The organism is Chitinophaga pinensis (genome assembly GCF_007896845.1).
GTDB classification, from domain to species: domain Bacteria; phylum Bacteroidota; class Bacteroidia; order Chitinophagales; family Chitinophagaceae; genus Chitinophaga; species Chitinophaga pinensis_C.
The window spans coordinates 57,672-173,014 of record NZ_VOHS01000008.1 but is presented as its reverse complement, the minus strand read 5'-3'; the positions used below and the strand labels follow the sequence as shown (position 1 = coordinate 173,014).

The following is a 115,343-nucleotide window of genomic DNA, read 5'->3' as shown; positions in this document are numbered from 1 at the left end:
GAAGGATTGGCTGCGATCATAAAAGAGTTGAAGTCTGACCCGTATGCACTGGAAACTGCATGGGTATCTATCATCGTGTTTGCCGGTCAGGCAAAGACAATAGTACCATTGCAGGAAGTGATCAGCTTCTATCCGCCTAAGTTTCCAATCGGTGCGGGCACCTCCCTCAGTAATGGTCTCGGACACCTGATGTATGAAATGCGTAAGAATACGATACAAACCACCGCTACACAGAAAGGCGACTGGAAACCGATCGTATTCCTTTTCACTGATGGTACACCTACTGATGATACCAGTGCTGCTGTCCGTGAATGGAAGCAGAACTGGCAAAATAAATCTAACCTGATAGCTATCTCCTTTGGAGATGAAAATAACCTGAGTGCCCTGAAAGAACTCACGGAGACAGTATTGTTGTTTAAAAATGCGACACCACAGTCTTACAAGGAATTCTTCAGATGGGTCACTGCCTCTATTAAATCCAGCAGTGTCAGTGTCAGCAATAACGGTTCTGGTATAGAGCTCGCTAAACTGAGTGATGGTGTGATAGAAAAGGTGGACGTTGATAAACTGCCGCCGGTGAAACCCGGATTCGTAGATACCAACTATGCCATCTTCGCCGCTAAATGTCAGAATACAGGCAAGCCTTATCTCATCAAGTATAAGAAAGGATTACGTCCTGTGAATATCAGCGGCCTCGATATGCAATCCATGGGCTACCGGCTCAACGGTGCATTTCCTGTAGATAATGTGTATTTTGAATTGTCTGCTGAAGGTGGTGTGCCTGATAACAAAGTAAGCACTGATGAACTGGAAGGATTTCCTACCTGTCCATGCTGCGGTAACCAGTACGGCTTCAGTGTGTGCTCCTGTGGAAAGGTACACTGCGTGGGACAGGAAGAAGTAAGTACCTGCTCCTGGTGTGGCAAACAAGGTAAATACGGCTTTGGTGACGGCCACCTTGATATTAACAGAACTCAGGGATAATGACGAAACACGATCAGTCTTTTATAGAATCATTGCTGAGGCATAAAGGCAATACTGTAAGGGAAAACCAACAGGCATTGTTCGAGAAGTTTATAAAGGAAGAACATATCCTTCAGGCCGTGCAGATGATTATAAAATCTCAAAACGATATAGTGGAATCCTGGAAAGAAAGATCAATGATCGACGATATCCTGCAGAAGCATATTACATTGCCCAATGGCAGGGTCAATAAAGCATACAATTTTACATTCGATCCTGCGGCATTGGGCTTACAGGAGATGGGTGACTTTGATTGGAGCATACCACCGGAATTAGGTATTGCTTTCGATGAAGCCGCCAACACCATCTCCGGTATACCAAAACAACAGGGCGAGTTTATTTTGTCACTGCTGTTCCGCCTGAAGCATCACCCGGCTGACAGAGCGTTTTCCGAAAAGAAAATACATCTTGTTGTTAATCCCGATCCGAAATCATTATGGCAATATCTGCCTTCCGATAAGGAAGACAAATACTGGCAGCCAGATCAGGATGCGATAACGCTGCCTTTTGGCGACCGCAAACTGGTAATCGCTTCCAAACGGGGACGTAGTCATGCGCATGAAGGTAAATTCAGGGATGATAGCTTTGGTTGCGATTTCAACACAGAGAAAGGATGGGGTATCATTGCCGTAGCTGATGGTGCAGGTTCTGCGAAATACAGCCGTAAAGGAGCTAATATAGCTTGTAAAGCGGCCGTGACCAGTTTTCAGGAACTGCTCGCCGGCGATAGGATTAATGTACTCGAGGAAGCTATAGCTGCTTACCTCGGCGATCCCAGTGAAGATAACCAGAAAAAAGTGAGTGTGCAGTTTATTGAGCAACTCGGTAAGCTGGCTTTCATTGCACAGGGAAAGATCAAACAGGAAGCACAGGACAACGGAGCGGAAGTGAAAGATTATGCCACGACCCTTATTTTTGCCCTCGTGAAGAAATATGCTGCCGGGTATGTGATCAGTTCTTTCTGGGTTGGTGATGGTGGCATCGGCATCTATCAGGACGCTACAGGCGAGGCTTTTGTCATGGGTACGCCTGATAGTGGAGAATTTGCAGGACAGACACGTTTCCTCACTATGTCTGATATTTTCGCGAACGGCGCTTATGTGAACCGTATCCGCTTCAAAGTGGTGCCTGACTTCACGGCATTGATGCTGATGACAGACGGTATTACAGATCCTAAATTCCAGACAGACGCCAATCTGCAGAAAAATGAAGTCTGGCGTGAACTATGGCAGGATCTGAACGGCACCAATGAAGACGGTGCGAAGGTAAACTTTGCCGGTTCGCCTGCAGAAGTACAGGAATGCCTGCTTAGCTGGCTGGATTTCTGGTCTCCGGGCAATCATGACGATCGTACCATTGCTATTTTATACTGATAAGGGATTACATGAGCAACATTATCACAGTAACAGCGCAGGACGGGAAAACCTATCAATATGTTGATAACGGTGATCCTATGCAGGGAGGGATGAAGGACGTGTACTTTTCTCCGGATAAGTCATATGTCGTAGCATTCTTCCGGGATAAACAGGACTTCAATTCCAAAGAACGGCTCAACAATATTGTCAATGTTTTCAGAGACAGGATCTTCAATCAGCCGGGAGGCGAATATTGGAAAGACCTGTTCTGCTGGCCAAATAATATTGTAGAACGTGACGGGAAGACCGGTATTATCGTACCGGTATATCAGCAGAAATTCTTCTTTACCACAGGATATAATGCCGGCGCCGCCCAGATGGTTTCCATCGCGGGTAAGGAAAAAGAGGGCCGCTGGTTTGCCTCTCCACAGTTCAGGAGCCGTCAGTTCAAACTGCATCTGGATCCGGCTGAACTGGGAGACTGGTTCAAATTTTTCCTCATCAATATCAAAATAGCACGTGCGGTAAGACGTATGCATGCCGCTGGACTGGCACATTCCGATCTTTCCTATAAAAACGTGCTGATTGATCCGCGTACAGGTAGTGCAACGATCATCGATATTGATGGATTGGTCGTACCGGGTAAATTTCCACCCGATGTGATCGGTACGCCGGATTTTATTGCTCCGGAGGTAATGGCCACCAAGCATCTTCCCAAAGAAGATCCGGCCCGTAAACTGCCTAGTATTGCGACTGACCGGCATGCCCTGGCAGTCATGATCTATATGTACCTGCTGTATCGTCATCCGCTGCGTGGTGGAAAGATCCACGACACAGACGCACAGAAGGACGAAGAACTGTCTATGGGGGCCAAAGCGCTGTTCATAGAACACCCTACGGATACTTCCAACCGGCCGCGTCTGGATCAGGTAAAACCGACACATCTGCCCTGGGCAGACGTCAGTAAGGTACCTTATACCATCTGTGGTCCTTACCTGAAGGAATTGTTCGATAAGGCGTTTATTGATGGCCTGCATAACCCTTCTCTCCGCCCTACGGCAGACGAATGGGAGCAGGCGCTGATCAAAACGGTAGACCTGCTGCAACCTTGTCAGAATAAGAACTGCGACCAGAAATGGTTCGTGTTTGACAATACCACCAGCCCCTGCTGTCCGCATTGTAATACACCCTACCGCGGACAATTACCTGTACTCAATTTGTATTGGTCGAGAAAACCGGGTAGCTTTACGCCCGAAAATCACCGGTTAATGGTTTATCATAACCAGTATTTGTATCCCTGGCATGTGAATAGAAACATTTATCCGAACGAAAGACTAACAGATCAGCAGAAAAAACCGGTGGGATATTTTGTATTTCATAATAATAAGTGGCAACTTGTCAATCAAACGCTTACATCACTGAAAGACGTCACCGAAGGAAAGGATATTCCGGTGAACTCAATGGTGGAGCTGACTGACAATAAACAGCTGCTGCTGTCTCAGGAAGAAGGGGGACGGCTTGTTGTGGTACAACTCGTAAACAATTAGTCTATCAACTAAAAACAAGAAAATAACAAACAACTATGCAAATCGCTGAAATGTTCCAGCAGATCCTTGATAACCCGATACCGGCGTTACTGATCGTTGGAAACCTGATTATTATTGAAAGCCTCTTGTCGGTGGATAATGCGGCTGTACTGGCTACAATGGTAATGGACCTACCTAAGGATCAACGTAACAGAGCCCTGAAATATGGTATTATCGGAGCTTACGTGTTCCGTGGTATCTGTCTGCTGTTTGCGTCTCTCCTCATTAAGGTATGGTGGCTGAAACCGATCGGTGGTCTTTATCTCCTGTACCTGACCTTTGATTATTTTAAAAAGAAAGCAGCGAAATCCAAAGCTGAAAAGGCTGGCGTTGTAGAAGAAGAAGCAGAGGAAATTGACAAAAGCCAGAATTGGTTGTATAAATCTACTATCGGCTGGATGGGTCAGTTCTGGGCTACAGTGGCACTGGTAGAAATTATGGACCTCGCGTTCTCTATCGATAACGTATTTGCAGCAGTTGCATTCAGCGATAATATCGTACTGATCTGGACCGGCGTATTTATCGGTATCCTCGCAATGCGTTTTGTTGCACAGGGTTTCGTACGCCTGATGGAAAAATATCCTTTCCTTGAAACAGCCGCATTCCTTGTGATCGGTGTGCTGGGTATCAAACTGATGCTGGCTATCTACGAACATTTCTTTCCGGAAACAGCTGCTTCCAAATTTCTGGAAAGCCATGAAGCTGACTGGGCGACTTCTATCATCACAGTGTCTATCTTCCTGATTCCAATCATCACAAGTGCACTGTTCAACTACCCTAAAAAACATAAGGTAGAACCAAAAGCTGAATAGTATTTAACAGATACATCCAACAGCAACATATTAAAAAGGACCAGCAATAGGCTGGTCCTTTTGCTTTGATAACAAGTGCTCACCCGTTACTTAAGCAGAAATGTAGATGGTATGTGTCAGATCATACCCCCCTGTGGTTGTGTTGGTGGTCAGCGTTGCCAGTTCATTGTCCAGTGAATCCATAATAATATTGTCCTGTGCATTGGTCATGGAATTCTGTCCATGCGCACTGTATAATGATGTCTTGTAGACGGCTGTATTGATCGCATCTGGGAAGGCGATCTGTGTAGTTAATTTGAGTGAACTATCTACATAGATCTGCGCATGTATATGCGTGACGCGGCCGGTATACCAACCGGGATAAACAGAGGTGAATTTCACCTGTCCGTTACTATCGCTATATTGTAAACCTCTGCAGAACACCAGCGCACTGTTGTCCTGTGTACCAAGATATCCCGTATTACTATAACCGGAATAATAGCCGTCCTTGTCACAATGCCAGATGTCCACACGCGCATTGCTCACTATATTACAACTGTCTTTTACATTGCGTACCGTAATGGTAATGCTCAGCGGCAGACCAGTCTTACCATCTGTGATGTCTACCCGTTGAATGGAAGAACCCCTGCTTTTATACAGTGGATATGGTCCGTCAGTTTCTGTATCTGTTACGGTACAGGAACCGCCTGCTTCATCTGTGCCTGTAGTCGTTTCTGTATCCGTACTGGTTGTATCATTATCCTTTCCGCACGCATGCAGCATTGGTACGATGGAAGCGAGGCCCAGTATGCCCATCCCGTTTCTGAGAAAATCTTTTCTTTCCATTGTGAGTTGGTTTAGTCAGTGATATAACTGCGTTACCCTCACAAATATTTCCCTATTACGGCACATGGCCATAAGATTGAGGTAAAGGCAGTATTTGTTGCGGTGAATACGTCACTGTTGACCAAACTGGCTGAAGAAAGCCGTTTCATAGCTACTGCTGACAGGAATCTCGTGACCTGCGATATAAATGGTTTTGTTGCGTACCTGCTCTACACGGCTGAGTGCTACTATATAAGATCTGTGCACACGCATAAATGATTGTGGCGGCAGTTTTTCAATCACAGCCTTCATAGTCATTCTGACGATGAGAGGAGGCTGCTGATGCAAATGTATTTTCAGATAATCATCCAGTCCTTCGATGAAAAGTATCTCACTGACTTGTACCCTCGTCAGTCCGTAGTCCACTCTGAATATCAGTGGTGGCGTGGCGGTGGGATGTGTTTGCCGTGACAGTATCAGCTGTTGCGCCTTTTGTACTGCCTGTTGGAAACGTTCGAATGTAAAAGGCTTCAGCAGATAATCAACTGCATTCAGATTAAATCCTTCTACGGCATATTCTGCATGTGCGGTAGTGAATATCACCATGGCCTCCTGCTGTAAGGAACGATAGAAATCTGTACCTGTAACGGAGGGCATATTAATATCAAGAAACAGCAGATCGACAGGATATTTCCCGATGTGTTTGAATGCCTCCGCCGGTACATTGAATGTTTTCTGTAACTGTATGCCTTCTACTTTTGAGCAGAAGTTTTCAATGAGTTTCAGCGCAGGTAATTCGTCATCTATAGCGATCGCTTGTATGGTCATGATAGTTGTAATGAAAGAGATACTTCAAAATATCGTGCGTCATCTTTGATCACCAGTGTATGACTGGCAGGATACAATAGCTGCAAGCGTTTGCGCGTGTTTTCCAGACCAATGCCACTCTCTGTTTCCGGTAGTTCTTTGATGGTCACCTTGTTATTAAACGCAGAAAAATGCAGTTGATTTTCCAGTATGTTGACCGCTATTTTAATGTCTGTATTTTCGGCTGCATTAACACCATGTTTGAATGCATTCTCCACAAACGAGATGAGTATCAGAGGTGCAATCAGTTGGCCCGTAGCCTGCCCTGTTACTGTAAATGACAGTGGGAGTTGATGACCGAAACGCATTTTCTGTAACTCAATATAATTACACAGATAGTCAATTTCTTTGGATAAAGGCACTAGCTGATGGCCGGCATCGCTGATTACATAACGCATCATTTGTGACAGCTTGACGACAGCCGTGCTTGTCTGATCTGATTTTTCGACAGCCAGCGAGTAGATGGTATTCAGAATATTGAACAGGAAATGTGGATTGATCTGTGCTTTCAGATAAGATAACTCTGCATTGAGTTTTTCCTTTTCTGTTTGTCGCCATCTGTCAGTGATACGAAGTATAAGAGAAAAGAAAAATACGGCCAGAAAGAGGAATACCTGATGGCCGATATCCAGCAGAATGGAGCGGGATACCGTCTGATGGTAATGTTGCGGCATGGCTCCGGGACCCTGACGACTCATTTCGTCTGCCTGTTCCATCGGGGAGTGCTGCATTTCGTGTGGATGCCTGTCTGAAGGCATCGGCATGGGATTATTGGCCGGCCACTCGTAACCTTCCCGGGGAGGACCACCTCTGAAGTCTACCAGCATATTGGGTAAAAGCACAATTACGGTGAAGCAGACCAGAGAAATCAGAAAGAACGCCAGATATTTCTTACGGAAGTAATACTGTGGGATCAGTACGAAATAATTGAAATAGAAGAATAGCAGTATGACAAGATATACCAGAAAATCCTTCAGGGCAGGCGGGTATCTCCACAGGTCTGACAGATTGCTGGCATCCGGTGAAAACACGATCGGCAGCGCCAGAAAGATCACACAACCGGTAATATGTATAAGCACCTGACTAACTCTACCTTTCATAATGAAGAGATTCTGGTTATTACAAATGTAGGCAATCATTTAAATCACCTTATTTTTGCGTCATGATAAAACGAATATTCGGGTTATGCATCCTGGTGCCTCAGCTGTTACACGCTCAATTACCGGAAAAGAACTATCCTCAGGGGTATTTCCGCAATCCGCTGAACGTGCCTATCCAACTGGCGGGTAATTACGGAGAGCTTCGTCCCAACCATTTTCACGCGGGTATTGATATTAAGACCCAGCAACAGGAGAACCTGCCCGTACATGCAGCGGCAGATGGCTATGTCAGCAGGATTGGCGTTTCTCATACAGGGTATGGTAACATCGTCTACATTACGCACCCGAACGGGTATACCACCACATATGGTCACCTGAACCGTTTTTTTCCGGCATTGGAGCAGTATGTGAAACAACAGCAATATGCGGCGGAGAGCTGGGCGACAGACCTGAAGATCCCCGCTGATAAGTTCCCTGTTAAAAAAGGAGAATTCATTGCGTGGAGCGGTAATACCGGCGGTTCCGCTGGTCCGCACGTACACTTTGAGATCAGGGATACACATACCGAGAAGCCACTGAACCCATTACTGTTCGGCTTCGATATTCCTGATACAAAAGCGCCTGAGGTAACCAGAATCGCGATATATGACATGGACAGAAGTGTCTATGACCAGACACCACTGATACTGCCGGTTAAGAAAGTAGAGGGAGAGTATGTAACCACCACGCCTGTGGTAAAGGTGAGAGCTGCTGTTGCGGGTATCGGACTGAATGCGGTCGATCGCATGAGTAATGCACCTAATAGCTATGGTATCTATGAAGTCGTGATGTTTGACAAGGATGTGCCTAACAGCGGCTTCCAGATCGATAATATCGGTTTTGATGAATCCAGATATATCAACGCACATACAGATTATAAGCTGAAAAAAGGTGGTGGTCCGTGGATGCAGCTATTGTTCTCCGTACCGGGCAACAAGCTGGATATCTATAAGGATGTACAGGGAGACGGTACTATTGACCTGTCTGACGGCACAGCCCATCCGGTAAGATTGCTGGTAAAGGATGCCTATGGCAATTCAACAACGGTTAAGTTTTCCCTGCAACAGAGTGGAGATGCGATAGAGCCTACCAAATGTGCCAATACCATGTTTGCGGAGTCCAGAAACATCTTTGAAAACAATCAGATAGAGTTCTCGCTGGATGAAGAAGCATTATATGACCGGATCTGCTTTAACTATGCAGAAATTCCGGCAGGAGAGAAATCCAGATCGGTTTCTTCCATCTTCCGTCTTCATACAGCCGTGATACCGGTGCATGATTATTTTACCCTGCGTATAAAGCCTGACAGGGCTATTCCGGCAGCCTTGCAGAATAAGGTCGTAATGATCCGCGAAGGGCTGGGAGAGACGATTGTGGGTACCAAACCGGATAATGGCTGGTATACCGGAGAGTTCAGAGAGCTGGGTAACTTCCACCTTGAAGTAGATACGGTAATGCCTAAAATCGCCTTGCTGGGTGGTGTAAAGAGTGGCGCAAATCTGTCCAAAGCAGCCAGACTCTCTTTCACGATCAGCGATAATTCCGGTATTAAAGCCTACAAGGCAGAACTGGATGGTAAATGGTTGATGTTCTCCCGTAAGGGCAATACGATTACTTATACGTTTGACGAGCATTGTAAGGCTGGTAAACACAGTCTGCGTTTACTGGTGACTGACCTTGCCGGTAATACAAAAGAACAGACGATTACTTTTACAAGATAGAAAAGCACAGAGTAAAGAATGACACATTTGAAAGAAGGGGACAAGGCGCCTGTATTTAAGGGCATTGACCAGGAAGGAAAGCAGGTATCTCTGACAGATCTGAAAGGAAAGAAGGTGATCCTCTATTTTTATCCGAAAGACATGACGCCGGGTTGTACCGCACAGGCATGTAACCTGAGAGACAATTATCAGGCTTTGCTGAAGAAGGGGTTTGCAGTGGTAGGTGTTAGCACAGACAGTGAGAAAAGGCATCAGAAGTTCACCGAGAAATATGACCTGCCTTTCCCATTACTGGCAGACGAAGACAGAACGATACATACACAATACGGGGTATGGGGTGAAAAGAAGTTCATGGGACGTATTTTTGACGGCACACATCGTACGACTTTCCTGATCAATGAAAAGGGAGTAATAGATAAGATCATTGTCAAGCCTGATACAAAGAATCATACAGAAGAGATCCTTGAGATCTGGCAATAAGCGAAAGCTTATGAGCTATTGATAAAATAAAAAAGCCCTCCTGATTCAGGAGGGCTTTTTTGTATGCGCTGTGTGCAGCACTATCTTTTCTGGCGTTGTTTTTTGAACAGCTGACCAGTTTTGAACTTGTTACCTTCAGGGCTACCCACACGGTCCATTGCACAACGGAAACCTACTGTGTTAGTTGCCATATCTTCCTGCATGTAGCGACGTGCACCTGGAGACAGCCAGTAAGCGCGGTCGTTCCAGCTACCACCTTTTACAACGTGAGATTTATCGTTGATCAGGGAAGTGATACCGTAACCATATTCTACGTTAGAGAGGGAGTCACCATCGAGGTAGTTGATAACATCACCTTTCTGGTAGTTCAGACGGTTAGCACTTTCTTCGTCAGTTACATCACGCATTTTCAGGTGACCCAGGCTATCTTTTTCAGGCTCGTTTTCGCCGTTCATATAGGTAGTCTGGAATTTGTTACCACGGAAGTAGTTGAAGTCATCACCATCGATTGGGTTCAGCGGACGATAAACGTCCAGTACCCACTCGCTCACGTTACCTGACATATTATAGATACCGAAAGTGTTCGGGAAGAATGCGATTACCGGACCTGGGATAGATGCACGGTCATTCAGACCACCAGCCATACCCATGTTATCACCGGAACCACGTTTGAAGTTCGCAAGGAACTGACCTTGCCATGCACCACGGCGGATATCTCTCAGACCGCTGTTGTTGGTACCCCAGGAATAAACCTGTTTGTTCATGATCAACTCCTCACCACGTTTACCTTCTTTCTTGGAAGGGCCAGGGTTCTGACCGATGTAACCGAGTGCTGCGTATTCCCACTCAGCTTCTGTCGGGAGGCGGTAGTTTGGCAACATTACACCATCTTCAAATTGAGCGGTACGAGGAGAACCATCTGCGTTTCTGAACTGCTCCTTGGTAGATTTTGACATTTTACCAGGGATACCTTCATACAGACCTGCAGTATATGCTTTGGTATCGAAGGTGTTATCATCAGCCTGATTTTTAGTATCATTCTGAGACAGCAGACCTTTATCGATCAGCATTTTTTCGTTCACACGGTTAGAACGCCATTTACAATAGTCAACGGCTTGTTTCCAGTTCACACCTACTACCGGATAATCATTATAGGCAGGGTGACGGAAGTAGTATTCTACCAGTGGCTCGTTATAAGCCAATTCGCTACGCCATACCAGCGTATCTGGTAAAGCTTTGCGGTATACTTCAGGGAAAGACTCATCGTACATACGGCGTAACCAGAAGAGGTACTCGCGGTAGTGAACGTTCGCCACTTCCGTTTCATCGATGTAGAAGGAAGAAACAGTAATACGTCTTGGGATGTTATTCCAGTCAGCCATTACGTCCTGTTCAGTCGCTCCCATGGCGAAAGTACCGCCCTGCACGAAAACAAGACCCGGACCAGTCTGCTGGTCCTTATTTTTGGCCACACTGAAACCACCCATCTTAGGATCATTGTAATTCCAGCCAGTAGCAGTGGATTTCTCCTTTTTCTTGCCAAATGAACATGCGGACATTGACAGGATTATACTGGCGCCTAAGAGCATTGAGACAGAGGTTAATCTATGCATGCGATTCAGCTTTTTTATTTGATGTTAATGGTAAACGCAAATGTAGGATATTTTATTTTATAGTAAAAATAATTAATCTGTAAGCGTTCACCGGTTCATAGAGTTTATATGATTGATATTCAGTTGCTTGTATTTCTCACGGCGGACCGAACTACGTATTAAGTTAATCTTAACTGTAATCCCTGCCAATGGCTTTTTGGTGGCTGTCTGGTAGTAGCTGGCGTTGGTTTTATGATTCATAGATATATGGTTACTACATACATATCACTCCATTACTTCCTTTTTTGCGATCCCCCGGGTACGTAAATATACGAATTTCCTGTTCCGGTTATCAGTCCCGATAATTCATCTTTTATTTCACTGGCTACAGGCAACAACGACCGATAATAGAACGCCGCAGTACCACTACTTATTATACTCACAGGAAATACTATGTCATAAAATGTCCCGCCTGTGTATCTTCACATGTTATAAAAAGCTGAAATACAATCAGACCGTCCCATGCAGACATTTTGTGACAACCGGTCTATTGGCTGATTTCGCCCTATAAATATATTTTATAATTATTATGTTTGCGCAAATAACCACAATGAAGATAACCGCCTTCTTCTGTTTATTACTTGCCTGTTACCTGCCGGTAGCAGGAGCGAAAGGGAGAGGTGGTCCATACGCTGCACATTCAGTGCTTTCCCAAGGGAGCTGGTATAAGCTCGGTGTAACCCGGGAAGGCATCTACAAAATAGATAAGTCTCTGCTGAACGGAATTGGTCTCAGTGGTAGTCTCAGTGAAGTAAGATTATATGGTACCGGAGGACAAATGTTGCCTGAAAGCAATGCTGTCAGCAGGCACGACGATTTGCCGGAGGTAGCCCTTTTGGAGCAGGGTGATGCGCTGTTTTTTTATGCGCCGGGCCCCCACAGCTGGCAATATCAGGGAGGAAATTTTACAAGGACTACTAACCTGTATACTGATACCGCGTGGTATTTTGTGAGGATCGGAAATGGTCCGGGAAAAAGAATTGACCGGGATCCGGCTGTACCGGCAGCCACTGTTACTGTAAATAGCTACGATTATCGCGTATGGTATGAGAATGATAGTATTAATTTCCTCAGTAGTGGAAAGCAATGGTGGGGTACTAATTTCAGTAGCTTAAAACCATCTTTTGGGGTATCATTTCCAATGGAACAGGATCCCACGTCTCTGAAAGTAGGAGTAAGAGTAGCTGCAAGAGGCACCAGTACCAGCAGATTTTCATTAAGGATCGGGAATAGTGTCTCTGGCACGCTTAATCTGTCTCCGGTCAGTGGTAATATATTTGAATCCTTTGCAGCAGTGGCCTCAGGCTATTATACGGCTGCCTATTCAGGCAATATGCTGCCGGTCGAATGTTCATTCACACCTGGTGGCGGCGGAGCTCAGGGATGGCTGGACTATATCAGTGTACAGGCCCGTTATCAGTTGAAAATGGGAGGCGCTGATCAGCTTTCTTTCCGGGATGCAACATCGGTTGCGCCGGGACAGATCGCCCAATATCGCATCGGAGAAGCAAATAGTGCGACAATCGTTCTGGATGTGACATCACCGTTGTCGCCGGTAAGGATTACTACGCAACTCATTGGTACGACGCTTACTTTTTCAAGAGATTGCAGCACATTACATGAATATGTGGCATTCGACGGAAAACAGAATATGCCCCTTATCAATGGCGGAGTAGTACCTAATCAGGACTTACACGACATCAGTGGCGCAGACATGTTGATAGTGACTACAACATCATTACAGTCAGCAGCTGCTAAACTCGCGGCATGGCATGGTACACATGATGGTCTGAATGTAAGGGTAGTAACGGTGAAGGAGATCTATAACGAATTTGCTTCCGGTTCACCAGATCCGACAGCCATCAGAGACTTTGTGAAGATGTGTCATGACCGTGGAGGCCTGCAATATCTGTTGTTGTTCGGAGATGCATCCTATGACTATAAAAACAGGATAGCAGGCAATACGAACATGGTTCCGACCTGGCAAAGCTCCGTCTCTACAGATCCTGTATATGCCTATCCTTCGGATGACTTTTTCGGTTTTCTGGATGATGCGGATGATATCAACGATAATGGCAGAGTCAATCTGCTGGATGTAGCAATAGGCCGCTTGCCTGTGCAACAGCCTTCGCAGGCAGAAACCGTAGTGAATAAGATCATAGGATATAATGTGCCGGCTAATTACGGCCGCTGGCAACAACATATCACTGTCGTAGCAGATGATGGCGATGATAATCTACATTTGCAGGATGCTGAGCGTATGAGTGAGATCGTGCGTGCACAGTGGCCGGCAGGTAATATCAAAAAAATATACCTCGATGCCTATCCGAAAATAGCTGATGCAGGTGGCAGCCGTTATCCTGCGGTCAATACAGCTATCGCAGAAGATATTTTTGACGGTACGCTGATATGGAACTATACGGGCCATGGTAGCTATTCCCGGCTGGCAGAAGAAGTCATTCTTGAAGAAAGTTCTTTGGATAACTGGAAAAATGATGGCAGACTGCCGTTGTTTATCACTGCAACTTGCGATTTTGCACCCTTTGATAACCCGGCCTATGTTTCCCTGGGAGAAAAGTTATTGCTGAAGGAGCAGGGTGGTGGTATTGCATTGATGACTACCACACGGACGGTATTCTCTGCATCCAACAAAGTGATGAATGCTAACTATCTGGAAAAGCTGCTGAAACCTCGTGAAGATGGTCGTATGCCCACGCTTGGAGAAGCGGCCATGCAGGCAAAAAATCAGACATATGCAACACTCATTGATATTCCGAATAACCGGAAGTTCCAGTTGCTGGGAGATCCTGCACTGACACTGGCATTTCCGCAATATCATGTGGTAACAGATTCTATCAACGGGAAAGCCGTCAGCGATATTCCTGATACCCTGAAAGCCATGGGTAAGTATACCGTGAAAGGCCATCTGGAAGATGAACAGGGGGTACGGCAGGATAATTACAAGGGTATCCTGTACACCACTGTGTATGATAAACCTGCTTTGCAATATACACTTGGCAATGATGCCGGGAGTACAAAAGCAGCTTATTATCAGCAACAGAACATCCTTTACCGTGGCCGGCAGCATGTTGAGAATGGTCAGTTCTCCTGCACATTTGTGGTGCCTGCAGATATTGACTACCAGTCGGGTGCCGGTACTCTGAGCTTCTATGCGGCCAACAGTATAATGGCAGCAGGCGGCGCTTACGCTGGTATACAGATAGGTGGTACGGCCGATGACATTGAACAAGATGAGTCGGGACCTGTTATTAAAGCATATCTGGACAATGAGTATTTCCGTAACGGAGGGCTTACCGGTGAGAATCCGGTACTGTTGTTGCATCTGAAAGATGATCAGGGCATCAATACTTCCGGCTATGGGATCGGGCATGATCTGATCGCGACGCTTGACAATGATGAAGGACAGTATTACATACTGAACAACTTCTTCGAAGCCACAACTGACAGCTATCAGGAAGGTCAGGTGCGGTTTCCTCTGTACAATCTTACAGAAGGTCCGCATACAATGGCTATCAGGGCCTGGGATACTCATAACAACTCAGGTAAGGCCACATTGCAGTTCCGGGTGATAAAGTCATCCGGGATGACGGTGGGAAAGGCCAGTTGTTATCCAAATCCGTTTCACGACCAGACACAGTTCACGTTTGAGCATAATCAACAGAATCAGGTACTGGATGTAATCGTGCGGATTTACACGATAACAGGGCAACAAATAAAAACTATGCGTCATACAATAAATGACGGTGGTAGCCGTTATGTAGGGGCATCCTGGGACGGAACCAATGATTCCAAAGCAAGGGTGCCGCCTGGAATGTATATATATAGTATTTTGGTAACAGCGAATGGTAAAACATCGATTTTAGGCGGAAAAGTATCTGTATTTTAACCTATGCATCAAAATGCAAAAACTAAATTCGCACGTCCCTTACCAGGCCCCTGTTATTGAACATATCGAATTTCGTACTATTTTTACAACTCGTTCTAAACACTATTGCATGTATAATTGCATGATCAGAAAGGTGACTATAAACCTTGTCTTAATTTGTTGCATCCTATTTTCTCTGTCAGCCAGTGCTCAGTTTGGCACAGGTCAACTCGATGGTCGAACAAACACTATTAACACAGCTGTACCTTTCCTGCGTATTTCCCCAGATGCGAGGGCAGGCGCAATGGGTGATGCGGGTGTTGCCACATCTCCTGATGCGAATTCCATGTTCTGGAACCTGTCTAAGGTGGCATTTGCGAAATCCCGCTCTAATATTTCTGTTACCTACACTCCGTGGTTAAAAGAACTGGTGAACGACGTATTTCTGGCTAACCTGTCTGGTTATTATCAGCTGGATGAAATGCAGACCGTCTCCGCTTCATTGCGTTATTTCTCATTAGGTACTATCAACTTTACTGATATTACCGGTATGCCAACATATGATTATCGTCCGCGTGAATTTGCATTTGATGCAGGTTATGCCCGTAAGTTATCTGATAACTTTTCGATAGCGCTGGCCGGACGTTATATCTACTCCAATCTTGCCAGCGGCGATATCAATGGCCGTGTGATCAAGCCCGGAACTGCCTTTGCTACTGACGTCTCTTTCTTCTATACAAAAGACTACGAAAAGTCTGACAACAGCGTAAATACCTGGAACGTAGGTCTGGCACTGACCAACATCGGTACCAAGATCTCATACACAGAATCAGCTACCAACAAAGACTTCCTGCCTACCAACTTTGGTCTGGGTACTTCCTATACTTTCGGACTGGATGAGACCAACAAACTAATGCTGGCTCTCGATCTGAATAAGCTGATGGTGCCTACTCCGGATAGTACAGGTGCTTATCGTCAGAAATCTACCATCTCCGGTATGTTCTCCTCTTTTGGAGATGCGCCGGGTGGTTTTGGTGAAGAATTGAAAGAGTTTACTGTATCCATGGGTGGTGAATATGCCTTCCGTGATCAGTTCTTTGTACGCGCCGGTTATTTCTACGAAAATAAAGACAAGGGTAACCGTAAATACGTTACCGCCGGTCTGGGTGTGAAATATAACATGTTCGGTCTCAACTTCTCCTATCTTGTACCTTCCGGTAACGGTATTCAGCGTAACCCGCTGTCCAACACCCTGCGTTTCTCCCTGATCTTCGACCTGGATCACCATGAAGAAGATAACAGCAACACCTGGTAATCACTGGAACTGAAATAGTTAATGTTTTTTTAAAATATAAGAATCCTCCGGAAATCGCCGGAGGATTTTTAATTTGCGATAACTTTAGCTTTTTAAAGCTTATATTTCAAAGTTTATACATCTGTCATGACTAAATTGCGCATCGGGCTAGGGGTAGATTTTCACCAGTTAACAGAAGGACGAGATTTCTGGCTGGGTGGAGTATTGGTACCACACCACAAGGGCGCTCTGGGACATAGTGATGCGGATGTGCTGTTACACGCCATTTGCGATGCTATGCTGGGAGCTGCCAGTCTCGGGGATATCGGTCTTCATTTCCCTGATACAGACAACACGTACAAGAACATTGATAGCAAAATACTGCTGAAACGCACACTGGAACTGATCAATGAGAAAGGTTACCAGGTGGTAAATATTGATAGTACATTATGCCTGCAGGCGCCTAAAATCAAACCCTACGTTGTACAGATGCAGGAAACCATTGCCGGTATCCTGAATATCTCAACAGAGGAAGTGTCTATCAAAGCCACCACTACGGAGAAACTCGGCTTTGTAGGGCGTGAGGAAGGAGTGGTAGCATATGCCACCGTACTTCTGGAAAAAGCCTGATAACTTATCGTAAATCAACCAATTGTCTGTAGTCCTCTGACTATGGACTATTTAAAATACCTTTGCATCAATGGCAGCTATTACAGTTAAAATCATCAATAAATCCGCAAATCCGCTACCGGCCTATGCCACAGCAGAAGCGGCAGGAATGGACCTCAGGGCTAACCTGGAAACAGCTATTTCTTTACAACCTCTGGAAAGGATGCTTATTCCTACCGGCCTGTTCATGGAACTACCTACCGGCTACGAAGCCCAGATCAGGCCACGTAGCGGTCTGGCGATCAAACAGGGTTTAACACTCCTGAATACACCCGGCACAATTGATGCGGATTACAGAGGAGAGATCAAGGTCATCATGATCAACCTGTCCAACGAGCCACAGACAATCGCCCACGGTGAAAGGATCGCACAGATGGTGATCGCACCATTTGTACAGGCCCGGCTGGAAGCAGTTGAACTGCTCACAGAAACAGAACGTGGTGCCGGCGGTTTTGGCCACACCGGTAAATCTTAATAAATGTTCAGAACCCACAATAACGATAAAACCTTGCCCGTAATAAACAGTCTGCCGGCTTTCTGCAGACGCGTAAGCCGGTTGTCTTTGTTACTGGCAGGTTTTTGTTGTGTGTTGGGTTCCGCCTGCCGCACCGGCAAATCCGTTGCCTCCCGTCAGTCTTCCTCCCGGACAGTACACGTCATCCGGGACTCATCACTCCTGCAGCAAAGAGCCGACAGCCTTTTTTTCTCTGCAGAACGCTCCAAACTCCTCGGCGACTACCGCACTGCTATTACCCAGTTTTCTGACTACCTGCGCCTGAAAAGGAACAATCCTACTGCCTATTACGAGCTGGCCCGCCTCTTCATCGAGGTGCGCAATCCGCAATACGCACTGGGCTTTGCCCGCAGAGCAGCCAGTATGGATACTGCCAATAAGTGGTTCCAGATCACACTGGCAGATGCATTCGGTGTCAATGCACAGTTTGATAGTTCTGCTGCAGTATACGACCGTCTGGCTAAAAGATATCCCGAAAATGAAGAGTATATCTACAATAAAGGGATGTTCCTTTCCAAAGCAGATAAAACAGAAGCCGCACTGGCCGTCTTTGATACGCTTGAGGCAAGAACAGGTCTGGTAGAAGAACTGGCCTTTCAGAAGCAGCGGTTATATCTTAAACTGAACCGTATAGATGATGCTGCTGCAGAAGTACAGAAGCTCATCAATCAGAACCCGGAAGAAGTTAGATACTATCTCATCCTTGGTGATATTTACAATTCCAACGATCGTGTGGAAGAAGCAACAGCTATTTACAATGAAGTGCTGGAGCGTGATTCCACCAATCCGCGGGCATTGATAGCATTGTCCGGCTATGCGAAGAAGAATGGTGATATGGCACAATACTGGAAATACCTGACCCGTGCCTTTGCCAATCCTGATTACAGCATTGACGAGAAAGTTGCTTATGTGTATCCTTATCTGCAAATGCAGAAGCTGGATACCAGTAAATTAAAAGAAGGACTGCAACTGTCACAGCTGGTGATCAATGCACATCCGGAAGAAGCAAAAGCCTATGCATTGCAGGCTGATATGTTTTCTCAGGCCGGTATGCTGGATAGTGCCCTGATGGATTATAACAAAGCCGTCACACTGGATTCTACACGTTTTACCGTGTGGTATCAGCTGATGTGGATTTATTCCCGTCAGGAAGATCCGGCTAACCTTCTGAAAGTGAGCTCAATAGTTTCAGAGCGCTTTCCAAAGGAATTTATGGGCCATTATTTCAAAGGGGTGGCTAACTTTTTGCTGCAAAACTATCCTGCATCTATAGATGCGCTAAATATGGCTGTACAGACCGGAAACAATGGTGATAAAGGCACCCGGGCAGATGTTTATTCTCTGTTGGGGGATGCATATCATGCCACCGGTCAGCATCAGTTGTCAGATAGCTGTTATGACAAGTCATTGGCGATCAGACCTAATGACGCACTCGTATTGAACAATTTCAGCTATTATCTCTCCCTGAGAGGAGAACAGCTGAATAAGGCAGAAAGTATGTCAAAACGCTCGCTGGAGCTGGAACCTGAAAGCGCCAATTTTATGGATACCTACGCCTGGATCCTTTTCCGTATGGCCCGTTATGAACAGGCGAAAGAGTGGATGGAAAAGGCGTTACAGCATGATGACGCCCGGGACAATCCTGGAATGCTGGAACACTATGGAGATATCCTGTTTAATCTCCATGAAGTAGATAAAGCCCTTGAATATTGGCAGCTGGCCAAACAAAAGGGGGCGAATTCGGTAGGTTTAGCCCGCAAAATTGCAGAAAAACGGTATATACTTGCAACCGAAAGGGAATAGCGAACTTCCCGGTGAAAAAGGGAATGTATTGAATTAAAGATCATGATGAAGCAAACATTAGCACTGATAGTATTAGGTATTGTAAGCACGGGACTCTTTTCATGCAGGCATAGCCGCCAGATAGCAGGGACCTCTTTTCCGGTAACGGATACCACTCATCATCAGGCATCAGCAGCAGATAGCGCATCCATTGCTGCAGCAAATACTTTCAATAAAGAAATGCTCGCAAAACTGCGGGGCAATTATATCAGTTTTAACACCTTCTCCGCCAAACTAAAGGTTGATTTCGAAACGGAAGCCAAACAGATGTCAGGCATTAACGCCAACATGCGTATGCATAAAGACAGCATTATCTGGATCTCCGTATCTGCACCGATTATCGGAGAAGTTGCCAGAGCAATTATCACTCCGGATAGTCTGAAAGCAATCGATAAATTTCATAAAATCGCATACCTGCGCGACATGAAAAACGCAAAGGATCTGCTGAATATTCCTTTTGATTTTAAGACGCTGCAGGACCTGATTATTGGTAATCCTATCTATCTCACTGACTCAGTATATCAGGTAGTAAAAACACCATCTGTAATATCTTTTACCTGTGATAGTACCATGTTCACCAGCCTGTTCAATGTGTTTGCTGATGACTATGTACTGCAACAAAGCAAGGTGATGGATAAAGACAGTACACGCAAACGTTCGATAGAACTCACCTATGGTGAATACAAATCATTGGATAAAGTTAAATTTGCTACCCTCAGGCGGGTTTTTGTGGAAGAGAAGAACTACACAAAGATCAATATGGAATTTAACAAAATAGATTTCGAACAGCCGTTAAGCTTTCCATTCACGATTCCCTCCGGTTATTCGAGAGAGTAGGAATGTATTGGAATGTACCTGAAATTTGTAAATTGCTATTTTGCAGCTATCTTTAAAACCATCATGCTGAATCTGAAGAAGTTTTTCCCGTTTGTATTGATCTTAGGTTTACTACCGGCCTTGCTGAAAGCACAGGCTCCCCAATTGTCGCGGGAGGAACTCGAGCATAGAAAAAAAGAACTACAGCGTGAAATCGATGAAGCGAATGAAGCGCTGAAAAATACAAAGAAGTCTACCCGTGAAAGCGTAAGCCAGCTGAGAGCCTTACGTGATAAAATCACTTTACGTACCCGTCTTATCAATAACATCAACGAAGAGATCAACTTCATCAATGGCGATATCAACTCCGCCTACAGGGATATTAAAACCCTCGAGAAAGATCTGGATACTCTGAAGTCCCAGTATGCACAGCTGGTCGTATATGCGTATAAGAACCGCAGCACCTATGACATGCTAAACTTTATTTTCTCCGCCGAGACCTTCAACGACGCTATCAAGCGATACCAATACCTGAAACAATACCGGGATTATCGCCGCCGGCAGGCTGACAATATTCTGGAAACCAGAGTATTGCTGAGTAAGAAGATTGAAAGTCTGCAGGAACAGAAAGAAAAACGTTCTGGTACCCTGAAAGTAGAACAGGAGCAACGTACCATCCTTGAAACGGATAAGAAGGAGAAAGACAAGGTACTGACGAATCTGAAGGGACGTGAGAAAGAGTTGATGGCGGATATCACCAAGAACAAAAAAGATGCGCAGAAAGTACAGGCTGCTATTCAGGCGGTTATCCGTCGTGAGATAGAGATCGCCCGCAGACAGGCAGAAGAGGAAGCGGCTGCTAAACGTAAAGCTGCTGCTGACGAAAAGCGCAGAAAAGAAGAAGCTGCTAAAAAAGCTGCTGCCCTTGCTGCTGCAAATGCCGCCGCCGCAAAAGCTGCCGCTCAGGCTGCCCAGAATGCAAATAACAATAATGCTGTCGCGGCTAACGATAATAAACCGGATAAACCGGATCCAAAACCAGCTGAACCTGCGCCAAAGCCACCGGTAGCTACGCCTGCTCCGGAACCGGAAAAACCTGTACGTACAGAGAACGTACTGGAAGCAACACCAGAGGCACTGGCATTGTCAGAAAGTTTTGAAAGCAATCGTGGTAAACTGCCATGGCCGGTAAGCTCCGGGCATATCATCGGACATTTCGGTCGTCAGCAACATGCTGTAATTGAAAGAATTACGGTAGAGAATGACGGTGTGATCATCGGAACCGGCAAAGGAGCACCAGTAAAGGCAATCTTCCAGGGTGAGGTAAGAACTGTAGCTGTGATTCCGGGGGGTGGCTCACTGGTAATTATCAGACATGGTCAGTATTTTACCAACTATGCCCGTCTGCAGAGCGTAAATGTAAGAACAGGGGATAGGGTTAGTACTGGTCAGGTGATTGGTACAGCGGGTACCAATGAACTGGAAAACCTCGGAGAGGTAGAACTGCAGATCTACAGAGGTATACAGAAACAGAACCCTGAGTTCTGGATCAGAAAAAAATAACCAAAGTGCTTAACATATTAAAAAAGCCTCCGGAATCTGATTCCGGAGGCTTTTTTAATGCCCATTCTTCGTTTTTATTAAGCGAAAATGAAGGTCTGCCATCTGTATGACGCACAGCATTACCAATGTATCTAAAGCATTGGTTTCCCGGATAATAAAAAGCGGCGGTCAGTACATACTGACCGCCGCTTTTATATAAAAATCTTAAAGACTTATTTATCAACAGATTCCAACGCTCTGTTCATCACTTCTTCATACAAGGCCTCATATTGCGGGATGATATTGTCAATATGGAAACGTTGTGCCTGTTCAAGTGCACCTTTACGCATTGCGGCCAGTAATTTCTCGTCTTCCAGCAACTTAATGGCATTATCTGCCATGCTATCAACATCGCCTACCGGACTCAGGAAACCCGTTTTGCCATGAATATTTACTTCCGGTAAACCGCCTGCATTTGAGGAAATAACCGGTACTTCTGCTGCCATGGCTTCCAGTGCCGCCAGACCAAAGCTTTCATAGTCAGAAGGCAGTACAAAAAGGTCAGCAATTGACATTACATCTTCCAGCTGTTCCTGTTTACCAACAAAACGGATGTCTCCGCAGAGATTCATCTCGCGGCACATTGCCTCAATCGCTGGTCTGTCCGGACCATCGCCTACCAGCAGTAGTTTGGAAGGGACTCTTTCTCTTACCTTCTGGAATACTTTTACCACATCCGGCACACGCTTTACCTTACGGAAGTTGGATACGTGCAGTAGTATTTTTTCGCCGTTAGGCGCAATCGCATTCCTGAAATGCATCAGTTCTGAAGCCCGGCGTTTGAAGCGCTCGGTATCCACAAAGTTGTAAATGACCTCGATATCTTTCTCGATCTGGAATGATTTATAGGTCTCTTCGCGGAGATTATTAGATACAGCCGTAATAGCATCTGACTCATTAATAGAGAAAGTAACTACCGGTGCATAGGTCTTGTCTTTACCCACCAGGGTGATATCCGTACCATGGAGCGTTGTGATAAACGGTACAGTACGGCCCTGCTTGCTCACGATCTGTTTGGCCAGATAAGCCGTAGATGCATGCGGAATGGCATAGTGTACATGCAGCAGATCCAGCTGCTGATTCAGTATGACGTCTACCATTGTGCTGCTCAGTGCAGACTCGTAGGGAGGGAAATCAAATAGCGGGTAAGTAGGAACCTGCACCTCGTGATAATATATATTGGCATGAAAGGCATTGAGTCGCACAGGTTGCTGGTAAGTGATAAAATGGACCATATGTCCCTTATCCGCCAGTGCCTTCCCCAGTTCTGTTGCCAGTACGCCACTACCCCCATAAGTAGGGTAACATACTATTCCAATTCGCATGTGTTGTTATTTAAAACTTTAAAACGCTAAACGTCAGTGCCAGACGTTTAGCATCGAAATGCAGAACGCTTCACGCAGAACACAGTTTTTACGTTAATTACAGACTACAAAATTATAACATTTTAATTAGCTACCCCCTGTAATTGGGATTAGCGGCATGTTAAGGTTGTCTTGTCCGATTAATGTATGAGTGACCCATTTGAATAACAGGCTTATTTAATTAGTTTTAGTCCTTTAAAATTGACTGTGTTTATGAGAAATTACCTGCTGCCGGCACTGTTGGCCATCACCGTTCCGGTATGTGCACAACAGAAAGAGAATGATTCCCTGGCCTTAAGAAGCCTTGCTAACGAAGTGTTGACACACAGTAAGGCATATGCCAATCTGAAAGAGCTTACCCAGCAGGTAGGCGGCCGTCTTGCTGGATCGCCACAGATGGTGAAAGCAGAGAAATGGGGTGAAAAGGTATTGAAGGATGCAGGCGCTGATACCGTGTATCTGCAGGCCTGTCAGGTACCGCACTGGGTAAGGGGTGCGAAGGAGGAAGTCCGTATTATTTCCCGTCGTCGCGACTTTATACCCCCTTTAAACGTACTGGCCCTCGGTAACTCTGTAGGCAGTGCGCCAGCTGGTATTACTGCAACGGTAATTGAAATCGCTTCTTTTGAAGACCTGGAGGCAAAAAAAGATGAGATCAAAGGCAAGATCGTTTTCTATAACTATCACTTCAAACCGGAGCTGATCCGTACATTCGAATCTTATGGCGATGCGGTAAAATACCGTGGTCAGGGTGCCAGCCGGGCTGCCAGATATGGTGCGGTGGCGGTAGTTGTCCGTTCCATGACGCATGGTGCCAACAACCTTCCTCACACAGGCGCTATGAAGTATGATGAAGCTTTTCCAAAGATCCCTGCTGTGGCAATTGGTCTGGAAGACGCTGATCTGCTGAGCAACCGTCTGAAAGGTGAGTCCGACCTGAAATTATATCTCCGTACCAGCTGTAAAATGCTGCCTGATACGACTGGCCATAACGTGATCGGAGAGATCCGTGGTACTGAACAGCCTGACCAGATCATTACCGTAGGTGGTCACCTCGATTCATGGGATGTAAATGAAGGGGCACATGATGATGGTACCGGTTGTGTACAGTCCGTAGAACTGTTACGCGCATTCAAGGCTCTGGGTATTAAACCAAAGCATACTATCCGTGTTGTACTCTTTGCAAATGAAGAAAATGGTACCCGTGGTGGTAAGAAATATGCAGAAGTAGCAAAAGCAAAGGGAGAGCATCATATATTCGCACTGGAAAGTGATGCCGGTGGTTTTACCCCACGTGGTTTCTCCCTGATGATGCCTGATGAAAAGCGTGCAAAGATCGCTTCGTGGGCGCCGCTGTTCCTGCCATATGATGTATATGATTTTACAGCTGTTGGCGGTGGCGTAGACGTGGGAGAACTGTACGAAGCAATTGGTACCCCAATGGGAGAACTGATGCCTGATTCCCAGCGTTATTTCGACCTGCATCATGCTGCGAACGATACCTTTGAAGCCGTGAATAAGAGAGAACTGGAGCTGGGTGCATTCAGCATGACAGGATTGATCTACCTGATCGATAAATATGGATTGTAATCCTTACCTGATCAAATAAACAATATGCGCAGATTTCTTTTTATGGTAATCGGAGGTGTGCTCCTCGCATTGGTAGCGTTCTTTCTGTACAAGTACTACTTTGTATTTGGCCGCGGCGTGAAAGCCGGAGAACTAAACTATTTCGTGGAGAAAGGCTATGTCTTCAAAACCTATGAAGGCCGCCTCATTCAGAGTGGTTATCGCTCTAAACAACCCGGTGCCCTGCAATCCAATGAGTTCCAGTTTTCAGTAGCAGACGAACGTATCGCACAAAAGTTAATGACAGCCAGCGGTAAGTTTGTAGAATTGCATTACAAGGAATACCTCGGCGCAGTACCATGGAGAGGGTTTAGCAATTTTATTGTAGATAGTGTGATTACGGTGAGAGACGTCAATTATTAGCAATTAAACATTCAGCTGCTTATGGCAGCCTGCTATAAAACAATAGCCTGATCTGTCATTAGATCAGGCTATTGTTTTATTGTAAGCAGTATATTCATCAGGTGAAAGGTAATACAGCAGTACTTAATTATCTTACTGCGCCAACATCAGAAAGATCGCCGGTTTCTTATGCAGCTCCGGTAAAGCCTGTTTCCATGCTTTTACCGTCTTCGTTCGGATAAACTCTTCCGGGCCTGTAATATCAGCAGCCACGCATATCTGCGTACTGTCTTTACAGTTATCCAGTATATCCTTCAGCAACTGATTATTGCGGTAAGGCGTTTCTATGAAGAGCTGTGTTTGTTGTTTTTTCTGTGACTGCATTTCAAGGTCACGGATTGCTTTGATTCTTTCAGGCGGCTTTACCGGCAGATAGCCGACAAACTGAAAGTTCTGCCCATTCATACCCGAAGCCATCAATGCAAGCAGCATAGAGTTTGGCCCCACCATCGGAATGACAGGTGCCTCGATCGCATGTGCCACCTGCACAACAAGATGTCCCGGATCAGCAATCGCCGGACAACCCGCTTCACTGATCACACCAATATCCTTACCGGATAAAAGTAGCTGTTTGGCCAGCGCAGTATCAGGAGGCTGATGTTCTGACATCAGCAATAATTGCAAAGCATCGATATTAATGCTTTTATCAAGCGCCTTCAGATATCTTCTGGCTGTACGTTCATTCTCCACAAAGAATACGCTGATCTGCTGTACCACCGGTGTTACATACGCAGGGATGGTATGTAATGTGTCTGCACTTAATACAGTAGGGATCAGGTATACCTTACCAGGTTGCGCCATGCAATAATCTTTTGTCGGATAAGTGAATAGTGGCGGCAATGACTGCATAGGAAGGAGCCATTACCCATCCCAGTATTGGAATGAACATGAGGATGTAAAATACCATCCCGTTGCCCAACGCAATACCTCTGTGTCCTTTGATGAAACGGATGCTTTGTTTCGGACTCATTTGATGTCTTTCACAACTGTAATCGACCATGGAGAAACCATAGAAATAACACTCTATAAAGAACGCAAAGAGTGGTGTGATCCAACCGACGATCGGTATGAAAGACAATATGATCAGGAATATTACACAGATGGTCTGATACAACATGTTACGCAGTGATATTACAATACCTCTGCCCATGTCTTTCAGGAACTGCTGCATGCTGAATGGGAAATCGCGTCTCTCCAATATCGCCTCCGTCTTTTCCGATAGATAGGCAAACAGGGGAGAACCCAATATCAGAAAGAGATATTTGTAATAGGAAAAATATAATAGCAATATCATAATCCTGATAGAGAAGGCCAGTAGAATAAAAAAGAAACTGACCCAGCTACTTTCAAGATCCTGTATCCATATTTTAAGTGGAAGGAGGTTAAAAAGGTATTCAACAAACTCTCCGGAATATCCCCAGACAAAATAGCTGCCTGTCATAAATAGTATGCAGTAAAGGATACCGGGCACAAGTATCCACTTCCATAACCTGTGCTGCATAATAAACTGATGTGCCTTCCCATATGCCTGAATGGCCGCCAGTACTTCTCTGAATGAAAACAAAATCCTGGATTTTAGTGGTTAGTTATTCGCTATAAGCATTGATCCGGTTGTAAGTAACTAAAAATCAGTGGAACAATGTTAAAAAATATATACGGACAATAAAAAACCTGCCAGCTTATGCAACTGGCAGGTTCTTTTGAAATATCTTTTTATCAGATCAGAACCTCGGACAGAGAGTTCTGTATTTGCTTCCTTCATTGCGTCTATGCACATAGATAATGGACAACTCCATACCACCGCGATAGTTAGAGGCAGGTTTCAGCGTAGATACGTTGGTGTCATAAGAAGCACCGATGGTGAAACCGTTGATCTCAAGACCTATATAAGGGTTGATCGCATCTTTTATACGATACCAGCTACCAAGGTAGAAGGTAGTCGGGTTTTCATCATCTCCATTCAGGTTGAAGCCGTAAGCACCACCGAAGGAGAACTCAGATGCAGTACTCTGTTTCATGTACAATGCACTGAAGTGAATGCGGTTCGCACCATTCACAGGTACAGAACCACCACCATGCACAGTATACCTTGAAGTCAGGCGGTTGTTGTTCTGCGCCATGAAAGTTTCGGTAGGCTGTGTAATGTGATAATAGGAAGCACCTACATAGATATTGGAAGATTCGCCTACAAGACCATTATACAGGATACCAATATTTGGATCGAAGTAAGAGATGGTCGGATTGACAAAAGTTTCGCCGCTTGGAATAGCCGGATTGTATCCGTTATTGTCGATCTGGTTTTCGAATACCAGTTTCGTCTGGTCCAGGCGCTTTTGTACCAACGTTCCCTGCAGACCTACTGCCAGGGTGTGGTTACCTTCGGGATCCAATCCTTTATGATAGGCTGTACTAAAGCTCAGGTATGTAGAGGTCAATGCACCACCGCCTGTTCTGTCGTACATCGCCATTATACCAACACCCCAGATGTCAGTATAAGACAGTACATTTTTCAGAATGCCGAAGTCCACTGCTGCGGTTCCGGTGGTAAATGGAGTCGAAATACTTCTCCACTGTGAACGATAGTTCCCTGAGACACGAAAATCGCCTGAAAACAGGCCGGTCATTGCCGGATTAAGTGTGAGCGGGGAAGCGAAGAACTGCGAAAAATGCGGGTCCTGCGCCCTGGCCGGGTTCATCAGATAAAGGGCAATCGTGAAAAACAGCAACACTTTTTTCATAAAAAAATACTTATAAGTATAGGGTTTTCTCATGGTTCCATGTGAAGGTACACAATGATACTCATATTCCAAATTAAAAATATATAACATTGTGTTAGAGAAATCCCTAAAGTGTTATAAATGAATGCTTAAACAGTCTTGTTTTTATTTGGCTGACTACTCAATTTTTTTGAAATTGATCCATTCTCACGAATAACTGGTTTTTACTGCTGTAGCTTGTTTCCAAATGCGAGGTCTCCGGCATCTCCAAGTCCTGGAACAATGTATCCTTTGGCCGTTAGTTCATCATCAATATCACCGGCCCAGATGCTCAGATTACTGTCGGCGTGTCTTTGTACATACTCAATTCCTACGGTACAGGCGATGGCTACTACGAGGTGGATATGCTTAGGTTTACCCAGGCTTTGCAGGTGTTCGATGGTTTTCACCAAAGAAGCGCCGGTTGCAAGCATGGGGTCAGAAAGTATAACCACCTGATCATCAATAGACGGACTGGATACGTACTCCAGATTGATATCAAATGTGCCGTCGTGTTTATGCTTACGGTAAGCAGAAATAAAGGCATGATCAGCTTTATCAAAGTAGTGCAGCAAACCCTGGTGTAATGCCAGGCCTGCTCTCAGGATAGTAGCAAGAACGGGTTGTTGTTTTAATACCCGGCAGTTGGCAATACCAAGCGGCGTCTGTATCTCTTTCTCCTCGTATTCCAACGTCTTGCTGATCTCGTAAGCCGCAATTTCACCCACTCTTTCCATATTGCGTCTGAAACGCATACGGTCTGTCTGGATTTCTGCGCTTCTAATCTCACTCAACCATTCTCCTACTAACGAATTGGTACTACTTAGATTCACTATCATGAGTGCAAAATACCAAAATTTTCAGAGCCTGGAAATCTAAATAACAATAATGCAACGAAAATGTGGTTCAGGATCCGAAAACCCTGAACCACCCGGGAAAAACAAGGAAGAAAGGCCGGCTAAAACGAACTATTTTGTGCCATGATTGTTACTGATTAATTGCGCTTTTTTTACCAATTGAATAAACTCCGCCCTGTATCCCTCTTCGTCCGTCCCGCGTGCATTTCCAGCCAGTTTCAGTACCTGTTCATAGCTGGCATTGCCCTTGTGTTCGGAATTACGCAGTAACAGTCCGAAATCCGCAACTGCAGTGGCCATACGGAAATCTTCCGGTGCAGTGCTGATATCCTGCTGTTTCCAGTGTAATACCTGCGAAATCAGCTGACTGCTGCTGTCCGCTGGGTTTTTATACCGCAGCTTTACAGTTAGCACTTCCGTGTTATTACCGGCCACAGGCTGTTGCTGCTGGTATTTCAACGGGTCTACCGTCGGTTGACCGGTCTTGACGCCTACCGGTACAATTTCGTACAGGGCTGTCACAGTATGGCCTGCACCCATATCACCGGCGTCTTTCTTATCGTCATTGAAATCTTCATTATTAAGTAATCTGTTTTCATAACCGACCAGCCTGTACGATTGTACATACTTAGGGTTAAACTCCACCTGCAGCTTTACATCTTTCGCAATGGTAAACAACGTACCGCCGAATTCGGTAGCAAATGTGCGGCGTGCCTCTTCAAAATTGTCGATATAGGCATAGTTACCGTTTCCTTTATCAGCCAGCAGTTCCAGCTTGTTGTCTTTGTAGTTGCCCATACCAAAACCCAGTACGGAAAGGAATATACCTTTTTCGCGTTCTTTCTCAATGATGCGTTGCAGTTCACCATCGCTGGAAGGTCCTACATTAAAGTCTCCGTCTGTCGCAATGATCACACGGTTATTACCGTTCTTCAGCAGATATTCAGCAGCAGTTTTATAGGCCAGTTGTACACCTGCTCCGCCGGCAGTGGATCCTCCGGCTTCGAGTTTGTCCAGTGCATCCAGTATAGCTGTTTTATGTTCGCCGGAAGTAGAAGGGAGTACCAGTCCTGCAGCACCCGCATATACCACAATCGCCACTCTGTCCACTGGTCTTAACTGGTTAACCAGTAATTTGAATGCCTGTTTTACCAGTGGCAGTTTATTAGCATCACTCATAGAACCTGATACATCGATCAGGAATACGAGATTGGAAGGAGGGAGGTTGTCTTTTGCCACATCCTTTCCTTTTAAGGCGATACGTACCAGCTGATGCGCCGTATTCCACGGACACACTGCCATATCAGTATGTACAGCCACCGGTGCATTATTAGTCGGATTACTGTATTTGTAATCAAAATAGTTGATCATTTCCTCTACTCTCACCGCATCTGTTGGCGGCATATTGCCTTCATTCAGAAAACGACGTATGTTGGAATAAGACGCCCTGTCCACATCGATAGAGAAGGTGCTGAGCGGATCGCTGGTAACAGTATGGAAGCTGTTTTCATTCACAGGACTATAGTCTTCTGTATTGGCCTGTGGCGCCCTTGATCCATAGATTGCCGGATTGTTAACTGTTACATAATTGTACGCTATCATCGGAGCTGATTCCGCAGCTTCCACTTCTTTTGTTCTCATCCGTTTGTCAGACCTTGTAACCACCACTTCGTTCAGACTTTTATTATCTGCTTTCAGACGGATATTGAATGTTGATCCTGCCATATTTTTCTGCAACGTAAGCGTTTGGGATGTGTACCCGATGTACGTGACATATATGACCGTTGTCGTATCTATCAGTACCTCAAAGCCGCCATCACTGTTGGTGGCTACACCTTGTCTGCTATTTTTCCCGCCTATCTTGACCGTGGCGCCGGAAATGGGCGTCTTGTCATTACTATCGATAACCCGGCCTTTTATTTTGACTGTTTTAGCAACAGGAGATGTTGAGGAGGTCGATTGTGCAAATCCTTCATGAGGTATACCTGCCATACTGAAAGCCATAAAGCCCAGGAGCAGAAGAGTGAGATGTTTTTGCATGGCACATTGTTTTGAGTCCGCATTTAAGATGCAGTACTACCCACTGATTCCATAAAACCCGAAAAAAAATTATGAAAGCGGCACATTATTTACTTTTGCACAAATTTTACCGCATGGTTTATAATGTAATTGGCGTAACGTCAGGCACTTCGCTGGCAGGATTGGACCTGGTTTTTGTGGCATTGACAGAAGTACGTGGAAAATGGACTTATGAAATAAAGGCGGCGGAACGCCTGGCATATACCTCCGAATGGGAGGAAAAACTAAGTGCTGCGGCAGATCTGTCTGCCCGGGATTATCTGTTGCTTCATGCTGAATATGGCCATTTTACCGGTCATGCTATCAATCAGTTCATTACACAGCATGAACTGGATCATAAAGTACATTTTATTGCGGCGCACGGACATACCGTGTTTCATGTGCCGGCACAGAAAATGACCGCTCAGCTGGGAGATGGCGCTGCGATTGCGGCTGTTACCGGCTTGCCTGTAATCAGTGATCTGCGTGCAATGGACATCGCCCTTGGCGGAAAAGGCGGACCAATATTACCAATAGCAGAACAACTGCTGTTCCCTGATTATCGTTTCCGCGTGAATCTGGGAGAAAATGCCTCCATCGCTGCCGAAAAGGATGGTCAGCTGGTCGCCTTTGATGTTTGCCCGGCTAATTATGTGCTGGATACCCTGGCGGGAATGCTGGGCCGCGCATTTGACGAAGAAGGTAAACTGGCTGCCGGCGGCGTCACTGATCAGAACCTGCTGGATGCGCTGAACGGTCTCGCTTTCTACAAAGAAAAATATCCAAAGACACTGGCTGCAAAATTCGGAACAGGTACTATTCTGCCGATGATCCAGCAACACCAGCTGTCAACACAAGGTAAACTGAATACATATACCCATCATATTGCCGCGCAAATATCAGCAGCTGTACAGCAACTGACGCCACAGGAAGAAGGAGCAACCCACTCGCTCCTGCTGACAGGTGGTGGTACAAAAAATACTTACCTCGTAGCGACCATACAACAGGCCCTACAGGCGCAGAATATCACGGTAACTGTACAGGACGAACCTTTCAGAAATGCACTGATGATTGCTTTGTCAGGTGCATTACGCTGGAGACAGGAGCCCAATGCACTGGCAACTGTAACAGGTGCAGAGAAAGATAGTGTGGGTGGCGCTTTGTGGGCAGTATAACAAACAAATTGCAGGTATATGCGCGCATATACCTGCAATTTTGATTATCTCTTATAAAACAGCTGCTGTAAAACTGAAGTTATCCCCGTCAAACAGCCCCTTATCACTCAGTTTCAAATGAGGAATCACCAACAGTGCCATGAACGATAATGTCATGAATGGCGCATCCAGTTTACTGCCCAGCGCTTTCGCCGCTTTATCCAGCTGACTGTATTGTGCGGCGACTTCATAACCATCCAGATTACTCATCAATCCGGCAACAGGTAAAGGCAATATACTTACTTCACCATTGCTGACCACACTCACGCCTCCTTTGTGTGCAATGACTGCATTGACAGCCTGCGCAATGCTTTCATCATCTACACCCACTGCAATGATATTATGACTATCATGTGCTACAGAAGATGCAATAGCACCTTGTTTAAAGCCAAAGTTCCTGATAAAACCTAATGCAACAGGCGCTTCCTGATAACGGTTCACCACAGCCAGCTTCAGTATGTCTTTTTCTGTTGATGAGAATAACTGATTATTTGTTACCGGTAAAGTCTCTGTAAAACTATTGGTGATCAGTTGACCATCCAGTGCCTCAATCACTTTCACTTTTGCTGTTATACCGTCAGCGGTAATACGAAAATCACTACCTGATTTCGGTGTGCAGGAAAAGTTGTTGATCACCGGTGCAATAACAGACGGAATCAGCGTTTCTCCATTTTGTGCTACCAGCTCACCATTGATATAAGTAGCTTTGATGTTAAATGTATCAGGATGATCTGCAATGATAAAGTCAGCAGGATCGCCTACACGTAATAACCCTGCAGGGATCTTGTAATGTAATACGGGATTCACACAGGCAGCACGTAATACTTTAAACAGATCGATCTTCAATGCCAGTGCTCTTCTTACCAATGCATCAATATGCCCTTCCACAAGATTGTCCGGATGTTTATCATCACTACAGAACATGATCTTTTCAGGGTGATCATGCAAAAGGTGTATGAGCGCGTCGAAATTGCGCGCAGCGCTGCCTTCCCTGATCAGGATATGCATGCCGTATTGCAGTTTATCGAGTGCTTCTGCTGCAGTAAAACATTCGTGATCCGTACTGATACCGGCAGCGATATATTTTTTTGCATCTTCTCCACGCAGACCCGGTGCGTGTCCGTCAACAGGTTTGCCAATACGTTTTGCAGCTGCGATTTTAGCCATTACATCCGCTTGTTCATGCAATACACCCGGAAAGTTCATCATCTCGGTAAGATAGAGCACTTCCGGTTTTTGCAGTAAAGCTTCCACATCTGCTACCGTTACTTCAGCACCTGCTGTTTCAAAGATCGTGGCAGGTACGCAGGAAGGTGCACCAAAGCAGAATTTAAAAGGAACAGTCTTTCCGTTGTCCAGCATATATTCAACACCTTGTACACCGAGTACATTCGCTATTTCATGCGGATCTGAAACGGTGGCAACAGTGCCATGTACCACAGCGAGTCTGGCGAATTGTGAGGGCGTAAGCATAGAGCTTTCCACGTGTACGTGCGCATCAACAAAACCCGGCAACAGATATTGTTCATGTGTAATAGTGTCTTCTGTAATACCGGCGATACGGCCGTTTTCAACAGTGATGGTAGCAGGATAGATCTTCTGTTGCAGAATGTCTATCAGGTTACCCGATATTTGAAAAGAGGTAGACATGCCCGGATGATTTTATGATGAATAATTCTGCAGCATTTTTTTTGCTTCTGCTGCCAGCTTTTCTGTCAGTGCCGCAGGTTGCAGCACTTTCACATTTGCGCCATAACTCAGGAGCAACATCTGTAGCTCATGATTGATCACAACATTGATAGAAATACGGCATTCCTTGTCATTGTCTTTTTCAACCTGCTGTGAAGGATGGATAGGTTGTGACTTGATATACTTGCCCTGCAATGGCGTAAAGGCCAATATCACTTTCTCCGGTTCGCCCTGTGGTACTGTTACACCGATGGCATGCTGATAATAACTGGCATCATCAAAGTTCTTTTCGTCGAATGTTTTGTTGGTCGGCCATATGTCTACAATCCTGTCCAGCGCGAATGTCAGCAGCGTACCACCTTTTGCTTTCTGACTCTTACCGATCAGGTAAAAGCGGTACTGATATTCACGCAGGTGATAAGGTTCTACCCAATGTTCTTTTGGCTCATTCCTGTCAAAACTCTGATACGCGATACGTATCACTTCTCTGCCTTTAATCGCATCTACGATGAATGGTATATGCGCAGCACCTTTATACTGTGTAGTACGGGCAAATTTGATCAGTCCTTTGTGCTCCAGCACTTCCCTGTTCTTTTTCAGACTGGTCGCTATTTTGAGGATAGCGTCCTCAAACTGCACAATGACAGGAAGACTGCGGAATTGCTCCAGTATACCGATGGCGATTTCCAGCCCCTGGAGATCCGCTTCGTCGATAGGCAGACTATTGATAGAGTATGTTTCGTCAGTATAACGATAAGTGCCTGTACTGCGATCGTACAGGATAGGCGCCTTATAGTTCAGTTCGGGGTCATGGCGCATGTCCTGAATATCTTTCTGGATAGTACGTACGGAAATGGTGGAGTCCATTTTTCCGGATACGAACTCAATCAGATCCTCCAGGGTGGGTTTTCTCAAACGCTTGTTGCGTAAACGCTCGTCTATCCAGCGATAACGCGAAACAGCATCCTTGTTTTTAGGCATGCATGAAAATATTTAGAGGATAAAAATAGTTAAAATTCGCTACGCAAATTCTCTGCGTTTTGCACTGGTATCTTTGTATTGTTATCAACAACTAATCGGTTATGAAACAGACAAATACCGCTACTGTTAGTACCTCCGAAGCAATATCAGTTGGCCAGATCATCCTGGATGATACCAATTATTTAACCTTCTGGGGCCATATCAGAAAAGATGATACCTGGCAGCGTTGTGACTTCATTACAACCTACGAAGTGTTAAATACCATGTTACGCTATGTGCAGGACAGAAGTGATGCTGTGCAGATGATAATCGTGCAGAAACTGGAGAACATGGAGCAGATCCCGGATATGATAGATCTGGAGATGGAGCTGGGAAAAGCAGTGTTGTTTGATAACATGTATTTCAGGTTAGCCCGCCCCGGAAACCGTGAAAACGGTAGCTGGGTTGAATATACAGCAGGTGAATGCTACTATATAGAGCAGGTGACCCCATTACCTTCTGCCAGCGTACCCCATTACGTCAGAAAAATAGACCATTGTATGGAGATGCTTCACAAAAGCTATGAACTGTACCTCGGGTATATTGAACTGGAATTTGATGAAGACGCAGCACGAAAAAAAGCCGATCTGGCAGACGATCTGAAATTTACACTGGCATATTATGCCTGGAAAGAAAGAACCTTATAAACTCATACCCCGTACTATTCTCGTGAACCCCTGAATGAACCCTGAAAAACCCTGATAACCCCGAAAAAGCGACCCGGTAACCCCTACGGTGTTGTGTTGCGCTTCTTAGGTAAGCGTTATCCCTGATACCTTTTGCGTCCAGTTGTTTGTCTTAACTCCGCCCTGCCTGTTCTTCAGGCAGGGAATTTTTTTTTGAAAAATCATCGTAAAGTCTATAATATTTGTAGGAAAATCCTATTTTTGAATACTCTAAAACAAGAGAACTTATGAGCTTAAGATTAGGAGATACCGCACCGAACTTTCAGGCTAAGACTTCACAAGGTGATATTGATTTTTATGAGTTCCTGGGAGATAGCTGGGGAGTATTGTTTTCCCATCCGGCAGATTACACACCGGTATGTACTACCGAATTAGGTAAAACTGCACAGCTGAAAGATGAGTTCGCAAAGCGTAATGTTAAAGTACTGGCGCTGAGCGTAGATCCTCTGGAAAAACACCTCGGTTGGATCAACGATATCAATGAAACACAGAACACAGATGTTCAGTTTCCTATTATCGCTGACGAAGACAGGAAAGTTTCCGATCTTTATGATATGATTCATCCGAATGCTTCAGAAACCTTCACTGTAAGGTCACTGTTCATCATCGGACCAGATAAAAAAGTAAAATTGATGATCACTTATCCGGCTTCAACCGGCAGAAACTTTAACGAGATTCTGCGTGTGATCGACTCTCTGCAGCTGACTGCTAACTATAGCGTAGCGACTCCTGCAAACTGGGTTGACGGTGAAGACGTTATCGTGACACCTGCGGTGAAAACCGAAGATATTCCGGGTCGCTTCCCGAAAGGTCACAAGATCATCAAGCCTTACTTAAGAACAACTCCTCAGCCGAACAAATAAGGCCGAAAGCTGTTAACAAGTAGGTAAATTGACAAACTTGTCCGTTTAAAACCTGCACCAGACGTGTGTCAGGTTTTTATTCATAAGATTTTTTAATGGTTGGTTTTTGATTTTTACGAAACGGGGATTTCTCCCCGTTTTTTCTTTTTATACCAGTCTGTAAAGGCGGTTTCAGGTACCACAGATACCCGGCACCGCCTTTAATATTGTGATTAAGACCTATAGATAATACGGTTGTAATGAGATTGTAATGGACATGAGGTGGACTTGATACGTATCTGTTAAATACCTGATAGGGTAGATGCGGGTACAAAAAAAGGCGGTCTCTTGTCGAAACCGCCTGTATATCAATAGTATATATGCTCTTTTATAAAACCAGCTCAGTGCTTCTGCCGCTGTTTTTACGCAACTGCGTTACAACTGCCTGAATATCTTTTGGCAGTGGGGCTTCCACCACATTTTCTTCTCCCTGCTGATCTTTGAATTGTAACTGCCATGCATGCAGTCCGAGTCTGCTCAATAACGGCCGTTCTTCTTCTACTCTTTTACCCAGTTTATAGTTCTTCTTGATAGCAGACAAATAAACCGGCGCAGCAGTGCCATATAGCTCGTCTACAGCGATCGGATGGCCCAGATGCTTCATATGTACACGGATCTGGTGGGTACGGCCTGTATGGATCTGTAATTGCACCAGACTGTAGAGACCAAAAGCTTCCAGTACCTGATAGTCAGTCAGGGCATTTTTACCCTTTCTGTTAGTCACCATTCTACCCTTGATGGTCGGATGTTCCATGATGGCTTCATCCACACTGCCTGTTTCCGGATGTAACTGTCCGTTTACCAGTCCTTTATAGAATTTCTTCACGTTACGGCCTTCAAACAGCTGGGAATAATATTTATGTGCTGTCTCATTTTTGGCAAACAGGATCACACCACTGGTGTCTTTATCCAGACGGTGTACAGTGAAGATTTCACCGTAATGCTTTTTCAGCAATCCCTGTAGGGAATCCAGCTGATTATCATGCCTGTCCGGAATGGTCAGCATACCCGCAGGTTTGTTCAGAATAACAAAATCTGCTGTTTCTTTTATGATGATGTCGTTAATGCGCATAGTTTACTTAAAGTGCTTCAGAAGGATGATCTCTTTTTCTGTCAGGAAACGCCATTTACCACGATTGATATTCTTCTTGGTAAGGCCGGCGTAGGTAACACGGTCCAGTTTTTCCACTTCATACTCCAGATGTTCAAAAATGCGGCGTACGATACGGTTTTTACCACTGTGGATCTCTATACCAACCTGTGTTTTATCACCAGCTTCCACATAACCCAGTGCATCTACATTGGCAACACCGTCTTCCAGTGTTACACCTTGTAAGATGTTTTCGAAATGTGCTTTGGTCAGTGGTTTATTCAGTCCTACGTGATAGATCTTTTTGATATTATGTTTCGGATGAGCCAGTTTCTGGGCCAGTTCGCCGTCATTGGTGAGCAGCAGCAAGCCGGAAGTATTACGGTCAAGACGACCTACCGGATATACACGCTGTTCTTCCGTAGTAGCATCCTGAATCAGTTCCATAACTGTTTTACGGCCTTCCGGATCATCAGTAGTTGTGATGTATCCTTTCGGTTTGTTCAACAGGATGTATACCAGATTTTTCTGGATATTGATCTTTCTGTTGTTGATCGCCACTTCATCTTTCGCAGTTACTTTAAACGCCGGCTCAGTAACGAGTTCGCCGTTTACAGTTACTTTTCCTTCTTTCACAAAATCCACTGCTTTTCTGCGGGAGCAGAGGCCGGAGTGTGCGATGTATTTATTCAGGGGCATTTCGCCGGGTGCATTACCGGATTCTTCGTTCTTTGATGATCTTTTGCCATATGAATCGTCTTCATGGCGTGCCCTTCTGGTCGCCAGTTTACGATCCTGTTTACCGGCAAAACGTTCATTAGCAGTATCAAAGTATTTTTTACGGTTAAAGCCGCTTGGTGTAGGACGTTCGTCTCTGCTACCGCGTTTACCGGCTTTTTTATCGTCAGTGCCATGGAAAGCACTATCGTCTGCCTGCTGCGGTTTTGGCTTGAAAGGCGTTCTGCCGCTGGCAGTTTTGCGTACAGGTTCTATGCGACGTCTGCGGCCGTTTTCATCTCTTTCAGGACGTTTGGAAGCTGGTTTTTCAGCACCGTCTTTACGGAAGCCACGGGGACCTTTGTGCTCGCTGTCTTTCTCTTTACGTTCGGTACGGAAAGGACGGTCACTTTTTTTGAAGTCTCCACGGTCATTATTATCATCTTCTTTACGTGCAGGACGGAAAGGACGTTCGTTTCTTTTGAAATCTCCGCGTTCCTTGTTATCATCGTCTTTACGTGCCGGACGGAAAGGGCGTTCGTTTCTTTTGAAATCTCCGCGCTCCTTGTTATCGTCGTCTTTACGCGCCGGACGGAAAGGACGTTCACCTCTTTTGGAGGCTTCGCGGCCATTGTTTTCATTATCACTGCGTTCGCTGCGGAAAGGGCGTTCACCTCTTTTATCGCCGCGACCCGGCTTTTCATCATCACCTCTTTTGCGGTCAGTGTTGCCAAAGCGTTGACCACCTTTATTGGAACTGCTGCTTTTATTTTCCTTGAAAGGGGAAAATCCTTTCTTAGCAGGTGTATTTTTTCTCATCTGTTTGTTTTTGAAAATTGTGTGCAGGAAACTGATCAACCTTTATTGGCCAACTGACCACAGGCCGCATCGATGTCTTTACCACGACTACGACGAAGACGGGCATTTACCTTGTTTCTTGACAGGTATTCCATAAATGCCTCGGCAACATCCTCGTCCGGTTTCATGAAACGGGCGTTGGAAATTGGATTGTACTCAATAATGTTGACCAGATCTGCAGGTACCTGGCGGTATATGCGGATCAGCTCATCGGCATCTTTGAAGGAGTCGTTAAAGTCCTTAAAGAGAATATATTCGAAAGAGATCTGGTTCTGTGTTTCTTTATAGAAGTAGTTCAATGCCTCAATCAATACCTTGAGGTTGTTGGTATCATTGATCGGCATGATCTGACTGCGCTTTTCATCATTCGCAGCATGCAGGGATAATGCGAGGTTGAACTTTACCTTATCGTCTCCCAGCTGGCGGATCATTTTGGCAACACCGGCAGTAGATACTGTGATACGTCTTGGAGACATACCCAGACCATCCGGAGAAGTAATACGCTCGATAGACTGCAATACGTTTTTATAGTTCAGGAGCGGTTCTCCCATACCCATATATACGATATTGCTGAGCTTTTTGCCATATGCTGCCATTGCCTGCTGGTTCAGGAGGGCCACTTCATCGTAAATTTCATCAAATTCCAGGTTACGCTTGCGGTCCATATAACCGGTTGCGCAGAACTTGCAGCTCAGACTGCAACCCACCTGAGAAGATACGCAGGCCGTCTGACGGGTGTCAGTCGGGATTAATACCCCTTCGACCATGTGACCGTCATGCAGGCGGAAGCGGCTCTTGATAGTGCCGTCGTCGCTGTGCTGGGTAGTATCTGTTGTGATAGCCGGAAGGGTGAAATGTTCTTCCAGTTTACTGCGTAAGTCTTTGGAAATGTTGGTCATAGCGTCGAAGCTGGTAGCGTGTTTCAGCCACAGCCACTCATACACCTGTTTGGCGCGGAAAGGCTTTTCCTCTATAGACCCAAAGTATTTCTGTAATTCCGGTAAGCTGAGGTGCCGGATGTTTGTTTTGCCCGATTTCATTCCTGACCTTTAATTGAGACAATGTCTGCCTTACGGCAGTCGGTAGTAAGCGACAAAGGTACGACATTTTATCCACGGACCATCAGGAAACGGCTATATACAGTCTGGATAAGGCTTTCCGGTCAATATTTAATGGTTTCTCCGTATTATAACGTTATTATACCGCCATTAGACCGGTGCTGTTTCGTCGATGAACGGACAAATGAGGGCGTAATACCGGTGTAGTAAGGGTTTGATGGCAGAAACAGGCCATTTTAAAGTAGAAAACGGCTGCTGTATTGGTATTACCCCCGATTCCACTACATTTACAACCTTTATTAACCAAAGCAATCCATCAAAGCAATGCAAGCTGCTTACATAGTAGACGCGGTCCGCACCCCAATAGGCCGTTATGGTGGGGTTCTGAGTACAATCAGGCCAGACGATATGCTGGCTCACCTTATAAAAGCCATTCTTGAGCGCAATCCGACATTAGATCCTGCTGGTATTGAAGATGTTATAGCCGGGGCTACCAATCAGGCCGGCGAAGATAACCGGGACGTAGCCCGTATGGCTGCATTATTGGCCGGACTACCCGTAACGGTACCGGGTAATACGGTGAACCGCCTCTGTGCATCAGGTATGCAGGCCATTATGGACGCCGCCAGAGCTATTATGTGTGGAGATGGAGATGTATATCTCGCCGGAGGAGTAGAAAGTATGACCCGCGCACCACTGGTCATGCCAAAGGCAGACGGCGCTTTCAGCCGTAAAACAGAAATGTATGATTCTACCATAGGCTGGCGCTTTACCAATAAAAAGCTGGCAGACATGTATCATCCTTATTCTATGGGCGAAACGGCAGAAAATGTAGCTCGTCAATGGAACATCAGCCGGGAAGAACAGGATCTGTTTGCTTATCAGAGCCAGCTGAAATATAAAACCGCTTATGACGCCGGCAAATGGGCGGCAGAAATTATCCCGGTAGCGATCACACCTAATAAACAAGGGCAGGTGATTATCAGTGATGATGAGCCACCAAGAGAGACTTCTCTGGAAAAACTGGCAGGACTAAAGCCTGCTTTTGCCAAAGAAGGAAGTGTAACAGCAGGTAATTCTGCTGGTATCAATGATGGAGCAGCCTGTGTACTGATTGTATCCGAACAGGCATTGAAGCAATATAACCTGAAACCATTGATGCAGATCAGGGCGATGGCCGTAGCCGGAGTAGATCCTGCTATTATGGGAATTGGACCGGTACCTGCTTCACAGAAAGTATTACTCCGGGCAGGGCTCACAGCAGATCAGCTTGATCTGATTGAATTGAATGAGGCATTTGCCGTACAGGCGCTGGCTTGTATCCGTGACCTTGGCTTAGATACGTCGAAGATCAATGTGAACGGAGGTTCTATCGCCATCGGACATCCTCTGGGATGTACGGGAGCGCGGATTGCGGCAACATTGCTGCATGAATTCAGACGCAGGCCACAGGCAAAGTATGGACTGACCACCATGTGTGTGGGAGTGGGGCAGGGTGCTGCGATGATTTATGAGAACCTGGTATAGGAAATAAGAACGGGCGGTCGGAGTCTCCCGGCCGCCCGTCGATGGCAAGCAAAAAAAGGATTACAAACAAATCTGTTTCTCCGTCATCATCTTCCGGAGATTTATCAGACCATATCTCATACGGCCTAATGCGGTATTGATACTCACCTGGGTGAGATCGGCAATTTCTTTGAAACTCAGGTCGGCGTAATGGCGGAGGATGATCACCTCACGCTGTTCTTCCGGCAGCAGGTCGAGCATACGTCTTACACGATCATGGCTCTGTGCCGTGATCATTTTCTCTTCTGCACTGCTCTCGCTGAAATTCAATACGTTGAAAATATCTTTGTCGTCGCTGGTCTTGATGATAGGAGTACGCTTGATCTTACGGAAGTGATCCACACACAGGTTATGTGCAATACGCATCGCCCAGGGGAGGAACTTTCCTTTTTCTGTATAGCGTTCAGCTCTGATAGTATCTATGATCTTTATAAAGGTATCCTGGAAAATGTCTTCTGCCAGGAAAGCGTCTTTCACAAGTAATACGATAGAGGTATAGAGCTTATCTTTGTGTCTGTGCACTAATTCTTCCAATGCCGAAGCGTGACCCTTTTTGAAGAGGGTAATTAGTTGCTCATCACTTAGTTTGTACATTATTTGCATAAACTTCTACAATAGCGGGTTTATAATAAAAATAGGACTTGTGACAGTCGTAGGAAAAATGTGTAGAGTTTATGCTATAATAGGCAGTTTTAGAGTTTATAAATCTGAACCTGGGAAGACCTTCAGGTTTCATCTAATGCAAATATAAAGTAATAGTTCAATAAAACAATCCCTCATTTGTGCAATTTTCCTGTCATTTAATATAGCCACAACTCCGCCGAATGCTCCGACCCTTGCAGGTTTCGTCTATAACGCGTTCAGGTAGAATGGAAATCTACCGGAATGGTTTACTTTCAGTATTTTTACATCCATTATGGCAACTAAAGTGAAGAAAACGGAAACAATAACTGATGCTCAGTCAGTTAGTACGCAAGATCAGATTTTCATTAAGGGCGCACGCGTTCACAACCTCAAAAATGTTAGCGTTGGCATTCCAAGAAGCAAGCTGGTAGTGGTAACCGGAGTCTCCGGTTCAGGCAAGTCTTCACTGACCATGGACACATTGTATGCTGAAGGTCAGCGCCGTTATGCGGAAAGCCTCAGCGCTTATGCCCGTCAGTTTCTTATGCGCATGAACAAACCTGATGTTGATTACATCAAGGGGATTTGTCCTGCCATCGCTATCGAGCAGAAAGTGATTACCCGTACACCACGTTCTACCGTGGGCTCTATGACGGAGATATATGACTACCTCCGCCTCTTTTTCGCCCGTATCGGCAAAACATATTCTCCCGTCTCCGGTCAGCTCGTAAAGAAACACGAGGTGAGCGATGTCGTGGATTATATCAAAAAATTGCCCGCAGGGTCCAAAATACAATTACTGGTTACCTTCCGCCGTCACGAGAAACGTGATGTGAAAGAAGAATTGCAGATCCTGATGCAGAAAGGTTTTTCCCGTCTGTATGTGAAGGAAAAAGGCAATGGTTCCCTGTTACGTATAGAGGAACTGCTGGATGAGAAGAAACCTGCACTGCCTAAAGAGGCTTACCTGCTGGTAGACCGTCTGGTAGCAAAGGAGTTTGAAGAAGATGACCTGCACCGTATCGGAGATAGTGTACAAACCGCTTTTTATGAAAGCGAGGGCGACTGTCTCGTAGAAGTGAATGGTGCAGACATGAAACACTTCTCCAACCGCTTTGAACTCGATGGAATGCAGTTCGAAGAGCCGGTTCCCAACCTGTTCTCCTTCAACAACCCTTACGGTGCCTGCCCCGTGTGTGAAGGTTTTGGTCAGGTGTTGGGTATTGATGCAGATCTGGTCATACCTGACAAACGCCTCAGTGTATATGAAAATGCTATCGCTCCATGGAGAGGTGAGAAGATGGGCGAATACAAGGAAGCATTGATAAAAGCTGCGCGTAAGTTCAATTTCCCGATCCACAAACCGATCGTTGATCTTACGGATGAGCAATACCAGTTACTGTGGACAGGTAACGAACATTTCTACGGTCTGAATGAGTTTTTCAAAATGGTGGAGCAGAACCTGTATAAAGTACAGTATCGTGTGCTGCAATCCCGCTACCGTGGCCGGACTGGTTGTCCGGAATGCGGAGGAGGCCGCCTGAGAAAAGAAGCGTTATACATCAAGGTAGCAGGCGTGAATATCGCGCAACTGGTAGATATGCCGGTAAGCAACCTCTACGAATGGTTCCAGCAACTGCAGCTGAGCGAATATGATCAGCAGGTAGGAAAAAGAATACTCGTAGAGATCGATCACCGTCTGAAAACATTACTGGACGTAGGATTGGGTTATCTGACGCTCAATCGTGTGGCCAATACATTGAGTGGTGGGGAAAGTCAGCGTATACAGCTGACCCGTTCGCTCGGTAGTAATCTGACCAACTCTATGTACATACTCGATGAACCAAGTATCGGTCTGCATGCCCGTGATACCCATCGCCTCATTAAAGTGCTGAAAGAACTGCGTGATCTGGGTAATACTGTGGTAGTAGTGGAACATGACGAGATGATGATGGAAGAGGCAGACTATATCATCGATATGGGACCACTGGCCAGTCACCTCGGTGGTGAAGTTATCTTTGCCGGTAATTATCAGGAAATCCTGAAAGACAGTAAGAGTCTGACAGGTAAATACCTCAGCGGACAGCTCAGTATTGAACCGCCTATCAAACTCCGTAAATGGAAAAAGGCGATTTCGCTGGAAGGATGCCGCCAACATAACCTGAAAAATATCGACGTAGATTTTCCTTTACAGGTGCTTACTGTTGTAAGCGGTGTCAGCGGATCCGGAAAGACCACACTGGTAAAACAGATTCTCTATCCGGCACTCATGAAACTGAAAGGAGAATTTGCAGATCGTGTGGGGCAGCACCGTGCTCTGAAAGGCGCTGTGGATGATATCACACAGATCGAAATGGTAGACCAGAATCCGATTGGTAAATCATCCCGTTCCAACCCGGTTACTTATATCAAAGCATACGATGAAATCCGTGACCTGTATGCGAAGCAACAGCTGAGCAAAATGCGCGGATTCCAGCCAAAACATTTCTCTTTCAACGTAGACGGTGGCCGTTGCGACGCTTGTAAAGGAGAAGGAGAAGTAATTGTTGAAATGCAGTTCCTTGCAGATGTACACCTGCAATGTGAAACCTGTGGTGGCCGCCGCTTCAAGGAAGAGGTACTGGAAGTAACCTACAAAGGCAAAAACATCTACGACGTTCTTGAAATGAGTGTGGAAGAATCACTGGAGTTCTTCAAAGATGAAAAAGACGTATGTAACAAAATACGTCCCTTAAGTGATGTAGGACTGGGTTATGTGAAACTCGGTCAGAGTAGTGATACACTGAGCGGTGGTGAAGCACAGCGTGTAAAACTGGCCTCTTTCCTTGGTAAAGGAAAAGCACAGGGACATATCCTGTTCATCTTTGACGAACCGACTACCGGTCTTCACTTCCATGATATCAAGAAATTGCTGGCATCCTTTAACGCCCTGATCGATCAGGGACACAGCGTATTGGTAATTGAACACAACATTGACGTGATCCGCAGTGCTGACTGGGTCATTGACCTGGGGCCTGAAGGTGGCGCCGGTGGCGGACAGTTATTGTATGCGGGCCTGCCGGAAGGATTGAAAGATGTGAAAGAGAGTTATACGGGGAAATACTTGTAAATAATTAGAGATTAATTGATTAATTATTAATAAAATACGTCGGTTACAACAACGTATTACAATAAAATGAAAAAGCTGCGGAGATCGTTCTTCGCAGCTTTTTCATTTTATTGTATAGGGGGATAGCCCCCCGATTCTTCATTCTTTCCGACTATCTCAGTCTGTCCAGTGACTTGATCAGCTTTTCATCTTTGAAAATGCCTCTAGCAGCCATTAATAAAAATATAAATATCAGAACCGGCAGGAATGCGCCCGGGAGATAGGTGGCAGTAGTAATCAGTTTGCCCTGAGACTGGATATCGTTAGCAGTATCCTGTACTTTAAAGTATTGCAGGGCAATTGCTGCAACAGACAGCAGAATATTCAGTATTGTCAGTCTGAACTGTAATTTGCGGTTTTTGAACAGGAAAATACAGAACAGGGCTAATCCTACTACCAGCATCAGTACCAGAAACACTATAAAGCTCGACTGTGCATTGAAATATCTGATTGTTCCATCATTAAGTGTGGCTTTCCAGATATTCAGGAACCAGGTACCGATACCGGCCGCAGCCGCTAATAAAAGGTAAAGACTTTGAATGCGTTGTATCATGTTTGTCAGGGAGATTTACCGGGTAAAAATAAGTAAATATTGTGAACCTACTCTTTCGTGGTACTTAGTGTTCCTCCAATACTTCGTATATTGCACGCCCAAGAACAATCTTTTATTGAAATGGCAAGAAAACAGAACAAGCAGGATGCATTGGATTACCATGCATTGGGGCGGCCTGGAAAAATCGAAGTAATACCTACAAAGAACACCAAGACACAATGGGACCTTTCACTGGCTTACTCTCCCGGAGTAGCGGAGCCATGTAAGGAGATCGCCAAAGACGTAGAGAATGTGTACAAATATACCGCCAAAGGGAATCTGGTAGCGGTAATCAGTAATGGTACGGCAGTACTTGGCCTGGGCGATATCGGTCCGGAAGCCGGTAAACCTGTAATGGAAGGTAAGGCTGTACTGTTCAAAATCTTTGCAGATATCGATGTATTTGACATTGAATTGAACACAAAGAACGTGGACGAGTTTGTACAGGTTGTGAAAGCCATGGAACCGACTTTCGGTGGTATTAATCTGGAAGACATCAAAAGTCCTGAGTGCTTTGCGATAGAAGAGCGTCTGAAAAAGGAACTCAGAATCCCTATCATGCACGATGACCAGCATGGTACGGCGATCATTTCCAGTGCAGCCTTGCTGAACGCTCTGGAACTGGTAAAGAAAGACATCGACAAAGTTAAGATCGTTATAAATGGCGCCGGTGCGGCTGCTATGGCCTGTGTGAAACTGTATGTGGCACTGGGCGCGAATAAAGACAATATCATCATGTTTGACAAGGATGGCGTAATTAGTACCAGCCGTCCTAATCTGTCCGACATGCATAAGCAGTTCGCTACAACTGCTGCTGTAACAGAACTGGCGGAAGCGCTGAAGGGTGCAGACGTATTTGTGGGTCTGTCTGTGGGAAACGTAGTAACGCCTAACATGATCAAGAGCATGGCGGATAATCCGATCGTGTTTGCAATGGCCAATCCGGATCCGGAGATTGCTTATGATCTGGCTGTGGCATCACGTCCTGATGTCATCATGTGTACCGGTCGTTCAGATCATCCTAATCAGGTAAACAACGTATTGGGTTTCCCTTACATCTTCCGTGGAGCGCTGGATGTACGTGCTACCCAGATCAACGAAGAGATGAAACTGGCAGCAGTACATGCGCTGGCAGAACTGGCAAAAGAATCCGTACCGGATATCGTGAACCTCGCTTATAATGAAAGGAACCTGTTCTTCGGTCCGAGATATATCATTCCAAAACCACTGGATCCGCGTTTGCTGAGCCACGTAGCACCTGCAGTAGCAAAAGCTGCCATGGATAGCGGTGTAGCACAGCAGCCTATTACAGACTGGGATGCGTATGTAGAGGTACTGAACAAACGTCTGGGACTGGACAACCAGTTGTTCCGCGTGATTGGTACCAAAGCCCGTCAGGACCCACGTAAGGTAGTATTCGCAGAAGCGGACAACCTGAAAGTACTGAAAGCTTCGCAGGTAGTAAGAGAAGAAGGGATTGCGTATCCGATCCTGTTGGGTAATGAACTGCGTATCCGTAATCTGGCAGCAGAAAATGGTATCGAACTGGATGACACGGTGATCATCGATCCTAAGAGTGATGAAATGAGTGAAAAGCGTCATCACTTTGGTGAGCTCTTCTTCAAAAAACGTCAGCGTAAAGGATTTAATCAGTATGAAGCGAAGAAAGTAATGCGTGAGCGTAACTACTTTGGTTGTATGCTGGTAGAAACAGGAGAGGCAGATGCGCTGATCTCCGGTCTGACACGTAATTACCCTGATACTATTCGTCCGGCATTGCACGTAATCGGTATGGAGCCGAATGCAAAACGTGTGGCTGGTATGTATATCATCAATACTAAACGCGGCCCGCTGTTCCTCGGGGACACTACGGTGAACTTCAACCCTACAGCGGAAGAACTGGCAGAAATTACTCTGCTGGTGGCGAATGAAGTAAGACAATTCAACATCACGCCACGTATCGCGATGCTATCTTATTCCAGCTTTGGTTCCAGCGGTACAGCGGAAGCACAACTGGTAGCAAGAGCGCGTGATATCGTAAAACAGAAAGATCCAACCCTGATCGTGGATGGTGAGATTCAGGCGGCGATGGCCTTCAATCAGGAGATCCTGAAGGATAGTTATCCATTCAGCGAATTACTGGGACAGGAAGTCAATACCTTGATCTTCCCGAATCTGGCGGCAGGTAACATTGCATATAACCTGCTGCAGGAAGTAGCGGGCTTTGACGCTATCGGTCCGGTATTGTTAGGTATGAAGAAACCTGTGCATATCCTTCAATTGGGCAGCACCGTTCGTTCTATTGTGAACATGGTGAATATTGCCGTGGTGGATGCACAGCATAAATGTTGCGACGGGAAGAAGTAATTTCAAATAAGCGTCAGGAATTAACAATTAGGAATTTCTGTATTAATGTCCTGAATAGGAATTAATAACGGTATTAAGTTATTAACTTAATAAAAAGTTTGGGAACTGTGTGATGCTTTATGCCTTACCCGATCCTGATTCCTAATTGCTAATTCCTGATTATTTTGCAGCATATATCAAAAAAGAAGGCTTTTTTTCCTCTGAATCCTTCATTCAGAGGCTATCTTAAATTATACGAGCGGGAGGTGAAACTACCTGTCTCTTATGAAGAGATGCGTTATTTTGATAACAGCATTCCGGTATACGATAAAGAAGGAAAAGACACCCTTTGGGAGTCTGTTTTTTATCCGCAGAGTATGCAGGGCCAGTTACATGCGGGTTTGAAGAGGGTGTACTCTATTTTGAAGGCAGGAGGTGATTTTACTGCGGAGGAACATCTGGAAGTGGAGCGTATTGATTTCTGCACATTTGGCAATTCCCATCCATTCCGTATCAGGATACGAAACACGTATAATGACGTGTATGATTACTTCTATATAAAAGTGGCAGATGCTTCCCGTATTTATGGACTGGAGCTGGAACATATCTTATCGCCTTACTGGATCAATTTTATCGTTGATGGAAATACGCTGATTGAAGAGCATATTGCCGGTGTACCCGGCGATCAGTTTATTCTGCATTATATGAACCGGCCGGAGTTTAACCCTAAGCGTATTGCCAAGGAATTCGTCAAATTCAATGAGCGTTGTTTTGTACGATTGTTGGGAGATATGCGTTCTTATAATTTCGTATTTGACATTACGCAGGACTTTGACGATGTACAGTTCCGTATCAGGGCGATCGATTTTGACCAGCAGTTCTATGAAGGCAAGCGTACTTTGTATATGCCGCAGTTTTTTAAGGAAAACAGAATATTTGTTGAACTGGCAATGAAGCACCTGAATGCAGAGGTGGTAAAGCAGTATCAGCAGGAAGAACGTTCGGTCATTGCCCGGAGGATCAAGACCCAACGGCATCGCATAAAGGACCTGAGAGATGTAATTATGACTGACCGGGTATCTTTCCCGGAAAAAATAAGTCAGCTGGGGCATGAACTGGCAGAGTACTATGACGATACTGTCTTTTCACGTTGTAAGACAATGGGTGAGATCATTGAACGTAGTCTGAAGCGCCTGCTGGTGAAAAGTCTTAAATAGCCGGAACCCGCCGGGGGCTATGTAGTCCCAACTATTTTTCCCTATCTTTGGCCAGTTATGGAATTTAGATTCTTTCATCATTTCGGAAGCTACCTGCTTATGCTCAAGGGCATGTTTTCCCGTCCGGAAAATATGCGTATGTTCTGGAAGGAGTTTATGCGCCAATGTGTGGATATCGGTATCGGATCATTAGGTATTGTACTGATTATTTCGATGTTCATGGGAGGGGTAACCACCCTGCAGATTGCTTATCAGCTGGTAAGCCCTGTTATACCCAAATCAACGATTGCACAGATAGTAAGAGATACCATCATACTTGAATTTGCACCTACTCTGACCTGTATCGTACTGGCGGGTGTGGTAGGTTCCAAGATTGCCTCTGAACTGGGCAATATGCGTGTGTCTGAACAGATTGATGCACAGGAAATCATGGGTATCAATACGAAGGGATACCTGATCATGCCTAAGATTCTGGCAGCTATCATTATGATACCTTGTCTCATCGCTATTGCAGGTTTCCTCGGTATCTGGGGTGGCCAGAAGGCGGGAGAGCTGGGAGGCATCCTTTCAGCAGAACAATACTGGCAGGGTCTCAGACAGGACTTCAGGGCGTATAATATCTTTTTCGCCCTGTTTAAGGCCTTCGTGTTTGCCTTTATTATAGCCAGCGTACCCTCATATTATGGTTATAATGTGCAGGGGGGAGCCTTAGAGATCGGTAAAGCCAGTACAAGTGCAGTGGTTGTGACCTGTGTCCTTATATTATTCATGGATTACCTGCTGGCAGCACTCCTATTATAAAGAAATTCGCCCATTACAGACGGAAAGAAAGGCATTATTCAGCGTTTTGTAGTTCGGATTCTAATTCGTAATTGTTTATGATTGAATTGGTTAATATTAAGAAGGGCTTTGGTGATAAGATCATTCTGCCGGATGTTTCTGCCGTGATGGAGACCGGTAAAGTGAATCTGATTATTGGGAGCAGTGGTAGTGGAAAGACGGTCATGATGAAATGTATGGTAGGGCTGATGCCGGTAGATGAAGGTAAAATACTCTACGATAACAGGGATTTTACTAATATGACCGAGCATGAGAAGAAGGAAGTCCGCCAGCAGATCGGTATGCTGTTTCAGGGATCGGCCCTGTTTGACAGTATGACTGTGGAGGAAAACGTGATGTTTCCTCTGGAAATGTTCGGAAAAGGCAGCCAGAAAGAGAAAAGAAACCGTGTTATGGAGTGTCTGGAGAGGGTACAGCTGAAAGATGCCGCTAAGAAATACCCCGCGGAGATCAGTGGCGGTATGAAGAAAAGGGTAGGTATTGCAAGAGCTATCGTGTTGAATCCTAAGTACTTATTCTGCGATGAGCCCAATTCCGGACTGGATCCGCAGACATCTCTCCTGATAGACAAGCTGATCAAAGAATTAACACTGGAGTATAATATTACGACGGTGATCAATACCCACGATATGAATACCGTAATGGAAAGCGGTGACCATATCGTATATATGTATAAAGGGCGCAAGCAGTGGGAAGGAAGTAATAAAGATATCATTTTCAGTAAAGATGAGAAGCTGAATGACTTTATCTTTGCATCCGACTTCCTCCGCGATGCGAAAGAAATGCGGCAGATGGAAATGTTCCAGAGTCAGGATTGGCGGAATAAGTTAAAAAAAGATTGATTTGGAATTTGGCATTAGGACTTTAATTTTGCCGATATCTATTATAAAACAATAAACCAAGCGCGATGAGTGTTTTAGTTAATAAGAATAGCAAAGTGATTGTACAGGGCTTTACCGGTACAGAGGGCACTTTCCATGCCACACAGATGATCGAATACGGTACGCAGGTAGTAGGTGGCGTTACGCCAGGCAAAGGCGGCAGTAAACATCTGGATCGTCCGGTATTCAACACCGTAGACGATGCAGTAAAAGCAACAGGCGCTGATGTTTCTATCATTTTCGTTCCACCGGGCTTCGCTGCAGATGCTATCATGGAAGCTGCTGAAGCGGGTATCGCACTGATCGTTTGTATCACTGAAGGTATTCCTGTACAGGACATGATCAGAGCTAAAAACTTTCTGGTTGGCCGTAACAGCCGCCTGATCGGACCTAACTGCCCTGGTGTAATCACTGCGGAAGAGGCTAAAGTAGGTATCATGCCTGGTTTTATTTTCAAGAAAGGTAACATCGGTATCGTATCTAAATCCGGTACTTTAACATATGAAGCTGCTGATCAGGTAGTTAAAGCTGGTCTGGGTGTATCTACCGCTATCGGTATCGGTGGAGACCCTATCATTGGTACACCAACCAAAGATGCGGTTGAACTGCTGATGAACGATCCTGAAACTGTTGGTATCATCATGATCGGTGAGATCGGTGGTAGCATGGAAGCTGATGCAGCAAAATGGATCAAAGAAAACGGTACTAAACCAGTAGTTGGTTTCATCGCTGGTCAGACTGCGCCTCCGGGCCGTCGTATGGGCCACGCTGGTGCTATCATCGGTGGTGCTGACGATACAGCAGCTGCTAAGATGAAGATCATGGCAGAATGTGGTGTTCACGTAGTAGAAAGCCCTGCTAACATTGGTAAGACAATGGCAGAAGTACTGAAAGCTGTTAAAGCGTAATAATCAATAGATTATGCAATATTAATCCTCCCTCGGTTTGATCCGTGGGAGGATTTTTTTTTCGCCCCAACATATTTTTATTGACTTTTACAATGGAACCCTGTGGAATAGGAGCAGAAATTGCATCCTGTTCCGGAGACAAACTGAATATCAAATGCTATCCCACATGCGTTTAATCGGAATTGCTTTTATTTTATTAATCCTAAGCTGTACAACCGCTATGGCACAGTTCAACTATGACTCGCACTGGAAGAAGGTAAAAGAGTTAAATGACAAGAATCTATTTAAATCGGCCCTGCAGGAACTGGACGCCATTGCTGAAAATGCCTCAAAACAACAGCATGAATCTCAGTTACTTAAAGCGTACATCTACAGAATCAGGTATGCAGCTGAAGTAGAAGACGGTATCGCTGCGAATGGACAGGTGGCCCGCTGGAAAACCCAGTCGTTTTCCCCTGCCTCCCGTGCTATACTGAAAAGTATACAGGCAGAGTCGCTTATGAGATACCTACAGAATAACAGGTATGAATTGTACAACCGCACAGACGTACAGGGGGATACTTCTATGGATGTATCTACCTGGAGCGAAGCCCGTCTGCATCGTGAAATTGCGGCCGCCTATGCTGCCTCTCTCAAAGATGTGGAAGTACTGAAAAAGACAGATATCAGCAAATACGACGATATCATAAAAGAAGGTGTAGGCGGTACCCGTAAACTGCGGCCTACCCTGTATGACCTGCTTGCACACCGTGCGCTGGATTATTATAAATCAGGTGAGAGTCTGGTGACCAGTCCGGAGAATCAATTCGAAGTGACAGATCCGGCTGCATTTGCCCCGGCGGCCGTTTTTATGCAGCATGCATTCGTTACGACCGATACAGTCTCCCTGCAATATAAAGCACTCCTGTTATTACAGGACCTGATGCGCCTGCATGCGAAAGAAAAAACATCCCTGCTGAATCTGGATCTTGAAAGAACAGCCTGTGTGAATCAGGTGTCTGTAATGCCTGAAAAAGATGCGGCTTATCTGGCTCTGCTCAAATCGCAGGAACAGGCCTATGCCGGTGAAAAGGAAGTAACACAGGTGCTCGCACAACTCGCCAGCTATTATTATACACAAAGCAATCAAAAAGATGCTGCTAATATAGACGGAATGACACCGTCTGAGGCATCTAAGAAAGCAAAAGAATTGTGTGAAAAAGGCGTTAAACTGGCCCCCGGTTCAGTCGGTAGCGCTAATTGCGGTGACCTGCTGGCAAACATCAACAGGAAACAATTGCAGTTGCAAACGGAATTGGTAAATCTTCCGGATCAGCCTTTCCGTACACTAGTGACCTATCGTAACACCGATAAGATCTATCTGAGAGCTGTACGTATTGATGAAGATTTTCGTGCCGCATTGCGTGCTGCACAGAATGACTATCGGGATACGACAAACCGTTACTGGCGCCTGATGCTGGAAAAGCAGCCTGTTAAGACCTGGGAGCAGGGACTGACAGGAACGGATGATTACCGCTCACATTCCGCCGAGATCAAAATAGATGCACTGCCATTAGGTATGTACATGATCGTGGCCAGTGTCAGGAAAGAATTCTCATTGAAAGAAAACATGCTGGCAGTACAGTTTGTGCATGTTTCTAACATTAGTTACGTACTGCATGAGTATAATGAAAGTGATATCATTAACAGATACTACGCGCTCCATCGTCAGACGGGCCAGCCATTGCCAGGCACCAAACTGAAAATATGGGCGCAGACCAATTCAGGGAATAAAGAAAAAATAACCCTGTCTCAGACTTACACCGCAGGAAAGGATGGCTCAATGGATGTGAAGTGGGAGAACAACCGTGAGAATGTAAGACTGCAATGGATCAATGGAAATGACGATCTGTTTATAGACAATCACAAATACGTATACAGTTATAAATACCAGCAGGAGTCCGATGAAATGAAGGATCAGCATAGTAGTTTCCTGTTTACAGACAGAGCTATCTATCGTCCGGGACAAACGCTGTATTTCAAAGGGATTGTATTAGCTAAAAAAGAGAAAGGCAGTCGCATGGTAACTGATCTGCATACTACCGTGCAGTTGTATGATGTGAACGGAGAACTGGTAGACAGCATCAAAGTTACTACAGGAGAATTTGGTACTTATGCTGGTAAATTCACATTGCCAACCGGTCGCCTGAATGGTGAATTCCACATTCAGGAAGCTGGTGGAGAAGGTTACACGACCTTCAATGTTGAAGAATACAAACGGCCTAAATTCTATGTAGAATTTGAGCCGGTACGTGGTACATATCGCGTGAATGATTCTGTAAAAGTTACAGCAAAAGCACTGGCCTACGCTGGTAATAATATCGATGGTGCAAAGGTAGAATACAGGGTAGTAAGAAGAGCACGTTTCCCTTATCCATGGATGATGTGGAGAATGCCTTATCAGAGCGCTTCCCTTGAGATTGCACACGGAGAAGCAAAAACTGGTGCAGATGGTACATTCAATGTGACGTTTCCTGCATTACCTGATCTGAAAATACCAGCTTCACTGAAACCGATCTTTACCTATGAAGTATCTGCGACAGTAACAGATCTCAATGGTGAAACACATAGCGGAGATCAGACGGTGAATGCAGGATATCAGGCATTGGAAGTAAGGATTAATCTGGCAGACAGGGTACAGGCAAAAGACCTCGATTCTGTCAGCATCGTTACACAGAATCTCAATGGCAATTTCGAATCAGCGAATGTAGCAATAACTGTTAGTCCGGTAAAACCTTCCGCACGTCTGTTGAGAAGCAGATACTGGGACAAACCTGATCAATTTATCATCCCACAGGTGGAATACGAAAAACTGTTTCCGCATGATATCTACAGAGATGAAAATGAAAAGGAAAGCTGGGCGAGAGAAAGTGCTGTGCTGACACAATCAGCCACTACCAGTGCGCAGTCAAGAGTAGCATTGGATAAGCAGAAATTAGCCGCTGGCTGGTACGAACTGAAAGTAAGTACGAAAGACAAATACGGCGAAGAAGTAACGCAGAAGCAGGTGTTTGAAGTGATAGATCCGGAAGCGAAGAAACCATCCTATCCGGTATATGTATGGAAATACAGCGATATCAAAAGTATTGAACCCGGAGAAAAGAGACAGTTGCGCATTGGTTCATCTGCAAAAGATGTATACGTATTAGAATTATCACAACATCCTGACAAGAAAGAACTGTTTAGCAGCTTTGCTATCAATAGCAGTATTGAAAACAAAGACTACACTGCACAGGAAAGTGACAGAGGTAATGTAGTATTCCAGTATGCGTTTGTAAAAGATAACAGACTGTATACAGTGGCAGAAACAGTGAGTGTGCCATGGACCAACAAAGATCTGGATATCACTATAGCTTCACATCGCGACAAACTGCAACCGGGAGAGAAAGAAAAGTGGCAGGTAAAGATCAAAGGTTATAAAGGGGAGCAGGTAGCAGCAGAGATGCTGGCTTCCATGTATGATGCATCATTGGATGAATTCCGGATGCAGAGCTGGACAGCACCGTCATTGAATCCTTATCTGGATGCTTTCAGATACTGGACAGCTGCAGATAACTTTCAGGCGGCACATTCCATGTTGCGTGATGATATCAGGGAGAAAGCAAGACCATCCGCTACGCCATTCTCTTATGATGATATTGACTGGTTTGACTGGTATTTGTCAGGCGCCTATGTATTGCTGCAGGATAAAAATGCGACACAGCAAGAGATTAGCATAGTCGGATATCAGCAGGAAAGAAGAAGGGTGATGAAACGGGCGCTTGCTGGTAGAGTAGCAGGTGTTGTCGCCGCAGAAAGTGCAATGGCGGTACCGGCTCCGGCAGCGCCAGCAAAGGAACAAGCAATGCTTATGGGTGCTAATGGCGCAAAATCGTTTAAAACAGTGGAAGGAGATGCTAATGGCATCGATCCGGGTTTGCTTGATGAATCTGTTGTAGTTGGATATGGCGCTAAAGCTGTTAAAGAAGAAGTAAAAGTACAGCCGCGCAAAAACTTCAACGAAACCGCGTTCTTCCTGCCTGATCTGCGCACAGATAAAGACGGCAATATCACTTTCGAATTCACTGTGCCGGAAGCATTGACCCGTTGGAAATTCCTGTCACTCGCGCATACAAAAGATGCGGCATTCGGTACTGCTGAAACAAGCATTGTTACGCAGAAACCATTGATGGTACAGCCGAATGCACCACGTTTTATGCGTGAAGGCGATAAGATCGAATTCTCCGCGAAGATCAGCAATCTGGCAGATAGCACTTTACATGGTGAAGCCAGACTGGAACTGCTGGATGCAACGACTATGCAACCGGTAGATGGCTGGTTCCAGAATATATTCCCTACACAACATTTCACTGTTGAGAAAGGACAAAGCACGGCTGTAAATTTCCCGGTACAGATTCCATTCAACTTTAATAGTTCATTAGTATACCGTGTAGTAGCATTGGCGGGTAAATACAGCGATGGCGAAGAAAACGCATTGCCCGTATTGACAAACACCATGCTGGTAACTGAGACATTACCACTTTCTATGCGTGGCGATGGTACCCGTAATTTCTCAATGCCTAAGCTGCTGAAGAGCGGAGAATCTGAGACCTTACAGCAACATACTTTTACACTGGAATTTACATCAAACCCGGCATGGTATGCCGTACAGGCACTGCCTTACCTGATGGAATATCCTTATGAATGTTCTGAACAGATCTTCAACAGATACTATGCAAACACACTTGCTACGCATATCGCGAATGCAATGCCGGGTGTAAAAAGCATGTTCGAAAAATGGCGTACAACGGATACTTCAGCATTGCAGAGTAACCTGCAGAAAAATGAAGAACTGAAATCGGTATTGTTGCAGGAAACACCATGGGTACTGGAAGCAAAGAATGAAGCAGAGCAGAAGAAACGTATCGCCTTGCTGTTTGATCTGCAGCGAATGAGCAGTGAGCAACACAGAGCGATCGAACAGTTAAAGGAACGTCAGCTGAGCAGCGGTGCATTCCCATGGTTTAATGGCATGTGGGAAGACCGTTATATCACACAATACATCCTTGCCGGTTTAGGCCGTTTACGTGAAGTGGGTGCATTGGGTGAGAAAGAGCTGGAAGATGCAGATGATATTCTTTCCAATGGTATCCACTATGCAGATAAAGTAACCGATGAAAGCTATCACAGACTGAAACAGTCTAAAGCGGATATGAACGCACAGCAGATCGGTTATATCGAAACACATTATCTGTATACACGTAGCCTGCTGAAAGACCAGCAACCCCTGTCTGCTGAATTCAGAGAATCCTACCAGTATTATATCACACAGGCGAAGAAGTACTGGACGAAATTCAGTATCTATCAACAGGCGATGCTCGCATTTGTATTTAACAGAAGCGGAGATAGTAAAACGGCAATGGATATTGTCCGTTCCCTGAAAGAACGCGCTATCAATAATCCTGAAACAGGTATGACATGGAAGGAAATGCGCGGTGGTTACTGGTGGTATGAAGCACCGGTTGAAACACAGTCTATGCTGATCGCCGCCTTCAAAGAGGTAAACAACGATTCAGTAGCGATTGGTGATATGAAAACATGGTTGCTGAAAAATAAACAGACCAATAGCTGGAACACAACCAAAGCAACGGCAGACGCATGTTATGCCATGCTGCTGGGTGGTAGCAACTGGCTGGAAGCAACACCGGAAGTAAGCATCAAAGCAGGTAACACGACTGTAAGCAGTACGACAGAAAAAACGGAAGCAGGCACCGGATACTTTAAAAAGCAACTCAATACAACTGAAGTGAAACCTGCTATGGGTAACATCGCAGTGACTGTGAAAGGCAGTAAAGGACAACCTTCATGGGGAGCCGCTTACTGGCAGTATTTTGAACAGCTGGATAAAATCACGGGTGCTGAAACGCCTCTGAAACTGGAGAAACAGTTATTCATTGAAAAGAATACAGCAAATGGCGCGGTGTTAACAGCCATTGAAGATGGCAACAGCCTGAAAGTGGGTAACAAAGTAAAAGTACGCGTGGTAATGCGTGTAGACCGCGACATGGAATACGTGCATCTGAAAGATATGCGTGCTGCCTGCTTTGAGCCGGAAAATGTGATCAGTGACAGTAAATGGCAGAATGGTGTGAGCTATTACGAAAGCACAAAAGATGCAAGTACTAATTTCTTCTTCAGCAGTTTGCCAAAAGGTACCTATGTGTTTGAATATACTTTGTTTGTAACACATCAGGGTAACTTCAGCAATGGTATCAGCACTGCACAGTGTATGTATGCACCTGAGTTCAGCGCACACAGCGAAGGTATCAGAGTGAAAGTGACTGAGTAACACATACCTTTGTCAGATAAGGAGAGCGGATGGGCAACCATCCGCTCTTTTTTTTGGAACCGGACATGTTTGTATCGAAACCGGACAATAGATGGTTTTTAATCTATTGATATTCAGGAGTATTTTGCGTGGCATTCTTTTGGAGCCCCTTCCTGACAGCTATCATATAAAAACGAGCAAAATGTTCAAAAGTTACCTGAAAGCCACATTTCGCAGCCTCTGGAAAAACAAAACCTTCAGCTTCCTGAATATATTCGGACTGGCTATGGGTATTGCATGCGCCGGCGTCATCTTCCTCTGGGTAGAAGATGAGCTGAATTATGATAATGTGCATCTTAAGAGGGATAGCCTGTATGAGGTAATGACAAACGCCGACTATGCCGGCGACATCCGGACGTTTGGTTCTACTCCCGGATTGGCTGGTCCGGCTATCCGCGAAGAGATATCGGGTATTGTAAACAGTTGCCGGATGACGGATTTCTCACCTTCTTTCCTTTTTAATACCGGTGATAAACCTGTATATGCAAGTGGCAGATATGTAGACGCAGCATTCTTTTCTATGTTCACCATTCCCTTTACAGAAGGGAATCCGGCTACGGCGTTTAAAGAACCATATTCCATTGTCGTTTCACAGCAGGCGGCCAGAAAGATCTTTGGTGACGATAAGAATATTGTAGGGAAGCGGGTGAAAGTGGATAATAAACAGGAGTTTCTGGTAAGCGGAGTAATGAAAGATCAACCGGAAAACAGCTCTTTTCGTTTTGAATGGGTGGCTTCATTCGATCTGTTTTTTCAACAGAATAAAGTTTCATTGTCTGTATGGGCGAATAGCTCTCCGCTGACATTTGTTGAATTAAGTCCGCATGCAGATATCGCTGCCATCAATAAACAACTTTATTCCTTCATACAACGAAAATCGGAGGGGGCCAGCAACCGTCTGTTTCTCTTCAATATGAATGACTGGCGGTTGCATGGCAATTTTGACAATGGTAAACCTGCAGGTGGACGTATTACCTATGTCAGGATGTTCTCCCTGCTGGCGTGGATCATTCTGTTAATCGCCTGTATCAATTTTATGAACCTTGCCACAGCCCGTAGTGAAAAGCGTGCAAGAGAAGTAGGTGTGCGTAAGGTGATGGGGGCCGATAAGAAAGGGCTGGTGATGCAGTTCATTGGCGAAGCGATCCTGATGGCCGCCATGGGTTGTGTACTGGCAATTGTACTGCTTGCACTCATATTGCCCGTTGCCGGTCCGCTGGTAGGTAAAACGCTGAATATCGGACTTAATAATCCTGTGCATCTGATAGCATTGCTTGCAGTGACGCTATTATGTGGATTGATCGCTGGGAGTTACCCGGCATTATACCTTTCATCTTTCAATCCTGTAAGTGTATTGAAAGGAATGAACCTGAAGGTTGGCGGTGCCGGCTTTATCAGGAGAGGGCTGGTCGTATTGCAGTTTTCTGTGTCGATCATTTTAACCGTCTGTACGGTTGTGATCTATCAGCAGATACATCATGTGAAGAGCCGTGATATCGGTTTTCAGAAAGAGCGGCTGATCAGTATAGACCTGAAGGGTAATATCGTGCATAATTATGCAGCCGTCAGGCAGGAGTTATTAGGGACAGGTGTAGTGGAGAATATTGGTCTTTCAGATCATCCCACATTGTATGATGGTAATAATACCAGTTCGCTTACCTGGCAGGGAAAGCCTGAAAACAGTGAACTGATTGTGTCAACAAGACTGGCTAGTCCGGGATTTTTTAATACAATGGGAATGCAGCTGATAGAGGGGAAAGATTTTAATGAAGGAAGCACAGATAAACAGTCCGTCGTTATTACTGCCTCGCTGGCAAAAAAAATGGGAACAGGTAGTGCTATCGGGAAGACGATAGAAATGCCAATGGATGACGCACCTTCTATGTTCCTGACGGTAACAGGAGTAGTGAAAGATTATGTGTATGGTAATATGTATGGCACCTCTGATCCGGTGTTATTTTACAATATGCCGGAGGCCGCTAATGTGATGTATCTGCGTCTGAAGTCTTCCGTAGCGCCGGAAAAGGCTATTACTGCTATAGGGAAGATCATGACAGCTGCGAATCCGGCTTATCCCTTTGAATATACATTCGTAGATGATCAGTTCAACAACATGTTTCAGTCAGAAATGCTGGTCAACCGTTTGTCCCGTGTATTTGCGATATTGGCGCTGATCATCTCCTGTCTTGGATTGTTTGGACTTGCGGCTTATACTGCCGAGCGTAGAACGAGAGAGATTGGTATCAGGAAAGTGCTGGGCGCCAGTGTTACAGGAATCACCACTTTACTTTCCGGAGAGTTCCTGAAGCTGGTATTGATCTCTTGTGTGGTAGCGTTTCCTTTCGCATGGTGGGCTATGTCGGTCTGGTTACAGCAATATGCTTACCGGGTGGCCATACATTGGTGGGTATTTCTGTTGGCGGGGCTGGCGGCAGTGCTGATCTCTTTGTTGACGATCAGCTTCCAGTCAGTAAAGGCGGCACTGATGAACCCTGTAAAGAGCCTGCGGGCGGAATAGCCGGAAAGGGTTGTATTTTGCAGCCCAAATGAAAGTAGATTTTCTGATCATAGGGCAAGGCATTGCCGGTACTATACTGAGTTATACGCTGATGCAGGCGGGGCAGTCAGTGCTTGTCGTGGATGAGTATAAACCCAATAGTGCATCACGCGTAGCGGCAGGAGTGGTTAACCCTGTATCCGGCCGCCGGTTTACCATTGCATGGGAGTATGATGCAATATATCCGATAGCGGTAAAAGTCTACCGTGACCTGGAAGCCCTGTTGGGCATAGCTATTTTCCACGAAAGGGATATTTATAATGTACTGCCTTCCGAACAGCTGAAACAGGCGTTTATGGAGCGGACGGCCGGACTATCTTATATGGAAGATCCGTCAGAAGAGCGGATTGCCCGATATGCGCCATGGCTGGACCAGCCTTTTGGCGCTGCTATTGTAAAAGGTGGCACTGTCCGTCTCAGTGGGTTATTACCTGCGTGGAGGATCTACCTGAAAAGCCGTAATAGTCTGTTGCAGGAAAGATTCGGGCTCTCCCGGCTGGAAGTAAATGCTACAGGTGTCACCTATGGTGATATCAGCGCCCGCTACCTGATCTTCTGCGAAGGCGCAGCGATTGTCAATAACCCCTGGTTTAACTATATCCCGTTCCTGCTGAATAAAGGTGAGGTTTTGAATATAAGGGTACCCGGTTTTTCTACAGCTGATATTGTAAAAAGAAGTGTGTCACTGGTACCTCAGGGAGAAGATACCTATTGGGTAGGATCAACCTTTGCCTGGGACTTCCCGGATGAAGCGCCTACAGCAGATAAGCGGGAGTATCTGGAAAAAGGGCTGCAGCAATTATTGAAAGTGCCTTATGAGGTATTGGATCATGTGGCTGCGGTACGTCCCTCAGGAACGGACCGCCGTCCTATGATGGGGCTACACCCGGAATCGCCTGTTTTAGGTATATTTAACGGGCTTGGTACCAAGGGTTCGTCCCTTGCACCTGCTATGGCAGCGGAATTTGTAGCGCATATCCTGCAAAAAGAGCCGCTACGGCCGGATACAGACATTAAACGGTTTTTTAACAGGTATAAGGGGTAGAAATGCTGGCGGCAAACTGTATCTTTGCCCACCGTTTGGGCCTCGACCCCCCGGAAAACAAAAAGTTGAACTTTATAATATAATTATATGTACAGAACGCACACTTGCGGCGAACTACGACTCGAGCATCAGGGCACACAGGTATCGTTGTCTGGCTGGATACAGACAATCAGGAAATTCGGAAGTATCACATTTGTCGATCTGCGTGACCGTTATGGCATTACGCAGCTGCTGTTCGGAGAGTCTTTCAATGATCAGCTGGACGCACAGCCGCTGGGCCGTGAGTTCGTTTTACAGGCAAAAGGTACTGTAACTGAGCGTTCTAATAAAAACCCAAATATTCCTACCGGAGATATCGAAATCACGATAAGTGAGTTTACAATACTGAATGCAGCTAAAACGCCTCCTTTCACTGTACAGGATGATACTGATGGTGGAGACGAGCTGCGTATGAAATACCGTTACCTTGACCTGCGTCGTAACATCGTAAAGCAGAACCTTGAACTGCGTTACCGTGTGAACAGATCAGCGCGTAACTATCTGGACAGCAGAGGTTTTATGGATATTGAAACCCCTTTCCTGATTAAGTCTACACCAGAAGGCGCCCGTGACTTCGTGGTACCAAGCCGTATGAACCCTAATGAGTTCTATGCGCTGCCACAGTCTCCGCAGACCTTCAAGCAGTTGCTGATGGTGAGCGGTTATGACAGATACTACCAGATTGTGAAATGTTTCCGTGACGAGGACTTACGTGCTGACCGTCAGCCGGAGTTCACACAGATTGACTGTGAAATGAGCTTCGTTGATCAGGAAGACATCCTGCAGACTTTTGAAAACATGATGAAACACATCTTCATGGAAATCAAGGGTATCAGCTTTGATGGCGCTTTCCCACGTATGACATGGGATGACGCTATGGAGTTTTATGGTAATGACAAACCGGACATCCGTTTTGACATGAAGCTGGTGAACATGAACGATACTGCTAAAGGCGCCAACTTCAAAGTATTTGATGAGGCTGAGCTGGTAGTAGCGATCTGTGCAAAAGGTTGTGCCGAGTACACCCGTAAGCAGCTGGATGAGCTGACTGAGTGGGTAAAACGTCCTCAGATCGGTATGAGTGGTCTGATTTATGCGAGATATAATGCAGATGGAACAATAAAAAGTTCTGTAGATAAGTTCTTTGATGAAGAGAAACTGAAGGGCTGGGCGGAGAAATGTCAGGCACAACCGGGTGATTTGATCCTGGTACTGGCAGGAAAAGAGGAGCGCACCCGTAAAGCGATGAGTGAATTGCGTCTGGAAATGGGCGAACGTCTGGGACTGAGAGACAAGAATGTATTTAAGCCATTGTGGGTGATCGATTTCCCGCTGTTTGAATATGCTGAAGAGGAAAACCGCTGGGTAGCCCGTCACCATCCATTTACCTCTCCAAAACCGGAGCATATAGAATGGATGAATGACCTGTCCAAGTATGCAGACATCAAGGCAAATGCGTATGATATCGTGCTGAACGGTACAGAAGTGGGAGGTGGTTCCATCCGTATATTCCAGCGTGACCTGCAGGAAAAAATGTTTGCAGCGCTGGGTATGAGCCCTGAGGAGGCAAACCATAAATTTGGCTTCCTGCTGGGTGCATTTGAATATGGTGCACCACCACATGGAGGTATCGCATTCGGCTTTGACCGCCTGTGCTCGCTGCTGGGTGGAAGTGAAACAATACGTGACTTTATAGCATTCCCTAAGAATAATTCCGGCCGTGACGTGATGCTGGACGCGCCGAGCGCGATTGATCAGGCTCAGTTGAATGAGCTTAAGATCAGCCTGGTGAAATAGACTGGCACGGAATTTGACTAAGTGGGTGGCACAAAGAACTGAATCCCCCTTGATGCTGATAAAACGGTGTTAAGGGGGATTGGTGCTAAGGAAAGAGTAGCCCCTAAACGACAGGAATTTAATTTAGAATAGATTATTAAATTTTAACAAGTTATAGTCATATTGTACAAATATTTCAACTATATTGCCAAAACAAAAAACAATTCTGCCATGACATCTAAGAAAATGTTCAGCAGGGGATGGTTTTGTGCAATGCTGGGTATACTTTTGCTGATAGGCAATTCGGCTTTTTCACAACGTTCGGTAACTAACTATGTGAAGAAGTACAAGCCTACTGCTATCCGTATTATGAATGAAACGGGTATACCGGCAAGTGTGATAATGGGCGTGGCTATGCTTGAGTCGGGAATGGGGACCAGTAAGAATGCAAAGTACTTGCACAACCATTTTGGGATTGTCGGACGTAACACCCTTCATAAACAGAAAGGAGTGGCCTACCGCTCCAGATATAAAGAGTTCGCCAGCGCAGAAGCGTCATTTGACTACTTTGCGAATATGGTGAGCAAAAAGAAGTGGTTCCCTTCCCTGAAAGGAAACACTGAATACAAACTCTGGCTCAAACACATGAATCATGCTGGATACTCTTCCGCAGGTCATGAATGGGTGAAGAGAGTTACAAGCATGATCAGTCGCTATAAATTGTACAAACTGGATGAGCAAATGGCATATACGGGGAGTTAATTTATAGTTTGTAGTTTTTATACGAACAATCAGATTCAGCAGCTATGTCCGGCAATAATAAATCTGCCTATCCTTTCTACATTACCGCGGGGACTTTAGTGTGTTTAGTGGCTTTGTCACTTTTCAATAACAGCTTTTCTATCCTGAATTTTACAACCCGTCCCGTGGACTTGTTGGCCGACGTCAGAAAGGACGCCCCTGTACCCCCTTCAGAAGAAATTGATACTACTACCTATGCTACAGTACCCGTTACTGGTACTACAGATACAGTTGTAACAGACGCTGTAGATTCAACGGCACTGGCAGCTATCCCCGATCCTGATCACCTGCATAACTTCGCTACCTATACGGGTATTCTGAATTATCATCCGCCAACTGGAAGTGACAGCACTGTCACAGCCGGGCTGGAACATTTCCTTGTGGCATTGGATGAACTGAAAGCCAAAAAAAGAAAGAAGGTGCGTATCGCTTACTTTGGTGATTCTATGATTGAGGGCGACCTGATCACAGAAGATCTGAGGGACAGTCTGCAAAGACTGTTTGGTGGACAAGGCGTTGGCTTTGTACCGGTAACTTCAGTGGTCGCCGGTTTCAGAACTACCATCACACATACATTTTCTAAAGACTGGAAAGATTATAGCTATAAACAATTGCCACCAGCCAGTCTGCCTCTGGGTATATCCGGACATACTTTTGTACCGGGAGAATCCAGCTGGATCAAATACCAGTCTGTAAAGAAACGCGGTCTGAGTAAATTTGAGCAGGTCAGCTTGTTATATGGACCATCCTCTTCCGGCAATATTTCCGTTAATAATAAGGCATATTCATTATCTGGTCGTCAGGCAGTAAACAGACTGTCGCTGCACGTGGATTCTGCTAACTCAAAAGAGGTGACCATCAAATGGGCCGGCGGTAGCGCAGCTCCTTTATATGGCGTTTGTTTTGAAGGAGATACCGGTGTTTATGTGGACAACTACTCTTTCCGCGGTATCAGCGGTATTGAGTTGGGAAAACTGTCTGGTAAACTGTTACAGCAGATGCAGTCAGAACATCCTTATGATCTGATTGTGCTGCACTATGGGGCTAACGTATTATGGAAACCAGAGCTGACCGATTATTCATGGTATGGCAACCCGATGAAAAAGGTACTGGATTCACTGCGTAATGACCTGCCTAACGCTTCTTTCCTCGTAATAAGTACAGCCGATAAATCATACAAGAAAAGTGGAAATTATGTAACCGCACCGGGCGTAACGGCGTTACTCAAAGTACAGCATGAGCTTGCAAAGGGACACGGCGCTGCCTACTGGAACCTGTATGCTGCAATGGGTGGACACAACTCCATGATCCGTTGGGTAGAAGGTGACACGGTGTTGGCCAATAAGGACTACACGCATTTTAACCGACAGGGAGCGGCCAGAGTAGGGGCGCTGCTGTATAAAGCGATGATGGATGAATATAAGCAGCTGGAACGCCAGTAAGAAAGGAATTATCAGTTTATTTACAGGAGTGTTGACTACCATTAGCAGCGTCGTTGCGGGGCAGAGCAATACTATTGCCCAGGATACGGCACTGTTCCGTTTCTTCAAGGCACTGCACCACGCTGATAGCAACGTTGTATCTGTTCTGCATCTGGGAGATTCCCATATACAGGCAGGCTTCTTTCCGTTTACTACTGCTTTCTTCCTGCAACAGGATTTTGGAAGCGCAGGCCGGGGATGGGTATTCCCCTATAACCTGGCCAATACAAATGGTCCTTCAGACTATCGTTGGAACAGTACCGGCAGATGGGACGTTGATAAGATCATTGACAGAAATAAGTCTACCGACATACTGGGACCGGGCGCTATTGTACTCACTTCCAGAAATGAAGCACCCGCATTGGCCTACAATGGCCGGGAGGAGGATGAAAAAATGGATAACAATATCCGTCAGGCAGAACTCTTCTATGATGCAGGCACAAATGATGCGCCGGTGACTATTCCGGGAGCAGGCGTTGATATATCCGCTACGCCATTTGAAGGTGCGGGTACAACGCTGAGAAAAGCTTCTGTTACCTTTCCCGAAGCTGTACAGTCCTTTCAGGTAAGATGGGACCGTCAGAATACACAGCCATTCCGCTTTTACGGCGCACTGCTCCAGAACGGGCATAATGGTGTGTTATATAGTGCTGTAGGGATTAACGGGGCGATGTTCCAGCACTATAATGATAACAATAACACCCTCGTCTCTGAAATGGAGGTGATGCAGCCACAGCTTGTTGTCATTTCTTTGGGTACAAATGAAGCTTATGGCGCATTAAACGCACAGGCATTCCGCACACAGATGGATGATGCCGTGAAGATGATCCGGAAATACCAGCCCAATGCCTGTATCGTGATGACTACACCACCTGAGTGTAAGCGCGTCAGCAAAAAAGCTTACCGGAAGAAGGTCGGTAAGAAATACAAGACATATTATCGTATTGCATATTATCCGAATCCTTATATAGCAGTCGTTACACAGCAAATGATGAGTTATTGCCGGGAGAACGGACTGGCCTGCTGGAACTTCAATGCTGTCAATAAAACGATGACAAAAGCTTTTGCCGGCGCCTGGGCAGGTGACCATGTTCACTTTAACGCCCGTGGGTATCAGTTGCAGGGTAAATTGCTGTACGAGGCATTGCGGAACAGCTATGACAAATATTTAAAAGTAGAAAAGACTCATAAAAATATCGCTGAATGATCGATGTTAATAAGCTGCTGGATATCCTACTGTACCATAAAGATGATCCATTACTGTTAAACAGCACTTTTTTCCTGTTTTACTTTGTCACTTTTTTACTCTGTTACCTTGCGGTATCATGGAGTAAGGAGGGAAGAGTTGCCGTATTCACCTTCTTTTCACTTTACTTCTTTTATAAAGCCTGCGGCATATTCGTAGGGCTTGTCATTCTTTCCGCGATCGTTGACTTTAATCTATCCCGAAGGATCTACGAGTCAGAAGACGACCGGAAGCGAAAGGGCCTGCTGATACTTAGTATCGTACTGAACCTCGGATTGTTGTTTTATTTCAAGTATACAGACTTCTTTATTGGTATCGTCAATCAGGTATCCAATGGTGATATTCCTTTGCTGAAGCTGATGCTTCCAATCGGTATTTCCTTCTATACATTTGAGAACCTCAGTTATACGGTTGATGTATACAGGAAGGAGTTTAAACCGGTTGACAATTTCATGGATTACCTTTTCTTCCTGTCATTTTTCCCAAAATTGATGATGGGACCGATTGTAAGGGCACATGACTTTATTCCGCAGATATCTAAACCGTATGAACTGACTTCAGAAGATATCGGAAAGGGGATGTACCTGATTATGGCAGGTCTGTTTAAGAAAATGGTGATCTCAGACTTCATCCATCAGAACTTCGTACAATATATTTTCGATGATCCATCCAAACACACCGGTCTGGAATGTCTGCTGGGGGTATATGGGTACGCGCTGATCATCTACTGTGACTTTTCAGGTTATTCCGATATCGCAATAGGCATTGCCCGCTGGACAGGCTTTAAGATCCCGGCCAACTTTGATTCTCCTTACCAGAGTTCCAACATTACAGAGTTCTGGCGTCGCTGGCATATTTCGCTGTCTTCCTGGTTGAGAGACTATCTGTACATTCCTCTGGGCGGTAACCGTAAAGGGAAGTTCCGTCAGTATATCAATCTTGGACTGACCATGCTGATCGGTGGTTTCTGGCATGGTGCGAACTGGAATTTCATTTTCTGGGGAGCGATGCATGGAGGTGCGCTGGCGGTAGATAAGGTACGTCTGGACTGGGTGAAGAAACGCGGTGGTGGTACAAGCGGCTGGCTGGGGAATCTCATGAAAATAGGTGGAGTTATCATCACTTTCCATTTTGTCTGCTTCTGTTGGGTATTCTTTAAGGCAAGTACTTTCCAGGATGCCTGGAACCTGTTACATCAGATAACATTTGATTTTCAGCCTGAAGTGTGGCTGGAGCTTTATAATGGCTATACAGCAGTATTCTGGGTAATGTTGCTGGGCTTTATCCTGCACTTCCTGCCCAAACGTGCTGAGGTGTTTACAGAACAGTCACTGGCAAGGGTGCCTGTTGTTGCTAACGTTGCGATTATGGTGTTATTCTTCTGGATCCTGATTCAGGTGAAGTCTACCGAGACGATGATGCCTATTTATCTGCAGTTTTAAATACCGGCCCCCGGGGCGTAATGATATGTAAGGGCTGTCCCGCCGAAGGGACAGCCCTTTTTATTTGGACCCGGCATACAACTGAAGCATCGTTTGGTTGTTAAGTTTTTGTTATCAGATTCTTTTTCCGTTGCTTTGCGCAAATTTTCCTGAATGCGACTAAAACATATGGCAATCATTTGCTTGCCTTTGTTATGCTCCGGTATTGCCCGGGGCCAGTTTCTGATGGACATGATCGATACGACCACCAGTGTGGGTAAAGGCATGTTCTCACTTTATCAGAAGTATGATGCTGTGCGTTTTAGTGGCTATATACAGCCACAGTTCCAGTATGCCACACATAAGGGGATAGATAGCTATGCCGCAGGTAATTTTCCCGATGAGGTAGATAACAGGTTTTCTCTGCGTCGTGGGCGTTTTCGTCTCGATTATGCGCGTTATGACGATGCCCATATGCCAGTGGTGCAATTTGCTTTCCAGTTTGATGGTACAGAAAGAGGGGTATTTATCCGCGATTTCTTCGGCCGTATTTTCGAGAATAAATGGGATGTATTTTCTCTGACCGCGGGTATGTTTGCCCGTCCGATCAGTTATGAGGTAAACCTGTCATCAGGAGACCGTGAGACGCCCGAACGTGGTCGTATGTCTCAGATCCTGATGCGTACGGAGCGTGATATCGGGGCAATGGTCAGTTTTGAGCCCCGACGTCCCAATCATCCCCTGAAGTTTATGAAAATAGACGTTGGTCTGTTTAATGGACAGGGCCTTACGGCCACCAGCGATTTTGACAGTCATAAAGACATCATTACCCGCTGGGCGATAAAGCCAATAAAACTGAACAGCCGTAACTGGCGCTTATCAGCAGCTGTTTCCATGTTGTATGGAGGGATGGAGCAGTTTACCAGAAATATATACAGAACAGGGCTGCAATCAGGCAAACCTGCCTATTACGTTGATTCTACAGCAAGTAATATGGGAAAGATCGCTCCAAGGCATTACTATGGAGCAGATATGCAGTTGCGCATTCCGAACGGGAAGGGGAAGGGAGCGACCGAGTTTCGTATGGAATACCTGCGTGGTACACAAACGGCAACCGCTGCTACTTCAGAGACCCCTGGTACCATTCCTGCCAGTGGCGGTGTAAATTCGCCTTTGTATATCCGCAAGTTTGACGGTGCTTACCTGTATTATATGCAAAACCTTGGTAATCCGAGAGATCTGATCGTGATAAAATACGATTGGTATGATCCAAACAAGAAAGCAAAAGGAAAAGAGATCGGCGCAGCCGGTAGTGGTATGTCGGCCGCGGATATCCGTTACAATACCCTTGGATTGGGATATGTACATTACTTCAATCCAAATATGAAGGTGATGTTGTACTACGACATTGTAAAGAATGAAGAGACTTCACTGGCCGGTTATACGGAAGACCTGCCGGATAATGTGTTTACCTGCAGGTTACAATACCGTTTCTAAGCTTATTCCCCTGATTCCAGTGTGAAACCGAAAGTAGAACCTATTTCAGGTTTACTGCGGATGTTGATGGTCTGACCGTGTGCTTCAATGATATGTTTCACGATAGCCAGTCCGAGACCAGTACCACCGATATCGCGGCTACGGGCTCTGTCTGTGCGGTAGAAGCGTTCGAATACACGTGGAAGGTGTTCTTCTGCAATACCAATACCATCGTCTGATATCTCTATCAGTACGCGTTTGTCATCCATTACATAGATGCTGGCGACTGTATGGCCATCGGTGCGGCCGTATTTGATGGAGTTGTCTACGAGATTGATCAGTACCTGTCTTACCTTTTCCTTATCGGCCATTACGTGTATAGGGGCTTCACAGCCTTTCTTCACGTTGAATTTGATGCCTTTGGTGTTGGCTTTGAGAGACAGGGTATCGAATACATCCTTGATCAGGTCCTGAATAACGAAGTTTTCCGCATTGATGGTCATTTCACCACTTTCCAGTTTGGATATTTCGTCCAGATCGTCTATCAGACGGCAAAGTCTGTCGATATTTTTGGTAGCGTTCTTCAGGAACAGCTTATTTACATTCGGATCTTCCAGTGCACCATCCAGCAGTGTATGTATATATCCCTGTACGGCGAAGATCGGCGTCTTCAGCTCGTGACTGAGGTTTAACAGAAATTCTTTACGGAATTCCTCATTACGGCGGAGGTTGTCGAGTTCCTCTTTTTTCTGGCTGGCCCATTTCTCTACGTCTTCACTTACTTCCTCGATCGTTTTCAGAGGCAGGATGTTCTTGTTGAAGAACTCTTCTCTCTTGGACGCTTTAGTCTGATAGATGAATTTATAGATGAGTTTTATTTTCCTGTAAATGAAGTTCTGCAGCGTATACAGATACAGGTAATAAGAGACGAGGAACGTCAGTAAGAAAGCAATCAGGACTATTTTCCACGGAGCATTGATCAACAAAGTGCCCAGCGTAATGATAGCTGAAAGTATGAGGGCAGTAAAACCTGCCAGTTTCTGCGGAGAAAGATTTTTGGCTTTAAACATACTCCAAAGTGAGTAATTGCTATAATAGCGGGAAATTAAACCAAATTTTTCACTTGACATAACACACAAGACTGGATACGCAATACCCGTTAGCGTATCGCCGTTACGAATAATGGTGGTTAAATGGTAGAGATTTGAGCAGAGATCTACATTTCGAATTTGTAGCCAACTCCCTTAACAGTGGTGATAAGGTCAATACCTATTTTCTGGCGTATTTTACGGATGTGCACATCAATAGTACGGTCACCTACAATTACTTCTGTACCCCATACCTGATTGAGAATCTCATTCCGGAGGAATACGCGGCCGGGTTTCGAAGCCAGTAACTGCAGCAATTCGAACTCTTTCTTAGCCAGAATGATCTCCTGACCTTTGTATGTTACGGTGAATTTTTCACGGTCGATAATCAGGTCGCCCAACTGTACCTGTGTATCTTCAGGTTTGTGCAGACGGCGGAAAAGCGCGTTGATACGGCTTACCAGCAATTTTGGTTTGATTGGTTTTGCGATGTAGTCATCAGCACCCATATTCAGACCATCAATTTCTGATTTTTCATCATTCAGGGCTGTCAGGAACAGCACCATAGTATCTTTAAACTCAGGCAATTTTCTAATTTCCCGGCAGGTATCGATACCGTTTTTGTTTGGCATCATGATATCAAGCATGATTAGGTCGGGGCGGAATACTTTCGCTTTCTGTACAGCTTCACTGCCATCCTTTGCCGTAATGGTATCATATCCTGCTGATTTCAGATTATAGCTGATAATTTCCAGAATGTCGATTTCATCATCCACCACCAATATTTTACCTGCAACCGCTTGGTCTATCATATACTTTGACTTTTTAAAGACGACACAAAATTATAACGTCGACTTTGCTATTAATGAAAAATTAACATTATCTAATTGTTAATTCGATCACAACGCAGAACAGTACAGGGATACAAGTAATACAAAAGTACAGCATTTCTGGCTGGCTTTGCTTATGGTATAATAGTATTATTAAACAGGTTTTTCATTCGTATGTTTATGGTTATTACCATTTCCTGCAAGTTTTTTTAAAGCCTGATTGACTTCATTCAGCATTTCCAGCTGCGTTTGTTGTATTTCCATCATATCCTGTTGCTGATGGAGGATCAGATGGTCAATCTTTTCGTGGAGGATCCTTACTTCCAGTTCTGACTTAAGATTGATCATATAGTCATTTTTCGCCCTTTGTCTGTCTTTCTCTTCCTGCCGGTTTTGACTCATCATGATCACGGGTGCCTGTAATGCGGCCAGACAGGACAGTATGAGATTCAGCAGGATAAAAGGATAGGGGTCAAAGCCTTTGTTGGCCAGCCAGTAAATGTTGACCGCCATCCAAAGTAAAATGAATACCAGAAAGGAAATGATGAATGTCCAGCTGCCACCGAAAGAGGCGATTTTATCGGCTACCCTTTGCCCGAAAGAGAAAGAGGCCGGATTTTCCCCGTCATCCAGTTTGTCGGTCAGCGTCTGATGCTCTTTTAGCTTTTCCAGCACCATTTTCTCCATCTCGGTCAGTTCACCGATCTCTTTGGAAAACAGGTGTTCCAGATACTTTTGCCTGTACTCATTGATTTCGGAGACGGCGAGGTGGGATTTCGTAGTGATCTGAGGATGATCTTTCTGTAAAAGCTCCAGGACATTCTTGCTGACAGCGCGGCAATGTACCTTCTCGGAAGCAGGGTATGTTTTTCCGGATAGATCACTGATAAACGTTTGCATGTGACACTCACTGTTTTGGATGCTCAAAAATACACCTAAAAGGCCGGAAATGCGGTGCTGTAGTATTTTGGTCGTAAATTTGCTATACTAGCTTTATAAAGTAAGAGTAAAGCCTATTTACATTAATGAAAAAATTTATAACTGTTATCTTATTGCTGGTTACCCTGCAGGTGACCCTGGTGCATGCTCAGACGACTCAGAAAATTGATATACCTATCGGACGAATTGGTTTCCATGATAATATCGATAAAGAACAGGCTGCCGCACTGAAATTTGACGGAAAGGCGGATGACCTGGTACGTGTTTCGGATGATCAGACGATCAATCTGCAGGTGACAGATGCGCTCGTTAAACAGATTGACGATATGCAGACCCAGATTGAACTGGATTCTGCTCTGGATCACCGTCTGAAGATCAAGTACCTGTCAGGTCTCTATGTAATGATCCACGATTATAACACCAAACGTGCCTATACTAGGATCGCTCCGGAAGAAGCGCCCGTAATGGTAACTGCTTATCGTGAGATGATGAAAGCTGATATCAAAGGGCAGAGTATCCTGCCTTATGTGTATCCACTGTCTTTTGATGCCGGTGAGCGCATGATAGAACCTTTCAAAGACAATCCCGGTTATAAGGACGCCCGTGGGGTATTATTTGCAAAATTTGCTTTCAATAACCTCGAAACGGTGATGTCTCAGATAGGCAACTATCTGGAATATCCGGCTACTGATTCTGTTATTGCAGCTGTAGCCAGAAAATACCCTAATCAGGTACTGACTTACGCTACTTCTTATACGCCGGTGGCAACCGCCATCAAAAAGAATCCCGATCCGATCGTACAACTGATCGTACAGATAGGTAATTCCGGTAATTCTACCCTGATTCTGCCGTTTATAGACGAACTGATGGCAGGAACAACAACCGTAGAAAAGCTTTCTGCTGTGGTAGAAAATGAGGATAAATACTTCAGACAACTGGTAAAAAGCGCCATTGTTCTGCAGCACAGAAAGAACAACGGAGAAAATATCATTGGTCTGAAAGCTATGTTGGAAAATATGCAGGCACGTTCCCTGCGTTACATCCGTGAGATGAACGACCTGCATGAAGAGCCTGCCAATGTACGTTTCAGAATAGTAAAAGACTTTACGCCGGAAGAACTGTACTATCTGATTGTTAACGGTCAGGAAGAACTCTATACTTCCAGTTATACCAACCATAACAACGCTGGTTTGTATGACCAGATGATGGCTCGTATGAAACCTCCACGTGGAGATAGTCTGCTGATGCTGGTGGAATTTGACAGGTTCAAGAAATTCATCGCCATGGCAGCAGGTTTCAATACACTCGACAACTTCCTGAAATCAATGGCGCCCGAGAATGCGAACTACCTCATGAAGAAGTATGTGAGCAGTCTTGAAAAAACGGAAGATCTGGAAGATGCGGTGGATGTTGCCAACTCATTCGGTAGTATCCGCGATCAGAAACTGCTGGCTTTCCTGCGCGAAGAAGTGCAGAAAAACTATACGTTCGTATCACGTAAGAAAGACAGAAGAGGTACTGTGATCTACGAACTGCTGGGCAGTCTTTTCGATACAGAAAACAATAGCGGCAGTGATTCAACAAAAGCGAGCCAGATGGCAGCCAAATTGCAATTGCCGCCGATCAACTTCGTGACCTATAATGCATTACTGAGCGATAGTGGCCGTGTATACCAGCAGGTATTCTTCTATGGAGATAAAGATGGTCATGATTCATATGTAAGCTTCATGGGTAACTTCCCGGCCAGCGAGTGGAAGATCAGCAAGAACAAGTACTGGACAACCATCCAGTCTACCAAAGGCAAGCCGATCACCATTTACGCCAACCTGCCACTGGAAGAGCCGGAAGATAAGACAGCAATTGAGAAGCTGAGCGAATATCTGGATGAAAATGATATTCATCCGACTGTCTTCATTCACCGTGGGCACAGTTATCATGTGAATACTACACTGGATAATCTGCAGAGTTCTGCCAAGATTGTGGTATTGGGTTCCTGTGGTGGTTACCATAACCTCGCAATTGTATTGCAGAAATCGCCGGAAGCACATATCATCTCTTCCAAACAGGTGGGTACACGTTTCGTAAATGAACCAATTATCCGCACACTGGATGAGACGATCCGTGCCGGTAAGAATGTGGACTGGGTACAGATGTGGGCTGCATTAGGTAAACGTTTTGCAGGTGATGCACGTAATAAAGAACTGTTCAGCGACTATGTGCCTCCGCACAAAAATCTGGGTGCTATTTTTATCAAGGCCTACAAACAGATCATGAAGGAAGACAAGTAAAGGAATTATGAAATAAAGAAAAAGCCCTCCGGCAACATTGCCGGAGGGCTTTTTCTTTATACTTTTGTACGGTGGAAAATACAGCGGTCAAGAAGGTTTTTGATATTAGCTTATTAAGGAGGATATTCACTTATGCAGTTCCATACAGGCGCTCGTTCTATCTTTCGATGTTCCTGACGGTGTTACTTGCCGTTATATCGCCCATGCGGCCATACCTGATACAGCTAACAGTTGATAAATATATTGCGGGTCAGTTAATGCAGATGCTGATCTACATCACTATCGTACAGGTGATTCTCCTGTTGTTGGAAACGGTCATGCGTTTCTACTTCTCCTATCTCACTAACTGGCTGGGACAGTCCGTTGTAAAAGACCTCCGTGTGGCGGTTTACAGAAAGATCGTCCACCTGAACCTCGGTTTTTTTGACAAGACGCCTATCGGTACACTAACGACGCGTACCATCAACGATATTGAGGCGATTAACGATGTTTTCTCAGAAGGGCTGATCTCCATAATCGCTGATATGCTTATGATCATTGCCATTCTGGTAGTGATGTTTATCGAAGACTGGCGCTTAACACTGGTAAGTCTTTCTCCTTTCCCGGTACTGATCATTGCGACCTACATTTTTAAGGAAAGTGTCAACAAGTCCTTTTACCGCGTGAGAAATGCGGTATCGGCACTGAATGCCTTTGTGCAGGAACACCTGACAGGCGTTGTGATTGTACAGGCTTTTACCGGTGAAAAACGTGAATACGCCCGCTTCCGCCAGATCAATAAAGAACACCGTACTGCCAATATTGATGCGATCTTTGCCTACTCCGTGTTTTTCCCTGTTGTGGAAATAATACTGGCTATTTCCCTCGGATTGATGGTATGGTGGGGTGCCAATAAAGTGCTTAACTATGAGGTGACACAAGGTGTGATGATTGCTTTTATCATGTACCTGAATATGTTATTCCGTCCGCTGCGTATGCTGGCAGATAAGTTCAATACCCTGCAGATGGGAATGGTAGCCAGCGAACGTGTGTTCCGTATCATGGACAGCGATGACCATATTACCGATAACGGCACGAAAGATGCCGCGGGTATGAAAGGTGCGATCACCTTCGACCATGTATATTTTGCCTATAAGGATGCAGAATATGTACTGAAGGACATTGACTTCAGCGCCAATCCGGGAGATACGATTGCAATCGTTGGCCATACAGGCTCCGGGAAAACGACCATTATCAGCATTCTGAACCGTCTTTATGAGATACAGAAAGGCCGTATTCTGCTGGATGGGACAGATATTAAGGACTTCACACTGAAAGCTTTGCGCAGTAAGATCGGTGTGGTATTGCAGGATGTATTCCTGTTTGCAGGTTCAGTGTATGAGAATATAACGCTTCGTAATCCGGCTATCAGCCGTGAACAGGTAGAGGAAGCAGCTAAGCTGATAGGATTACATGACTTTATTCTGCAGTTACCAGGTGGTTATGATTATCAGGTAATGGAAAGAGGAAGCACCCTGTCTCTGGGGCAACGCCAGCTGATATCCTTTGTACGTGCGTTACTCTATGATCCATCAATTCTCATACTGGACGAGGCTACTTCTTCAGTAGATACAGAATCCGAAATCCTCATCCAGCGTGCTATTGATAAGCTGATCTCCGATAGAACTTCTATCATCATTGCACATAGATTATCCACCATCAGTAAAGCCAGCAAAATCATTGTGCTGGATAAAGGAGAGATCAGGGAGATGGGTACCCATGAAGAACTATTGAAACTGGAAGGATTCTACTATAAATTGCACAGCATGCAGTTCAGACAGACAGGAGTGAATATGGGCTAGTTTCGTTAATTTAGAGTAGTGAAACAATAATCCCTACCTATTTTATGAGCTGCTTAAAAAAGTCTGTTGTTATCTGTACGCTGTTATCGCTCTTCTCGTTTGTTGCTGCCTTCGCAGGGGACTATGAAAAAGCATGGGACGCACTTAACAAAAATGACAAAACCCGCGCTGTCGCGTATTTCAGGAACGCACTGAAAAGTGATCCTGCCAAAAGAACAATGCCATGGCGGCATTGATATTACTGGAAACATATGAAGGAAACGGTGATACCTTCCTTGACCGTTATCCCAATCCACTGGATGTATTTACGGAGATAAACCCTTACGTATACGCATTGTGGTTCAACGATGCCATACTTGGTGAATATGATACCAAGGACGGTAAACAATTATCCAATCTTAACAGAGTCCTTACTGAACCACGCTTTAACGGTTCGCTGAAAGCTGCTGCCAGTTATTTCAGGGGCTTAAGTCTTGTGCGCGGTCAAAAAAAGGACAGTGCTGATGCATATTATGCGCAGATCGGAGGTCTACGCAACTGGCAGTTTACCGGTGTTTTTGATAATATCAGCGGAAGTGGTTTCAATAAAGAGCACGGACCGCTGAAAGAACCACGCGCGGGCAAAGGATTTACTTCTTATAATAACACAACTATAGACTGGTTTAAGCCTTTGTATGCAGATGATGCGGGATGGTCCTTTGTAGGAGGCATTTTTCCTGCCAGAACAGGTGTTGGTTATGCACAGACATTTGTTTATGCTGATGCGGATAAAGATGCCATCATTTGTACAGGTGCACGCGGTGCCTTGAAAGTATGGGTAAATGATAAACTGTTGATCTCCGAAGAAGAGGAACATACAACTGAAATGGACAAGTACAATGTTAAATGTCATCTGAACAAAGGGTATAACAGGGTACTTGTGCAGATCAGTTTTACCAGTGAAGACATTCCTAATTTTATTGTACGTGTGGCAGATGAGAAATATGCCCCGTTGAAAGGCATTTCCAGTACAAATGAGGTACAGGAATATCAGACGGATAAGAGTACCGATGTACCGAAACTGTTACCACATTTTGCAGAGGTATATTTCAGAGAACAGATGACGAAATACCCACAGGATCCCATCTTCCCGATGTTGCTGGCAAAAGTGTATACCCGTAATACCGAATCAGATAAAGCTAAAGAGGCGATGTATGGAATCTTCAAAAAGTATCCTGACAATGCGCTGATTCTATTCAATTACACACAAGGCCTGTCTTATCAATATGACAGGACTATCCTGACAGAACTATACGAGAAACTCAAGCAGCAGGATCCTGAGAATTATCTGGTAAAACAGTCCGAAGAAGATCAGCTGGAAAAAGAAAAGAAGTATAGTGAAGCGCTGGAAGTGATTAAACAGATGGAGGCAAAAAATGGAGAGAAGATCTATACCGTTATCAGGAAGTTGTCATTGAATGCTTATCTGCAACGGGTGGACAGTATGATATCTCTGCTGAAATATGCTTACGCGAAGTATCCTGAAAGTACGACGATCGTTACTGTAATGTATCAGTATTATGCGCAGATGTTAAAAGATCCTGTGGAAGCACTGAAAGTACTGGAAAAATATCAGGCAAATCACCTGCAGACTGATATGGCAAATGAAATGGCAGACCTGTATTTCCAGCAGAATGAAATGGAGAAAGGAATGGCGACGCTGCGGAAAATTGCGGCAACTATACCTTATGATATCGATGTGTACCGCCCATTAGTGAATCATTTTTATGCGAGGCAGGAATATGATTCTGCGATTCGCTATCTGCAGATACAGCATCAGATCAGTCCATACAGTCATCAGCCATTGGGCGATATTGCCAGTGCTTATCTGCAGAAAGGAGATAAACAGAAAGCGCTTGAATATTATAAGCAGGCGTTAAGCTTGTATTCCGGAGGTTATTCTTATCGCGAAAAGATACGTGAACTGGAGAACAAGCCGGATGTGTTCAGTTATTTCCCACAAACCGATTACTACGCAGAGATCAGTAAATACCTGAAGTCAAAAAGGATACTTCAAAGAGTTATAGTTATGTTTTCTCGGACAATAAGGTGGTGTTATACGGAGAAGGGGCCAGTGAGCGCGTGATGAATTCAGCGGTTTATGTCAACAATAAAGAAGGGCTGGATTACTGGAAAGAGATCCGTATTCCTTACAACAGTGTATATGAAGACCTGACCATTGTTAAGGCGGAAGTGGTGAAAGCCAGTGGGGCAAAGATACCAGCGGAGACATATGAGAATGAGCTGGTGTATACACGACTGGAACCGGGCGATGTGGTGTACCTCAGCTATAAACTCAGTAGTTATGGTATTGGTCGTTTGGGACGTGAGTATTGGGATAAGTTCTATTTCTCCGCATTCAATCCGACGCTGACTGCCAGATATAGCGTACTGGTGGCAGATCAGGTGCCGATCTACTATGAGTTGGTCAACAATGTCAATAACATTAAGCCGGTGGAGAGTAAACATGAGAATTTCCGCCTGTACACCTGGGAGATGCGCAATCTGCCGGTATTGAAGGAGGAGAGTTATAGTCCGGCAGCAGGCGACATCGGTAGTGTACTACATGTCTCAACCGTCAGGTCATGGGATTACATTGCGGAGTGGTACAGTGATATTACACGCATTCAGTCAAAAGAGGATTTTGACATCAATGCTGCTTACAAGGAGATATTCCCTTCAGGTATTGCTGGTCTGAATGAACAGGAAAAGGCGCGTCGCATTTACAACTACATTGAAGAAAATATCAGTTACAGTTCTGTATCTTTCAGGCAGGGTGCATATGTTCCACAGCGTGCCTCAAAGACGCTGAATACCCGTCTGGGTGACTGTAAAGATCTGTCAGCCCTGTTTGTGTCTTTTGCCCGTAAGGCGGGTATGGATGCTAATCTGGTATTGGTGAGTACCCGTAGTAATGGACAGCACAGTATGCGACTGCCATCCATGGAGTTTAACCATTGTGTGGCAAGGTATAAAGACGGGACGGACTACCGTACTCTGGAGCTGACGGATAATCACTTGCCATTCAATGCGATGCCACAAAGTCTGGCGGGCGCACAGATACTGAATATTCCTTATGAGTATAAGAGCGGAGAGCTCATACAATTATATGAGCCCAGGGCTAACGCCAACGTTATCAAGCATCGTCGCAGCAAGGTATTAGTAGATAACGCTGACCTGCATATCAATACGGTGGTAACAACCAATGGAGAGGTCGCGTCTGGTTTCCGTAGCAGTTACGGAGAAAAGGCGCAGGACGAGCTGAAGCAGAACCTGCAGGAAGCGGTGTCCGGGCAGTTCCGTAATCCGGTGACTTTGGAGAAATTTGCTTTCCGTAATCTGGACAATCTGAGTGACACGGTGATGATGGATGAAACCTATACGGTGAAGAATGATGTGATAAGCGTAGGCGACCTGAGTATGCTGAAACCACCTTTAATGGATATAGTCGCTACGGTGGATATCTTCAATAATGAGGTCCGTCAGTATCCATTTGAGTACTGGAAGTATGAGAATGTGGATGACTACAACACGGAGGTAGAAATAGAGTTACCGGCGGGCAAGGCCTTTGATCTGGTGCCTTCCAATGTGCAGGCGAGCTTTGGAGATATGAAATATGAGTTGTCATATATTAAAGCTGCTCCTAATAAGTTGTTAATCAAGCGGGTGTTTCAGACAAATATCCGTGACAACATCAAGCCGGAAGCGTTCCCGAAGATGAAAGAATTCTTCAATTTAATTGTAGCCGCTGAGCAGAAATATGTTTCATTTAAGTAAATAATTCAATATGTTATACGCGAGAGGGACCGTCGAAAGCGGTCCCTCTTTAGTTGTATATATTTTTTGGATTCGCTTACCTTTTTGATAATAAAACTGCTATCTTTGCGCAAAATTTCAGAAAGCGGTGATTTCCTACACTCTGTCCAAATATAAGCTGGTAGCCCTTATTCTTGCATTTTGCATAAGCGGTTTTAACACGTTTGCGAATACTTCAGAAGCTCATGAGGAGCCTAAGAAGGGTTTTGACGCCAAAGAGGTACTTCTTGGCCACGTAAAGGATGCCCATGACTGGCACCTTTTCAGCCTCGGTGAGTCACATGTGACTCTTCCTCTGCCTGTTATTATGTATAGCAAAGAGAAAGGCATCAGCAGCTTTTCTTCCTCAGCGTTCCATCATGGACATGCGTCTCATGATGGCTACCGTCTGGTAAACAAACACTACCGTGAGGAAAAAGGGCTGGAAGAGGCTAAATATCCTGATGAGAAGATCATTGCAGTAGATGCAAATGATAATCCGACAGGTGCTGAGGTCTACGATCTGTCTATCACAAAGAACATCACATCTATGATCATCGCGGCTATCCTGCTGATCTGGCTGATGACTTCCGTAGCAAAAGCTTACACAACAAGAGGTTCTAAGAAAGCGCCTAAAGGTTTACAAAGTCTGGTTGAGCCGGTGATCATCTTCATCCGCGACGAGGTTGTAAAACCAAACATTCCGGGTGTGAATGCTGAACGTTATACTCCATTCATTCTGACCTTCTTCTTCTTTATATTAATCAATAACCTGCTGGGTCTGTTACCGGGTTCTGCTAACGTAACCGGTAATATCGCTGTGACCTTCGCACTGGCGCTGATCAGCTTCATTGCGACTATGGTAAGTGCTAACAAGCATTTCTGGTCTCACCTGCTGAACCCACCGGTTCCAGGATGGGTTAAACCAATTCTGGTGCCTGTAGAGATCATCGGTATCTTCACTAAGCCGGTGTCTCTGATGATCCGACTGTTTGCCAATATCCTGGCAGGTCACATCATCATCCTGAGCATTATTTCCCTGGTATTTATCTTCGGTTCCATTAACAAGGGCGCTGGTTACGGGTTCTTACCGATCACTATCCTGTTCAACATCGTAATGATGATGCTGGAACTGCTGGTTGCTTTCATTCAGGCGTTTATCTTCGCTAACCTGACAGCTGTATTCATCGGTCAGGGTATGGAAGTGGCTCACCATGATGACCATCACGAGGGTGACCACAAGCACCATTAATATATTTCATTAGGACAAATTAGTAATCAAACATAAATACACATTCATTATGGCAATTTTAACTGTTTTATTGCAGGCTGCTCCAGAAGCTGCTGCTGCGGTTGCTGCTGCTTCCGGTCTGGCGAAAGCTGGTGGTGCTATTGGTGCTGGTATCGCTGCTATCGCAGCTGGTATCGGTGTAGGTAACATCGGTAAGAGCGCGCTGGAATCAATCGCTCGTCAGCCAGAAGCTGCGAACGACATCCGTGCAAACATGATCCTGGCAGCGGCGCTGGTAGAGGGTGTTGCCCTGTTCGGCGTTATCGCTGGTCTGTTGGCAGTAGTGCTGTAAGGCTAACTTATTACTGCATCTGGCGCACAGGGCAAAGGATGCAGTAATCTTCATTTTAAGGATGTGTATCCTGATTGCTTATCAAACAACTTGCGAACAAATTAAATATTCATAATCATGGATCTGTTACAGCCCGCGTTAGGCTTGTTTTTCATTTCATTAATCATATTCGTAATAGTATTCCTCATCCTGAAAAAATTCGCGTGGAAACCAATCCTCTCTACGCTGAAAGAAAGGGAAACATCTATCTCTGATGCAATCGCATCTGCTGAGAGAGTAAAGGAAGAAATGGCTCAGATGAAAGCTGAACATGAGCACGTACTGGCAGAAGCAAAAGCTGAGAGAAGCAAGATTCTGAAAGAAGCAAAAGATGCTAAAGATCAGATCCTCAGCGAAGCTAAAACTCAGGCTCAGGCAGAAGCTAAGAAAATCATCAGTGAAGCATATACTGCTATCGACAACCAGAAGATGGCAGCGCTGACCGACGTGAAAAATCAGGTGGGTAAACTGGTAATTGAGGTAGCTGAGAAGGTGTTACGTAAAGAACTGACTGACAAAACAGCACAGGAAAGCTACATCAAAGAACTGGCAGGAGAAATCAAATTAAACTAAAGCGATAGGCTGAAAAGCGGAAGCTACAGGAAATAGATGACATGATTGTCCTTTTCCTGTAGCTTTCAGCTTGAAAGGCCAAAAGATATATAAATATGCAGAATCCCCGTTTAGCATCCCGCTACGCAAAATCTCTGGTAGATCTGTCCTCCGAAAAGGGTCAGCTGGAAGCTGTACATACTGATATGCAGTTCCTGCAGCAGTTGTCCAGGACCAACCCGGACGTAGTAGCCCTGCTGAGAAGTCCGATCATCAAGCCTGATAAGAAACAGCAGATCCTTGCTGCCATCTTCGACGGTAAAGTGAGCGCTATTACTGCTGCCTTTGTAAAGCTGCTGGTAGTGAAAGGAAGGGAAGGTAACCTGCCTGAAATAGCGCAGGAGTTCAGCAGACAGTATGATGTGCTGAAAAACATCAGCAAAGTAAAGATCACTACCGCTGTTCCAATGGATGCAGCTGTACTGGATGTTATCAAAACCAAAGTACAGGCTGGTACTGATAAAAAGGTAACACTGGAAGCTGCCGTAAACCCCGACCTGATCGGTGGTTTCGTACTGGAATCCGATAACAACCTTTACGACGCCTCTGTACTGCGTGATCTGAACGATATCAAAAAGCAATTTGCTGAGAATATTTACGTTCACAATATCAGATAATACAATTAACAGCAGCCGCTGCGTACACGCAAAGCTGTTGTCGTTATATTCATTCTCTTAACGACTATTTTTAAAAAGTATACATTATGGTGGAGATAAAACCTGATGAAATTTCGGCGATATTACGCCAGCAACTAAGCAACTTCAATGCTGCTGCTGACCTGGAAGAGGTTGGTACGGTATTGCAGGTTGGAGACGGTATCGCTCGTATCTATGGATTAAACAACGTTGGTTACGGTGAACTGGTTGAGTTCGAAAACGGCGTAAAAGCTATCGCACTGAACCTGGAAGAAGACAACGTAGGTGTGGTATTGATGGGTGAATCCGGAGAGATTAAAGAAGGTTTTAAAGTACGCCGCACCGGCCAGATCGCATCCATTAAAGTGGGTGAAGGCATGGTTGGTCGTGTTGTAAATACTCTGGGTGCTGCTATCGATGGTAAAGGCCCAATCACTGGCGAACTGTACGAAATGCCACTGGAACGTAAAGCTCCGGGCGTTCTGTTCCGTGAACCAGTAAAAGAACCACTGCAGACAGGTATCAAAGCGATCGATGCGATGATCCCGGTTGGTCGTGGTCAGCGTGAGCTGGTGATCGGTGACCGTCAGACCGGTAAAACCGCGATCTGTATCGACACTATCATCAACCAGAAAGAATTCTTCGACGCTGGTAAACCAGTATATTGTATCTATGTAGCAGTAGGTCAGAAAGCATCTACCATCGCTGGTGTGATGAAAACCCTGCAGGAAGCAGGCGCTATGGCGTACACTACAATCGTTGCAGCTTCTGCAGCAGATCCGGCTCCACTGCAGTTCTACGCTCCATTCGCTGGTGCTGCCATCGGTGAGTTCTTCCGTGACACCGGTCGTCCTGCACTGATCGTTTATGATGATCTGTCCAAACAGGCCGTTGCTTACCGTGAGGTATCCCTGCTGCTGCGTCGTCCTCCTGGTCGTGAAGCTTATCCTGGTGACGTATTCTACCTGCACTCCCGTCTGCTGGAACGTGCGGCGAAAGTAATCAGCAAGGATGATATCGCTAAACAGATGAACGATCTGCCAGAATCTATCAAACACCTGGTAAAAGGTGGTGGTTCCCTGACAGCATTGCCTATCATCGAAACACAGGCTGGTGACGTATCTGCTTACATCCCAACTAACGTAATCTCCATCACTGACGGTCAGATCTTCCTGGAATCCAACCTGTTCAACGCAGGTATCCGCCCGGCGATCAACGTAGGTATCTCCGTAAGCCGTGTAGGTGGTAACGCTCAGATCAAATCCATGAAGAAAGTATCTGGTACCCTGAAACTGGACCAGGCACAGTATCGTGAGATGGAAGCGTTCTCCAAATTCGGTGGTGACCTGGATGCTGCTACCAAAGCAGTACTCGATAAAGGTGCCCGTAACGTGGAAATCCTGAAACAGGCTCAGTTCACTCCATACGCTGTAGAAAAACAGGTAGCAATGATCTATCTGGGTACTCAGGGTCTGCTGCGTGACGTTCCTGTTAAGAATGTAAAAGCATTCGAAGAGGCTTTCCTGAACGAAATGGAAGTACGTCTGCCTGAAGTTTTGGGTGATTTCAAGAAGGGTAACCTGCCTGATGATGGTATCAAACGCATGGTGACTCTGGCTAACGAACTGAAACCAAGATTCGCTTAATCAGCATACATCTTTTTATCAAGCCCGCCGGTTTTACCGGCGGGCTTTTTTATTTCCTATCTTTACGCGCTATTCCTACCGACAATTCCCCTGTTTTTACCGATATTATTCCCTCCCTTTGCCTTTTATGGATTGAAAAGGGACGGCAGCCCAGTTAGTTTTGTTAAAAATTCACACTCCCCCATGAAACACTTAAACCTGATTCTGTTCGCAATGCTCTTACCAATCTGTATGATGGGACAGCAACGGATTTCCGGTAAGATCACTGATAGTAAAAAACGCCCGCTACAAGGGGTAAATATTTCTATCAAAGACTCTTACGACGGAGCTACCAGCGGAGCAGACGGTTCATACTCTTTTACCACCGACGCAAAAGGAACACAATATATCACTGCCACCCTGCTCGGATTTACCAGTCAGGAACAGAAGATCTTCATCACCGGTCCACAGGAGATCAATATCGTCATGAGAAATAATGTGAATGATCTGAAAGTAGTCACCATCAGCGCAGGTAGCTTTGAAGCCAGCGATGAAGGCAAAACTACCGTCCTGAAACCACTGGATATCGTGACCACTGCCGGCGCCGGCGCAGATATCGTGAATGCATTGAAAACACTGCCGGGTACACAGCAGACAAATGACAGAGAAGGCCTGTTCGTACGTGGTGGTACCGGTTACGAAACACAAACTTTTATAGATGGAATGATGGTGCGTAACCCTTTCTTTTCAGGATTGCCCGACCAGCCGGGAAGAGGACGTTTTTCTCCCTTCCTGTTTAAAGGAACCACTTTCAGCAGCGGTGGTTATTCCGCCCAATACGGTCAGGGATTGTCCTCCGCATTGATCCTCGAATCAACTGACCTGCCACAACGTTCTTCTTATACACTGGGTGCGTCCGTTATTGGTGTCAGTGGCGGACTGGAAGAACTCATGAAAGATAAAAAAGGATCCTACGGTGTTGAAGCCGACTATACAAACCTCGGCCCTTACCTCGGTGTGGTAAAGCCTAAATATGCCTTCAGCAAAGACCCGGAGATCATCGGTACTTCTGCCAACTTCCGCAGAAAAACCTCCTCTACGGGTATGATCAAATTCTATGGATATTATAACCAGACGAATATGGGAACCATCCGTCCCAGCCTTGAGTATCCCGGTTTTGATGAACTCTTTGAACTGAAAAATAAAAATGTCTACACCAACCTGACCTATAAGGAGAGTCTGGGACATGACTGGAAACTGAATGCCGGTTTCTCTTTCAGCTCCAACGCAGACGACCTGAACCTGGATACCCTGAAGAAATCCAATCCTTTACATGGTAAAAACGTATCACAGCTTACCCAGACACGTCTGGTGCTGACTAAAGGTTTTGGACAGTATTCAGTGCTGCGCTTTGGTGGAGAATACCAGTATGGTGTGGAGAAATCAAACTTCGGTGGATGGCAGGCCAACTATGTAGATAATTATACAGCAGGATTCGTGGAGAGTGATATCTATCTGACGCCAAGACTGGTAGGCCGTGTAGGAGGAAGAGCCGAATATACTTCCATACTGGCAAAAGCGAATTTCGCACCACGCGCCTCACTGGCTTACAGACTGACAGGCAATAGTCAGATATCGGTAGCTTATGGCGACTTCTATCAGAAACCAGAACAGCAGTACCTGCGCTTTAAAAATGATCTCGGATTCACAAAGGCTACACACTACATCGCCAGTTACCAGCTCGTAGCAAAGAACTATACACTGCGTGTGGAAGCATTCTACAAAAAGTATCATGATCTGGTTAAAACCGGTATGGATACCAGCACCACAGGTACAGGTTATGCAAAAGGTATTGAAGTGTTCTGGCGTGATAAAAAGACCTTTAAAAATACTGATTACTGGATCTCTTATTCTTATCTGGATACCAAACGTAATTACCTGAATTATCCATTTGAAGTACAACCTGATTTCGCAGCAAAACATACAGTCAGCGTGGTGTATAAGTATTACATTCCGGCTATTACTACGAATCTGGGTGTGACGTACAGCTTCTCCACAGGCAGACCATATTATAATCCGAATCTGCCGGAAAGCAAGTTTATGTCAGAAAAAACGATGACTTATAACTCTGTCGGACTAAGTGCCAGTTACCTGACTTCCATCCGTAAAGCATTTACCATCTTCGTCCTGTCAGTATCCAATGCACCTAATATCAAACAGGTATATGGTTACCGCTATTCAACCGATAAACTGCGCAGACAGGAGATCGTTCCGAATATGCCACGATTCATTTATCTCGGTATGTTCATGAACTTCGGTATTGACAGAAGACAGGATGTGATCAATAACATGTAGCCCATTCTAAAACCACTATATAAACACTTTTAACTTTTAAACCACTTACAATGAAGCGTATCTTATTTTCCATTTGTCTGTTAGTTGGTCTGGCATCTGCCTCCATGGCACAAAGCGCACAGTATGAAGGCGCAATGACTAAACAGGTTGCAATGCTGGATGATTCTACCAACTTTACCCCTGACAGATTACTTGAAATTGCCAATACATTTGAGCGTATCGGTGCTGCTGAAAAATCACAATGGCTGCCGTTCTATTATGCCGGCTATTGCTATGTGATGAGCACATTTATGCAGAAAGACAACGATAAGGTAGATGACCTGGCTGACAAAGCAGCGGTGAACATCGAACAGGCAGATGCTATCAGCCCTAAAAATGATGAGATCAACTGTATAAAATCACTGATTGCTACTTCCCGTATCCGTGTAGACCCGATGAACAGAGGTATGAAATACGGCATGGAATCCGCTAACCTGCTGGTACAGGCTAACCAGATCAATCAGGAGAATCCAAGAGTATACATGCTGCAGGGACAGGCTTTATTTTACACACCGGAGCAGTTTGGCGGAAGCAAAACGGAAGCAAAGAAGAAGTTTGAAGTAGCATTGCAGAAATTCAGTTCTTTCAAACCGGCAAGTGGCATTGCTCCGCATTGGGGCGAGGCTTATACAAAAGGTTTGTTAGCACAGATTAAGTAGAATCAGCAATCAGGAATTTCCTTTTCAAGGTCCGGACGATATCAGCAGTCCGGACCTTTTTTATTGTATCAGCAAGCCTGTACTTTACGTTAAACGCTATTACGCATCAACTTCTGATTCCTGATGGATACTCCTGATTGACTTAATATCGTCGGACTGTTACACAATACCGCCTGCAAGGCGATGTCAGTCCTCCGTAGTAACTTTAAAAAACACGTTAACAAACTAGCCCTGTCATCTGTTAACCTTGAAAATGTAAATTCCATGAAAACTGGTGTGAATAAGCTGAGCGTGGCTTCCACTTCAGCGTTGGTATTGACCTATGTCAAAAGTTTGTATGAAGAAGGCCTGGGAAAAGCGTATTTGTCTCACATTGATTTTAGCCAGGTAAAAGGTTTGGCGGATGAGCTGAGCAGGATCACGCCGTTATTCAGAGAGGCATTGTTGATCAGAAAAAGAATCATCCGACAGATTATCAGACAACTCATGACGCAACATCCGCGGCCGCAAATCTGTATTCTGGCTGCCGGACTCGATCCGCTTGGTTTACAGATCACAGAGTATTTTCCGAATCACGATCTTGCTATCTATGAGCTGGACAGCGCCAATATGCGGGAGAAGCAGGAAATCTATGCTGCGATTCATTTCAACGATGAAAGACTCCATACCTTACAGGCTGATATCAATAATACAGCACAACTGATGCGCACGTTGGTGGATGCAGGATATGATCCACAGCAGCCGGCCCTGATCATCTTTGAAGGCATTATGCACTATATCTCGGAAGAGCAGTTCCTGAGTATCATGCGCAATTTCACGGGTAACACCAAACAGAATGCGGTGATCATGGATTACATGGAATATGCAGAAGGATTGCCGGTAGGATCGGTATCCAAGGCAACAGAAATGCTGGACACGATGGAAAGTTATATAGGTAGCCGTCTACAGCAATTCAGCCGGAAAAAGATCCTGAACCTGTTATCATTGCTGGATGCCGACCTGATTGAAGTCTATGATATGCAGGCGGCAGAACTGGCCCTGAATGGCCAGAACCGGGTGTATAAGGGCGCACGGAAAGGAATGCTGGAAATTATATCCTTTCATATATAGATATGATGATAAAGAGAAAGGGAGTCTGCCATACGGCGGACTCCCTTTCTCTTTTTATGTACAGACTTTCCTATTCGGAAGCCAGTTCGATCTTTTTCAGCGGATTACGGGTGTTTTCCGCATATGTTTCTCTCTTTTCGAGGATATCCAGACAGGTGAAAATGGCCTGACGGAAAGAGTTGTGATCAGCCAGGTTTTTACCGGCAATGTCGAATGCAGTACCATGATCAGGAGAGGTACGTACGATCGGAAGGCCGGCGGTATAATTGATACCATTTCCGGTTGCCAGTGATTTGAAAGGGATCAGGCCCTGATCGTGATACATCGCCAGTACGCCGTCAAACTGCTCATGCATATTGCGTGCGAAGAAGGCGTCAGCACTATATGGGCCGAAACACAGCAGACCATTATTTTTGGCGTGTTTGATAGCAGGAATGATCTCTGTGATCTCTTCCTGACCGATCAGACCATCATCACCAGCATGTGGGTTAAGGCCCAGTACAGCGATACGGGGACTGTCGATACCGAAGTCTTTGATCAGACTATCCTCCATCATCTGGAGTTTCGCCAGAATGTTATCCTTCTTTACATATTTGGAGATCTCTGCAACAGGCACGTGTTCAGTCAGCAGACCCACTCTCATGTTGTCGGCCGTCATGAACATCAGGACGTCTTTTGCGTCGAAGGCGTCACGGAGGTAAGGTGTATGACCCGTGTAGTTGAACTGCTCGCCCTGAATATTCTTTTTGTGAATAGGAGCGGTGATCAGACCCTGAATGTGTCCTTCTTTCAGACACTCGATTGCCACTGACAGGGAGCGGGCAGCATATTTACCGCCAACTTCGTTGAGTACGCCGGGAGTGATCTGTACTTCTTCTTCCCAGCAGTTGAAGACGTTCACCTGTTTGTGGTTCAGGCGGGCGAATTCTTTCACGCTCTGGTAGTTGAAGTTATTTTCGTTCATCAGCTTCCTGTAGAAGTTGATGGTTTTATTGGAAGCAAATATCACCGGCGTGCAGAACTCAAGCATTCTGGCGTCAGCAAAGGTTTTGATGATAAGCTCTGTGCCTATGCTGTTGATATCGCCAACTGTAATGCCGATAACCGGTTTATTTGTATGGGTGTTGCTACTCATGCTAATTTGAGAATAATGGGCAAATATAAGAATATTAGCCGGGAGCTGTACAGGCATACCCGCTCTATCTTGCAGCTTTGCTGCTAAGTTTTCCTTAATTTTGCAGGCTAATCATGTATACACTCAAAAAATCGCTGGGACAGCATTTCCTGAAGGATGAGAACATCTGCAGGAAGATTGTGGAGGCATTACCGGTAAATCCCGGTCAGCAGATAGTCGAAGTGGGCCCCGGAGCGGGCGCCATCACCAAATACCTGCTACAGATACCGGATGTTCACTTCAAGGCTGTAGAGCTGGACACTGAAAAGGTACAGTACCTGGAAAAGACATACCCCGATATCCAGGGCAAGATCATCAATGAAAGTATTCTCGATACCCCTGTTCCCTTTCAGGGCGAGTTCAATATGATCGGTAACTTCCCTTATAACATTTCTTCGCAGATCATGTTCCGCGTGCTGGAATGGCGCCAGCAGGTACCATCCGTGGTAGGTATGTTCCAGAAGGAAGTAGCATTGCGTATTGCAGCTACAAAAGGGAAGGAGTATGGTATCCTGAGCGTGCTGATACAGGCATTCTACAAGGTGGAATACCTGTTTGAAGTGCATGAGAACTGTTTTAATCCGCCGCCGAAGGTCAAGTCTGCCGTTATCCGGCTGGACAGACTGGAAACGTCGTATGATATTGCCAGTGAACGTAAGTTTTTTGTATTGGTAAAAACGGCTTTCGGACAGAGGCGCAAGCAGCTCCGTAATCCGTTAAAGGGTTTATTTGCTAAAGAAGTTCTGCAGGACAGTATTTTCAACAAAAGAGCTGAAGAGTTGAGTGTGGCTGATTTTGCAGCATTATCCCATAAGATGTTATGAGCAGGAAAGTATTGATCACCGCTAAGGTGCATAATTATTTGATTCACAAGCTGGAGGAAAAAGGATTCGAAGTTAATTACCAGCCGTCTATTACATATGATGAAGTAGTGGCCGCTATCCCGGAATGTACCGGTATGATTGTGACTACGAGAATTAAGGTGGATAAGGGTATGCTGGACCGCGCCGGGCATCTGGAGTGGATTGGCAGACTGGGAAGTGGTATGGAGCTGATAGACGTACACTATGCGGAAAGCAAAGGCATCCGTTGTGTAAGCAGTCCGGAAGGTAACAGAGACACGGTAGGAGAGCAGGCGGTAGGTATGTTGCTGGTGCTGATGAACAATATTCTGAAGAGCAACCTGGAGTTACGTGAAGGTATCTGGGAACGTGATGGCAACAGGGCTACTGAGCTCGGTGGCAGAACGGTAGGTATTATTGGTTATGGTAATACCGGTGGTGCTTTTGCCCGCAAACTCAGAGGTTTTGATGTGGAGATCCTGGCATATGATAAATATAAGACCGGCTTCAGCGATGAATATGTGAAGGAAGCAACAATGGAAGAGCTGTATGAAAAAGCAGATGTGGTGAGTGTTCACCTGCCATTGACTGACGAGACACATCATCTGGCGAATGCCGCTTTCTTTGCATCCTTTAAAAAGCCGATCCGTTTTATCAATGCGGCAAGAGGGAAGATTGTAAATACACCTGACATTGTTGCAGCGCTGGACCAAGGTACAATTGCAGGCGCGTGTCTGGATGTACTGGAAAATGAAAAACTTGCTACTTACAGTGCAGCAGAAAAGGTACAGTTTGAAAAACTGTTACATATGCCAAATGTAGTAATGACGCCACATATCGGAGGTTATTCCCATGAGGCCAGTATCAAAATGGCGAGGATCGTACTGGAGAAATTACACATTATTTAGCAAGAGGAGCAGCCCGGCTCTTCTATTATAAATACCGTATATATGACAATATTTATGTCATGAAATCGGCGAGGTGATGTAAAAAATATTATATTTGCGGTATACCAATCTTGCAACGCTTCTGTGCGAACGGAGGCGTTGATTTTTTTTCTTTATTCTAAAACATAACGTTATGTCTGGTATAAACTACGTTACCAAAGAGACCCTTGACCAGATGCGTGAGGAACTCAGTTTCCTGAAAACCAAGGGCCGCGCAGAAATAGCCAGGGCCATTGCGGAAGCAAGGGAAAAAGGTGACCTCAAAGAAAATGCTGAATATGATGCTGCAAAGGAAGCCCAGGGTATGCACGAAGCAAAAGTGGCCATACTGGAGAGCGCTATTGCAACAGCAAGAATAGTGGAAGCTGATTCTATTGATACCTCTAAAGTATCCATATTGTGTAAGGTAACTATTACAAATATGGCTAATAAGAAGACGTTTACCTACCAGCTCGTTTCAGAGAAGGAAGCTGATCTGAAGCTGAATAAGATCTCTGTGACATCTCCTATTGGTAAAGGATTGTTGGGAAAGGCAGTGGGTGAGATTGCTGATGTGCATGCACCTAATGGCAGTCTGAAGTTCAAGATCGAGAACATCACTATATAATTAAGCGTTTTTTACATAAAAAGCCCGCCCTTGTATAAAAGCAAGGGCGGGCTTTTTTTTATAACTTTATGCGGATTAAAACAAAACCCATGTCTGTTTTCACAAAGATCATCAAAGGCGAAATACCAGGTTATAAGATAGCCGAGAACGATAGCTTTTATGCGTTTCTGGATATCTTTCCTTTAGTGAAAGGTCATACGCTGATAGTACCCAAAGTCGAGATAGACAAGTTTTTTGATGTAACGGATGATCTGCTGGGTGAGTGGTTGTTGTTTGCAAAGCCTATTGCACAATCGATAGAGCGTAACTTTCCCTGCAATCGTGTAGGTATGAGCGTGGTCGGTCTGGAAGTACCTCATGCACACATGCATCTGATACCTATCAACACGGCGGATGATATGAATTTTGCGCGGCCAAAGCTGAAATTGACGGAGGAAGAATTCAAGGCTATACAGCAACAGATTATAGCTGGCCTGGAACGTTAAAGCGGAACCCTACCCCATGTAGGGTTTCTAATTTGACGGAGGGATCAGACTTAAAATGTTTTCTGAGTTTGGTGATGAACACGTCCATGCTGCGGCCGAGGAAATAATCATCCTTGCCCCATACGTGAAATAATATTTCTTCCCGTTTGAGTGTCTTGTTGGCATTATCGCACAGATACTTCAACAGGTCGGCTTCTTTTTGTGTAAGTGTACTTGATACCTCTCCGCTTTTTTCACGGAGTATAAGGTCATTATAGTCAAAGGTGAGTTTGCCTATATTGTATTGTGTGCGCTTTTCTGCAGTGGTGTGAGCGGCTTTACTCCTTTTCAGGAATACTTCTATTCGCAGCAGGAGTTCCTGCATGCTGAAAGGTTTGGTTATGTAATCATCTGCGCCGGTCTTGAAACCTTTGATCTTATCCTCATCCAGCGCTTTCGAAGTCAGAAAGAGTATGGGAATGAAGTCATTTTTTCTACGGATCTGTTCTGCCAGTGTAAAGCCGTCTTTTTTAGGCATAACAACATCCAGTAAACATATGTCAAAGGTCCGCGACTGGAATTGTTCCCAGGCCATTTGTCCGTCTGTGCTATGTACCACGTCGTAGCCCGCTTCTTCCAGTCGTTTCTTTGTTACCGCACCAACATTCTGATCATCTTCCACCAATAGGATTCTTGCTTTCATAGCTTGTGATGCTGATTATATAAATACCATATTCATGGTGTAAAGCCCCGAGTACCTTACAGGGGCCTCTATGAAGATTTTAGTTCAAAGTAAATACAATTTATGAACTTCTGGAAAAACGTCAGCGTTAAACCTGGAATTATCTGTCATACAAAATATTATCCTACAATCCTTTCGGGGTTTTTTTGAAGGAACTGTTCCCATCCTTTGGCTTTACGTGTATCCGGTATTACGCTTGATTCCTGGAAGAAATGACAGACCGCTACTGCGAGCGCATCGGAAGCATCCAGGAACTCAGGACGTTCATTGAAATGTAATATTCTTTGTAACATCTGCCAAATCTGTTCCTTATCGGCATTACCATTGCCTGTAATGGACTGTTTGACTTTTTTTGGAGAGTATTCCGTTACTGGTACTCCTGCCTGCATAGCAGTCGCTATTGCCACGCCCTGAGCGCGACCCAGCTTTAACATACTTTGCACATTCTTACCAAAGAAAGGAGCTTCAATTGCGCAGGAAACCGGTTTGTGCTCGCGTATCAGTTCATGTACACGGGCGTGTATCAGTTGTAGCCTTTCGTAGTGGTCTTTATGACGGGACAGCTTGAGTACGTTCATTTCCAGCAGGCTGGCCTTAGATCCTTCCACAAGTATCAGTCCGTAACCCATCACAAGTGTACCGGGGTCAATGCCCAGAATTATTTTTGACTTGTTTGCCAACCACAGTTTATTTTTGCCAAAATCTTGATGTCTGAACAAAAATACCAAAATAATTCTCAATTACCTGCTGGGAGCAGTGCTTTTTACGTGGTTAGCCTATTCCATCTATACGCAATTGCTGCATCAGCCTAACCTGAAGGCTTCTTTATGGCAGATGATGGCCACCCTGAAAGAGAAAGGAGCGCTTACCATAGTGTTGGTCCTCATCGGCATGTTGCTGAACTGGGGACTGGAAGCCCGTAAATGGCAGTTGTTAGTCAAACCGTTACAACATATATCATTCCTCCGCGCTTTCAGCGCCGTACTCTCCGGTGTCTCCTTTTCTATCAATACCCCTAACCGTATAGGTGAGTATGGAGGGCGGGTGTTATACCTCCGGAACAACCGCAGCAAGCTGAAAGCAATTGCCGCTACCATGGTCGGCAGCTTTAGTCAGCTTATTGTCACTATTATTTTTGGGTTAACAGGCCTTTGCTACTATATCAACAAATTCCCGCTGGTAAAGGGAAACGGTTATTTCGCCCCTCACTTCTGGGAGAAAATCCTGTTAGGATTGCTAATAGTTATTTGCGCCTTGGTCATATTGTTATATTTTCGACTACAGATCATCCTGGCGATATTTGAAAAGATCCCATTGTTGAGAAAAGCCCGGGTATTTGTACAGATCATTGTTCGTTACTCAGCCGGTGACCTCGAACATTTACTCCTGCTTTCAGCCGTCAGATACGTTGTCTTCTCGGCACAGTATTTGATTTTGCTTGACACATTGGGCGTAGAGATGCTCTGGTGGCAAGGTTTTTTGATGAATGCTGTTGTTTATCTTGTAATGGCCCTGGTACCTACTATCGCTATTGCGGAACTTGGACTCAGAGGGAAAGTCAGCCTGTACTTTATGGGATTACTGAGTACCAATAGTCCGGGAATTATCGCTGCCACTGTATGCATCTGGGTAATCAACCTGGTTTTGCCAGCCATCTTAGGAAGTGTGTTGTTGCTCGGAATAAAGATTTTTAAGGAAAAATAGCTTTCATCAAAATGAGGTTCCTTCTACTATTAATCGTTTGTCTGGCCACTATTCGCCCTGTATCAGCCCAAAGCCAGAACGAATTCTGCGGACTTACCAATACCAGCTTCCGGGCAGGCGAAGTCATCACGTTCAAGGTGTATTATAACCTGGGAAAACTCTTCGTAGGAGCCGGCGAAGCTACCTTTACCTGTAACCTGGAGAAACTGAATGGAAGAGATGTTTACCATATCTCCGGTGATGGTAAAACATTCCGCACCTATGACTGGTTCTTTAAAGTAAGAGATAAATACGAAAGCTTTGTTGATACCGCCTCCCTGCAACCCCTGCGCTTTATCAGAAACGTGAATGAAGGCGGCTATAAGATATACCAGAACGTTACTTTCAACCATACAGACAATACCGCTGTCAGTAACGAATCTACTCTTAAGATCCCTAAATGTACACAAGACGTGATCAGTGCTATCTATTACGCCCGTAACATCAACTTTGATAAGTACAAACCGGGAGACAAGATCTACTTCAACATGTACCTCGACGAAAAACTATACAATATCTATATCCGTTATATCGGTAAGGAAACCGTATCAACTAAGTTCGGCAAGTTCCGCGCCATCAAATTTGCCCCCCTGTTGATCCAGGGTACCATGTTTGAAGGTGGTGAGAAAATGCTGGTGTGGGTAAGCGATGACGGGAATAAAGTACCTCTGCGCGTAGATAGCCCTATCTCAGTAGGTAGCATCAAAGTAGATATGGTTGAGTATAAAAACCTGCGGTATAACTTTACATCCCTTATCAGTAAATAAGCCCCTCCCGACAACTGTCATCCTCTTTTTTACCTAATTTTAACGTTCTGTATGCAATGGCCTGCCATTTGCGGACTATAATAATACCTATATTTGTTTGCACATTAATACTTTATTGAATATGGAAGAGCGTAAACCAAAAATATTGCTGGCAGAAGATGATACCAACCTGGGTATGGTACTGAAGAATTATCTCGAACTGAATGACTACGATGTAGAACTGTGCCGTGATGGGATACTCGCGCTGGCAGCGTTCAGACGCGAGAAATTTGACATCTGCCTGCTGGACATCATGATGCCTAATATGGATGGTTTCAAACTGGCAGAAGAGATCCGTGACGTAGATCCGGATATTCCTTTGTTCTTCCTGTCTGCCAAGACAATGAAAGAAGATGTGATCCATGGTTACAAACTGGGCGCGGATGATTATATCACCAAACCGTTTGACAGTGAACTTTTACTGCTCAAAATCAAAGCAATCCTCAAACGTAATCAGGAACTGAACAGCAAAGAAGAAGAACAGCACGAGTTCCGTATCGGCCGCTATGCATTCAATGCACGCCTGCGTACACTCACGAGAGACGGCGATTCTCACACATTGTCTCCAAAAGAGAACGAATTGCTGCGTATGCTGTGCGAACATAAAAACGACTTGCTGCCAAGAGAGCTGGCCCTGAAAAAGATCTGGGGTAGCGATACTTATTTCAATGGCCGTAGTATGGACGTTTATATCGCTAAACTGCGTAAATACCTGAAGGAAGACCCGGATATTGAAATCGTTAATATCCATGGTAATGGTTTCCGCCTGGTAGTAAAGGACTGATCATATTACGAGAGTATAATGGGAAAGCTCCCGGCGAACGAGGTTTTATAAACTCCACGCCGGGAGCTTTTTGTTTGTAGCAAAGCTTATCAGAGATGTAATGAAACTTTTACTAATAGAAGATGAACCGTCGGTAGTCTCCTTTATACGACGCTATCTTGCAGAAGCCGGCTATGATGTCAGTGTCGCACTGGATGGCCAGTCTGGACTGCAGATGGCCACTGAAAATAACTTTCAGCTGATCATCCTCGATGTGATGCTGCCGGGTATGAATGGTATTGCCGTGTGTAAGGCTTTGCGACAACAACAACTGAGTACACCTATCCTGATGCTGACCGCATTGGGATCTACTGAGAATGTAGTGGCAGGTCTTGACAGCGGTGCTGATGATTATCTGGTAAAACCGTTCAAACAGGCCGAATTACTCGCCCGTATCCGCTCCCTGCTGCGTCGTAATAATGATACGACTGCCGCAGCCGCTCCGGCTGTAACACAGGTCAACGGTAATATGCTCAAAGTAGCCGATCTTGAACTGGATCTTAATACCAAAAGCGCCAGCAGATATGGGCAGACCATCGTATTGACAGCTACAGAATACCGATTGCTGGAATATATGATGCGCAACCCCAAAAGAGTATTATCCAGAATGGAAATACTGGAAAACGTCTGGGGGGTTGACTTCAACATGAATACCAAAGTAGTGGACGTATACGTCAATTACCTCCGTAAAAAAGTAAACCGTAAAGACCAGCCGGCACTGATACAGACAGTAGTCGGCATGGGATATATGCTTAAAGAAGAAGAATGACGATACGTAATAAGATAATGGGCCTTTTTACCGGATTGACAGTGTCTATCATACTCATGATGGTCGCATTTGCCTATTTTCTTATTAACAGACAATCCTTCGACGACTTCTATAAACGCCTTGAGATCAGGGCTTATATCGCCGCCAGAGCAAGACTTACACAAGACGAAGGTAACAGTGCTGCCTATGCTGAGATCAGAAATGAACATCTCGAACGCCTGCCACATGAACGGGAATATTTTATCAGACTTGATACGACTGGTAAACCACCCAGGTATCCTGAACTGGAACCTCTGCGCAAAACATTCTATGATAAGGTAAAATCGACTGGTAAAGCTACTTACCGCTTCAGAGATACTTTTTTTCAGGGGGTATTGTTTGAGAATGAATCAGGCCGCTATATCGTTATAGTTTCCGCCAGCAATGTGTTTGGACAGGAGTTCATGAACGAATTGCGACGAACGCTGCTGATCTGTCTGATTATTGCAGCTATCGTGATTGTAACAACAGGTCTGTTCTTCTCCCGTTACATCCTGCAGCCAGTCAGATTGATCACCTCCCGTGTAAAAGATATCAGGGCACATAACCTGCATCTGCGCCTCGATACGCCAGATAGTGACGATGAGATGAGTGAACTGGCCATGACCTTTAATAACATGCTGGACCGTCTGGAAACAGCCTTCGAAACACAGAATAACTTTGTCAGCAATGCTTCTCATGAACTGGGCACACCGCTGACAGCTATTATCGGAGAGGCCGAACTGGCACTTAATAAGCAACGATCTGAACTGCAATATCAACAGTCTATCTCTGTCATACTCAAAGAAGCAGAAAGACTGGAACATATCACCAAGAGTCTGTTAAGTCTCGCTCAGACCGGATTTACCGACAAAAAACAAAGACTGGAACATATCCGTACAGATGAGCTCATATTTACTGTAAAAGAGACGATTGACCGTATTAATCCTGATAATCAGGTGGAGATAGATTATTCCATGCTGCCCGAAGAAGAAGATAAACTGGTCATTCTGGGCGACCCGCAACTCTTACAACTGGCATTGAGCAATATCGTGCAAAATGCCTGCAAATACTCGGATAACCGCCCGGCATCAATTGCTCTGGCTGCTACCGATCACGACAATATCATTATTATTAAGGACAATGGTATTGGTATCCCTGCGCAGGATCTCCCTTTTATATATGATCCTTTCTTCCGCGCTTCTAACACCAGCGGTTATAAAGGATATGGAATTGGGTTACCGCTGGCGCGGAATATCGTGCGCCTCCATGGGGGAAATATCATTGTAAACAGCCACCAGAACCAGGGAACGGAGATCCGTATTACCCTGCCTACGTATATTCCTTCGAGGTGATTCTTACCGGTTTCTTACCACTTTTTGACGGCTTTCTTACCTAACGCCGTTTTTCTTACAACATTTTTACCGCTTTTTTAAACAGCTTTTATCTGTTACTTACCTGTTGCTAACCTCGTGCTGGTAGCTTTGTGTTAAAATAATTACCAATGAAGCACGTATTGATTCCAACGGATTTTTCTATCAGGTCTCTGCGCGTAGTACACGGTGTGGTTGAGCGCTTTGGAGGTGAACCGTTAAACATAGTTCTGATGCATGCACTGGAAATGCCTACATCGATTATGGATCTGATGATGCTCTCCAGAAGATCATCCCATCAGGACCTGATCACGGCAGATTATAAAGACGCATGTGAGATCATCAAAAACAAATATGCCTCTGTGATTCAATCCATGAAGACAGAGTTCCTGATAGGTAATGGCAAAGGAATATTCCGAAACTTCCTGCTGTATCACAACATAGATGTGATCGCATGTGCTGTAAAAGAAGAATTCCGCAAAGCAGGTCCTAATAGTTATAATCCTGCAGAATTGATCCGGAAAAGCAAATATCCTGTACATCAGGTACCCCTGGCGCCGAGAAAAGAGAAGTTCCTGGTATCTGCAATGTCTGAGCTATTTGAAGCATAGAACATTTAAAACCGTTACCGATGTTATTGAAGAAAAATATCCCGTTAAAATACGTTTTCGGGAAAATCAAATATGAGGTCCTGCTCGTAGCGGTATACACGTTAATTATTGTAATACTGCATGACAGGTTTAACCTGAAGCACATGGCAATTCCGTTGTCTGTGCCGATGATCATGGGTACTGTAATATCCCTGTTGCTGGCCTTCCGCTCCAATCAGGCGTATGATCGCTGGTGGGAAGCAAGAACAATATGGGGTGCGATAGTAAATGATTCAAGGTCTTTTACCCGACAGGTGCTGTCCTTTGTTGACGACTCTGCCTATGAATCTGAAGAAATCAATCATTTCCGTGAGAGAATGGTACGCCGGCAGATAGCATGGTGTTACTCTCTGAGCCTTTCACTGAGAGGACTGGATGGAAAAGAAGGATTGGAAAAGCATATCTCTAAAAGAGAGGTTGCTTATGTATCAAGGTTTGCAAACATACCAATGGCATTACTCGACCTCCATGCGAGGGACCTGAACTATGCTCTGAAACAGGGCTGGCTCAATGAGTTCCAGCAGGTGACGCTCGACCAGACATTAAGCCGTCTGTGTGATGCAATGGGTAAATGTGAGCGTATTAAAAACACGGTGTTCCCGGCTACGTACAGTCTGTATATTCATTTTGCGATGAACTTTTTCATACTGCTGTTACCGTTTGCGCTGATAGAGTACTTCGGTCTGATTGAAGTACCATTAGTAGTAGCCATCGCCGCATCTTTCCTGTTGATAGAAAAGATGGCCATTCATCTGCAGGATCCGTTTGATAACAAACCAACGGATACACCGATGACAACAATTTCAAGAAACATTGAACGTGATCTTAAGCAATTGCTGAACGATCATCATTTGCCGGAAACGACGCAAAATGTTGATCATAAGTTCTACGTGATGTAAAATTTATAGCTGTACAACCTACACTTACTCTGTTGGAGGAGGGATAGCGCTCTGGCGTATTTGAATCGAAGACTAAATCAAAGAATCAGGAAAGGGAGAATTATTGCGCCAGACGCGGTCCTGACATGGATATAGAGTGTTATATGGAGGAAACAAGTAAGGGAGCTTTTGCTCCCTTAAGTTTTTTATACCGTCTTGTAAATGAGTTGATCAGAATAATAGTCCCGGTCCGCTTCCGCCCCTTGGCGCCTTACCGAGATGTACATAGGCTTTCTCTGTCACTTCCCTGCCTCTGGGTGTTCGCTTAATGAAACCTTCCTGTATGAGGAAAGGTTCATATACTTCTTCCAGCGTGCCTGCTTCTTCACCTACTGCTGTAGCGATGGTCGTAATACCTACAGGACCACCTTTAAAGTTTTCGATGATGACCTGCAGAATGCGGTTGTCCATTTCATCCAGTCCGTATTCATCTACATTCAATGCTTTCAGACTGAATTGTGCAATTTCCAGATCAATGGTACCATTACCCATTACCTGTGCGAAATCACGTACACGTCTGAGCAATCCGTTAGCTATACGGGGTGTACCACGGGAACGGCGTGCTATTTCCAGTGCTGCTTCTGAAGTGATCTTTGTATGCAGTATATCGGATGCTCTCCAGATGATCTTCTGGAGGGTGGCTGCGCTATAGTATTCCAGTCTTGATTTGATACCAAAACGGGAGAGGAGCGGGGCCGTCAGCAAACCTGAACGGGTAGTAGCACCAATCAGCGTAAAAGGATGCAGGGTGATCTGTATGGAACGGGCACTGGGACCGGTATCAATCATGATGTCAATGCGGTAGTCTTCCATGGCAGAATAGAGATATTCTTCCACCACAGTACTAAGCCGGTGTATTTCATCTATGAAGAGCACGTCTTTATCTTCAAGATTAGTGAGCAGTCCTGCGAGATCGCCGGGTTTTTCTATAACAGGTCCGGAGGTCTCTTTGATGTTCACACCCATCTCATTGGCCACGATGCGGGACAAGGTTGTTTTACCGAGTCCGGGAGGGCCGTGGAACAGGATATGATCCAGCGCTTCTCCTCTCATTTTGGCTGCCTTGATAAAAATTTTCAGGTTCTCAATGATCTGGTCCTGCCCGGAGAAATCTACGATCTCCCGGGGCCGGATACTATTCTCGAATTCCTTTTCTGCCGCACTCTGGCGGTGTTCATCTGGTCTTATCGGATTAGACATATCGGGGTGAAAGTTACCAAAAATATTAGCTGTCCCCATACACCGGGTACCGCTTTGTTTGCTATATTGTATATATTGAACGCAAAATCAACCGTAACCCGGATAGGTCACAACATGAGAAAACACTTTATTACACTACCTGCACTATGCCTTGCCGCCCTGTTTGCTCAGGGACAGCAGATAAAGAAATCGGAGGTTAAACGTATCCTGTCAACTTTAGCGGCTGACGATATGCAAGGCCGGGAAACGTTTAAACCGGGTGCGGAGAAAGCCGCCGTATTTCTGGAAAAGGAGTTCGCTGATGCCGGATTACAACCGCTGAAAGGCGATAATGATTTCAGACAGTCATTTTTCCAGTATGATACCAAACCTTTACGTCAGGACCTGATCCTGAACGGACAGCCGGTTTCCAGCAGCCGTACCTTTATTGCCGGTGTGGAAACCAATATCAGGTGGACGCAGGATACGAAGCTGGAAGTAACAAGTATTGGCGCTGCCGATAATTTTGACAGCAAGCTAAGAGAACTGAGACGTAGCGCTACACAACCAACACTCGTATGGGTAGATAATGCGCACAGCGAAAAATTCGCGCTGTACTATAAAGGGCTGCAGGAGCATGGCGCTCCTAAAGCGGATAGTGCTGCAACGATAGCATTTATATTGAAAAATGCGACGGATGGAGATATTGACAGCTGGTCACTGGAAGCAAAACAGGAAGTAACCCGCTTACCACTTTGTAATATCGCAGGTATGATTCCCGGAAGTGGAAAATCTGATGAATATGTCATTTTCTCCGGTCACTATGACCACATTGGCATTTTGCCGCCGGTAGAGCAGGACAGTATTGCCAATGGTGCAGATGATGATGCAAGTGGTGTTACTGCTGTGCTGTTACTGGCAAAATATTTCAAGGCACATCCGCCGGTACGTACCATCTTGTTTGTGGCATTCACAGGAGAAGAGATCGGAGGATACGGTTCCCGCTATTTTTCCCGGCAATTAGACCCTGAAAAAGTGGTTGCCATGTTCAACATCGAAATGATCGGTAAGGAGTCTAAATTTGGCAAAAACAGCGCGTTTATTACAGGATATGAGCGTTCTGATTTTGGTGAGATACTGGCTAAAAATCTGGCTTCTTCGAAATTCCGCTTCCATCCTGATCCTTATCCGGAACAGCAGCTGTTTTATCGTTCTGACAACGCCACACTGGCAAGACTGGGCGTTCCGGCACACACTATTTCCACTACGCAGATTGATAAAGACACGCTTTATCACAGCGTAAATGATGAAATGGAGAGTATGGATCTGGATAATATCACCAGTATCATTCAGGCGATTGCTACCAGTGCGGCTTCTATTGTAGAGGGTAAGGATACGCCTACCCGTATTGATAAAGCGAGTGTCAGCAACCGCAGATAGCGCTTATGGCATAAGTTGCAGGATCAGATCAGGATCAGGGCAGTTAGCGAGATATTGTGCACGTTCACTGTACCTGCATACTCCGGGATAATCCCCCTGATTGCCCTGCATGTCAGTGATGATCTGGAAATGCAGATGAGGAGGCCAGTGACCGTTTTCAGCAATATCTCCGAAGTGAGCGATCAGTTGTCCGGCAGCTACCCGCATCCCTTCATGCAGGCCTTCCAGATCTTTGAGCGAAAGATGACCGTATAGCGTATGGAAGGTATATCCTTCCAGCTGATGTTGCAGGATAATAGTCGCGCCATAGTCGCCATGTACATCATTGAAACGGAAGCTGTGTACAGTACCGTCCATAGGAGCGAAGACATAGGTGCCAACTGGTCCCCAGATGTCAATACCCAGATGCAGACGGCGGGGTTCTTCTCCGGTAGAGAAATGCTCACTGCGGGAATAGATCGTACGGTGTTCAGCATAACCACCGATACCAAAGGTACAGTCATGGTCTTCCAGCAGCTGATTGACATAAGCGGTAAACCGTTCTGTATTGTCAAGTATTTCAGGTGTAAGAGAGGTATTCCGGTCGGTGAAGTCCATCAGCAGTAATCTGTCTGTTTCCGGATCAAGCAATACTACGGGCTGAAAAGGCTGATAACGCGCTAATATCTGGTCTGACATTCAAAAAGGTTGAGGCGGACAAAATACATAATTTCTCAGTAAATGATAGGTCATCCGGTACTTTGACTATAGTAAACCTACGTTAATGCTACGTTTTTATCGTAGCATTAACGTAGGTTTACTATAGTCAAAGCATAGACAAACCGATATCAACCTACAGGCATAAAAAAGGAGCGCTCCATCATCTGATGGAGCGCTCCTTTTTTATCTTTAGACAGTGTTTAGACAACCAGATTGATCATTCTGCCTTTTACTATTACGATTTTCTTAACTGGTTTACCATCGATCCATTTCTGAACGGCTTCGTTTTCCAGTACTTCTTTCTCAATCGCAGCATTATCGGCATCCAGTGGAAAGCTCAGTTCGGTACGTGTTTTACCGTTTACAGCGATCGGGTAAGTGAAGGCGCTTTCTTTCGTGTATTTCTCATCAAATACAGGATAAGGTGCATCCAGTATGCTGGTGGTATTACCAAGCTGGTGCCACAGTTCTTCTGCGATATGTGGTGCATAAGGGGCCAGTAATACCAGTACTGCTTCCAGTACACTACGCTTGTTACATTTCAGGCTGCTCAGCTCATTCACACAGATCATGAACTGGCTGACAGCTGTATTGTAAGAGAAGTTTTCGGTATCTGCGTCGATCTTCTGAATAGTCTTGTGCAGTACTTTCAGTTCTTCCGGCGTAGCCGCATCGTTGTTGACGATAATACCTTTCTGTTCGTCAGCAAAGAGACGCCACAGTTTCTTCAGGAAGCGGTGTACACCCTCAATACCTTTGGTATCCCATGGTTTGGATTGTTCTACCGGACCGAGGAACATTTCGTACATACGGAAGGTATCCGCACCAAATTTCTCTACAACGTCATCCGGGTTTACTGTGTTATACTTTCCTTTACTCATTTTTTCAAGGACTACTCCACAGATATATTTACCGTCTTCCAGTATAAATTCAGCGTCTTTATTAGCCGGACGCCAGTTTTTGAACGCTTCAATATCCAGTTCCAGACCGTCTACGATATTCACGTCAGTATGCAGTTCATCTGTCTCATACTGGTCTTTCAGACCGTGAGAAACATAGGTGTTAGTGCCACGTACACGGTATACCATACGGGAACTACCACCGATCATACCCTGATTGATCAGCTTTTTATAAGGCTCCTGAAAGCCGATATAACCGAGGTCATACAAGGCTTTTGTCCACATACGGGAGTACAGCAGGTGTCCAACGGCATGTTCTGTACCACCTACATATACATCTACCTGATTCCAGTAATCGGTCGCTGCACGGTCGGCAAATACTTCTGTATTTTTTGGATCTGCATAACGGAGGAAGTACCAGCTGCTGCCTGCATAGCCGGGCATGGTGTTGGTTTCTCTTCGTGTGTGCGCATCTACGTTTACCCAGTCAGTGATATTGGCCAGCGGACCTTCACCTTCTTCGCCCGGTTTGTAATTCTCTACGTGCGGCAGGGTAAGTGGTAATTCTTTTTCATCCAGTGGGTAAGGCGTACCATCTTTATATACGATCGGGAATGGCTCACCCCAGTAACGCTGACGGCTGAAACCGGAATCCCTCATCTTGTAGTTGATCTGACGTTTGCCGATACCCAGTGCTTCCACTTTATCGATCACTACATCCATAGCCTCCCGCATGTTCATTCCATTCAGGAAATCACTGTTCTGAAGGGTTGCATCTTTGGTTGCATTCGCCTCTTCGCCGTTGAATGCGTCGCCGATGATATTGGTGATATGGATGTCAAAATGTTTTGCAAAGTTGAAATCACGCTGGTCGCCACAAGGAACGGCCATGATAGCGCCGGTACCGTAGCCGGCCAGTACGTATTCGGAGATCCATACCGGAATGCGCTGACCGTTGAACGGATTGAGCACATAGGCACCAGTAAAGCAACCTGTGATCTGTTTTACTTCTGCCATACGCTCTCTTTCGGAGCGGCTTTGTACATAGTCCAGATATTTCTCAACGTCTTCTTTTTTATCAGGCGTCGTAATGAGTGATACGAGGTCATGCTCAGGGGCCAGTACCATAAAGTCCACACCGAAGATGGTATCAGGACGGGTGGTATATACTGTCACGCCGGCATTTTCGATGCCATCTATCTGGAAAGTGATCTCAGCACCCTGACTCTTACCGATCCAGTTACGCTGCATTTCTTTCATTGCATCGCTGAAGGAAACTGTTTCCAGTCCTTCCAGCAGGCGGTTGGCATACTCAGTAATACGCAGGAACCACTGTCTCATTTTCTTTTTGACAACAGGGAATCCGCCACGTTCGCTGACACCGTTGATCACCTCGTCATTCGCCAGTACAGTACCCAGTGCTGCGCACCAGTTTACTTCTGCGAAGGCCAGATAAGCCAGCCGGTAGTGCATAAGTATTTCACGCTGACGTACTTCGGAGAATTGTTTCCATTCCTCAGCGGTGAACCTGATATAACGATCACCGGGGCATTCGTGGGCAGCATTACCTGATTGTTCGAAGATGGTGATCAATGTGGAAATTCTTTCTGCTTTCTGCAGAGAGCGGTTGAACCAGCTGTCAAACAGCTGCAGGAAGATCCACTGTGTCCATTTATAATAGCCTGGGTCGCTGGTTCTTACCTCGCGTTCCCAGTCAAAGGAGAATCCGATGTTATCCAGCTGCCTGCGGAAGGAAGCCAGGTTATTGGCAGTGGTTACTGCCGGATGCTGACCAGTTTCCAGTGCATATTGCTCTGCCGGCAGACCAAAGGCGTCCCAACCCATTGGGTGGAGCACGTTAAAGCCTTTTAGTCTTTTATAACGCGCATATATATCCGATGAAATGTATCCAAGTGGGTGTCCCACATGGAGTCCCGCCCCCGATGGGTAGGGGAACATGTCCAGTACGTAACATTTGGGTTTGGGGCTATTGTTGCTGACCTGATAGGCTTTCGTTTCTACCCAGCGTGCCTGCCACTTTTTCTCAATCGCCCTGAAATTGTATTCCATATAATTAAATAATAATCTGTCTGTTCTGTCCATGAGTCGATTCAAGCTGCTCATGTATCAGCTTAAAATAACGTTAAAGGATGACAAAAGTAAACATAACTCCTAATTTTTATTATTTTCGCCAATAAACGGTAGATTAATGGCGCAGCAACCCGGCAAATCATCATCAAAAAAATCTAAACCTTCCTATCTGTACTCTATTATTGGGGTGGCTCTTGTCCTTTTCCTGCTGGGAACGCTGGGACTTATTGTCATTCATGCCAATAAACTGAGTGAGTTCTTTAAGGAAAGTATTGAGATACAGGTGATTCTAAGGGATAATGTAAAAGAAGAGCAGGCCATTGCACTGCGTGATTCTATTGCTTCCCGTCCTTACGTGAAGTCGATCGAATACGTTTCCAAGGAGATGGCTGCGGACCGTTTCAAGAAAGAATTCGGTGAGGATTTCATCACCCTCTTACAATATAACCCTTTGTACGCGAGTATCAATATCAAAGGTAATGCTCCTTACGTGAACCCTGACAGCCTTCGGATTATCGAGGCCAATCTGTCACAGCAGAGCATTGTAAGAGAAATATCTTATCAGCGTGGACTGGTAAGTAAACTGAATGAAAACGTTCGTAAGATCGGACTGGTGATACTCGGCATTTGTGTGCTGCTGGCACTGGTGGTGATCGTACTGATTGATAATACAATCCGTCTGGCAATGTTCAGCAACCGTTTCCTGATCAAAACCATGCAGATGGTAGGAGCAACCCGCTGGTTCATCGCCAAACCGTTCGATATCCGCAGTATCATTAATGGCGCTATCAGTGCCCTGATGGCAATAGCAGGATTGATCGGTATTGTTTATTTTGCAGACCAGCTGCTGCCTGAACTGGCAGGTATGAGAGACTATTTCATGATGGCTGTGCTCTTCATCGGGATGATCATTATAGGTATCTTTATCTCCCTTGTGAGTACACACCGCTCAGTGATGAAATACCTGCGTCTGAAGCTGGATGACCTTTATTAAACTGATAATTACACCATACTACAGATATGAGTAAAGCAACTAAGACAATCAATGTCGAGAAAGCAGGCGTAGACGTCCGTGCTGTTTTTCCAAAGGAAAACTACAAGATCATGATTGCCGGACTGGCAGTCGTAGTAGTGGGCTTCCTGTTAATGATGGGCGGCAACAGCGATGATCCTAATACCTTCAAACCTGAAGAAGTATATAGCTTCCGCCGTATCACACTGGCTCCTATCGTAATCTTACTGGGATTGGTGGTAGAGATCTACGCTATCATGCGCAGACCTAAATAAGCAGTAAAAAGATATGAATTTTCATATGGCGATGACCAGTTCATCGCCTTTTTTTTGATAAACAAGCAACCTCAGAAATTTAAACCCGTTAATTGTCATGGAGATCTGGCAGGCCATTATTATTGCGATTGTGGAAGGATTAACCGAATTTTTACCTGTATCATCTACAGGTCATATGGTAATCACCAGTGCATTGTTAAAGCTCAATAAAGACGAATTTACCAAGCTGTTCGAAGTATGTATCCAGTTAGGCGCTATCCTCGCGGTAGTGGTGCTCTACTGGAAGAAATTCCTGGTATTTGATAAAAACCGGGTGAATTTTTATATCAAACTCGTAGTAGCAGTATTGCCTGCATTGATCGTAGGTTATCTGTTTGCTGATAAGATCGACGCCTTGCTGGAAAGTCCTCTGGTAGTTGGTATTACCCTGCTCGTTGGTGGTGTGGTACTGTTGTTTGTGGACAACTGGTTTACGAAACCAACTATCGAAAAGGATGAAGATATGAGCCTGTTCAAGGCCCTACGCATTGGTTTCTGGCAGTGTGTGGCCATGATACCGGGCGTAAGCCGTAGTGCAGCGACTATCATCGGTGGTATGCAGCAAAAGCTGACCCGTAATGTGGCGGCCGAATTCTCCTTTTTCCTCGCTGTACCAACGATGGCAGCTGCAACCGGATATAAATTACTCAAAGGACGTGAACTGCTCATGTCAAATACAGAGAACCTGAAATTGCTGTTGATCGGTAATGTGGTAGCCTTTGTGGTTGCGATGGTAGCGATTAAGTTCTTTATCAATGCCCTGAAAAAATATGGCTTCAGGGTATGGGGTTACTACCGTATTGTAGTAGGTATTGCTATCCTTGTGGCGATTGGCCTCGGATATAAATTGTCTGTGTAATCTTAACATCACATATAGGCTCCGTCATACCATGGCGGAGCTTTTCTATTCCTTCATTTTTTTTATGAGAATTATTACCCTGTATCTGTGCTGTATGGCATTGTCATGCGTTGCTGTTGCGCAACGAAATTATGTCCCTGCAACTATTATTACTTCACAGAATGACTCCCTGAAAGGATTTATTGATTTCCGTGACTGGTTTGTGCCCCCAAAGGAAATTATATTTAAACAGAGTCTGGCGGATGCAGCTGAAAAGCATTTTGGTCCCGGAGATATCAACGGTTTCAGGATTGGTGAGCCGGATATAGAATATGCTGTACGTAAAGTGAGTATAGATATTACTAAAGAAGACTTTTCAGGCGACAAAGAGGCCTGGGATCGTACAATACAGGATACGCTTGTGTTTCTGCGAAAATTGACAGGCGGTACTTACAATCTGTATGAATACGTTGACGTACACACAAGAGTACATTACATCGCAGATGGCAAAAATACACCTGTGCAGGAGCTGGAAAAAGTGACCGCGTTTGTAAAACGCTCAAGCGGAGACGGAATATATACCGATAATCGCTATCAAAAGCAATTGGCCGATTTATTTGCCGACAATCCTGCTGTGGCTAAAAAAGCGGCATCTGTTACTTATCATGAAAAAAACCTGACCAGACTTTTTGTCACCTATAATGTGGCGAAAGATCCATCTACTGCGGTGATCACAGATGAGCGGAAAAAGATAAAATATCCGTTGTCATTCGGTTTAATGGGTGGGATGTCCTTTAATACCTATGATTTCAAGGGACCGGCTTTTAAATTTGATGGTCCTTCAAAATCGAATAGCAGCCCTATAGGAGGGATCTGGCTCAATCTCCCTTTTGGAAGGGTTGCACGCAACTTTTCTGGTGTGATAGAATTGATGTATAAACAATCTAAAACAAGTTCAATCAGTACGACCGGTTATTTTAGCAGATACGATTTTCGCTATTTGCAGCTGAATACAATGATAAGGTATACTTATCCTACCAAAACTGGTATCAAGCCATATGTTAATGTGGGTATGGGGAATGGAATCGCAATTAAAGTTGCGCAGAATGACCTTGCCAATCCATCCCGTCCTGATGAATGGCAGGAGAATATTCCCGGCGTCCGTAAACATGAACAATCCCTTGTTGGAGGTATTGGTGTAACGATATACCGGCTCGGTGCTGAAATCCGTTACAATAGTGGTAACGGGTTTTCACCTTTCGTAGGAGGAAAGACTGCATTCAACAGTTTGCAGGTATTGGCGAAATTTAGCTTCTAACCTTTTACAGCCAATAGCAGTTCCAGATCTGTATACTTTAATTTGAATTTTTCGCTGAGATGATAGTTGGTCAGCGCGCCTTTGTACAGGTAGATACCATTACGTACACCGCGTTTGATCCATACAAGGTTTTCAAAACCGCCATCATCGGCAGCCTCCAGCAACAGGGGCATCAGCACATTGCTGATCGCTTCTGATGCTGTACGGGCAAATCCGGATGGGATATTGGGTACGCAATAGTGTACAACGTCGTATTTCTTAAATACAGGATTTTCGTGACTGGTAATCTCAGATGTTTCGAAACAGCCACCACGGTCTATACTGACGTCAACGATTACAGAGCCGGCCTTCATGTTGCTAACCATTGCTTCTGTCACAACGATAGGTGTACGGCCGTTTTGTGACGATAGTGCGCCTACGGCTACATCCGCATTACGGAGTTGTTCTGCCAGCACTTTCGGTTGCATAACAGAAGTGAATATACGGACGCCGATATTATTCTGCAGGCGTTTCAGCTTATAGATATTATTATCAAATACTTTTACAGAAGCACCCAGAGCCATGGCTGTTCTGGCGGCAAATTCACCTACTATACCCGCTCCGATGATCACCACCTTGGTAGGAGGGATCCCTGTTACACCACCTAATAGAATTCCTTTCCCTTTATTGCTGTTACTGAGGTACTGACCGGCCAGCAGCATCACTGCTCCGCCGGCAATTTCACTCATAGCTCTTACTATCGGATAAGTACCCGCATCGTCTTTCAGGTTCTCGAAAGAGAGCAGGGTAATCCTTTTTTCCATCATCTTTTGTACCTGCTCAATTTTGAGGGCGGCAAGATGAATAGGGGATATAACGATCTGGTGGGGACGCAGCAATTCAATTTCCTCGTCGTTGAGGGGAGCAGATTTTACGATAATCTCTGCCTTGAATACTTCTTTTTTATCATACAGGATTTCGGCGCCTGCTTCTGAGTAATCGGTGTCATAGAAATGGGAGCCGTCGCCTGCTTTATGTTCAACCACTATATGGTGACCATTGTTTGCCAATATGCTCACCGCATCCGGTGTTAATGCAATACGGTTTTCCTGGAAGGAGTTTTCTTTTGGTATGCCAATAAATAAACGGGAATTTTTTTGAGGAATATCCAGCGTTTCTTCCAGCGGTGAATATGTAAAGCCAGCACTCACAACAGGTTTTTGCCTTTGCTCCATATGATTATCAAGATTGGTCCGGGTGATTTTTTCCGAGTATCCAAAGATACGTCATTTGTTTAAAGCATTATCCGGCGCGTAAGAGCCTTTTTTTATCCGGTAACACTGATAACTGCAGCCGGATGGTATCCGGGGGCAGCAGGTCATTAATGATATCAGGCCATTCTACGAAACTGATTGCATGATCGCGGTATATGGTATCTTCTACGCCGGCGGCGATAGCTTCTTCTTCGTCTTTGAGACGATAGAGGTCCAGATGGTAAATGCTGTACTGCTGACCATTTTCCCTGAATGCATATTCATTGATGATGGAAAAAGTGGGACTGGCAGTCGCGTCTTCCACCCCTCTGGCCGCGCACAAAGCTTTTATAAACGTGGTTTTACCTGCTCCCATCGGTCCTTCAAGGGTAAATATATGTTGCCCCTTGTAATGTTGCCAGAAGTTTTCAGCCGTGGCAGGCAGATCTTCCTGAGAAAATGTCCATTCCATGGAGTAAATTTAGCTAATTACTATGTCATTGGTTGCTACCCAGTTGCATTAAAAATTCAGGTGCCCGGAACGGATTGATAATCTGTATGATAAGCTCGTATGCCGATACTCCGTTGCATTAATATTTTATTCGCGTAAAACGGTGCATGGTACCTTTGTAATGGTATTTTGATATTAATATTTATTCAGTAGAACATGGAGACGATCAGTTGTAAAGTAAGGGGTATGCATTGCACCAATTGCGCGCAATCGGTGTCCAGATACCTCGAACATAAGGGCATGCAGGACGTAAATGTGAGCTTCGCCACAGAAGAAATGAGTTTTACCTTACCGGAAGGTGTTTCTTCTGCAACTGAAGTATTGAATGGTGTCAGCCAAATGGGCTATCAGGTATTAATGCCTGACCAGCCTCTGCCTAAAACAGCATTTCTAAATACCCTCCGCTTTAAATTCATTTTCTGCGCCATATTTACCGCTCCGTTGCTCTTACACATGTGGGTACACTGGGCATGGCTCCACAATCCATATGTACAACTGGCCTTGTCCACACCGGTATACCTGATGGGATTATGGCACTTTGGCCGTAGCGCATGGCGCTCACTGGTCAACAGACTGGCCAATATGGACGTACTCATTACATTAGGAGCCACCGCGGCTTATGGTTATAGCCTTACAGGTACTTTACTGCATCTTGGCAGTGAGTATATGTTTTATGAAACCGCAGCGGCAATTATTACACTCGTTTTTCTGGGAAATCTGCTGGAAGAGCGTTCTGTAAAGCAAACGACTACCGCGATTGCCGATCTGGCCCGTATGCAGGTCACTACAGCCCGGCTCATCACTGATCATGGGAATCACGAACATATTCACGTTGTCGATAATCAGACCCTGAAACCGGGAGATAAGGTATTAGTCAACACAGGTGACAAAATCCCGATGGATGGCACTATTTACTGGGGTAACGGACATATCAACGAGTCCATGATCACGGGTGAAAGTACCCCAGTATCTAAAAAGGAAAAAGATAAGGTCATTGGTGGTACTATTATGGAAGATGGTAGTATCAAGCTATTTATTACTGCTACCGGAAAGGATACAGTACTGTCTTATATCATAGAACTGGTAAAACAGGCACAGGGTAGTAAACCCAATATGCAAAGACTGGCTGACAGGATCAGTGGTATTTTTGTGCCGCTGGTACTGGGTATTTCCATTGCTACATTCCTCGGATGGCTGCTTTTCAGTCAGGTAAGCACCGGAGACGCCATTATGAAGAGCATTGCGGTACTGGTCATTGCCTGTCCCTGTGCCATGGGATTGGCTACACCGGCAGCTGTAATGGTCGGACTGGGACGTGCAGCGAATAATGGCATCCTGATCAAGGGTGCCAATACACTGGAAGCTTTTAAAGACATTAAATATGTGGTGCTGGACAAAACCGGTACCCTTACAACCGGCAAACTGCAGATAGGTAATTACCATTTTGAAGGGATGACAGAGCAGGCGTTTAAAGCCACTGTGTATAGTCTGGAAAAATACTCGTCACATCCGATCGCACGCTCGCTTTCCACCCAATGGAAAGGGCACGGAGAAGCCGGATTATTGCAGGTCAGAGAGATCAAAGGCCGTGGCATGCAGGCGAAAGATACACAGGGGAATGAGTGGCAGCTTGGATCATATACAATGGCGGAACAAGCGACCAAAGATGACAGTCATAACATCTATCTGCTGAAAAACGGACAAT

General features: G+C 45.2%; 92 protein-coding genes and 1 pseudogene (2 of these 93 cut by a window edge). 65 read left to right on the top strand and 28 right to left on the bottom strand.

Annotated elements, in window-relative coordinates; all coding sequences use genetic code 11:
• The 4 genes in view from FEF09_RS10900 to FEF09_RS10885 are tightly spaced (at most 35 nt apart) and all read left to right on the top strand, a layout consistent with a single transcriptional unit that may run on beyond the window.
• Positions 1–984, top strand: partial view of a TerY-C metal binding domain-containing protein gene (locus FEF09_RS10900; protein WP_146305138.1) — the 3' portion only. 75 nt of this gene lie to the left of the window's left edge; only the last 984 of its 1,059 coding nucleotides appear in the window; its start codon lies off the left edge, out of view; the stop codon is at positions 982–984.
• The gene (locus FEF09_RS10895; protein WP_146305137.1) at positions 984–2,396 is read left to right on the top strand and encodes a PP2C family serine/threonine-protein phosphatase; all 1,413 of its coding nucleotides are present in this window, start codon (positions 984–986) and stop codon (positions 2,394–2,396) included. Before FEF09_RS10900 ends, FEF09_RS10895 begins: the two co-directional genes overlap by 1 nt.
• An 11-nt stretch (positions 2,397–2,407) precedes the next feature.
• Positions 2,408–3,925, top strand: coding sequence for a helix-hairpin-helix domain-containing protein (locus FEF09_RS10890; RefSeq protein ID WP_146305136.1), 1,518 nt, complete (start codon positions 2,408–2,410; stop codon positions 3,923–3,925).
• 35 nt (positions 3,926–3,960) lie between these two features.
• A complete protein-coding gene (locus tag FEF09_RS10885; RefSeq protein WP_146305135.1) occupies positions 3,961–4,776 on the top strand; it encodes a TerC family protein in 816 nt (271 codons plus the stop codon).
• A gap of 90 nt (positions 4,777–4,866) precedes the next feature.
• Here the strand turns inward: FEF09_RS10885 and FEF09_RS10880 are convergent, their stop codons facing one another.
• The 3 genes from FEF09_RS10880 to FEF09_RS10870 all read right to left on the bottom strand — a co-directional run bounded on the left by FEF09_RS10880 (position 4,867) and on the right by FEF09_RS10870 (position 7,547).
• Complete coding sequence (locus FEF09_RS10880) at positions 4,867–5,601, bottom strand: intradiol ring-cleavage dioxygenase (RefSeq protein WP_146305134.1); 735 nt, start codon at positions 5,599–5,601, stop codon at positions 4,867–4,869.
• Positions 5,602–5,712: 111 nt separating this feature from the next.
• The gene (locus FEF09_RS10875) at positions 5,713–6,408 is read right to left on the bottom strand and encodes a LytR/AlgR family response regulator transcription factor (protein ID WP_146305133.1); all 696 of its coding nucleotides are present in this window, start codon (positions 6,406–6,408) and stop codon (positions 5,713–5,715) included.
• Positions 6,405–7,547 (bottom strand): sensor histidine kinase, encoded by a 1,143-nt coding sequence (locus tag FEF09_RS10870; RefSeq protein WP_186774288.1) that lies wholly within the window; start codon positions 7,545–7,547, stop codon positions 6,405–6,407. The genes FEF09_RS10875 and FEF09_RS10870 overlap by 4 nt, the downstream gene beginning before the upstream one ends.
• 62 nt (positions 7,548–7,609) lie before the next feature.
• On the opposite strand from FEF09_RS10870, the gene FEF09_RS10865 reads away from it, so the two are divergent.
• Together FEF09_RS10865 and bcp are read left to right on the top strand one after the other, a co-directional pair.
• Positions 7,610–9,307 (top strand): peptidoglycan DD-metalloendopeptidase family protein, encoded by a 1,698-nt coding sequence (locus FEF09_RS10865; RefSeq protein WP_146305131.1) that lies wholly within the window; start codon positions 7,610–7,612, stop codon positions 9,305–9,307.
• An 18-nt stretch (positions 9,308–9,325) separates the two neighbouring features.
• On the top strand, positions 9,326–9,787 hold the full coding sequence (gene bcp, locus FEF09_RS10860) for a thioredoxin-dependent thiol peroxidase (RefSeq protein ID WP_146305130.1): 462 nt from the start codon (positions 9,326–9,328) through the stop codon (positions 9,785–9,787).
• A gap of 80 nt (positions 9,788–9,867) precedes the next feature.
• Here bcp and FEF09_RS10855 read toward each other — a convergent pair whose 3' ends face one another.
• Positions 9,868–11,346, bottom strand: coding sequence for an SUMF1/EgtB/PvdO family nonheme iron enzyme (locus tag FEF09_RS10855; RefSeq protein WP_261387411.1), 1,479 nt, complete (start codon positions 11,344–11,346; stop codon positions 9,868–9,870).
• A gap of 643 nt (positions 11,347–11,989) precedes the next feature.
• Here FEF09_RS10855 and porU point away from each other — a divergent pair.
• The 7 genes from porU to FEF09_RS10820 all read left to right on the top strand — a co-directional run bounded on the left by porU (position 11,990) and on the right by FEF09_RS10820 (position 22,023).
• Positions 11,990–15,346, top strand: coding sequence for a type IX secretion system sortase PorU (porU, locus tag FEF09_RS10850; RefSeq protein WP_186774287.1), 3,357 nt, complete (start codon positions 11,990–11,992; stop codon positions 15,344–15,346).
• 109 nt (positions 15,347–15,455) lie between these two features.
• Positions 15,456–16,640, top strand: coding sequence for a type IX secretion system outer membrane channel protein PorV (gene porV / locus FEF09_RS10845; protein ID WP_146305127.1), 1,185 nt, complete (start codon positions 15,456–15,458; stop codon positions 16,638–16,640).
• Between the two features lie 126 nt (positions 16,641–16,766).
• Entirely contained in the window at positions 16,767–17,249 is a 483-nt protein-coding gene (gene ispF / locus FEF09_RS10840; RefSeq protein ID WP_146305126.1) for a 2-C-methyl-D-erythritol 2,4-cyclodiphosphate synthase, read from the top strand.
• A gap of 70 nt (positions 17,250–17,319) precedes the next feature.
• A complete protein-coding gene (gene dut, locus FEF09_RS10835) occupies positions 17,320–17,763 on the top strand; it encodes a dUTP diphosphatase (RefSeq protein ID WP_186774286.1) in 444 nt (147 codons plus the stop codon).
• A gap of 3 nt (positions 17,764–17,766) precedes the next feature.
• A complete protein-coding gene (locus FEF09_RS10830; RefSeq protein WP_146305125.1) occupies positions 17,767–19,605 on the top strand; it encodes a tetratricopeptide repeat protein in 1,839 nt (612 codons plus the stop codon).
• A gap of 42 nt (positions 19,606–19,647) precedes the next feature.
• Positions 19,648–20,481 carry a DUF4292 domain-containing protein gene (locus tag FEF09_RS10825; protein ID WP_146305124.1) on the top strand — a complete coding sequence of 278 codons (834 nt, stop codon included), beginning with the start codon at positions 19,648–19,650 and terminating at the stop codon, positions 20,479–20,481.
• Positions 20,482–20,493: 12 nt separating this feature from the next.
• Positions 20,494–22,023 carry a murein hydrolase activator EnvC family protein gene (locus FEF09_RS10820; protein WP_146305123.1) on the top strand — a complete coding sequence of 510 codons (1,530 nt, stop codon included), beginning with the start codon at positions 20,494–20,496 and terminating at the stop codon, positions 22,021–22,023.
• Positions 22,024–22,235: 212 nt separating this feature from the next.
• On the opposite strand, the gene bshA is transcribed toward FEF09_RS10820, so the two are convergent.
• The gene (gene bshA, locus FEF09_RS10815) at positions 22,236–23,387 is read right to left on the bottom strand and encodes an N-acetyl-alpha-D-glucosaminyl L-malate synthase BshA (RefSeq protein ID WP_146305122.1); all 1,152 of its coding nucleotides are present in this window, start codon (positions 23,385–23,387) and stop codon (positions 22,236–22,238) included.
• Between the two features lie 252 nt (positions 23,388–23,639).
• Between bshA and FEF09_RS10810 the strand changes: the two genes are divergently transcribed.
• Together FEF09_RS10810 and FEF09_RS10805 are read left to right on the top strand one after the other, a co-directional pair.
• Positions 23,640–25,016 carry a M20/M25/M40 family metallo-hydrolase gene (locus FEF09_RS10810; protein WP_146305121.1) on the top strand — a complete coding sequence of 459 codons (1,377 nt, stop codon included), beginning with the start codon at positions 23,640–23,642 and terminating at the stop codon, positions 25,014–25,016.
• A 24-nt stretch (positions 25,017–25,040) separates the two neighbouring features.
• Positions 25,041–25,418: a hypothetical protein gene (locus FEF09_RS10805; protein WP_146305120.1), complete on the top strand. Its 378-nt coding sequence runs from the start codon at positions 25,041–25,043 to the stop codon at positions 25,416–25,418.
• A 132-nt stretch (positions 25,419–25,550) separates the two neighbouring features.
• Here the strand turns inward: FEF09_RS10805 and FEF09_RS10800 are convergent, their stop codons facing one another.
• From FEF09_RS10800 to FEF09_RS10780, 5 genes are all read right to left on the bottom strand, one after another.
• On the bottom strand, positions 25,551–26,258 hold the full coding sequence (locus FEF09_RS10800) for an SAM-dependent methyltransferase (protein WP_146305119.1): 708 nt from the start codon (positions 26,256–26,258) through the stop codon (positions 25,551–25,553).
• Positions 26,242–27,021 (bottom strand): EI24 domain-containing protein, encoded by a 780-nt coding sequence (locus FEF09_RS10795; protein ID WP_146305118.1) that lies wholly within the window; start codon positions 27,019–27,021, stop codon positions 26,242–26,244. Before FEF09_RS10795 ends, FEF09_RS10800 begins: the two co-directional genes overlap by 17 nt.
• 157 nt (positions 27,022–27,178) lie before the next feature.
• A complete protein-coding gene (locus tag FEF09_RS10790) occupies positions 27,179–28,195 on the bottom strand; it encodes a PorP/SprF family type IX secretion system membrane protein (RefSeq protein WP_146305117.1) in 1,017 nt (338 codons plus the stop codon).
• A 203-nt stretch (positions 28,196–28,398) separates the two neighbouring features.
• A complete protein-coding gene (upp, locus tag FEF09_RS10785; RefSeq protein ID WP_146305116.1) occupies positions 28,399–29,052 on the bottom strand; it encodes a uracil phosphoribosyltransferase in 654 nt (217 codons plus the stop codon).
• A gap of 129 nt (positions 29,053–29,181) precedes the next feature.
• Positions 29,182–31,110 carry a von Willebrand factor type A domain-containing protein gene (locus FEF09_RS10780; protein ID WP_146305115.1) on the bottom strand — a complete coding sequence of 643 codons (1,929 nt, stop codon included), beginning with the start codon at positions 31,108–31,110 and terminating at the stop codon, positions 29,182–29,184.
• Between the two features lie 113 nt (positions 31,111–31,223).
• Between FEF09_RS10780 and FEF09_RS10775 the strand changes: the two genes are divergently transcribed.
• A complete protein-coding gene (locus tag FEF09_RS10775; protein ID WP_146305114.1) occupies positions 31,224–32,303 on the top strand; it encodes an anhydro-N-acetylmuramic acid kinase in 1,080 nt (359 codons plus the stop codon).
• Positions 32,304–32,354: 51 nt separating this feature from the next.
• On the opposite strand, the gene ade is transcribed toward FEF09_RS10775, so the two are convergent.
• Together ade and FEF09_RS10765 are read right to left on the bottom strand one after the other, a co-directional pair.
• Positions 32,355–33,992 (bottom strand): adenine deaminase, encoded by a 1,638-nt coding sequence (gene ade / locus FEF09_RS10770; protein WP_146305113.1) that lies wholly within the window; start codon positions 33,990–33,992, stop codon positions 32,355–32,357.
• 12 nt (positions 33,993–34,004) lie between these two features.
• Positions 34,005–35,012, bottom strand: coding sequence for a helix-turn-helix transcriptional regulator (locus tag FEF09_RS10765; RefSeq protein WP_146305112.1), 1,008 nt, complete (start codon positions 35,010–35,012; stop codon positions 34,005–34,007).
• Between the two features lie 101 nt (positions 35,013–35,113).
• Here FEF09_RS10765 and FEF09_RS10760 point away from each other — a divergent pair, with 101 nt between their 5' ends.
• Both FEF09_RS10760 and FEF09_RS10755 read left to right on the top strand, forming a co-directional pair.
• Entirely contained in the window at positions 35,114–35,698 is a 585-nt protein-coding gene (locus tag FEF09_RS10760) for a hypothetical protein (RefSeq protein ID WP_146305111.1), read from the top strand.
• A gap of 266 nt (positions 35,699–35,964) precedes the next feature.
• Positions 35,965–36,600 (top strand): peroxiredoxin, encoded by a 636-nt coding sequence (locus tag FEF09_RS10755; protein WP_146305110.1) that lies wholly within the window; start codon positions 35,965–35,967, stop codon positions 36,598–36,600.
• A gap of 367 nt (positions 36,601–36,967) precedes the next feature.
• Here the strand turns inward: FEF09_RS10755 and FEF09_RS10750 are convergent, their stop codons facing one another.
• The 3 genes from FEF09_RS10750 to rlmN are packed head-to-tail and all read right to left on the bottom strand — an operon-like array spanning position 36,968 to position 40,344.
• Entirely contained in the window at positions 36,968–37,711 is a 744-nt protein-coding gene (locus FEF09_RS10750; protein ID WP_146305109.1) for an RluA family pseudouridine synthase, read from the bottom strand.
• 3 nt (positions 37,712–37,714) lie between these two features.
• Positions 37,715–39,265 carry a pseudouridine synthase gene (locus FEF09_RS32820; protein ID WP_261387410.1) on the bottom strand — a complete coding sequence of 517 codons (1,551 nt, stop codon included), beginning with the start codon at positions 39,263–39,265 and terminating at the stop codon, positions 37,715–37,717.
• A gap of 35 nt (positions 39,266–39,300) precedes the next feature.
• The gene (rlmN, locus tag FEF09_RS10740) at positions 39,301–40,344 is read right to left on the bottom strand and encodes a 23S rRNA (adenine(2503)-C(2))-methyltransferase RlmN (protein WP_146305108.1); all 1,044 of its coding nucleotides are present in this window, start codon (positions 40,342–40,344) and stop codon (positions 39,301–39,303) included.
• A 342-nt stretch (positions 40,345–40,686) separates the two neighbouring features.
• Here rlmN and FEF09_RS10735 point away from each other — a divergent pair, with 342 nt between their 5' ends.
• Positions 40,687–41,889: a thiolase family protein gene (locus FEF09_RS10735; protein ID WP_146305107.1), complete on the top strand. Its 1,203-nt coding sequence runs from the start codon at positions 40,687–40,689 to the stop codon at positions 41,887–41,889.
• 60 nt (positions 41,890–41,949) lie between these two features.
• Here FEF09_RS10735 and FEF09_RS10730 read toward each other — a convergent pair whose 3' ends face one another.
• Positions 41,950–42,531 carry a sigma-70 family RNA polymerase sigma factor gene (locus FEF09_RS10730; RefSeq protein WP_044217966.1) on the bottom strand — a complete coding sequence of 194 codons (582 nt, stop codon included), beginning with the start codon at positions 42,529–42,531 and terminating at the stop codon, positions 41,950–41,952.
• A gap of 313 nt (positions 42,532–42,844) precedes the next feature.
• On the opposite strand from FEF09_RS10730, the gene uvrA reads away from it, so the two are divergent.
• Positions 42,845–45,661: an excinuclease ABC subunit UvrA gene (gene uvrA / locus FEF09_RS10725; RefSeq protein ID WP_146305106.1), complete on the top strand. Its 2,817-nt coding sequence runs from the start codon at positions 42,845–42,847 to the stop codon at positions 45,659–45,661.
• A 151-nt stretch (positions 45,662–45,812) separates the two neighbouring features.
• Here the strand turns inward: uvrA and FEF09_RS10720 are convergent, their stop codons facing one another.
• Positions 45,813–46,253, bottom strand: coding sequence for a DUF4293 domain-containing protein (locus FEF09_RS10720; RefSeq protein ID WP_146305105.1), 441 nt, complete (start codon positions 46,251–46,253; stop codon positions 45,813–45,815).
• A gap of 120 nt (positions 46,254–46,373) precedes the next feature.
• Here FEF09_RS10720 and FEF09_RS34720 point away from each other — a divergent pair.
• From FEF09_RS34720 to FEF09_RS10650, 15 genes and pseudogenes are all read left to right on the top strand, one after another.
• Positions 46,374–47,600, top strand: a pseudogene (locus FEF09_RS34720) (malic enzyme-like NAD(P)-binding protein); the annotation flags it as partial.
• Between the two features lie 66 nt (positions 47,601–47,666).
• Positions 47,667–48,659: a phosphate acyltransferase gene (locus FEF09_RS34715; protein ID WP_409994854.1), complete on the top strand. Its 993-nt coding sequence runs from the start codon at positions 47,667–47,669 to the stop codon at positions 48,657–48,659.
• Between the two features lie 164 nt (positions 48,660–48,823).
• Complete coding sequence (locus FEF09_RS10710; RefSeq protein WP_146305103.1) at positions 48,824–49,855, top strand: hypothetical protein; 1,032 nt, start codon at positions 48,824–48,826, stop codon at positions 49,853–49,855.
• Between the two features lie 57 nt (positions 49,856–49,912).
• Positions 49,913–50,656, top strand: coding sequence for an MlaE family ABC transporter permease (locus FEF09_RS10705; RefSeq protein ID WP_146305102.1), 744 nt, complete (start codon positions 49,913–49,915; stop codon positions 50,654–50,656).
• A 77-nt stretch (positions 50,657–50,733) separates the two neighbouring features.
• Positions 50,734–51,537, top strand: a complete 804-nt coding sequence (locus tag FEF09_RS10700; protein ID WP_146305101.1) for an ABC transporter ATP-binding protein — start codon at positions 50,734–50,736, stop codon at positions 51,535–51,537.
• A 65-nt stretch (positions 51,538–51,602) separates the two neighbouring features.
• Positions 51,603–52,484, top strand: coding sequence for a succinate--CoA ligase subunit alpha (gene sucD, locus FEF09_RS10695; RefSeq protein ID WP_012788887.1), 882 nt, complete (start codon positions 51,603–51,605; stop codon positions 52,482–52,484).
• A gap of 220 nt (positions 52,485–52,704) precedes the next feature.
• Complete coding sequence (locus FEF09_RS10690; RefSeq protein WP_186774285.1) at positions 52,705–58,851, top strand: alpha-2-macroglobulin family protein; 6,147 nt, start codon at positions 52,705–52,707, stop codon at positions 58,849–58,851.
• 181 nt (positions 58,852–59,032) lie between these two features.
• Positions 59,033–61,408, top strand: a complete 2,376-nt coding sequence (locus FEF09_RS10685; RefSeq protein ID WP_146305099.1) for an ABC transporter permease — start codon at positions 59,033–59,035, stop codon at positions 61,406–61,408.
• Positions 61,409–61,436: 28 nt separating this feature from the next.
• Positions 61,437–62,492 (top strand): NAD(P)/FAD-dependent oxidoreductase, encoded by a 1,056-nt coding sequence (locus tag FEF09_RS10680; protein WP_146305098.1) that lies wholly within the window; start codon positions 61,437–61,439, stop codon positions 62,490–62,492.
• 87 nt (positions 62,493–62,579) lie between these two features.
• Entirely contained in the window at positions 62,580–64,328 is a 1,749-nt protein-coding gene (gene aspS / locus FEF09_RS10675) for an aspartate--tRNA ligase (protein WP_146305097.1), read from the top strand.
• A 210-nt stretch (positions 64,329–64,538) separates the two neighbouring features.
• Complete coding sequence (locus FEF09_RS10670) at positions 64,539–65,069, top strand: glucosaminidase domain-containing protein (protein ID WP_146305096.1); 531 nt, start codon at positions 64,539–64,541, stop codon at positions 65,067–65,069.
• Between the two features lie 164 nt (positions 65,070–65,233).
• The gene (locus FEF09_RS10665) at positions 65,234–66,550 is read left to right on the top strand and encodes a hypothetical protein (protein ID WP_146305095.1); all 1,317 of its coding nucleotides are present in this window, start codon (positions 65,234–65,236) and stop codon (positions 66,548–66,550) included.
• On the top strand, positions 66,522–67,796 hold the full coding sequence (locus tag FEF09_RS10660; protein ID WP_146305094.1) for a GDSL-type esterase/lipase family protein: 1,275 nt from the start codon (positions 66,522–66,524) through the stop codon (positions 67,794–67,796). Before FEF09_RS10665 ends, FEF09_RS10660 begins: the two co-directional genes overlap by 29 nt.
• Positions 67,793–69,277 (top strand): MBOAT family O-acyltransferase, encoded by a 1,485-nt coding sequence (locus tag FEF09_RS10655; protein ID WP_146305093.1) that lies wholly within the window; start codon positions 67,793–67,795, stop codon positions 69,275–69,277. Before FEF09_RS10660 ends, FEF09_RS10655 begins: the two co-directional genes overlap by 4 nt.
• A gap of 168 nt (positions 69,278–69,445) precedes the next feature.
• A complete protein-coding gene (locus tag FEF09_RS10650; RefSeq protein WP_186774284.1) occupies positions 69,446–70,753 on the top strand; it encodes a porin in 1,308 nt (435 codons plus the stop codon).
• A gap of 2 nt (positions 70,754–70,755) precedes the next feature.
• Here FEF09_RS10650 and FEF09_RS10645 read toward each other — a convergent pair whose 3' ends face one another.
• The 3 genes from FEF09_RS10645 to FEF09_RS10635 form a co-directional block, all read right to left on the bottom strand.
• Positions 70,756–71,802 carry a sensor histidine kinase gene (locus FEF09_RS10645; protein ID WP_186774283.1) on the bottom strand — a complete coding sequence of 349 codons (1,047 nt, stop codon included), beginning with the start codon at positions 71,800–71,802 and terminating at the stop codon, positions 70,756–70,758.
• 146 nt (positions 71,803–71,948) lie between these two features.
• Positions 71,949–72,632 carry a response regulator transcription factor gene (locus tag FEF09_RS10640; RefSeq protein ID WP_012788898.1) on the bottom strand — a complete coding sequence of 228 codons (684 nt, stop codon included), beginning with the start codon at positions 72,630–72,632 and terminating at the stop codon, positions 71,949–71,951.
• A 171-nt stretch (positions 72,633–72,803) separates the two neighbouring features.
• Positions 72,804–73,550, bottom strand: coding sequence for a DUF1003 domain-containing protein (locus FEF09_RS10635; RefSeq protein ID WP_146305091.1), 747 nt, complete (start codon positions 73,548–73,550; stop codon positions 72,804–72,806).
• A gap of 125 nt (positions 73,551–73,675) precedes the next feature.
• On the opposite strand from FEF09_RS10635, the gene FEF09_RS10630 reads away from it, so the two are divergent.
• From FEF09_RS10630 to FEF09_RS10570, 13 genes are all read left to right on the top strand, one after another.
• The gene (locus FEF09_RS10630) at positions 73,676–75,877 is read left to right on the top strand and encodes a hypothetical protein (RefSeq protein ID WP_146305090.1); all 2,202 of its coding nucleotides are present in this window, start codon (positions 73,676–73,678) and stop codon (positions 75,875–75,877) included.
• Positions 75,878–75,948: 71 nt separating this feature from the next.
• On the top strand, positions 75,949–77,718 hold the full coding sequence (locus tag FEF09_RS10625) for an ABC transporter ATP-binding protein (protein WP_146305089.1): 1,770 nt from the start codon (positions 75,949–75,951) through the stop codon (positions 77,716–77,718).
• Between the two features lie 44 nt (positions 77,719–77,762).
• Complete coding sequence (locus tag FEF09_RS10620) at positions 77,763–77,954, top strand: hypothetical protein (RefSeq protein ID WP_146305088.1); 192 nt, start codon at positions 77,763–77,765, stop codon at positions 77,952–77,954.
• Positions 77,942–79,843, top strand: a complete 1,902-nt coding sequence (locus FEF09_RS10615) for a tetratricopeptide repeat protein (RefSeq protein ID WP_146305087.1) — start codon at positions 77,942–77,944, stop codon at positions 79,841–79,843. The genes FEF09_RS10620 and FEF09_RS10615 overlap by 13 nt, the downstream gene beginning before the upstream one ends.
• Positions 79,843–81,534 carry a DUF3857 domain-containing transglutaminase family protein gene (locus FEF09_RS10610; RefSeq protein WP_261387421.1) on the top strand — a complete coding sequence of 564 codons (1,692 nt, stop codon included), beginning with the start codon at positions 79,843–79,845 and terminating at the stop codon, positions 81,532–81,534. The genes FEF09_RS10615 and FEF09_RS10610 overlap by 1 nt, the downstream gene beginning before the upstream one ends.
• A gap of 127 nt (positions 81,535–81,661) precedes the next feature.
• Positions 81,662–82,804 (top strand): F0F1 ATP synthase subunit A, encoded by a 1,143-nt coding sequence (gene atpB, locus FEF09_RS10605; protein WP_146305085.1) that lies wholly within the window; start codon positions 81,662–81,664, stop codon positions 82,802–82,804.
• Positions 82,805–82,853: 49 nt separating this feature from the next.
• Positions 82,854–83,135, top strand: a complete 282-nt coding sequence (atpE, locus tag FEF09_RS10600) for an ATP synthase F0 subunit C (protein ID WP_186774281.1) — start codon at positions 82,854–82,856, stop codon at positions 83,133–83,135.
• A gap of 117 nt (positions 83,136–83,252) precedes the next feature.
• Positions 83,253–83,747, top strand: coding sequence for a F0F1 ATP synthase subunit B (gene atpF, locus FEF09_RS10595; protein ID WP_146305084.1), 495 nt, complete (start codon positions 83,253–83,255; stop codon positions 83,745–83,747).
• A 95-nt stretch (positions 83,748–83,842) separates the two neighbouring features.
• On the top strand, positions 83,843–84,403 hold the full coding sequence (atpH, locus tag FEF09_RS10590; protein ID WP_146305083.1) for an ATP synthase F1 subunit delta: 561 nt from the start codon (positions 83,843–83,845) through the stop codon (positions 84,401–84,403).
• Between the two features lie 86 nt (positions 84,404–84,489).
• On the top strand, positions 84,490–86,067 hold the full coding sequence (atpA, locus tag FEF09_RS10585) for a F0F1 ATP synthase subunit alpha (protein WP_146305082.1): 1,578 nt from the start codon (positions 84,490–84,492) through the stop codon (positions 86,065–86,067).
• Between the two features lie 183 nt (positions 86,068–86,250).
• Complete coding sequence (locus FEF09_RS10580; RefSeq protein ID WP_146305081.1) at positions 86,251–88,401, top strand: TonB-dependent receptor; 2,151 nt, start codon at positions 86,251–86,253, stop codon at positions 88,399–88,401.
• Between the two features lie 50 nt (positions 88,402–88,451).
• Positions 88,452–89,099 carry a hypothetical protein gene (locus FEF09_RS10575; RefSeq protein ID WP_146305080.1) on the top strand — a complete coding sequence of 216 codons (648 nt, stop codon included), beginning with the start codon at positions 88,452–88,454 and terminating at the stop codon, positions 89,097–89,099.
• A gap of 264 nt (positions 89,100–89,363) precedes the next feature.
• Positions 89,364–90,209 carry a class I SAM-dependent methyltransferase gene (locus FEF09_RS10570; protein ID WP_186774280.1) on the top strand — a complete coding sequence of 282 codons (846 nt, stop codon included), beginning with the start codon at positions 89,364–89,366 and terminating at the stop codon, positions 90,207–90,209.
• A gap of 70 nt (positions 90,210–90,279) precedes the next feature.
• Here FEF09_RS10570 and pdxA read toward each other — a convergent pair whose 3' ends face one another.
• Positions 90,280–91,344, bottom strand: a complete 1,065-nt coding sequence (gene pdxA, locus FEF09_RS10565) for a 4-hydroxythreonine-4-phosphate dehydrogenase PdxA (protein WP_146305078.1) — start codon at positions 91,342–91,344, stop codon at positions 90,280–90,282.
• A 113-nt stretch (positions 91,345–91,457) separates the two neighbouring features.
• Between pdxA and rsmA the strand changes: the two genes are divergently transcribed.
• The 4 genes from rsmA to FEF09_RS10545 all read left to right on the top strand — a co-directional run bounded on the left by rsmA (position 91,458) and on the right by FEF09_RS10545 (position 94,264).
• On the top strand, positions 91,458–92,207 hold the full coding sequence (rsmA, locus tag FEF09_RS10560) for a 16S rRNA (adenine(1518)-N(6)/adenine(1519)-N(6))-dimethyltransferase RsmA (RefSeq protein WP_146305077.1): 750 nt from the start codon (positions 91,458–91,460) through the stop codon (positions 92,205–92,207).
• The gene (locus FEF09_RS10555) at positions 92,204–93,133 is read left to right on the top strand and encodes an NAD(P)-dependent oxidoreductase (RefSeq protein ID WP_146305076.1); all 930 of its coding nucleotides are present in this window, start codon (positions 92,204–92,206) and stop codon (positions 93,131–93,133) included. Before rsmA ends, FEF09_RS10555 begins: the two co-directional genes overlap by 4 nt.
• 172 nt (positions 93,134–93,305) lie before the next feature.
• Positions 93,306–93,779: a transcription elongation factor GreA gene (greA, locus tag FEF09_RS10550; protein ID WP_146305075.1), complete on the top strand. Its 474-nt coding sequence runs from the start codon at positions 93,306–93,308 to the stop codon at positions 93,777–93,779.
• Between the two features lie 89 nt (positions 93,780–93,868).
• Positions 93,869–94,264, top strand: a complete 396-nt coding sequence (locus FEF09_RS10545; RefSeq protein ID WP_146305074.1) for an HIT family protein — start codon at positions 93,869–93,871, stop codon at positions 94,262–94,264.
• On the opposite strand, the gene FEF09_RS10540 is transcribed toward FEF09_RS10545, so the two are convergent.
• Complete coding sequence (locus tag FEF09_RS10540) at positions 94,242–94,946, bottom strand: response regulator transcription factor (protein ID WP_146305073.1); 705 nt, start codon at positions 94,944–94,946, stop codon at positions 94,242–94,244. The two genes, FEF09_RS10545 and FEF09_RS10540, sit on opposite strands and share 23 nt — an antisense overlap.
• A 158-nt stretch (positions 94,947–95,104) precedes the next feature.
• Entirely contained in the window at positions 95,105–95,665 is a 561-nt protein-coding gene (gene ruvC / locus FEF09_RS10535; RefSeq protein ID WP_255373245.1) for a crossover junction endodeoxyribonuclease RuvC, read from the bottom strand.
• A 76-nt stretch (positions 95,666–95,741) separates the two neighbouring features.
• Between ruvC and FEF09_RS10530 the strand changes: the two genes are divergently transcribed.
• From FEF09_RS10530 to FEF09_RS10500, 7 genes are all read left to right on the top strand, one after another.
• Positions 95,742–96,689, top strand: coding sequence for a lysylphosphatidylglycerol synthase domain-containing protein (locus FEF09_RS10530; RefSeq protein ID WP_186774279.1), 948 nt, complete (start codon positions 95,742–95,744; stop codon positions 96,687–96,689).
• 11 nt (positions 96,690–96,700) lie between these two features.
• Positions 96,701–97,495 carry a DUF3108 domain-containing protein gene (locus tag FEF09_RS10525; RefSeq protein WP_146305071.1) on the top strand — a complete coding sequence of 265 codons (795 nt, stop codon included), beginning with the start codon at positions 96,701–96,703 and terminating at the stop codon, positions 97,493–97,495.
• Positions 97,496–97,616: 121 nt separating this feature from the next.
• On the top strand, positions 97,617–98,318 hold the full coding sequence (locus tag FEF09_RS10520) for a response regulator transcription factor (RefSeq protein ID WP_012788920.1): 702 nt from the start codon (positions 97,617–97,619) through the stop codon (positions 98,316–98,318).
• 100 nt (positions 98,319–98,418) lie between these two features.
• A complete protein-coding gene (locus FEF09_RS10515; RefSeq protein ID WP_146305070.1) occupies positions 98,419–99,126 on the top strand; it encodes a response regulator transcription factor in 708 nt (235 codons plus the stop codon).
• On the top strand, positions 99,123–100,499 hold the full coding sequence (locus tag FEF09_RS10510) for a sensor histidine kinase (RefSeq protein ID WP_146305069.1): 1,377 nt from the start codon (positions 99,123–99,125) through the stop codon (positions 100,497–100,499). The genes FEF09_RS10515 and FEF09_RS10510 overlap by 4 nt, the downstream gene beginning before the upstream one ends.
• 149 nt (positions 100,500–100,648) lie before the next feature.
• Complete coding sequence (locus tag FEF09_RS10505) at positions 100,649–101,128, top strand: hypothetical protein (RefSeq protein ID WP_146305068.1); 480 nt, start codon at positions 100,649–100,651, stop codon at positions 101,126–101,128.
• Between the two features lie 20 nt (positions 101,129–101,148).
• A complete protein-coding gene (locus FEF09_RS10500; protein WP_146305067.1) occupies positions 101,149–102,066 on the top strand; it encodes a bestrophin family protein in 918 nt (305 codons plus the stop codon).
• 210 nt (positions 102,067–102,276) lie between these two features.
• Here the strand turns inward: FEF09_RS10500 and ruvB are convergent, their stop codons facing one another.
• Positions 102,277–103,305: a Holliday junction branch migration DNA helicase RuvB gene (ruvB, locus tag FEF09_RS10495; protein WP_146305066.1), complete on the bottom strand. Its 1,029-nt coding sequence runs from the start codon at positions 103,303–103,305 to the stop codon at positions 102,277–102,279.
• Positions 103,306–103,419: 114 nt separating this feature from the next.
• On the opposite strand from ruvB, the gene FEF09_RS10490 reads away from it, so the two are divergent.
• Entirely contained in the window at positions 103,420–104,724 is a 1,305-nt protein-coding gene (locus FEF09_RS10490; protein ID WP_146305065.1) for a M28 family metallopeptidase, read from the top strand.
• Positions 104,725–104,727: 3 nt separating this feature from the next.
• On the opposite strand, the gene FEF09_RS10485 is transcribed toward FEF09_RS10490, so the two are convergent.
• Positions 104,728–105,402, bottom strand: coding sequence for a peptidoglycan DD-metalloendopeptidase family protein (locus FEF09_RS10485; RefSeq protein ID WP_146305064.1), 675 nt, complete (start codon positions 105,400–105,402; stop codon positions 104,728–104,730).
• 221 nt (positions 105,403–105,623) lie between these two features.
• A complete protein-coding gene (gene leuS / locus FEF09_RS10480; RefSeq protein ID WP_146305213.1) occupies positions 105,624–108,392 on the bottom strand; it encodes a leucine--tRNA ligase in 2,769 nt (922 codons plus the stop codon).
• Positions 108,393–108,531: 139 nt separating this feature from the next.
• Here leuS and FEF09_RS10475 point away from each other — a divergent pair, with 139 nt between their 5' ends.
• From FEF09_RS10475 to FEF09_RS10460, 4 genes are all read left to right on the top strand, one after another.
• On the top strand, positions 108,532–109,407 hold the full coding sequence (locus FEF09_RS10475) for a cell division protein FtsX (protein ID WP_146305063.1): 876 nt from the start codon (positions 108,532–108,534) through the stop codon (positions 109,405–109,407).
• 26 nt (positions 109,408–109,433) lie between these two features.
• Positions 109,434–109,700, top strand: coding sequence for a DUF3098 domain-containing protein (locus FEF09_RS10470; RefSeq protein ID WP_146305062.1), 267 nt, complete (start codon positions 109,434–109,436; stop codon positions 109,698–109,700).
• A gap of 97 nt (positions 109,701–109,797) precedes the next feature.
• On the top strand, positions 109,798–110,598 hold the full coding sequence (locus FEF09_RS10465) for an undecaprenyl-diphosphate phosphatase (protein ID WP_146305061.1): 801 nt from the start codon (positions 109,798–109,800) through the stop codon (positions 110,596–110,598).
• Positions 110,599–110,692: 94 nt separating this feature from the next.
• The gene (locus tag FEF09_RS10460; protein WP_146305060.1) at positions 110,693–111,895 is read left to right on the top strand and encodes a PorT family protein; all 1,203 of its coding nucleotides are present in this window, start codon (positions 110,693–110,695) and stop codon (positions 111,893–111,895) included.
• On the opposite strand, the gene FEF09_RS10455 is transcribed toward FEF09_RS10460, so the two are convergent.
• Together FEF09_RS10455 and tsaE are read right to left on the bottom strand one after the other, a co-directional pair.
• Positions 111,892–113,109: an alanine dehydrogenase gene (locus FEF09_RS10455; protein ID WP_012788933.1), complete on the bottom strand. Its 1,218-nt coding sequence runs from the start codon at positions 113,107–113,109 to the stop codon at positions 111,892–111,894. The genes FEF09_RS10460 and FEF09_RS10455 overlap by 4 nt on opposite strands.
• Before the next feature lie 67 nt (positions 113,110–113,176).
• Complete coding sequence (tsaE, locus tag FEF09_RS10450) at positions 113,177–113,599, bottom strand: tRNA (adenosine(37)-N6)-threonylcarbamoyltransferase complex ATPase subunit type 1 TsaE (RefSeq protein WP_146305059.1); 423 nt, start codon at positions 113,597–113,599, stop codon at positions 113,177–113,179.
• A gap of 195 nt (positions 113,600–113,794) precedes the next feature.
• On the opposite strand from tsaE, the gene FEF09_RS10445 reads away from it, so the two are divergent.
• Positions 113,795–115,343, top strand: the 5' portion of a protein-coding gene (locus FEF09_RS10445; protein WP_146305058.1) for a heavy metal translocating P-type ATPase. Its footprint extends 557 nt past the window's final position; 1,549 of the gene's 2,106 nt are visible here — the first part of the coding sequence; its start codon is at positions 113,795–113,797; its stop codon lies off the right edge, out of view.

What these genes read in the sequence shown, in the direction of transcription:
- FEF09_RS10895 (WP_146305137.1), top strand. Translation starts at nt 984, where the DNA reads ATGACGAAACACGATCAGTCTTTTATAGAATCATTGCTGAGGCATAAA.
- FEF09_RS10890 (WP_146305136.1), top strand. Translation starts at nt 2,408, where the DNA reads ATGAGCAACATTATCACAGTAACAGCGCAGGACGGGAAAACCTATCAA.
- FEF09_RS10885 (WP_146305135.1), top strand. Translation starts at nt 3,961, where the DNA reads ATGCAAATCGCTGAAATGTTCCAGCAGATCCTTGATAACCCGATACCG.
- FEF09_RS10880 (WP_146305134.1), bottom strand. Translation starts at nt 5,601, where the DNA reads ATGGAAAGAAAAGATTTTCTCAGAAACGGGATGGGCATACTGGGCCTC.
- FEF09_RS10875 (WP_146305133.1), bottom strand. Translation starts at nt 6,408, where the DNA reads ATGACCATACAAGCGATCGCTATAGATGACGAATTACCTGCGCTGAAA.
- FEF09_RS10870 (WP_186774288.1), bottom strand. Translation starts at nt 7,547, where the DNA reads ATGAAAGGTAGAGTTAGTCAGGTGCTTATACATATTACCGGTTGTGTG.
- FEF09_RS10865 (WP_146305131.1), top strand. Translation starts at nt 7,610, where the DNA reads ATGATAAAACGAATATTCGGGTTATGCATCCTGGTGCCTCAGCTGTTA.
- bcp (WP_146305130.1), top strand. Translation starts at nt 9,326, where the DNA reads ATGACACATTTGAAAGAAGGGGACAAGGCGCCTGTATTTAAGGGCATT.
- FEF09_RS10855 (WP_261387411.1), bottom strand. Translation starts at nt 11,346, where the DNA reads ATGTCCGCATGTTCATTTGGCAAGAAAAAGGAGAAATCCACTGCTACT.
- porU (WP_186774287.1), top strand. Translation starts at nt 11,990, where the DNA reads ATGAAGATAACCGCCTTCTTCTGTTTATTACTTGCCTGTTACCTGCCG.
- porV (WP_146305127.1), top strand. Translation starts at nt 15,456, where the DNA reads ATGTATAATTGCATGATCAGAAAGGTGACTATAAACCTTGTCTTAATT.
- ispF (WP_146305126.1), top strand. Translation starts at nt 16,767, where the DNA reads ATGACTAAATTGCGCATCGGGCTAGGGGTAGATTTTCACCAGTTAACA.
- dut (WP_186774286.1), top strand. Translation starts at nt 17,320, where the DNA reads ATGGCAGCTATTACAGTTAAAATCATCAATAAATCCGCAAATCCGCTA.
- FEF09_RS10830 (WP_146305125.1), top strand. Translation starts at nt 17,767, where the DNA reads ATGTTCAGAACCCACAATAACGATAAAACCTTGCCCGTAATAAACAGT.
- FEF09_RS10825 (WP_146305124.1), top strand. Translation starts at nt 19,648, where the DNA reads ATGATGAAGCAAACATTAGCACTGATAGTATTAGGTATTGTAAGCACG.
- FEF09_RS10820 (WP_146305123.1), top strand. Translation starts at nt 20,494, where the DNA reads ATGTACCTGAAATTTGTAAATTGCTATTTTGCAGCTATCTTTAAAACC.
- bshA (WP_146305122.1), bottom strand. Translation starts at nt 23,387, where the DNA reads ATGCGAATTGGAATAGTATGTTACCCTACTTATGGGGGTAGTGGCGTA.
- FEF09_RS10810 (WP_146305121.1), top strand. Translation starts at nt 23,640, where the DNA reads ATGAGAAATTACCTGCTGCCGGCACTGTTGGCCATCACCGTTCCGGTA.
- FEF09_RS10805 (WP_146305120.1), top strand. Translation starts at nt 25,041, where the DNA reads ATGCGCAGATTTCTTTTTATGGTAATCGGAGGTGTGCTCCTCGCATTG.
- FEF09_RS10800 (WP_146305119.1), bottom strand. Translation starts at nt 26,258, where the DNA reads ATGGCGCAACCTGGTAAGGTATACCTGATCCCTACTGTATTAAGTGCA.
- FEF09_RS10790 (WP_146305117.1), bottom strand. Translation starts at nt 28,195, where the DNA reads ATGAAAAAAGTGTTGCTGTTTTTCACGATTGCCCTTTATCTGATGAAC.
- upp (WP_146305116.1), bottom strand. Translation starts at nt 29,052, where the DNA reads ATGATAGTGAATCTAAGTAGTACCAATTCGTTAGTAGGAGAATGGTTG.
- FEF09_RS10780 (WP_146305115.1), bottom strand. Translation starts at nt 31,110, where the DNA reads ATGCAAAAACATCTCACTCTTCTGCTCCTGGGCTTTATGGCTTTCAGT.
- FEF09_RS10775 (WP_146305114.1), top strand. Translation starts at nt 31,224, where the DNA reads ATGGTTTATAATGTAATTGGCGTAACGTCAGGCACTTCGCTGGCAGGA.
- ade (WP_146305113.1), bottom strand. Translation starts at nt 33,992, where the DNA reads ATGTCTACCTCTTTTCAAATATCGGGTAACCTGATAGACATTCTGCAA.
- FEF09_RS10765 (WP_146305112.1), bottom strand. Translation starts at nt 35,012, where the DNA reads ATGCCTAAAAACAAGGATGCTGTTTCGCGTTATCGCTGGATAGACGAG.
- FEF09_RS10760 (WP_146305111.1), top strand. Translation starts at nt 35,114, where the DNA reads ATGAAACAGACAAATACCGCTACTGTTAGTACCTCCGAAGCAATATCA.
- FEF09_RS10755 (WP_146305110.1), top strand. Translation starts at nt 35,965, where the DNA reads ATGAGCTTAAGATTAGGAGATACCGCACCGAACTTTCAGGCTAAGACT.
- FEF09_RS10750 (WP_146305109.1), bottom strand. Translation starts at nt 37,711, where the DNA reads ATGCGCATTAACGACATCATCATAAAAGAAACAGCAGATTTTGTTATT.
- FEF09_RS32820 (WP_261387410.1), bottom strand. Translation starts at nt 39,265, where the DNA reads ATGAGAAAAAATACACCTGCTAAGAAAGGATTTTCCCCTTTCAAGGAA.
- rlmN (WP_146305108.1), bottom strand. Translation starts at nt 40,344, where the DNA reads ATGAAATCGGGCAAAACAAACATCCGGCACCTCAGCTTACCGGAATTA.
- FEF09_RS10735 (WP_146305107.1), top strand. Translation starts at nt 40,687, where the DNA reads ATGCAAGCTGCTTACATAGTAGACGCGGTCCGCACCCCAATAGGCCGT.
- FEF09_RS10730 (WP_044217966.1), bottom strand. Translation starts at nt 42,531, where the DNA reads ATGCAAATAATGTACAAACTAAGTGATGAGCAACTAATTACCCTCTTC.
- uvrA (WP_146305106.1), top strand. Translation starts at nt 42,845, where the DNA reads ATGGCAACTAAAGTGAAGAAAACGGAAACAATAACTGATGCTCAGTCA.
- FEF09_RS10720 (WP_146305105.1), bottom strand. Translation starts at nt 46,253, where the DNA reads ATGATACAACGCATTCAAAGTCTTTACCTTTTATTAGCGGCTGCGGCC.
- FEF09_RS10705 (WP_146305102.1), top strand. Translation starts at nt 49,913, where the DNA reads ATGGAATTTAGATTCTTTCATCATTTCGGAAGCTACCTGCTTATGCTC.
- FEF09_RS10700 (WP_146305101.1), top strand. Translation starts at nt 50,734, where the DNA reads ATGATTGAATTGGTTAATATTAAGAAGGGCTTTGGTGATAAGATCATT.
- sucD (WP_012788887.1), top strand. Translation starts at nt 51,603, where the DNA reads ATGAGTGTTTTAGTTAATAAGAATAGCAAAGTGATTGTACAGGGCTTT.
- FEF09_RS10690 (WP_186774285.1), top strand. Translation starts at nt 52,705, where the DNA reads ATGGCACAGTTCAACTATGACTCGCACTGGAAGAAGGTAAAAGAGTTA.
- FEF09_RS10685 (WP_146305099.1), top strand. Translation starts at nt 59,033, where the DNA reads ATGTTCAAAAGTTACCTGAAAGCCACATTTCGCAGCCTCTGGAAAAAC.
- FEF09_RS10680 (WP_146305098.1), top strand. Translation starts at nt 61,437, where the DNA reads ATGAAAGTAGATTTTCTGATCATAGGGCAAGGCATTGCCGGTACTATA.
- aspS (WP_146305097.1), top strand. Translation starts at nt 62,580, where the DNA reads ATGTACAGAACGCACACTTGCGGCGAACTACGACTCGAGCATCAGGGC.
- FEF09_RS10670 (WP_146305096.1), top strand. Translation starts at nt 64,539, where the DNA reads ATGACATCTAAGAAAATGTTCAGCAGGGGATGGTTTTGTGCAATGCTG.
- FEF09_RS10660 (WP_146305094.1), top strand. Translation starts at nt 66,522, where the DNA reads ATGAATATAAGCAGCTGGAACGCCAGTAAGAAAGGAATTATCAGTTTA.
- FEF09_RS10655 (WP_146305093.1), top strand. Translation starts at nt 67,793, where the DNA reads ATGATCGATGTTAATAAGCTGCTGGATATCCTACTGTACCATAAAGAT.
- FEF09_RS10650 (WP_186774284.1), top strand. Translation starts at nt 69,446, where the DNA reads ATGGCAATCATTTGCTTGCCTTTGTTATGCTCCGGTATTGCCCGGGGC.
- FEF09_RS10645 (WP_186774283.1), bottom strand. Translation starts at nt 71,802, where the DNA reads ATGTTTAAAGCCAAAAATCTTTCTCCGCAGAAACTGGCAGGTTTTACT.
- FEF09_RS10640 (WP_012788898.1), bottom strand. Translation starts at nt 72,632, where the DNA reads ATGATAGACCAAGCGGTTGCAGGTAAAATATTGGTGGTGGATGATGAA.
- FEF09_RS10635 (WP_146305091.1), bottom strand. Translation starts at nt 73,550, where the DNA reads ATGCAAACGTTTATCAGTGATCTATCCGGAAAAACATACCCTGCTTCC.
- FEF09_RS10630 (WP_146305090.1), top strand. Translation starts at nt 73,676, where the DNA reads ATGAAAAAATTTATAACTGTTATCTTATTGCTGGTTACCCTGCAGGTG.
- FEF09_RS10620 (WP_146305088.1), top strand. Translation starts at nt 77,763, where the DNA reads ATGAGCTGCTTAAAAAAGTCTGTTGTTATCTGTACGCTGTTATCGCTC.
- FEF09_RS10615 (WP_146305087.1), top strand. Translation starts at nt 77,942, where the DNA reads ATGGCGGCATTGATATTACTGGAAACATATGAAGGAAACGGTGATACC.
- FEF09_RS10610 (WP_261387421.1), top strand. Translation starts at nt 79,843, where the DNA reads ATGAATTCAGCGGTTTATGTCAACAATAAAGAAGGGCTGGATTACTGG.
- atpE (WP_186774281.1), top strand. Translation starts at nt 82,854, where the DNA reads ATGGCAATTTTAACTGTTTTATTGCAGGCTGCTCCAGAAGCTGCTGCT.
- atpF (WP_146305084.1), top strand. Translation starts at nt 83,253, where the DNA reads ATGGATCTGTTACAGCCCGCGTTAGGCTTGTTTTTCATTTCATTAATC.
- atpH (WP_146305083.1), top strand. Translation starts at nt 83,843, where the DNA reads ATGCAGAATCCCCGTTTAGCATCCCGCTACGCAAAATCTCTGGTAGAT.
- atpA (WP_146305082.1), top strand. Translation starts at nt 84,490, where the DNA reads ATGGTGGAGATAAAACCTGATGAAATTTCGGCGATATTACGCCAGCAA.
- FEF09_RS10580 (WP_146305081.1), top strand. Translation starts at nt 86,251, where the DNA reads ATGAAACACTTAAACCTGATTCTGTTCGCAATGCTCTTACCAATCTGT.
- FEF09_RS10575 (WP_146305080.1), top strand. Translation starts at nt 88,452, where the DNA reads ATGAAGCGTATCTTATTTTCCATTTGTCTGTTAGTTGGTCTGGCATCT.
- FEF09_RS10570 (WP_186774280.1), top strand. Translation starts at nt 89,364, where the DNA reads ATGAAAACTGGTGTGAATAAGCTGAGCGTGGCTTCCACTTCAGCGTTG.
- pdxA (WP_146305078.1), bottom strand. Translation starts at nt 91,344, where the DNA reads ATGAGTAGCAACACCCATACAAATAAACCGGTTATCGGCATTACAGTT.
- rsmA (WP_146305077.1), top strand. Translation starts at nt 91,458, where the DNA reads ATGTATACACTCAAAAAATCGCTGGGACAGCATTTCCTGAAGGATGAG.
- FEF09_RS10555 (WP_146305076.1), top strand. Translation starts at nt 92,204, where the DNA reads ATGAGCAGGAAAGTATTGATCACCGCTAAGGTGCATAATTATTTGATT.
- greA (WP_146305075.1), top strand. Translation starts at nt 93,306, where the DNA reads ATGTCTGGTATAAACTACGTTACCAAAGAGACCCTTGACCAGATGCGT.
- FEF09_RS10545 (WP_146305074.1), top strand. Translation starts at nt 93,869, where the DNA reads ATGTCTGTTTTCACAAAGATCATCAAAGGCGAAATACCAGGTTATAAG.
- FEF09_RS10540 (WP_146305073.1), bottom strand. Translation starts at nt 94,946, where the DNA reads ATGAAAGCAAGAATCCTATTGGTGGAAGATGATCAGAATGTTGGTGCG.
- FEF09_RS10525 (WP_146305071.1), top strand. Translation starts at nt 96,701, where the DNA reads ATGAGGTTCCTTCTACTATTAATCGTTTGTCTGGCCACTATTCGCCCT.
- FEF09_RS10520 (WP_012788920.1), top strand. Translation starts at nt 97,617, where the DNA reads ATGGAAGAGCGTAAACCAAAAATATTGCTGGCAGAAGATGATACCAAC.
- FEF09_RS10515 (WP_146305070.1), top strand. Translation starts at nt 98,419, where the DNA reads ATGAAACTTTTACTAATAGAAGATGAACCGTCGGTAGTCTCCTTTATA.
- FEF09_RS10510 (WP_146305069.1), top strand. Translation starts at nt 99,123, where the DNA reads ATGACGATACGTAATAAGATAATGGGCCTTTTTACCGGATTGACAGTG.
- FEF09_RS10505 (WP_146305068.1), top strand. Translation starts at nt 100,649, where the DNA reads ATGAAGCACGTATTGATTCCAACGGATTTTTCTATCAGGTCTCTGCGC.
- FEF09_RS10500 (WP_146305067.1), top strand. Translation starts at nt 101,149, where the DNA reads ATGTTATTGAAGAAAAATATCCCGTTAAAATACGTTTTCGGGAAAATC.
- ruvB (WP_146305066.1), bottom strand. Translation starts at nt 103,305, where the DNA reads ATGTCTAATCCGATAAGACCAGATGAACACCGCCAGAGTGCGGCAGAA.
- FEF09_RS10490 (WP_146305065.1), top strand. Translation starts at nt 103,420, where the DNA reads ATGAGAAAACACTTTATTACACTACCTGCACTATGCCTTGCCGCCCTG.
- FEF09_RS10485 (WP_146305064.1), bottom strand. Translation starts at nt 105,402, where the DNA reads ATGTCAGACCAGATATTAGCGCGTTATCAGCCTTTTCAGCCCGTAGTA.
- leuS (WP_146305213.1), bottom strand. Translation starts at nt 108,392, where the DNA reads ATGGAATACAATTTCAGGGCGATTGAGAAAAAGTGGCAGGCACGCTGG.
- FEF09_RS10475 (WP_146305063.1), top strand. Translation starts at nt 108,532, where the DNA reads ATGGCGCAGCAACCCGGCAAATCATCATCAAAAAAATCTAAACCTTCC.
- FEF09_RS10470 (WP_146305062.1), top strand. Translation starts at nt 109,434, where the DNA reads ATGAGTAAAGCAACTAAGACAATCAATGTCGAGAAAGCAGGCGTAGAC.
- FEF09_RS10465 (WP_146305061.1), top strand. Translation starts at nt 109,798, where the DNA reads ATGGAGATCTGGCAGGCCATTATTATTGCGATTGTGGAAGGATTAACC.
- FEF09_RS10460 (WP_146305060.1), top strand. Translation starts at nt 110,693, where the DNA reads ATGGCATTGTCATGCGTTGCTGTTGCGCAACGAAATTATGTCCCTGCA.
- FEF09_RS10455 (WP_012788933.1), bottom strand. Translation starts at nt 113,109, where the DNA reads ATGGAGCAAAGGCAAAAACCTGTTGTGAGTGCTGGCTTTACATATTCA.
- tsaE (WP_146305059.1), bottom strand. Translation starts at nt 113,599, where the DNA reads ATGGAATGGACATTTTCTCAGGAAGATCTGCCTGCCACGGCTGAAAAC.